105 protein-coding genes, 11 tRNA genes, 4 rRNA genes and 2 pseudogenes (1 of these 122 only partly in view) are annotated in these 115343 nt (G+C 27.2%); 2 read left to right on the forward strand and 120 right to left on the reverse strand.

The features are described from left to right. Nucleotides 1-256 precede the first annotated feature (256 nt). The 26 genes and pseudogenes from WFJ11_RS04695 to dnaJ form a co-directional block, all read right to left on the reverse strand. Nucleotides 257-1609 carry an MATE family efflux transporter gene (locus tag WFJ11_RS04695; RefSeq protein WP_338816989.1) on the reverse strand — a complete coding sequence of 451 codons (1353 nt, stop codon included), beginning with the start codon at nt 1607-1609 and terminating at the stop codon, nt 257-259. A gap of 8 nt (nt 1610-1617) precedes the next feature. Further along, the gene (locus tag WFJ11_RS04700) at nt 1618-2502 is read right to left on the reverse strand and encodes an Hsp33 family molecular chaperone HslO (RefSeq protein ID WP_293440555.1); all 885 of its coding nucleotides are present in this window, start codon (nt 2500-2502) and stop codon (nt 1618-1620) included. Between the two features lie 68 nt (nt 2503-2570). Then, the gene (locus tag WFJ11_RS04705) at nt 2571-3137 is read right to left on the reverse strand and encodes a GrpB family protein (RefSeq protein WP_293440557.1); all 567 of its coding nucleotides are present in this window, start codon (nt 3135-3137) and stop codon (nt 2571-2573) included. Between the two features lie 124 nt (nt 3138-3261). After that, a complete protein-coding gene (locus WFJ11_RS04710; RefSeq protein WP_004833677.1) occupies nt 3262-3462 on the reverse strand; it encodes a cold shock domain-containing protein in 201 nt (66 codons plus the stop codon). A 93-nt stretch (nt 3463-3555) separates the two neighbouring features. Continuing rightward, nucleotides 3556-4167 (reverse strand): thymidine kinase, encoded by a 612-nt coding sequence (locus tag WFJ11_RS04715; protein ID WP_004833679.1) that lies wholly within the window; start codon nt 4165-4167, stop codon nt 3556-3558. A gap of 2 nt (nt 4168-4169) precedes the next feature. Next, a complete protein-coding gene (locus WFJ11_RS04720) occupies nt 4170-4766 on the reverse strand; it encodes a peptidylprolyl isomerase (RefSeq protein ID WP_039868387.1) in 597 nt (198 codons plus the stop codon). Between the two features lie 66 nt (nt 4767-4832). Further along, nucleotides 4833-5288, reverse strand: a pseudogene (locus WFJ11_RS04725) (GNAT family N-acetyltransferase); the annotation flags it as partial. Beyond that, nucleotides 5270-6202, reverse strand: a complete 933-nt coding sequence (locus WFJ11_RS04730; RefSeq protein WP_338816990.1) for an RluA family pseudouridine synthase — start codon at nt 6200-6202, stop codon at nt 5270-5272. The pseudogene WFJ11_RS04725 and the gene WFJ11_RS04730, both read right to left, overlap by 19 nt. Before the next feature lie 3 nt (nt 6203-6205). After that, nucleotides 6206-6874 carry a uracil-DNA glycosylase gene (locus WFJ11_RS04735; RefSeq protein WP_338816991.1) on the reverse strand — a complete coding sequence of 223 codons (669 nt, stop codon included), beginning with the start codon at nt 6872-6874 and terminating at the stop codon, nt 6206-6208. 1 nt (nt 6875) lies between these two features. Continuing rightward, the gene (gene lspA / locus WFJ11_RS04740) at nt 6876-7328 is read right to left on the reverse strand and encodes a signal peptidase II (protein WP_293440565.1); all 453 of its coding nucleotides are present in this window, start codon (nt 7326-7328) and stop codon (nt 6876-6878) included. Continuing rightward, nucleotides 7325-8104, reverse strand: a complete 780-nt coding sequence (locus WFJ11_RS04745; protein WP_009372673.1) for a YlmH/Sll1252 family protein — start codon at nt 8102-8104, stop codon at nt 7325-7327. Before WFJ11_RS04745 ends, lspA begins: the two co-directional genes overlap by 4 nt. A 4-nt stretch (nt 8105-8108) precedes the next feature. Beyond that, nucleotides 8109-8576, reverse strand: a complete 468-nt coding sequence (locus WFJ11_RS04750) for a cell division protein SepF (protein ID WP_009732786.1) — start codon at nt 8574-8576, stop codon at nt 8109-8111. An 86-nt stretch (nt 8577-8662) separates the two neighbouring features. Continuing rightward, the gene (locus WFJ11_RS04755) at nt 8663-9361 is read right to left on the reverse strand and encodes a YggS family pyridoxal phosphate-dependent enzyme (RefSeq protein WP_338816994.1); all 699 of its coding nucleotides are present in this window, start codon (nt 9359-9361) and stop codon (nt 8663-8665) included. Further along, a complete protein-coding gene (locus tag WFJ11_RS04760) occupies nt 9361-10497 on the reverse strand; it encodes an HlyD family efflux transporter periplasmic adaptor subunit (protein ID WP_338816995.1) in 1137 nt (378 codons plus the stop codon). Before WFJ11_RS04760 ends, WFJ11_RS04755 begins: the two co-directional genes overlap by 1 nt. A gap of 29 nt (nt 10498-10526) precedes the next feature. After that, nucleotides 10527-11810 carry an adenylosuccinate synthase gene (locus WFJ11_RS04765; protein ID WP_009372454.1) on the reverse strand — a complete coding sequence of 428 codons (1284 nt, stop codon included), beginning with the start codon at nt 11808-11810 and terminating at the stop codon, nt 10527-10529. A gap of 14 nt (nt 11811-11824) precedes the next feature. Then, nucleotides 11825-12436, reverse strand: a complete 612-nt coding sequence (locus WFJ11_RS04770) for a phosphatase PAP2 family protein (protein ID WP_323988560.1) — start codon at nt 12434-12436, stop codon at nt 11825-11827. Further along, the gene (locus tag WFJ11_RS04775) at nt 12436-13065 is read right to left on the reverse strand and encodes a phosphatase PAP2 family protein (protein ID WP_338816996.1); all 630 of its coding nucleotides are present in this window, start codon (nt 13063-13065) and stop codon (nt 12436-12438) included. The genes WFJ11_RS04770 and WFJ11_RS04775 overlap by 1 nt, the downstream gene beginning before the upstream one ends. 238 nt (nt 13066-13303) lie before the next feature. Beyond that, nucleotides 13304-13534 (reverse strand): glutaredoxin family protein, encoded by a 231-nt coding sequence (locus tag WFJ11_RS04780; RefSeq protein ID WP_009372420.1) that lies wholly within the window; start codon nt 13532-13534, stop codon nt 13304-13306. Nucleotides 13535-13660: 126 nt separating this feature from the next. Further along, nucleotides 13661-14503 carry a 16S rRNA (adenine(1518)-N(6)/adenine(1519)-N(6))-dimethyltransferase RsmA gene (gene rsmA, locus WFJ11_RS04785; RefSeq protein WP_338816997.1) on the reverse strand — a complete coding sequence of 281 codons (843 nt, stop codon included), beginning with the start codon at nt 14501-14503 and terminating at the stop codon, nt 13661-13663. A 1-nt stretch (nt 14504) separates the two neighbouring features. After that, entirely contained in the window at nt 14505-15056 is a 552-nt protein-coding gene (gene rnmV, locus WFJ11_RS04790) for a ribonuclease M5 (protein ID WP_313961430.1), read from the reverse strand. A gap of 1 nt (nt 15057) precedes the next feature. Then, a complete protein-coding gene (locus WFJ11_RS04795) occupies nt 15058-15828 on the reverse strand; it encodes a TatD family hydrolase (RefSeq protein WP_338816998.1) in 771 nt (256 codons plus the stop codon). After that, on the reverse strand, nt 15828-17777 hold the full coding sequence (gene metG / locus WFJ11_RS04800; protein ID WP_338817000.1) for a methionine--tRNA ligase: 1950 nt from the start codon (nt 17775-17777) through the stop codon (nt 15828-15830). Before metG ends, WFJ11_RS04795 begins: the two co-directional genes overlap by 1 nt. A 17-nt stretch (nt 17778-17794) precedes the next feature. After that, the gene (mtaB, locus tag WFJ11_RS04805) at nt 17795-19105 is read right to left on the reverse strand and encodes a tRNA (N(6)-L-threonylcarbamoyladenosine(37)-C(2))-methylthiotransferase MtaB (RefSeq protein WP_281703344.1); all 1311 of its coding nucleotides are present in this window, start codon (nt 19103-19105) and stop codon (nt 17795-17797) included. Nucleotides 19106-19112: 7 nt separating this feature from the next. Further along, on the reverse strand, nt 19113-19841 hold the full coding sequence (locus tag WFJ11_RS04810) for an RsmE family RNA methyltransferase (RefSeq protein WP_338817002.1): 729 nt from the start codon (nt 19839-19841) through the stop codon (nt 19113-19115). Then, a complete protein-coding gene (gene prmA, locus WFJ11_RS04815; protein WP_338817003.1) occupies nt 19834-20772 on the reverse strand; it encodes a 50S ribosomal protein L11 methyltransferase in 939 nt (312 codons plus the stop codon). The genes WFJ11_RS04810 and prmA overlap by 8 nt, the downstream gene beginning before the upstream one ends. Continuing rightward, complete coding sequence (dnaJ, locus tag WFJ11_RS04820) at nt 20772-21908, reverse strand: molecular chaperone DnaJ (RefSeq protein ID WP_281703341.1); 1137 nt, start codon at nt 21906-21908, stop codon at nt 20772-20774. The genes prmA and dnaJ overlap by 1 nt, the downstream gene beginning before the upstream one ends. Nucleotides 21909-22112: 204 nt before the next feature. Here dnaJ and WFJ11_RS04825 point away from each other — a divergent pair, with 204 nt between their 5' ends. Together WFJ11_RS04825 and WFJ11_RS04830 are read left to right on the forward strand one after the other, a co-directional pair. Next, on the forward strand, nt 22113-23078 hold the full coding sequence (locus tag WFJ11_RS04825; RefSeq protein WP_338817004.1) for a DDE-type integrase/transposase/recombinase: 966 nt from the start codon (nt 22113-22115) through the stop codon (nt 23076-23078). Nucleotides 23079-23182: 104 nt separating this feature from the next. Further along, nucleotides 23183-23866: pseudogene (locus WFJ11_RS04830) on the forward strand (IS30 family transposase); the annotation flags it as partial. A 491-nt stretch (nt 23867-24357) separates the two neighbouring features. Here WFJ11_RS04830 and WFJ11_RS04835 read toward each other — a convergent pair. From WFJ11_RS04835 to WFJ11_RS05300, 94 genes are all read right to left on the reverse strand, one after another. Beyond that, nucleotides 24358-25761 (reverse strand): PfkB family carbohydrate kinase, encoded by a 1404-nt coding sequence (locus tag WFJ11_RS04835; protein WP_338817005.1) that lies wholly within the window; start codon nt 25759-25761, stop codon nt 24358-24360. Next, nucleotides 25751-26533, reverse strand: a complete 783-nt coding sequence (locus tag WFJ11_RS04840) for a hypothetical protein (protein WP_338817006.1) — start codon at nt 26531-26533, stop codon at nt 25751-25753. Before WFJ11_RS04840 ends, WFJ11_RS04835 begins: the two co-directional genes overlap by 11 nt. A gap of 153 nt (nt 26534-26686) precedes the next feature. Next, on the reverse strand, nt 26687-27253 hold the full coding sequence (locus WFJ11_RS04845) for an SIS domain-containing protein (RefSeq protein ID WP_338817007.1): 567 nt from the start codon (nt 27251-27253) through the stop codon (nt 26687-26689). A gap of 13 nt (nt 27254-27266) precedes the next feature. Next, nucleotides 27267-28382 (reverse strand): glycosyltransferase family 9 protein, encoded by a 1116-nt coding sequence (locus tag WFJ11_RS04850; protein ID WP_338817008.1) that lies wholly within the window; start codon nt 28380-28382, stop codon nt 27267-27269. Nucleotides 28383-29149: 767 nt separating this feature from the next. Continuing rightward, entirely contained in the window at nt 29150-29320 is a 171-nt protein-coding gene (locus WFJ11_RS04855) for a hypothetical protein (RefSeq protein WP_338817009.1), read from the reverse strand. 38 nt (nt 29321-29358) lie between these two features. After that, nucleotides 29359-30651, reverse strand: coding sequence for a radical SAM/SPASM domain-containing protein (locus tag WFJ11_RS04860; protein ID WP_338817010.1), 1293 nt, complete (start codon nt 30649-30651; stop codon nt 29359-29361). A gap of 17 nt (nt 30652-30668) precedes the next feature. Continuing rightward, nucleotides 30669-31274, reverse strand: coding sequence for a hypothetical protein (locus tag WFJ11_RS04865; RefSeq protein WP_338817012.1), 606 nt, complete (start codon nt 31272-31274; stop codon nt 30669-30671). Continuing rightward, nucleotides 31274-32050, reverse strand: a complete 777-nt coding sequence (locus WFJ11_RS04870) for an ABC-2 family transporter protein (RefSeq protein WP_248109406.1) — start codon at nt 32048-32050, stop codon at nt 31274-31276. The genes WFJ11_RS04865 and WFJ11_RS04870 overlap by 1 nt, the downstream gene beginning before the upstream one ends. A gap of 2 nt (nt 32051-32052) precedes the next feature. Continuing rightward, on the reverse strand, nt 32053-32841 hold the full coding sequence (locus WFJ11_RS04875; RefSeq protein WP_338817014.1) for an ABC transporter permease: 789 nt from the start codon (nt 32839-32841) through the stop codon (nt 32053-32055). After that, entirely contained in the window at nt 32838-33797 is a 960-nt protein-coding gene (locus WFJ11_RS04880) for an ATP-binding cassette domain-containing protein (RefSeq protein WP_009372273.1), read from the reverse strand. Before WFJ11_RS04880 ends, WFJ11_RS04875 begins: the two co-directional genes overlap by 4 nt. Further along, nucleotides 33781-34908, reverse strand: a complete 1128-nt coding sequence (locus WFJ11_RS04885) for a radical SAM/SPASM domain-containing protein (RefSeq protein WP_338817015.1) — start codon at nt 34906-34908, stop codon at nt 33781-33783. The genes WFJ11_RS04880 and WFJ11_RS04885 overlap by 17 nt, the downstream gene beginning before the upstream one ends. A 235-nt stretch (nt 34909-35143) precedes the next feature. Continuing rightward, nucleotides 35144-36115 (reverse strand): gluconeogenesis factor YvcK family protein, encoded by a 972-nt coding sequence (locus WFJ11_RS04890; RefSeq protein ID WP_338817016.1) that lies wholly within the window; start codon nt 36113-36115, stop codon nt 35144-35146. Continuing rightward, nucleotides 36109-36960: an RNase adapter RapZ gene (gene rapZ, locus WFJ11_RS04895; RefSeq protein WP_338817017.1), complete on the reverse strand. Its 852-nt coding sequence runs from the start codon at nt 36958-36960 to the stop codon at nt 36109-36111. Before rapZ ends, WFJ11_RS04890 begins: the two co-directional genes overlap by 7 nt. A 3-nt stretch (nt 36961-36963) precedes the next feature. After that, a complete protein-coding gene (gene murB, locus WFJ11_RS04900) occupies nt 36964-37851 on the reverse strand; it encodes a UDP-N-acetylmuramate dehydrogenase (RefSeq protein ID WP_338817018.1) in 888 nt (295 codons plus the stop codon). A 9-nt stretch (nt 37852-37860) separates the two neighbouring features. Next, nucleotides 37861-38793, reverse strand: a complete 933-nt coding sequence (gene hprK, locus WFJ11_RS04905; RefSeq protein WP_009372562.1) for an HPr(Ser) kinase/phosphatase — start codon at nt 38791-38793, stop codon at nt 37861-37863. Nucleotide 38794: 1 nt separating this feature from the next. Next, nucleotides 38795-40657: an excinuclease ABC subunit UvrC gene (uvrC, locus tag WFJ11_RS04910; RefSeq protein ID WP_338817019.1), complete on the reverse strand. Its 1863-nt coding sequence runs from the start codon at nt 40655-40657 to the stop codon at nt 38795-38797. Then, nucleotides 40642-42420: an aminopeptidase P family protein gene (locus tag WFJ11_RS04915; RefSeq protein ID WP_009372610.1), complete on the reverse strand. Its 1779-nt coding sequence runs from the start codon at nt 42418-42420 to the stop codon at nt 40642-40644. Before WFJ11_RS04915 ends, uvrC begins: the two co-directional genes overlap by 16 nt. A 138-nt stretch (nt 42421-42558) precedes the next feature. Further along, the gene (locus tag WFJ11_RS04920) at nt 42559-42873 is read right to left on the reverse strand and encodes a YerC/YecD family TrpR-related protein (protein ID WP_293440602.1); all 315 of its coding nucleotides are present in this window, start codon (nt 42871-42873) and stop codon (nt 42559-42561) included. Nucleotides 42874-42989: 116 nt separating this feature from the next. Next, nucleotides 42990-43086 (reverse strand) — tRNA-Sec (locus WFJ11_RS04925). 98 nt (nt 43087-43184) lie between these two features. Then, nucleotides 43185-43673: a threonine/serine exporter family protein gene (locus WFJ11_RS04930; RefSeq protein WP_338817020.1), complete on the reverse strand. Its 489-nt coding sequence runs from the start codon at nt 43671-43673 to the stop codon at nt 43185-43187. An 8-nt stretch (nt 43674-43681) separates the two neighbouring features. Next, on the reverse strand, nt 43682-44461 hold the full coding sequence (locus tag WFJ11_RS04935; protein WP_141557446.1) for a threonine/serine exporter family protein: 780 nt from the start codon (nt 44459-44461) through the stop codon (nt 43682-43684). After that, nucleotides 44448-45227, reverse strand: a complete 780-nt coding sequence (locus WFJ11_RS04940; protein WP_009372491.1) for a hypothetical protein — start codon at nt 45225-45227, stop codon at nt 44448-44450. The genes WFJ11_RS04935 and WFJ11_RS04940 overlap by 14 nt, the downstream gene beginning before the upstream one ends. 83 nt (nt 45228-45310) lie before the next feature. Next, nucleotides 45311-46639: an APC family permease gene (locus WFJ11_RS04945; protein ID WP_009354252.1), complete on the reverse strand. Its 1329-nt coding sequence runs from the start codon at nt 46637-46639 to the stop codon at nt 45311-45313. A 15-nt stretch (nt 46640-46654) separates the two neighbouring features. Then, nucleotides 46655-47389, reverse strand: a complete 735-nt coding sequence (locus WFJ11_RS04950; protein ID WP_009372594.1) for a gamma-glutamyl-gamma-aminobutyrate hydrolase family protein — start codon at nt 47387-47389, stop codon at nt 46655-46657. A gap of 236 nt (nt 47390-47625) precedes the next feature. After that, nucleotides 47626-47702, reverse strand: a tRNA-Arg gene (locus WFJ11_RS04955). Nucleotides 47703-47735: 33 nt separating this feature from the next. After that, nucleotides 47736-47810 (reverse strand) — tRNA-Gly (locus tag WFJ11_RS04960). A gap of 5 nt (nt 47811-47815) precedes the next feature. Then, a tRNA-Thr gene (locus WFJ11_RS04965) sits at nt 47816-47891 on the reverse strand. Nucleotides 47892-47898: 7 nt separating this feature from the next. Beyond that, nucleotides 47899-47975 (reverse strand) — tRNA-Asp (locus WFJ11_RS04970). A 5-nt stretch (nt 47976-47980) separates the two neighbouring features. Then, a tRNA-Val gene (locus WFJ11_RS04975) sits at nt 47981-48056 on the reverse strand. 22 nt (nt 48057-48078) lie between these two features. Next, nucleotides 48079-48155, reverse strand: a tRNA-Met gene (locus tag WFJ11_RS04980). A 14-nt stretch (nt 48156-48169) separates the two neighbouring features. Continuing rightward, nucleotides 48170-48244, reverse strand: a tRNA-Glu gene (locus WFJ11_RS04985). Nucleotides 48245-48250: 6 nt separating this feature from the next. Beyond that, a tRNA-Leu gene (locus WFJ11_RS04990) sits at nt 48251-48339 on the reverse strand. A 5-nt stretch (nt 48340-48344) separates the two neighbouring features. Then, nucleotides 48345-48419: transfer RNA gene (locus WFJ11_RS04995), tRNA-Asn, on the reverse strand. After that, nucleotides 48420-48535 (reverse strand): 5S ribosomal RNA (gene rrf / locus WFJ11_RS05000). 282 nt (nt 48536-48817) lie between these two features. Next, nucleotides 48818-48933 (reverse strand): 5S ribosomal RNA (gene rrf / locus WFJ11_RS05005). A 77-nt stretch (nt 48934-49010) separates the two neighbouring features. Continuing rightward, nucleotides 49011-51911, reverse strand: a 23S ribosomal RNA gene (locus WFJ11_RS05010). A gap of 33 nt (nt 51912-51944) precedes the next feature. Continuing rightward, nucleotides 51945-52020 (reverse strand) — tRNA-Ala (locus tag WFJ11_RS05015). A 307-nt stretch (nt 52021-52327) separates the two neighbouring features. Continuing rightward, nucleotides 52328-53853 (reverse strand): 16S ribosomal RNA (locus tag WFJ11_RS05020). Together the 16S, 23S and 5S rRNA genes with 10 tRNA genes alongside form the textbook arrangement of a ribosomal RNA operon. 305 nt (nt 53854-54158) lie before the next feature. Next, nucleotides 54159-54623, reverse strand: a complete 465-nt coding sequence (locus WFJ11_RS05025) for a pyridoxamine 5'-phosphate oxidase family protein (protein ID WP_338817021.1) — start codon at nt 54621-54623, stop codon at nt 54159-54161. Nucleotides 54624-54866: 243 nt separating this feature from the next. Then, nucleotides 54867-55667, reverse strand: a complete 801-nt coding sequence (locus WFJ11_RS05030; protein ID WP_338817022.1) for an NAD(+)/NADH kinase — start codon at nt 55665-55667, stop codon at nt 54867-54869. An 89-nt stretch (nt 55668-55756) separates the two neighbouring features. Beyond that, a complete protein-coding gene (locus WFJ11_RS05035) occupies nt 55757-56374 on the reverse strand; it encodes a V-type ATP synthase subunit D (protein ID WP_338817023.1) in 618 nt (205 codons plus the stop codon). A gap of 1 nt (nt 56375) precedes the next feature. Next, nucleotides 56376-57746 carry a V-type ATP synthase subunit B gene (locus WFJ11_RS05040; protein WP_039868599.1) on the reverse strand — a complete coding sequence of 457 codons (1371 nt, stop codon included), beginning with the start codon at nt 57744-57746 and terminating at the stop codon, nt 56376-56378. A gap of 9 nt (nt 57747-57755) precedes the next feature. Further along, nucleotides 57756-59531: a V-type ATP synthase subunit A gene (locus tag WFJ11_RS05045; RefSeq protein ID WP_338817024.1), complete on the reverse strand. Its 1776-nt coding sequence runs from the start codon at nt 59529-59531 to the stop codon at nt 57756-57758. Nucleotides 59532-59558: 27 nt separating this feature from the next. Next, nucleotides 59559-60161, reverse strand: coding sequence for a V-type ATP synthase subunit E (locus WFJ11_RS05050; RefSeq protein WP_338817025.1), 603 nt, complete (start codon nt 60159-60161; stop codon nt 59559-59561). An 11-nt stretch (nt 60162-60172) separates the two neighbouring features. After that, on the reverse strand, nt 60173-60481 hold the full coding sequence (locus WFJ11_RS05055; protein ID WP_009448490.1) for a V-type ATP synthase subunit F: 309 nt from the start codon (nt 60479-60481) through the stop codon (nt 60173-60175). 9 nt (nt 60482-60490) lie between these two features. Beyond that, nucleotides 60491-60913: an ATP synthase subunit C gene (locus tag WFJ11_RS05060; protein WP_338817026.1), complete on the reverse strand. Its 423-nt coding sequence runs from the start codon at nt 60911-60913 to the stop codon at nt 60491-60493. Between the two features lie 10 nt (nt 60914-60923). Then, entirely contained in the window at nt 60924-62906 is a 1983-nt protein-coding gene (locus tag WFJ11_RS05065) for a V-type ATP synthase subunit I (protein ID WP_338817027.1), read from the reverse strand. 20 nt (nt 62907-62926) lie between these two features. Further along, entirely contained in the window at nt 62927-63967 is a 1041-nt protein-coding gene (locus tag WFJ11_RS05070; RefSeq protein WP_041953680.1) for a V-type ATPase subunit, read from the reverse strand. Beyond that, nucleotides 63957-64283, reverse strand: coding sequence for a hypothetical protein (locus tag WFJ11_RS05075; protein WP_041953679.1), 327 nt, complete (start codon nt 64281-64283; stop codon nt 63957-63959). Before WFJ11_RS05075 ends, WFJ11_RS05070 begins: the two co-directional genes overlap by 11 nt. 827 nt (nt 64284-65110) lie before the next feature. Beyond that, nucleotides 65111-65803, reverse strand: a complete 693-nt coding sequence (locus WFJ11_RS05080) for a PD-(D/E)XK nuclease family protein (protein WP_338817029.1) — start codon at nt 65801-65803, stop codon at nt 65111-65113. A gap of 38 nt (nt 65804-65841) precedes the next feature. Next, the gene (locus WFJ11_RS05085; RefSeq protein ID WP_338817030.1) at nt 65842-66825 is read right to left on the reverse strand and encodes a hypothetical protein; all 984 of its coding nucleotides are present in this window, start codon (nt 66823-66825) and stop codon (nt 65842-65844) included. Beyond that, nucleotides 66818-68080: a radical SAM/SPASM domain-containing protein gene (locus tag WFJ11_RS05090; RefSeq protein ID WP_281703530.1), complete on the reverse strand. Its 1263-nt coding sequence runs from the start codon at nt 68078-68080 to the stop codon at nt 66818-66820. Before WFJ11_RS05090 ends, WFJ11_RS05085 begins: the two co-directional genes overlap by 8 nt. A gap of 77 nt (nt 68081-68157) precedes the next feature. Continuing rightward, entirely contained in the window at nt 68158-68325 is a 168-nt protein-coding gene (locus WFJ11_RS05095) for a hypothetical protein (RefSeq protein WP_281703529.1), read from the reverse strand. 37 nt (nt 68326-68362) lie between these two features. Beyond that, entirely contained in the window at nt 68363-69775 is a 1413-nt protein-coding gene (locus WFJ11_RS05100; protein ID WP_338817031.1) for an ATP-binding cassette domain-containing protein, read from the reverse strand. Nucleotides 69776-70046: 271 nt separating this feature from the next. Further along, nucleotides 70047-71735 (reverse strand): ABC transporter ATP-binding protein, encoded by a 1689-nt coding sequence (locus tag WFJ11_RS05105; RefSeq protein ID WP_338817032.1) that lies wholly within the window; start codon nt 71733-71735, stop codon nt 70047-70049. Between the two features lie 173 nt (nt 71736-71908). Then, nucleotides 71909-75694, reverse strand: coding sequence for a helicase-exonuclease AddAB subunit AddA (addA, locus tag WFJ11_RS05110; RefSeq protein WP_338817033.1), 3786 nt, complete (start codon nt 75692-75694; stop codon nt 71909-71911). Further along, nucleotides 75694-79152, reverse strand: a complete 3459-nt coding sequence (locus WFJ11_RS05115) for a PD-(D/E)XK nuclease family protein (RefSeq protein ID WP_338817034.1) — start codon at nt 79150-79152, stop codon at nt 75694-75696. The genes addA and WFJ11_RS05115 overlap by 1 nt, the downstream gene beginning before the upstream one ends. A gap of 88 nt (nt 79153-79240) precedes the next feature. Further along, a complete protein-coding gene (locus tag WFJ11_RS05120) occupies nt 79241-79552 on the reverse strand; it encodes a hypothetical protein (RefSeq protein ID WP_338817035.1) in 312 nt (103 codons plus the stop codon). A 36-nt stretch (nt 79553-79588) separates the two neighbouring features. After that, entirely contained in the window at nt 79589-80488 is a 900-nt protein-coding gene (locus WFJ11_RS05125) for a hypothetical protein (RefSeq protein WP_338817036.1), read from the reverse strand. A gap of 149 nt (nt 80489-80637) precedes the next feature. Then, nucleotides 80638-82470 carry an ABC transporter ATP-binding protein gene (locus WFJ11_RS05130; RefSeq protein ID WP_338817037.1) on the reverse strand — a complete coding sequence of 611 codons (1833 nt, stop codon included), beginning with the start codon at nt 82468-82470 and terminating at the stop codon, nt 80638-80640. Continuing rightward, a complete protein-coding gene (locus WFJ11_RS05135; RefSeq protein ID WP_338817038.1) occupies nt 82460-84199 on the reverse strand; it encodes an ABC transporter ATP-binding protein in 1740 nt (579 codons plus the stop codon). Before WFJ11_RS05135 ends, WFJ11_RS05130 begins: the two co-directional genes overlap by 11 nt. A gap of 126 nt (nt 84200-84325) precedes the next feature. Then, the gene (locus WFJ11_RS05140; protein ID WP_338817039.1) at nt 84326-84988 is read right to left on the reverse strand and encodes a phosphate ABC transporter ATP-binding protein; all 663 of its coding nucleotides are present in this window, start codon (nt 84986-84988) and stop codon (nt 84326-84328) included. Then, on the reverse strand, nt 84960-85817 hold the full coding sequence (locus tag WFJ11_RS05145; protein WP_338817040.1) for a PstA family ABC transporter permease: 858 nt from the start codon (nt 85815-85817) through the stop codon (nt 84960-84962). The genes WFJ11_RS05140 and WFJ11_RS05145 overlap by 29 nt, the downstream gene beginning before the upstream one ends. Then, complete coding sequence (pstC, locus tag WFJ11_RS05150; RefSeq protein ID WP_338817041.1) at nt 85804-86667, reverse strand: phosphate ABC transporter permease subunit PstC; 864 nt, start codon at nt 86665-86667, stop codon at nt 85804-85806. Before pstC ends, WFJ11_RS05145 begins: the two co-directional genes overlap by 14 nt. A gap of 82 nt (nt 86668-86749) precedes the next feature. After that, entirely contained in the window at nt 86750-87682 is a 933-nt protein-coding gene (locus WFJ11_RS05155) for a phosphate ABC transporter substrate-binding protein (RefSeq protein WP_338817042.1), read from the reverse strand. Between the two features lie 100 nt (nt 87683-87782). After that, nucleotides 87783-88430 (reverse strand): HAD family phosphatase, encoded by a 648-nt coding sequence (locus WFJ11_RS05160; RefSeq protein ID WP_338817043.1) that lies wholly within the window; start codon nt 88428-88430, stop codon nt 87783-87785. 1 nt (nt 88431) lies between these two features. Continuing rightward, nucleotides 88432-89511 (reverse strand): hypothetical protein, encoded by a 1080-nt coding sequence (locus tag WFJ11_RS05165; RefSeq protein WP_338817044.1) that lies wholly within the window; start codon nt 89509-89511, stop codon nt 88432-88434. Nucleotides 89512-89515: 4 nt separating this feature from the next. After that, nucleotides 89516-90655 carry a radical SAM family heme chaperone HemW gene (gene hemW / locus WFJ11_RS05170; RefSeq protein ID WP_338817045.1) on the reverse strand — a complete coding sequence of 380 codons (1140 nt, stop codon included), beginning with the start codon at nt 90653-90655 and terminating at the stop codon, nt 89516-89518. Between the two features lie 48 nt (nt 90656-90703). Beyond that, the gene (gene lepA, locus WFJ11_RS05175) at nt 90704-92512 is read right to left on the reverse strand and encodes a translation elongation factor 4 (protein WP_338817046.1); all 1809 of its coding nucleotides are present in this window, start codon (nt 92510-92512) and stop codon (nt 90704-90706) included. A 3-nt stretch (nt 92513-92515) separates the two neighbouring features. Next, nucleotides 92516-93088, reverse strand: coding sequence for a signal peptidase I (gene lepB, locus WFJ11_RS05180; RefSeq protein ID WP_338817047.1), 573 nt, complete (start codon nt 93086-93088; stop codon nt 92516-92518). 42 nt (nt 93089-93130) lie between these two features. Beyond that, nucleotides 93131-93667 (reverse strand): chromate transporter, encoded by a 537-nt coding sequence (locus WFJ11_RS05185; RefSeq protein ID WP_009354661.1) that lies wholly within the window; start codon nt 93665-93667, stop codon nt 93131-93133. A 9-nt stretch (nt 93668-93676) separates the two neighbouring features. Next, nucleotides 93677-94198: a chromate transporter gene (locus WFJ11_RS05190; protein WP_338817048.1), complete on the reverse strand. Its 522-nt coding sequence runs from the start codon at nt 94196-94198 to the stop codon at nt 93677-93679. Nucleotide 94199: 1 nt separating this feature from the next. Further along, entirely contained in the window at nt 94200-95000 is an 801-nt protein-coding gene (prmC, locus tag WFJ11_RS05195) for a peptide chain release factor N(5)-glutamine methyltransferase (protein ID WP_338817049.1), read from the reverse strand. Nucleotides 95001-95014: 14 nt separating this feature from the next. Continuing rightward, on the reverse strand, nt 95015-95506 hold the full coding sequence (locus WFJ11_RS05200) for a hypothetical protein (RefSeq protein ID WP_338817050.1): 492 nt from the start codon (nt 95504-95506) through the stop codon (nt 95015-95017). Nucleotides 95507-95692: 186 nt separating this feature from the next. Then, nucleotides 95693-96139, reverse strand: a complete 447-nt coding sequence (gene nrdR / locus WFJ11_RS05205; protein ID WP_009354837.1) for a transcriptional regulator NrdR — start codon at nt 96137-96139, stop codon at nt 95693-95695. Next, nucleotides 96139-97194: a cell division protein FtsZ gene (gene ftsZ, locus WFJ11_RS05210; protein ID WP_338817051.1), complete on the reverse strand. Its 1056-nt coding sequence runs from the start codon at nt 97192-97194 to the stop codon at nt 96139-96141. Before ftsZ ends, nrdR begins: the two co-directional genes overlap by 1 nt. A gap of 80 nt (nt 97195-97274) precedes the next feature. Beyond that, on the reverse strand, nt 97275-98777 hold the full coding sequence (locus WFJ11_RS05215) for a cell division protein FtsQ/DivIB (protein ID WP_338817052.1): 1503 nt from the start codon (nt 98775-98777) through the stop codon (nt 97275-97277). Between the two features lie 2 nt (nt 98778-98779). Further along, the gene (gene murG / locus WFJ11_RS05220; RefSeq protein ID WP_338817053.1) at nt 98780-99889 is read right to left on the reverse strand and encodes an undecaprenyldiphospho-muramoylpentapeptide beta-N-acetylglucosaminyltransferase; all 1110 of its coding nucleotides are present in this window, start codon (nt 99887-99889) and stop codon (nt 98780-98782) included. 1 nt (nt 99890) lies between these two features. Further along, nucleotides 99891-100994 carry an FtsW/RodA/SpoVE family cell cycle protein gene (locus WFJ11_RS05225; RefSeq protein WP_009354389.1) on the reverse strand — a complete coding sequence of 368 codons (1104 nt, stop codon included), beginning with the start codon at nt 100992-100994 and terminating at the stop codon, nt 99891-99893. After that, on the reverse strand, nt 100994-102319 hold the full coding sequence (gene murD / locus WFJ11_RS05230) for a UDP-N-acetylmuramoyl-L-alanine--D-glutamate ligase (RefSeq protein WP_338817054.1): 1326 nt from the start codon (nt 102317-102319) through the stop codon (nt 100994-100996). Before murD ends, WFJ11_RS05225 begins: the two co-directional genes overlap by 1 nt. Before the next feature lie 13 nt (nt 102320-102332). Beyond that, nucleotides 102333-103304 (reverse strand): phospho-N-acetylmuramoyl-pentapeptide-transferase, encoded by a 972-nt coding sequence (gene mraY, locus WFJ11_RS05235; protein WP_338817055.1) that lies wholly within the window; start codon nt 103302-103304, stop codon nt 102333-102335. A 17-nt stretch (nt 103305-103321) separates the two neighbouring features. Beyond that, nucleotides 103322-105745 carry a penicillin-binding transpeptidase domain-containing protein gene (locus WFJ11_RS05240; protein ID WP_338817056.1) on the reverse strand — a complete coding sequence of 808 codons (2424 nt, stop codon included), beginning with the start codon at nt 105743-105745 and terminating at the stop codon, nt 103322-103324. Nucleotides 105746-105774: 29 nt separating this feature from the next. Further along, on the reverse strand, nt 105775-106140 hold the full coding sequence (locus WFJ11_RS05245; protein ID WP_009354459.1) for a septum formation initiator family protein: 366 nt from the start codon (nt 106138-106140) through the stop codon (nt 105775-105777). Nucleotides 106141-106153: 13 nt separating this feature from the next. Next, nucleotides 106154-107086: a 16S rRNA (cytosine(1402)-N(4))-methyltransferase RsmH gene (rsmH, locus tag WFJ11_RS05250; RefSeq protein WP_313961031.1), complete on the reverse strand. Its 933-nt coding sequence runs from the start codon at nt 107084-107086 to the stop codon at nt 106154-106156. An 11-nt stretch (nt 107087-107097) separates the two neighbouring features. Beyond that, nucleotides 107098-107535 (reverse strand): division/cell wall cluster transcriptional repressor MraZ, encoded by a 438-nt coding sequence (gene mraZ / locus WFJ11_RS05255; protein ID WP_425334772.1) that lies wholly within the window; start codon nt 107533-107535, stop codon nt 107098-107100. Nucleotides 107536-107798: 263 nt separating this feature from the next. Continuing rightward, the gene (gene lgt / locus WFJ11_RS05260; protein WP_009354336.1) at nt 107799-108557 is read right to left on the reverse strand and encodes a prolipoprotein diacylglyceryl transferase; all 759 of its coding nucleotides are present in this window, start codon (nt 108555-108557) and stop codon (nt 107799-107801) included. Between the two features lie 8 nt (nt 108558-108565). Further along, nucleotides 108566-109198: a TIGR01906 family membrane protein gene (locus tag WFJ11_RS05265; protein ID WP_338817057.1), complete on the reverse strand. Its 633-nt coding sequence runs from the start codon at nt 109196-109198 to the stop codon at nt 108566-108568. A gap of 1 nt (nt 109199) precedes the next feature. Beyond that, on the reverse strand, nt 109200-109943 hold the full coding sequence (locus tag WFJ11_RS05270) for a YebC/PmpR family DNA-binding transcriptional regulator (protein WP_338817058.1): 744 nt from the start codon (nt 109941-109943) through the stop codon (nt 109200-109202). Nucleotides 109944-109945: 2 nt separating this feature from the next. Beyond that, nucleotides 109946-110653 (reverse strand): NAD(+) synthase, encoded by a 708-nt coding sequence (nadE, locus tag WFJ11_RS05275; protein ID WP_338817059.1) that lies wholly within the window; start codon nt 110651-110653, stop codon nt 109946-109948. Nucleotides 110654-110801: 148 nt separating this feature from the next. Next, nucleotides 110802-111692, reverse strand: a complete 891-nt coding sequence (locus WFJ11_RS05280; RefSeq protein ID WP_338817060.1) for a LicD family protein — start codon at nt 111690-111692, stop codon at nt 110802-110804. Further along, the gene (locus WFJ11_RS05285; RefSeq protein WP_009355150.1) at nt 111692-112912 is read right to left on the reverse strand and encodes an MFS transporter; all 1221 of its coding nucleotides are present in this window, start codon (nt 112910-112912) and stop codon (nt 111692-111694) included. Before WFJ11_RS05285 ends, WFJ11_RS05280 begins: the two co-directional genes overlap by 1 nt. 349 nt (nt 112913-113261) lie before the next feature. After that, on the reverse strand, nt 113262-113678 hold the full coding sequence (locus WFJ11_RS05290) for an Imm70 family immunity protein (protein ID WP_338817061.1): 417 nt from the start codon (nt 113676-113678) through the stop codon (nt 113262-113264). A 38-nt stretch (nt 113679-113716) separates the two neighbouring features. Next, a complete protein-coding gene (locus WFJ11_RS05295) occupies nt 113717-114109 on the reverse strand; it encodes a DUF2185 domain-containing protein (RefSeq protein ID WP_338817062.1) in 393 nt (130 codons plus the stop codon). Between the two features lie 209 nt (nt 114110-114318). Beyond that, nucleotides 114319-115343: the 3' portion of a 3D domain-containing protein gene (locus WFJ11_RS05300; protein ID WP_338817063.1), read on the reverse strand. The gene runs 544 nt beyond the window's last position; 1025 of the gene's 1569 nt are visible here — the last part of the coding sequence; its start codon lies beyond the right edge, outside the window — the gene reads right to left on this strand; it ends in the stop codon at nt 114319-114321.

Below are 115343 nucleotides of genomic sequence, written 5' to 3' on the forward strand. Positions count from 1 at the left end.
ATAAAAAAACTTCCGCCTCGTAAAGAGACGAAAGTATAAATTCCGTGGTACCACTCTAATTAGTATTAAACTCACTCTAAGATTATAACGTAATCAACGGCATTTGCATTTTATGAACAAGTTCAATACTTCAAAATATTATTTTTCACCAAACAATAACTCTCTAAAAAATTTGAATATATTTACTACTTTCAATCTAAAATTTTCTAAATATAATAAAGATATGATATCATATTTTTTATTTTTTTTCAATACATTATAATTTAAAATCAAAGTTTTCTCTAATAAATCTCTTAAAGAAAATATAATTTAGGATTCCCTTTAAAAAAGTACAAAAAGATATTACAACCCATATATATGTTATATCTAATTTTAAAAATAAAACTAAATAAGCAAGTGGAATTCTCAATGCATTTGAAAAAGTGCTTATTATAGTTGGCGTTTTAGTATTTTTCAGTCCGTTAAACATACCTGAAATTCCAATTTCAAGCGCTAAAAATATCTCCGAAAACGCTAAAACTTTTAGATAACTAACACCCATTCTAATAGTATCTACATCATCTCTTATAAATAATCTAATTATATAATCTGATGAGAAGAATAAAAAGAATGAGCAGAAAACACCAATCCATAAAATTATTTTAAGTCCTTTTTTATAACCAGAAGCTATATTATCATAATTTTTTGCACCAAAATTTTGTGCTATTAAAGCACAAAGAGCTATTGAAAACCCTTCAACAGTCATCCAGTTTATAGCTTCAATCTGTACAGCAACATTTTCTGCTGCAACCGCATTTTCTCCCCAATTTGCTATTATTCTTAGTAAAATAGTTGAAATAAATGCAAATATACAAGATTTAAAAGCAGTTGGAACACCAAGTCTTAAAACTTCTTTAAAAGTTGCATTGTTAAAATTTTTAACTAAATTAAAACCTTTTAAGATTTTCCAATCTAAAATTGAGAAAATTATAAAAATAAATGTAACAATAATTTGAGATAATGTTGTAGCAATAGCTGCACCACTAACTCCAAATTCTGGTAGTCCAAAATATCCATAAATTAAAATTGGATCTAAGACTATATTTATTATAAGTCCAATTGAGTTAGCAATAAAAGGAACTTTACTATTTGCTGAACCATTGAAAACTCCTGAAAATAGTGGATTTAAAAAAGTAAAAGGAAGTCCTAAAATAACAATTTTTAAATAGCTATTCGCTAGTGAAATTACCAATTCACTTTTTATATTGAAAAATTTAATTATATCAAGTCTAAAAAAATATACCAATAATCCAAATGTTATTGACATAAATAAATTTATGGCAACAGATGTATCAATATATTTTCTAAATTGCTTATCATCCCTAGAACCTACACTATAGGCAACTCCAATCTCTATTCCTGTTTTTGAAACTAGAACCAAAGAATTTGCAAACCACATAATAAATGAGACAATGCCTACTCCAGCAATCGCTTCAGTTCCAAGTTTTCCAACCCAAAAAGTATCCATTAAAGTGTAAGACATTTGAATAAATGAAGTCGTCATTATTGGAATAGACATCATTACTAAATTTCTATAAATTCTATTATCTAATAAATTTATTTTTTTCATAGATTACCCTAAAGTTTTTTTAATAAATTTTTTATATGTTCAATACTTTTCTTGTATTTCTTATCGCAGAAATTACAAGAAATTTCTATATCTTTCCCCTCTTCAACTATATCATTGAGCTCTTTTTTGCCTAGACCCAACAACATATTATCTATTTTTTCATCACTACAATTACATCTGTAATGAATAATTTTTTCTTCAATAATTCTAATATTAAAAATTTTCAAAATAGAAACAATATAGTCATAAAAACTCATATCATCAGTTTTTGAAGCTAAATAATTATCTAATTCAGTTTTAAACATATCTGAATAGATAGTAAATTGTGATAAATCTTTTTCAGTATAGTTCGGCAAAAGTTCCATCATAAATCCAAAAGAAATATAATCATCTTCAACTTTTTTTACTTGTAAATCAATAGAAGTAACAGTTTGATTAGATGCACTGAAATAATTAGTAAAATTTTCACTAATATCAGAAGAAATTATACTTGTTTGTCCTACATATGGAGCTTTAAGACCTAAATCCTTTATCAAAACAAGTATTCCTTTATCCCCTATAAAATCTTTTGAAGATTTTCCTTTTTCATATATTTTATCATATTTACTTATATTTTTATTTTCCAAATATCCTGTTATATAAGAATTATTGTATAATTTTGAAATTATAAGACCACATTCACCATTAGTTTTTAATTTTAAATCAATTGAATCAGTATCATTTTTCAAATCGGAATAAAGTAAAGCATTCATCGTTAATACTTTTCCCATTTCAATATTTGCACTTATAGAACTCTTTTGTAATTTTTCAAAATCTTTTACTATATCATCTGTAAAAGCTAAGAAAAATCTCATAGAATTATGCTCATCAATACATCTTAATATTTTTGCCATAAAGACTCCTTAACATTAATTTTATATAAAGATTATATACTAAAAATTTAAAGAAATCAATTGATAAATTAATATCTTTTTCTATATTTTTTCTTTGCAATTTCAGTATATTTTTTAATAAATTCTCCTTTTGATTCTGTATAAGCATCTCGATTATGTTCAAATTTTTTCCACAGAGATAATTTTAATATTTCATACTCTTTTGCAATTTCAGAATTTTCAAATAAATAGTCTCTAAAATACAATTCATCATTATCTCCAGCTAATCTTATATGCAAATGAAATACTTTTTTTGCAAATCCTTTTTCAGTATATCCTTTATTCATAGAGATTCTCTTTTCATCTTCACTCATACAAAGCCAATTATTTTTTAATAATATCTCTTTTACAAATTTTAAATCTTCATTATCATTAATCTCTAAAAGAATATCCACAATATTTTTTGCCCATATTGTAGGAATATATGTACTTCCTATATGTGAAATTCTGTAAATTTTTTCGTTTGGAAATAAAGATAAAATATTTAATTTTTCATCTTCATACCAAGTTTCCCATTCATCATTATGTTCAACTAGAAATATAGGAAAAATTTCCCATAATTCCTCTAAACTCATCTCATCTAATTTTTTACTCATAAAATTTCCTTTTGGTTAAATTTAAAAAATCTCCTAAAAAGGAGATTTTACTTCTTGATTAATATTAATATCATAACATACTGAAGTATGTTTAAATTGAATTTCCATTTAAGAAAAAACAATCTTATAACTTAACAACACCAGAAGCTTGAGGACCTTTAGCGCCTTCAACTATTTCGAATTCAACAGCTTGTCCTTCATCTAAAGTTCTAAATTCACCAGTTTCTTCTAATGCTGAATAATGTACAAATACATCTTCCCCATCTTCAGTAGAAATAAATCCAAATCCTTTAGCTGCATTGAACCATTTTACAGTTCCTTTCATATCCTTTTAATCCTCCAATACTATAGGAAATATGTAGTAAATTATTACTACCTTCATACTATAACATATCTAAAAGAATAAAGCAAGTATAATTTACTCATCTTCTAACATACTTAATTGATTTTCCATTTGCTTTCTGATTTTTTCTTTTTCATAATAACATTTTCTACAAAGTGGCTCATAACTTTCTGCAGCCCCAAGTTTTATTCTTTCATCATCATGTGTTTTTCTGTAACTAACCCAAGCATCAACACCACAATTTGCACAAACTGCATGGTGTTTATATAGATAATCAGCTCGTGGCATCAACTCTTTTACTAACTCAAAAGGTTCAGCTTTAAAGTCCATATCAAGACCAGCTAATACGACTGTAAATTCATTTTCTAAAAATAAATTTAAAGTTTCAACAATCTTATTAATATCTCCCTTGATGAATTGTACTTCATCAATTCCTATAATACTTGCAGTACTCGTCTTCATATATTCTATAATTTCATCAATATTTTCAACCGGAATAGCTCTCATTTTATTATTATCATGAGTAACTATTTCTTTATCTGCATATCTATTATCAAACTTTGGCTTAAATACTACAGTTTCATATTTTGCAATTTCAAATCTATTTAAGTCCTTCCATAAACTTGAAGTCTTTCCAGAGAACATACTACCTGTATGTAAAATTAATTTACCTTTATATTGATGCATAATTAACCCTCAAAAACTTTTTCTTCAATTGATAAAATTACAATATCTTCTACCGGCTTATCATTTGAACAGTAAGTATTTGCTATCTCATCAACTACTTCCATTCCTTTAAACACTTGTCCAAAAACAGTATGCTTAAAATCTAACCAAAAAGCTCCACCATTTTTTTCATAAGTTTCAACAACTTCATCAGGATAAACTTTTTTATCTGAATTTTTCAAATAATTTACATAATCATCAGAAATTTTACTATTTTGAACTATAAAAAATTGACTTCCATTTGTATTTGGTCCAGCATTTGCCATTGACAAAGCACCTCTATAATTTCTAAAATTACCATCGAATTCATCTTCAAAGGATTCTCCCCAAATACTTTCTCCACCCATTCCAGTACCTGTTGGATCTCCACCTTGAATCATAAAATCTCTAATAACCCTATGGAAAATAACTCCATTATAATATCCTCTTTTAGCCAATGTAATAAAATTTTCACAAGCCTTAGGAGCAACTTCATTAAATAATCTTAGAGAAATTTCTCCTACATTTGTTTTCATTATATAAACTTTTTCTCCATTTTTAGGCATTTCTAATTGTTTCATTCTCTTTTCTCCTTTTAAATAATTTCTTCTTAAAATTGCTCTATGTATTAAGGTTATATATCTTCCTTTTAAAAATTCCTCATCTTCAAATTCGCCCTCAACTTTAAGCCCGCATTTCTCCATAACTTTTCCTGAAGCAATATTTTCTTTAATATGAACTGCACAAACTCTATTAACTTTTAAGGTATTAAAAGCATAGTCAAGCATAAAATTCAAAGTCTCAGTCATATAACCTTTGTTCCAAAAAGTTTTATTTAAAACATATCCTAAAAATAAGGAATTGTTTTTTATATCCGTTTTAAATTCAAAAGAACCGATACATTTATTGGAAATTTTTTCAACGATTGCAAAACAATAATTATTTTTCATAAAATAATCTGTAATTACTTTTTCAGATTCTAGAATATTTTTATGCTTATCCCAAGTAACAAATTTACAAGTTTCATCATCATTTCCAAACTCAAAAACATCATCTATATCATCTAAATTGAATTTTCTAAAAATTAATCTTTTGCTTTGCATAATAACTCCTCATTAAATTCCAACCCTGTTTTATTTAAAATACTAAAAAAATAATCATCAGGTAAAACGGTAAAACTTAAATTTTCCTCTGTAATTGGATGCAAAAACTCAAGATAATAAGAATGTAACATCTGTCCATTTGCTTTTATCTTTTCATTTTTGTTTCCATAAGTTTCATCCCCTACTATAGGATGATTAAGGCTACTAAAATGAACTCTTATCTGATGAGTTCGACCAGTATGAAGAGTTACATCAACTAAAGAGTATTTTAAATTTGAAGTTAAAATATTGTATTCTGTAAGAGCTTCTTTTCCTGATTTACTTTTTACGCTCATCTTCTTTCTATCTTTTTCATCTCTACCAATAGGCTTATCTATGAATCCATTTTCTTTTGAAAAACTTCCATTACAGATTGCCAAATATTTTTTTTTAACTTCTCTATTAGCAAACTTTTCAACCAATTTTAAATGTGTTTCATCGTCCTTTGCACAGACTATAAGACCTGTTGTATCCTTATCAAGTCTGTGAACAATCCCAGGTCTTTCGGAATTAATCATTGATAATTTACAATGATTTAAAAGAGCATTAACCAAAGTATGTTCTTCATTACCTGCAGCCGGATGAACAACCATATTTCTAGGTTTATTTATAATTATAATATAATCATCTTCATATACAATATCTAAAGCTATATCTTCGGCAACTAATGTAATTTCTTTTTTATCGGGAATAGAAACTGTAATTTCATCTCCTATTTCTAAAATTACATTAGGCTTTATATTTTTCCCGTTAACAAAAACTAATTTCTCTTTTATCAATTTTTGAATTGAAGTCCTTGATAAATTAGAAATTTTTTCAGATAAAAAAACATCACATCTAATTTTTTTATCACTAATATATTTTAATTCTGTCAAAAATTATACTCTCCAATCTATCGGTTTAACTCCCTTGCTAACCAAAAATTCATTAGCCTTAGAAAATGGCTTGCTGCCAAAGAATCCTCGATGAGCAGAAAAAGGAGAAGGATGTGTACTTGTAATTATAAAGTTATTTTCATCTTTTTTTATCAAATTTCTCTTTGAAATAGCAAAACTTCCCCAAAGAATAAAAACTTTAGGATAATCAAAATTTGAAATTATTTCAATAACTCTATCTGTAAAAATTTGCCAACCTATATCTTTATGTGAATTTGGCTTTGACTTTTCAACAGTAAGTGTAGCATTTAATAAAAAAACACCTTGTTCAACCCAAGCAGTTAAATCTCCATGATTTGGGGGAGTTATCCCTAAATCAGAATATAATTCAAGATATATATTTCTAAGTGAAGGCGGTATTTTTTCTCCTCTATTTACTGAAAAACTCATTCCATTTGCTTGATTTACCCCATGATATGGATCTTGCCCTAAGATAATTACCTTAATGTCTTTTGGTGATATTTTATCAAAAATAGTAAAAACACATTCATTAGGAGGGAATATAGTTTTATTCTTATATTCCTCATTTAAAAAATTTTTCATCTTAACAAAATAATCTTTTTTAAATTCATCTTTTAAATATTCATTCCAAGCAACATAATTGGACATCATCTTAATTCTCCTTTTTAGTAAATGAAACAACTATAAGTAGGAAACAAGCTACACAAATATAAATATCTGCAAAATTAAAAACTGGAAAATCGTATAGCCCACCAAATCTTGTATGTATAAAATCTACAACAAAAGAATACCTTATTCTATCAATACAATTTCCTAATGCTCCACAAGCAATTAAAGCAAATAATACTTGTTCAATTTTAGACATTTTATCTTTATTTTTATATATATAAAATAAAATTCCAAAAAATGCGACCAAAGAAATAAAAATAAAGAAATATTTATATCCTCTAAAACTGCCAAAAGCTACCCCTGTATTTTCTACATAGGTAAATTCTAGCCAATTTTTAATTAAAACTACTGAATCAGCACCTTTTAAATTGGCTACTGTAATATATTTTGTAAGTTGGTCTAACGCTAATCCAACAATTATAATTGCATATATCATATAGAATACCTCTTAATATTGACAACAAATTTGTTCTTTTTTGTTAACCCATCAAAACTGTCAACCTTAAATTTTCCTTCTTTTCTTATTGAAATTATATCATTTTCATTAATCTTTTTATCGAAATCTTTACATTCCTCATAGTTCAAATTTACATTTCCACTTTTAATGAATTTTTGAGCAATCTCTCTTGAAGTTCTTGCAAGTTCTTTTACAAAACAGTCTAATCTCAAACTGGAGACTATTATTTTTTCATCTTCGTATTTTCTGAAATTAGTAGGTATAAAATTATCATTCAGAATTTCCAGTTTTAAATCTTGTCCTGAAAATTTTAAACCATTAGAAAATAAAAATGTTCCTATAGGTCTTAAGCAATAAACATACCAATATTCATCAACTTTTAATATTTCTCCGACTTTCTCACGAGTTATTCCCAAATGAAGAATACTTCCCAAGATATTTCTATGTTCTATTCCTAAAATATCTTTAAATCGCAAGGTTTCTAAATAATCATTTAGTATATAGTCATTCCTATAAAAAATTATAAACTTTCTTTCATAATCTTCGTCAGCAAAGATAATATCATAATCTAAATCTAAATTTTTTAAAATTCTCTCTACATATTTAAATTCCAATGGAGTAAAAAAGTTAGAAACAAATACATCTTTATAGTTTTTTTCCATAGAAACAAGACCATCTAAAAATTTATTGATGGTCTTTTTAATTTCTATATTATTAATATTATCTAAAATCTTAATCTTATCAAATGATTTCATTTAATTAAATTTGATAAAATCCGTTATTTTCAATTTGATCTTTAACTTTTCCGTCAATATCAATTCCCTTAGGAGCTAAGATAAAAATATCTTTAGTAACTTTTTGTATTTTCCCTGATAGAGAATAAATACCTCCACTTACAAAATCAAAAATTTGTCTCTTCTTATCAACTTCCAACATTTCCAAATTTAAAACAACAACTTTTCCCTTTAAAACATCATCTAAAACTTGAGTTCCATCATCAAAAGTTATTGGTTCTCTTATAGAAATTAAAAATCTACTGATATTAGGCATTGTAACGATATTAGATTTTTCCTTTTCTAATGATAGTTTACTACTATTTCTAGCATAACTTTCCCCAACTGATTTAGGTTGTTTTTCAACAACTGCCTCTTCTTCATAATCATCATATTCATCTTCTAAGTCATCACTGCCAACAAATTTCTTTATTTTGTCCATAAAGCCTGCCATAATATTCCTCCTCATATTTTAATATATTTTATAACAAAAGAAAATTTAAAATTTTCTAATTATAATCAATCTACCTAACATTTTCATTAATTTGAAAGTACTCCATAATTTCTTGCACCAAATATTGATGTTCCAATCCTTATAAGGTTTGAACCTTCCTCTATGGCAACCATAAAATCATTACTCATTCCCATAGATAGAATCTTCATATCAACATTTTTTAATTTAAGTTTTGAAATTTCATCAAACAAAGATTTCATCTTTTTGAAATAAATTCTAGTATCTTCAGCATCCTCACAATAAGGTGCAACTGTCATAAGTCCATTTACTAAAACATTATCTCTTTTTGAAACTTCTTGTATAAAATCTAGGACATCTTCTTCAAAAATTCCTGATTTACTATCTTCTTTTCCAATATTTACTTCAACTAAACAATTTACAGTAATTCCTTTATTTTTAGCTTCCAATTCTAATTTATCTAAAAGTGAAATTCTATCTAAAGAGTGAATTAATTCAACTTTATCAATAATGGATTTAACCTTATTTGTTTGGAGATGTCCAATCATATGAAATTTAACTTTTCCATCAAAGTATTCGTACTTTTTTAATATTTCTTGAACCTTATTTTCTCCAAAAGTATAAAATCCTAAATCAATTGCTTCTTGAATTTTATCCACATCAACTGTCTTTGAAACTGGTAACAAAAATATTTCTTCTTTATCTCTATTTGACTTTTTACAAGCAAGAGAAATTTTTTCAATTATATTATTTATATTTTCTTTCATTACTTTAAAATTGCACCTTCTTTAACTTTACTGGCATCTTTTAAGATATTAGAAAAAATTCCAACTGAACTATTTTTTGAGTCAATATAAACTTTTGAATTTATCTTATCAATAAATTTAACCTTGACCTTTGCCCTTGTTATATTATCAAAAGAATCAACTACTAAAACATAATCTTCACCATCTTTAGAAGTAAGAGCAGTTAATGGAAGTTCAAAAGAACTTGAAACTGTCTTTATTACATTTAAGTCAATGAATCTTTTATCTGCAATTTCATTAAAAGCAGATGAAAACTGAGCAACAATTAAATCATATTCAGAACCTTTTTTTACCTTCTTTATTATTCCAGTAGCAACAGAATTTCCAACATTTACTTTTATGCTTTTATTTACATCTATATCTTCTAAAGTATCAGCCTTAACCCTAATACAAAGATAATATTTCAAGTTATCTACAATTTTTATTCCATCAATATTTGAAATATTATTCGCATTATCAAAATTAAAGTCCTTTTCATCTATAGAATCAATAACAGAAAAATCATAAACATTTTCTAGACCATCAATTTTATTTAATACAACTCCAGAATTTTTTGAAACAATCTTTCCAGAATTAATTGTATCATTTAGTAAAGAATACCTAAATAATTTATCGGAAGTATATTTTTTTCCAAAAGCATTTTTATTCTTATCACTTGAAAGTATATCAAAAGTTTTTGAAAAATCTTTATCTCTAACATATTTTAAGATATTGTCTAAGTCAATATTTTCAACTTTTGATTCTTTGTTATCCTCTTGTTCTTGCAATGCTTGAACTTTTTCAGCTAAATAATCTTTAAAGTTTTGATCAACCTTTGAAACATCAACTTCCCCTATTTCTTTATCAACTCCAACTTTTGAATTATCTACTTCAATATTGCTTTTTCCTACATAATATAGGTATTCATCTTTTATAACTAATGCCTTAGATGAAAGGTTTAAGTCATAGGTTTTTGGATTTTCTAAAACCATTATATCTTTATTTAAATTTTTATTAAAAAACATATTTTTTACTAAAAATAAACTAACAAATATAATTAAAATAACTAAACCTAGATGTTCTTTAGCATTAGGTAAAATGCCTCTACGTTTCTTCATATAATACCCATTAGTACTAATTTATAAAATTAAATATTACTATTTTTATAAATTATATCTTCTCTCTTTGGACCATTAGAAATCATCTTAACCGGAACTTCCAATTCTTTTTCGATAAATTCTATATATTCTCTACATTCAATTGGTAATTCTTCGTAATTTTTAATTCCCCTTATATCTCTATTCCATCCCTTTAAGACTTTCCAAACTGGTTTTGCTTTTTCAAGCTTATCAGTTGTTGGAAAATCTCTAGTAATTTCGCCATCAATTTCATAACCAATACAGATTGGAATTTCCTCTAAATATCCTAATGCATCAATAACTGTTAATACAGCCTCAGTACTGCCTTGAACTCTACAACCATATCTTGAAGCAACTGCATCAAAATATCCAACACGTCTAGGTCTTCCTGTTGTAGCACCATATTCTCCCTTATCTCCACCGCGTTTTCTTAGTTCTTCAGCTTCTTCTCCGAAAATTTCACTAACAAACGCACCAGCACCAACTGCACTAGAATAAGCCTTGACTACAGTTACAATGTCTTTGATAGCATAAGGTGGAATTCCAGCTCCAATTGCTCCATATCCTGCTAAGGTTGATGAAGAAGTTACCATTGGATATATACCATGATCTGTATCTTTTAAAGAACCAAGTTGTCCTTCAAGTAATATTTTCTTTCCTGATTTTATAGCATCATTCAAGAATTTTGATACATCACAAACATAAGGTTTAATTGCATCTCTCCAGCTAAGCATAAGTTCATATAATTCTTTAGCATTAATTCTTTCTTTATGATATAAATTTTCTAGAATTACATTTTTATATTCAACAACTCTTTCAACCTTTTCAAGTAAATTTTCATCAAATAATTCATTTACTTGGAAACCTATTTTAGCATATTTATCTGAATAGCAAGGTGCAATTCCAGATTTTGTAGATCCGAACGAATTTTTCCCAAGTCTTTCCTCTTCATATGCATCAAAATCTATATGATAAGGCATAACAAGTTGTGCTCTGTCCGAAACTAAAATATTAATATCAGGAACATTTTTTTCTTTTAAGTATTCAATTTCTTTAAGTAAATAAGGGATATTAAGAGCTACACCATTTCCGATTACTGATGTTGTATGCTTATAAAAAACACCTGAAGGTAGTAAATGTAATGCAAACCTTCCATACTCATTTATGATAGTATGTCCTGCATTGGAACCTCCTTGAAATCTAACAATTATATCAGCATTTTCAGCTAACATATCTGTTATCTTTCCTTTTCCTTCGTCTCCCCAATTTGCTCCAACTACTGCTTTAACCATAAATCCTCCTAATATTAAAACAAAAATTTATAATAAAATCCAATATTATACAAATATACTGTCCAACTAAAAAATACAAGTCCTACTAAGGAACCAAAAACAACATCCGAAAACCAATGAACTCCAACAACAATTCTACTTATTGCAATACTAAGTCCAAACAAAATACCTACAGTAATCCAAAAAGGAAATGAGCTATGACCATTAAACAAAACATACATTACAGTAGGATAAAAACTTAATCCTATACAAGAATGTCCACTCGGAAAGCTATATCCCCAGTATTTTATATCAGAATGTGAAACTGGACGTTCTCTTCTAAATAAAAATTTAAAAGAATTTAAAAATATCATATTAAATAGCGATGAATTCAAAATCGCACTTGCTAACACATAATTTTTTTCTGAAACAGAATAAAAGAAGATAGGAAAAATAATAATAAGTGAAGTTACAACATCTCCCATTGAAGTTATATGCTTCATTGAAGATTTTAAAAATCTTAAATTATTATTTTGAAAAAAATTCTTCAACTTTAAATCTATTAAAAAATTCTGTTTCTTTAATTTATTTCCAACTATTGATGTAAAAATAAATACAACAACAGTAAAGATAATAAGATATAACATTAATCCCTCCAAAAATTAAGATATATCAATTTTGCCAAATTATAACAAAAATATCCTAATACAAGTCCTACAATAACATCAGTTGGCCAATGAACTCCTAAAATAACTCTACTTATTGCTATTAAAAAAATCATAATATAAATAGTTATATCTATAATTCTACTCTTAAATTTTTCATGTAACAAAAATCTAAAAGTTAAATAAAAAGCTGAAAAATTCATAGCATGTCCACTTGGATAACTAAAACCACTCATATTTATAATAAAAAATTCAATAGGTCTTTTTCTTAAAACAATATGTTTAATTAACTCATTTAACATATACGTTAATAGTAATGTAGCAATTAAAAGCAAAAACTCTTTTTTCAAATTGTTATAATAAAAATATACTCCAAAAGGAACAAATAAAATAAAATAAGTTTTTCCATCTCCCAAAGATGTTATAAATTTAATAAAATTTAGGAGTATATAATTTTTGTTAAAAATATTATTACTTTGAACCAAAGTCATAATTTTATAGTCAACACTATTAGTCAGTTCTATACTCTTTAGAAAGAAACCAAAAATAATGCTACAAATAAAAACTATAAAAAATAAAACAATAAATTGTCTTAATTTTAATTTTTCCATTTTTCCTCCTAAACCAAAATAATTATATCATAAATTGAATTATTAATCAAAAGATTACATATCTTTTAACAAAAAAACTACTATAAAATTACAAAAATTTAATAGTAGTTTTTTAGAAAATATATTTATTTTCAAATAATTTAGTAATATATTAAATAAGTATTTTTAATATTTTTAAAAATAAGCACAAAAAAAGTTCAGCAATTTTACTGAACCTCTTAAAATCATTATTTTAATATTATAATCCTAATGCTTTTGATAATTCAGCTTTATCAAAGCCAACCATTTCTACATCATCAACACAGATTACAGGAACACCCATATGTCCTTTCGCCATTAATTCTTTTCTAGCTTCTAAATCAGTTGAAACATTTTTTTCAACATAATCGATATTATTTGCTTTTAAGAATTCTTTTGCTTGTTTACAATAAGTACAAGACTCACTTGAATATACTACTACTTTTGCCATTTTTTTGCCCCCTAATAAATTTTTTTCGATAGTTTAAATATTTGTAATATTTATTCAGTAATTTTATACCCCTTGATTTTTTATTTAAACAAAGTATTACTTATTTTTTCTTAGTTTTTCAACAATTTATAAATTTTCATATTCTCTAGCAATATTTTTAAAATCTTCTAGAGATAATTTTTCTGCCCTTGTCCTAGTATCTATACCTAGTTTTTCCAAAACCTTAATAATTTTTTCTTTTTCTATACCAGACTTGCAAAATGAATTTAAAACTGTTTTTCTTCTATTTTCAAAGCCATTTTTTATAAGTTTAAACATCGTTTTTTCATACTCAAATTTTTCTTTTTTAAGTTTCATATTTACAACAGCGCTATCTACATTTGGTGCAGGAACGAATACATTTCTTGACACATTGAAAGCTATATTAGCATCAGCATAATATTTTACAAATAAACTTATGCTTGAATTATCTTTACTATTTTCATCTGCAACAAGTCTTTGAGCAACTTCTTTTTGAACCATTATAGTTATGGATTCTAAATCTAAATCACTCTCTAAAAGTTTTGTTATTATTGGTGTTGTCACATAATATGGTAAATTCGCAACCACAACTATTTTTTTTTGCATAAATTTTTCTTCAATAAGCTTTTTAAAATCTATTTTTAGTGCGTCGGATTGAACAAATTCAAAATTATCATATTCACTAAGTGTATAATCTAAAACTTCTTTCAATCTTGTATCAATCTCTATTGAAACAACTTTTCCAGCTTTTTCAAGTAAAAACTTTGTAAGAACTCCAAAACCCGGGCCTATTTCGATTACTCCATAATCTTTATCAACAGCTGAAACTTCAACTATCTTTTCTAAGATATTTCTATCTGTTAAAAAATTTTGTCCAAAATTTTTAGAAAATGAAAATCCGAATTTATCACAAATTTCTTTTATTACCGATAATTTATATAAATCCATTTTAAACTTCCTCTCCTAAAAATTTTTTAACAGCTGTAATTAATTCGCTTTCAGTTATTCCAAAACTATTTAATCTCTTTACAAATTGTTTTGAATTACAATATCCAATTTTAAAATAATCACAAAGTTTTTCTCTAAGCTCTTTACTATTCCCCGTTCCACTAATTCCTAAAGTAGTTAAAAGGGTTAAGTCTATTTCATCTTTTCTCTCCAGAACCGTTACTTTTGCATTTTCAATAGCTTCGATAATATCTTCAACTTTTGCATTTTCAACTCCAACATTATCTCCTTTAAGTGCAAGACTCCTACTTAAAAATGCATTTTTACAGTTTGGTATTACTCTATTTATATTTTTTCTAATCTTTTCTCCTGCATAGTCGGGATCGGTAAAAACTATTATTCCACATTTTTCATTTGCCTCTTTTAATTTTTTTAGCAAATTTTTAGAAAAATGAGTTCCATTTGTTGCAATAACATCACAATCAAAGGCAGACTTAACTTTTGAAATATCGTCTTTTCCTTCAACTACTATTATTTCTTTGATTTTTTTCATATTAATCCTCTATTGAAAAAAGATTTCTGACATTACTATTCGTATTATAGATTAAATCATTCAATTCCATTTCTTTAAGTTCCGCAACTTTTTCAGCAGTGAATCTTACAAATTTCGGTTCATTTCTCTTTCCACGATTTGGTTCAGGAGTTAAATATGGACTGTCTGTTTCCACGAGCAAATTGTCTAGTGGAATTGTCTTTACCATTTCTCTAACATTAACTGCATTTTTAAAAGTTACCGTTCCTGAAATAGAAATATAGTAACCAAGCTCCATAAATCTTTTTGCCATCTCGCTTGAACCTGTGTAACAATGCATTACGCCTTTTACCTTACCTTTAAATTCAGATAGAATATCATAAGTATCTCCCATAGCATCTCTAGTATGAATGATTACCGGTAGTTTTCTCTTTTCAGCGATTTCAAGTTGTTTTCTAAAAATTTCTTTTTGTTTTTCTCTTGGAGAATTGTCATAATAGTAATCTAGTCCAATCTCTCCAATCGCAACTATTTTTTCACTAAAAGACATTTCATAAACTTTTTTTAAGTCCTCATCAGTTACATCTTCGACTTCATGAGGATGAATTCCTACTGCTCCATATACTCTATCATATTTTTTTACAATTTCAATTATTTTTTCACTTGATGATATATCAGAAGCAGGATCTACTATAAAGTCAATTCCATCTTCTTCAAAATTTGAAATCACTATTTCTCTATCTTGATCAAATTTTTCATCATCAATATGACAGTGACTATCTACTATTTTCATTATGATACCTTTGATCCTTCTTTAACATCATTTAAAACAGTCAATACACTTAAATTCTCATCATCAGATGCAGCAAGTATCATTCCATTACTTTCCACACCTCTTAAATTAACCGGTTTTAAATTTGTAACAACAATAACTTTTTTACCTATAAGGTCTTTTTCAGAATAGTATTTTCTTATTCCTGAAACTATAGTTCTAACTTCTCCACCAATATCAATTTTAGAAACTAAAAGTCTATCAGCTTTTGGATGAGGCTCGCATTCTAAGATTTTTCCTACCTTAAGTTCAACTTTAGCAAAGTCATCTATTGTTATTAGTTCATTTTCTTTAACATCTTCTTTAACTTCATCCGCTCCTGAATTTTTCTTCTTTCTCATCTCAATAAGTTCAGAATTTTTTTGAATAATTATTTCTAATTCTTTGTCAACATCAAGCCTATCAAATAAATTCTTTCCTTTACAAACTTTAGTACCAACTCCAAGTAATCCAAATTTAGTTAAGTCTTCATAAGAATAATTTGAATAACCTATTTGTTCATTTATTTTAGATGAAGTTTCTTTCATAAAAGGTTTAATTAATCCTGAAATAATTCTTATACTTTCAAGTAAATTATAAATTACAGTTTTCAATCTTTCTTCTTTTTGTTCTTTAATCAAAGCCCAAGGAGTTGTTTCATCAATATATTTATTAGTTCTTCTAACTAATTTCCATATTTCTTCAAGAGCCATTGAAAAATTAAGTTTATCCATCAACTCTGCAACTCTATCTCTAGTAGTAGTGGCAATTTCGATTAAATCATTATCAAGTTCAGTTAATTCTGTTTGAGAAGGAACAAAACCATCAAAATACTTTTCACACATTGCCACTGATCTTGAAACTAAGTTCCCTAAGTCATTTACAAGGTCTGAATTAATTCTGTTTAACATTTTAGTATAAGTGAAATTACCATCTTGCCCAAAAGTAAATTCTCTTAGCATAAAATATCTTAATGCATCCATTCCATATCTTTCTATAATTGGTTCAGCATAAACAATATTTCCCTTGCTTTTACTCATCTTATCATCATCAAATAAAATCCATCCATGTCCGAAAATTTTCTTTGGCAATGGTAAATCTAAAGCCATTAAAATTGCAGGCCAAATAATTGCATGGAAACGCATGATTTCCTTACCAATTAAATGAACATCACAAGGCCAAAATTTATTGAACTTTTCTTCATCTGTTCCATAACCAATACCTGTTAAATAACAACTTAAGGCATCTATCCAAACGTAAACAACATGCTTTTCATCAAAGGGAACTTTAACACCCCAATCAAAACTTGAACGTGTAACGGATAAATCAGTTAAACCTTCATTAATGAAACTTATCATTTCGTTTTTTCTTGATTCTGGTTGAATGAAATCAGGATTTTCTTCATATAATTTTAAAAGTCTATCTTGATATTTAGAAAGTCTAAAGAAGTATGTTTCTTCTTCACTAGGAGAAACTTCTCTACCACAGTCAGGACATTTATTTCCTTCAACTAGTTGGCTTTCAGTCCAAAAGGCTTCACAAGGAACACAATACATTCCTTTATAACTCCCTTTATAAATTTCTCCCTTTTCATAAAGTTTTGTAAAAATTTCACTTACATTTTTTTCGTGAATTTTATCTGTACTTCTAACAAAAGCATCAAAATCTATATCTAAAGTTCTCCAAAGTTCTTTTGCACTTTCAACAATGGGATCAATATATTCCAATGGAGCTTTACCAGCTTTTATAGCGGATTCTTGTAATTTTTGACCATGTTCATCAGTTCCAGTTGTAAAAAATACATCAAAACCTTGAGCTTGTTTATATTTCTTTAACACATCTGCAACAATTGTTGTATAAGTATGACCCAAATGTAAATTACTATTTGGATAATAAATAGGTGTTGTCAAATAAAAGTTTTTCTTTTCCAAAATAAGCCTCCTAATTTTTAAATCTTTATTTTACTTGCTAATCCAAATATTTCTTCTCCTTCAACCGAAATACCATTGCAATAAACAACTTTGTTTTTCATATCTTCATTATACGGAGCAGAAAATCTTATATAATTTCTTGTATAACCTACAAGTCTATTTCCATTAATATTTTCTTCAAATAAAACTTCATGTTTTTCTGAAAGTTCTTTTTTCAAAAATTCTGTCGTCATATCCTTTGCTAATAGGATTAATTCATTACTTCTAAATTTCTTTACGTTTCCATCAACCTGTTCCTTAAAATCAAAAGCAGGAGTTCCCTTTCTCTTTGAATATTTAAAAACATGAATTTTAGAAAATCCTATTTCTTTTACAAAATTTAATGTCTCTTGAAAATCCTCGTCATTTTCTCCTGGAAATCCAACAATAATATCAGTTGTAAGAGCAACATTTGGAAAAATTTCTTTTATCATTCTAACTTTTTTTCTATACATATCAGTTGTATATCTTCTATTCATAAGTTTTAAAATTTTATCGCAACCGCTTTGTAAAGACAAATGAAAATGCTCACAAACTTTTTTACAATTTTTTAATCTAATTAAGAAATCTTCAGAAATAATTCCCGCTTCTATGGAGCTAAGTCTTATTCTGTCAAGATTTTCGATAGTAGATAATTTTTCTATAACATCAATAAGTCTAGTATCATTTCCTAAATCAAGTCCATAAGAACCAACATGAATCCCTGTTATTATGACTTCCTTATATCCATTATTCGCAAGTTTTACAGCTTCTTCATATATATCATCAATTGGTCTTGACTTAATCGGTCCTCTTGCATAAGGAATTATGCAGTATGTACAAAACATATTACAGCCTTCTTGAATTTTTATATATGCTCTTGTTTTACTTTCTTGATTTTCTATTGACAATACGTCAAAACCACAATCCTTTGTAAGTTCTGAAACGATATTAAACTTTAAATTCGACTTCTTTGATTCTTCACATAATTCAACTATTCTAGCTCTATTTTTAGTTCCAATAATTACATCTACATCCTCAATTGCAGAAATTTCATCAGGTGCAACCTGAGAGTAACAACCTACTACAGCTAAAATAGCATCCTTATTCAATTTTTTCGCTCTGGAAATAAATTGTCTTGATTTCCTATCGCTCAAATTTGTAACTGTACAAGTATTTATAACATATACATCACATATATCATTTTCATTACAAATCTCATACCCTCGTTTCTTAAATAACTCCTGCATAGCTTCAGTTTCATACTGATTAACTTTGCAACCCAGAGTTAAAAAACTAACTTTATTCATAAACCTCCTACATAAATTCATATTGCAAAATTGAAAGTAAATTTATGCCTGCAGTCTCCGTTCTCAAAATTCTAGCTCCAAGGCCAATGCTGAAAGCTCCATTATTAATTAAAAACTCAACTTCTTCTCTTTCAAAACCGCCCTCCGAACCTATTAAAATAAATATATCCTTACCAGAATTTTCTGTTTTTATTTTTATAATTACATCCCTTAAAGAAATATTTTTATCCTCTTCATAAGCTACAAGTAAGTAATTATCTCCTACAAAATTTATAATATCCTTAATTTGTATTAATTCATTGATTTTAGGAACAATTAATCTCTTTGATTGCTTTGATGCCTCATAAGAAATTTTTTGTAATCTTTCAATTTTTTTACTCTCTTTTTTTTCGTCAAATTTTACGATACATCTTTTTGAATTAACCAAAGTAATATCGTATACTCCTAGTTCAACAGCTTTTTGAACTATTAAATCTATTTTTTCACCCTTTGCCAAACATTGCAATAGATGAATTTTAATTTTTGATTCAGTATTTTCTGAAATTTTTTCCAAATTATAAACAGAAATATATTTATCACAAATCTCTATATTCCCAATATAAAGTTCCCCTAAAACTACTACCTCAATTTTTTCATCTTCTGCAATTCTAAGAACTTTTTTTATATGATTATAGTCATCTCCGTATATTTTAACTTTTCCATCTAAGATAGACTCGTCAGTAAAAAATCTATGCATTCTTTCTCCTTGCAATTACACAAACCCAATCTTTGTTTTTGTTTACTTCCAAAATTTCAAAATTATTTTTTATCAAGGCGTTTTCAACATCGGAATATTTTTCTTCTATTATTCCAGAACCAATAAAAATTCCTTCATCTTTTATAAATTTACTTATATCATCCAATAATTTTACTAAAATATGTGCAAGAATATTAGCAACAATTACATCTGCTTTTGAATTTAATTTTTCACATAAATCTCCATGATGAACAATAATTCTATCCTCAACTTTATTTAGCTTAGCATTTTCTAAAGTTGCCTCAACCCCTAAGATGTCAATGTCAACGGCTTCTACTTTTTTTGCTCCTAGTTTCAAAGCTCCAACAGATAAAATTCCACTTCCTGAACCTATATCAAAAACAGTTTTATCTTTTAAATCTATCTTTTCGATAGCTTCTAAACATAAAGATGTAGTTTCATGAGTTCCCGTACCAAAAGCCATACCCGGATCTAATTCGATCATAATTTCATTTTCAGCTAAATTATAATCTTCCCAAGTAGGTTTTATAATGAAATTCTTACCAACCTTTGTAGGTTTATAATATTTTTTCCACTCATTTGCCCAATCTTCGGTTTTTATTTTTGAATCTATTTTTAAAATGACTTTTTCGTTGTATTCTCTTTCAAATTCTGAAATTCTCTCTTGTAAAATTTGCAAATTTTCTTCAATTTCATCGTCATTTTTTAAATAAGTCTTAACAGTAATAAAATCACTTTTTTCAAAATCATCCTCATCTAAAACTACCCAATAAGGCTTTTCTTTTGCAAATTTCTCATAATCTCTTGAGTCTTTTATATTTATTCCATCAATATCAAATAAATAAAGTATTCCAACTATATTGTCTTCAAATTGATTTTTTACTACAACCTCAATTTCAGTCCAGTCCATTATTCAAATAGCTCCTTTACCTTTTCAAAAAAGTTTTTCTTATGCTCTGTCAAATGTTCTTCTCTCTCACTAGAAAACTCTCTTAAAAGTTCCTTTTGTCTATCAGTTAAATTCTTTGGAGTAATAATTTTAACTCTAAAAGTTAAATTACCCTTACCATATCCATTTACATCAGAAATTCCCCTATCTTTAAGGATAAATTCTGTACCAGTCTCTGTTCCTTCAGGAATTGTATATTTTTCTTTTCCATCTAAAGTTGGGATTTCTACTTCTGCCCCTAAAGTTGCTTCTGTAAAGGAAATTGGTAATTCATAGAAAACATCATTTCCATTTCTTACAAATAATTCATGAGATTTTACTTTGAAAATAACATAGACATCTCCATTAGGTCCACCATTTTCTCCACAATTTCCTTGTTCTTTTAAAGTCATAATATTATTTGTATTCACACCTTTTGGAGCTTTAATAGTAAATTTCTTTCTTACAAGAACAAATTTTTTTCCTTTGCATTTTTCGCATTTTTCTTCTACAATTTCACCAGTACCATTACATTCATTACATAATTCTTCAGAAACAACTGTTCCAAAAAAACTTTGTCTTTGAACTCTAATACTTCCACGTCCATTACATTTTTTACAAGTAACTTTCTTTGTTCCTGGTTTTGCACCAGTACCTGAACATACATTACAAACAGTTTTTACATTTACAAAAATTTCTTTTTCTACACCATTTACAGCTTCAAAAAAATCCAAATCTAAATAAACTTCAGTATCTTCTCCCTTTCTTGGACGATTGGAATTTCTAGTCGAACTAAAGCCTCCAAAACCTCCAAATCCTCCAAAATTTCCGAAAATACTTTCAAAAATATCTTCCATATCAGAGAAGCCTCCAAAGCCTCCGCCTCCTGATGCATTAGCATTAAAACTTGCCTCTCCATATGTATCGTATTTTTGTCTTCTATTGTCATCACTTAGTATTTCATAAGCAAAATTTACTTCTTTAAAATTTTCTTCTGCTTCTTTATTATTAGGATTAACATCCGGATGATATTTTTTCGCTAGTTTTCTATAAGCAGATTTTAACTCTGCTTTATTACAATTTTTATCTACTCCTAATATTTCATATAAATCTCTCATAATCTCTCCTGAAAATATATAATATATAATTACTCAATATATAATTTTACCATAAAATGAACTTTCTTTCTACTATTTTTATAATAAATAATCAAAAAAGATTGTTATGATACAATTGATGTGAGACCAAGGGTACAAAAAAAAAAGAGAATATCCTGTATAATTATTAAAACAAAAAAATTAACTAGAAAGGAACTCTCTTTTATGAATAATATTATACCACAAAATCAAGAAAATATAAAACACAACCAACGTTATATCCCTCATTTGCTTCAAACAAGATACCATGCTGTTAAAACTTACAGAAATGGTAATTCTGTTAGCTTTGTTTGTAGAAGATATAAAATATCTAAAGCTTCTCTTATGCGTTGGAATAAAAGATTTGATGGCTCTATTGACTCCCTTAAGGATAAATCTCATAGACCTTTATCTAAACATCCTAATTCTCATACTGATACTGAATTTTATTGGATTAAAAACCTCATTAGAAGAAATCCTAACATTTCTTTAATTGTACTTTACGCTAAACTTAAACTAAATAAAGGTTATTCTAGACACCCTTGCTCTCTTTTTAGATTTCTTAGAAAACTTGGCTTTTTTAAAGACATTAAACAACCTTCTAAACCTTATCATACTCCTACTAAAATTGGTGTTAAAATGCAAGTTGATGTTAAATATGTTCCTAATTCTTGTTATGTTGGTAAATACCCAGATAAATTCTACCAATATACGATTATTGATGAGGCAACTCGTGAAAGGTTTATTTATCCTTTTAAGGTACAATCTTCTTATAGTACTGTTACTTTTGTTAAAATGGCTATTAAATACTTTGGTTATACTCCTGAAATTATTCAAACCGATAATGGCTTTGAATTTAATCATTTTAAAGATACCAAAAGAGTTCATCCTTTTGACAAACTATGTAATGAATTGGGTATTAAACATCAATTAATCAGACCTAGAACACCTATACACAATGGCAAGGTTGAAAGAAGTCATAGAAATGACAATGAAAGATTTTACAGTAATTTATCTTTTTATTCATATGAAGATTTGATTTATCAAATGAAAAAATATCTCTATAAATCTAATAGATTGCCTATGCAAACTTTAAATTGGCTTTCTCCTATTGAAAAACGTAAAGAATTATTAGAATTAAAGGAGAATTAATTCTCCTTTAATTCTAACATACAGGTTATATTTTTTTATATTTTTTGGTCTCACATCATTTACAAATGTACAAAACTTAATATCTTTAATTCAAAGTCAATTCAAAGTCGATTAAAAAAACTTGGTCTCTCGAACAAATTATAGGTAGAGAATTAAAAGGTAAGTTAGCCTTTAAGACAATTTATAACTGGATTTATTCTGGTGTTATTGACATTGCGTTAAATCATTTAAGAAGAAAATGGGAAAGTAGAAAATAACAAGAAACTAGAGGAAAATTTAATATTGGTCATTCTATAGATAAACGTCAAAAATACATAAAAATGAGGAAAAAATTTGGTCATTGTGAACTTGATACGGTAGTATCGTCTAGAGGTAAAAGTAAGGGTTGTTTGGCAACATTTGCTGAAAGAAAAACAAGGTTTTACGTAGCAATAAAAATGCCTAATAGAAGTAAACTATTAATGTTAAATGCGATTAAAACACTATTATGTTATTATAACAAAGAAGCACTAAAAAGTTTCACATCAGACTGGGGAAAAGAATTTGCTTGTTGGAAAGAAGTTGAAACTATTGGTATTCCATTTTACTTTGCAGATACTTATAGTGCTTGGCAAAGAGGGACAGATGAAAATAGTAATGGATTACTAAGAGAATTGTATCCTAAAAAAACGGATTTAGAAAAGATATCAAAAAACGAATTAAAAAAGGTCTTAAATCTAATCAATTTAAGACCTAGAAAATGTTTAAATTATCCAACAAGTGAAGAATCATTTTTATACGAACTATAAAAGTTATGTCGCAATAAATATTACAATTCATCACATATAAAAATATTAATTTCAAAAATTAATCAAATATATTTTACTTGAATCCATATCTCAGTCTATTAAATCTCGAATGATCAAACTAGGATATAATTTACCAAATATAAGAAAAGTAAAATCTAATCCTACACTTTAATAGTTAAAATTTCATATGAAAATTATCATAAATTATTAAATCTTAGATTAACTAAGCAAAAAATAACTGTTATTTTTCTATAAATTAATTATTAATCATTTTCTAAATAATATTCTCGAAAATTTTTCTATAAATTAATCAAATAATTTTTTTGTATACTTTATACATATATAATAACATACATTCAATTATATTTTACCAAAACTTATATACATTAAAATATATAATCTAAATTTGATTTTTTTTGTTCTATATAATCCTTGTATTATTTAATTATTAAAAATATAATATATTTGTATCAATATAATTCCCAATTATATTAATTATTATATAATTCTATTATCCTTGATATTATAGATGTAGTAGAATGACCAGAAATAAACTTCGTAAAAATCATTTTATTTTCATTTTCATTTTTATTTAATTTATAGTAATTTCTATAATCTGAGCCTTTAAATAATAAATCTGGATTTATTTTTTTTATTATTTTTTGAGGACTTCTTTCATCAAATTTAATAATAAAATCAATAACAGAAATATTTGATAAAATATAAGCTCTATCTTCAAAATTTATTATTGGTCTGTTTTTCCCTTTTAAAACCTTAATAGAATTATCAGAATTTAATCCTAGTACTAAAATATCAACTTTTTTACTAGATTCTACCAATGAGCTAATATGACCTGCATGAATTAAATCAAAACAACCGTTAGTAAAACCTATTTTTTTTTTATAAAAAAATTTATCACTTATTAAATTATTAAAAGTCCTTAATGATATTACTTTATTATCAAAGTATCCCTTTAATTTATTATTAACTAAAATATCATAAAAATTTAAACAACAAGTGTATCTTGATGTTATTGATGCTCCTGCTAATAAATTTGAGTAAAAAAATATTTCTTTAAATTTAAAGTCCTCAATATATAATCTAAATAATACACTAAAAAAAACATCCCCCGCACCAATTCCATGTCCCTCAACATAATTATTATTAATGTATTCTTTATATTCATTATTTATGTTAATATGATAGCAACCTTTTTCCGATAAAGTTACAACTATATTATCAATTTTATATTTTTTTTTAAAAAAAATTAAATTATTCAATATTTTACTTTTATCATTTGTAGAAAATAAATTACTTAAATCCTCAATACTATACTTTAACAAGTATGAATTCTTAAATAATTCTAATTTCCTTTTGCTGTCAATAAATACCTTAATTTTAGATTTTCTACATACATCTATAATATTATTAATTAATTTTTTAGATAAAATTCCTTTATTATAATCACTTAAAATAATATAATCATATTTTTTAATATTTTGATTTATAAATTGTTGTATATATTTTTCATCTTTAGCTCTCAAATTAATAGTATTATCTCTAGAATATATCTTATTTTGAAAACCAAAAATATAATTTCTTTTTTTATAAGTAGTCTTATAAATGCTTGATTTTTTTATAAATTTTGTATTTACTCCAAATTTATCACTTAACTTCAAAAATAATTTCCCTGCTAAATCTTTTCCTATAAAACTAATAAAATCAACATCTATTCCCATTTTTTTTAAATTATATGCAACATTTGAGGCTCCTCCCAAAGAAATGACTATTCTACCATATTTTTTTTTGAATTTTTCAGCATATAAGTCTAAAATCACATCCCCAATTAATAAAACTTTAGTATTCTTTTTCCCAATAATACTTTCATAATTCATTATTATCTCCTAAATATAAATTGTATTTTTCAGATATTATTTTTATAATATTATCAATGCTTGTGTCAAAAAAATCTTTTAATATTTCTTCATAATCAAAATTAGAAGATTTTATATATGCTTCAATAACTTTTTCTTTACCATACTCATTAAAAAGATATCTGATTATCGCACCTAATAATATTCTATATTCTCTTTTAACATTAACAACGTTAGGCGTATTGAGTTTTGAACGATCTATATTATTAATATTTACCAAATTTTTATAATAAAATTCTTCATCATAAAAAGATTCTGCTATTCCTTCTCTCCAAAAAACGCAAGGCCATTTATCTGTATAATATGACATAAAAAAATGAACCATTTCGTGTTTTATTGTATTTTTATCAGGTATTCCATTACAAAATACTATTATTTTTGTTTTACTATCAAAAAAATTTGAAGCTTTAGTTATAGAATATATAACTTTAGACAATTCCTTATCTACAAAAATTAATATTATTTTATCCATAGAAGTTTTTAAAAAAAATTCTTTTAAATCAAAAATAATACTAGTTATACTAAAGATTAAAGATTTTGTTAAATTATAATTTTTATAATATATTATAAGATTATCATCTTCATATTTTCTATATTCTTTCATAATATTATATTCAATAACAAATAGAGGATTTACTATTTTGTCATTAAATATAGCTATAAATTTATCAAATATTAAATTACTTTTATTAAACCTACAAACGAATATAGCCCCACTGTTTAATTTTATCATTTTTGAATAAACACAATAATCCATGTCTTCAATAAAATTTTTTAAAGTTATCAAATAATTATCGTATATAAATAAATTTTTAGAATATTTAAACTTTATATTTAAAGTGTAATTTACGAAATTTAAAAAATCCAAAAGCTACACCTACCCATATTATTTATAATTTTGAATTTTTAAACAAATTTTATGTATTAATTCAAGTGTTTTTTCTTGTATAATATGACACTTATCACTATTTATTCTGTATATATAATCTACAATATCTCTATATCCTATTTCATTATTACCCGTAATTAAAATAATTTTTAACTTCATAATATGAGATATAATAGCTGAATTAATAATATTTCTTGACACACCAGAAGAACTTAATAAAATTATTAAATCTCCTTCTTTTGCTTTATTAAATATTTGTTGTGCAAAAATCATATCAAAACTTATATCATTGCTTATTGCAGTGATTGTAGATAGATTACTTGCTAGAGATGATACAGGAAATCCATTTTCCATTTTTTTTGAAAAGTCTTCAATTCCATTTAATTTAGATAAAATCCTTATTTTTTCAGATAATTCTAGAGAAATATCTCTCTTATTATACAATGATTTTTGTAACTCAGAAGAAAAATGCTCAGACATTGATGCAAATCCACCATTCCCACAAATATAGATGCTGTTTCCGCTACTAATAACTTTTTTTATCATAAAAACTATTTTTTCCATAATATACCTCACACTATATAAATACATTATTATAAATTTTTTTAAAAACATTATAAACACTTTTTATTGATATACTATCAACACATACACAATTCTCGGACAAACAAATATCTTTAAGTAAATTCTTTCTCTCGTTCGTTGAATTTCTATAAACATCACAATTTAAATACTTTTTATCACACTTGGAACGCATTACAACTATTTTCTTACTTAAATTCTTATCAATAGCGTATATTGGTGGAGTTGGACCAAACAAAGCTAAACAATATATATTATTTGCTATTGAAAAATGCATAGGTCCACTATCATTACATATAATAAGTTTTGAATTAGATAAAATATTTAAATAAGTATTAATTTTTAGATTACCAACTACTTTAACATTTTTATATTGTTTACAATTTTCAACGAAAAATTTATATAAAAAACATTCTTTAGGAGAAGTTATAATAAATATTTCTATAGAAGAAAATTCTGTTGATATCATTTTTACCAATTCTAAAAAATTTTTTTCTGGCCATCGTTTTTTACCTATACTTGCCCCTGGCTGAATTATTATATAACTATTAGTTGTGTATTGCGAAATATTTTCAAGAGTGTACCATGTTTTTAAAGAAAAATTAAAATTATGAACACCTGATAATTTTATAATATCTATAGATTCTGTTACTCTATTTCTATATTTATTCTCTACACAATATTTAGTGAAACAACAGTGATTTTCATTCAAAGAATTTTTGTTTAAAATTCCATATCTTTTTTTTATTCCTACAAAATACGGTAAATAAGCCCTATTCCATTGCGAAAATATTCTAACTAATTGAAAACTTTCAGTGAAATTATATTTCTTTAAAGTTAAAGAAAATTCAACAAATTTTAAAAAATTAGATTTACTTGATGGTAAAACCAATACTTCATCTATTAAATCACAATATTTCAAAAATTCTACCCCTTCTTTTCTTCTTACCAATACAACCAAATAAGAATCTAAATAATGATTTTTTAAACTTTGGATAGATATCGAATCACAGACAACATCACCCAAATTATTATGAGATAATATCAATATTATATTTTTATTTTTTATTTTATTTTTTTTTACTGGTATAAAAGATATTAATAGTTTCATTAATTTATAAAATAATATTCTAAGTTTTATAATTTACACCTCCATATTAAAAATATAATATATAATAAATTTCTATTTGTAAAATGATTTTAATGAAATTACAACTAAAGTAATAATATTATCTAATACAATAACTTTCAAATTATTAAATTATTTTACTATTAATTTATTAATATTACCTATTTTTTATTTGTAATTTATAGGTTTAAATTCTCATAAATCAAATTTAATTCACATATTATTATAGTGTAATCTATTATCTTACCTATTTTTTATGCTACTGATATTTCGAATTTTAATAATTGTATCTTATTTATATCTCAAATTATAACAACTAATATATAACCATTATTTTAATTTCAATATCTAATAAAAATTTCAAAATCTATTTTTAGAATACCCTCAGTATCATAAATAAATAATTTAAGAAAAAAATATGCATATGTTTTCTAATAATTTATATTCATAAAGTTTTTTCTAACATTATAATTATACTTTATTTTCTATAATATTAAAAATAATTATATCAATTACAATAAATCAAATATAATTTATAATATTATAGACTATTCATTATTACCATAAATAGAACTCTCTTTATGTTTTTTACAAGCTATAAAATATATAAATTATATTAAGAGAGTTCTATTGCTGATATAATTCTTTTTTACTTACAAATATAGTAAGTCTCTTTTAAATCTTTACTTAGTAAATACTCAAGTAAAATAAATTAGTACCCATAGATGTAAAAAAGTATCTAGAATAGTTTATGAGTTAATTACACCTACATTAGACCAATGTACCATTAAACTATCATCATCATAGTCTGGTAATAAATCTTTCCAAGAAACAACGTCTTTCAATTCTTCTACTAAACTATCAATATTAGAATCTTTATGTTCTTTCAATTCAACAATCTTGTCTTTTGATTTGTTCATATTAAAACCTCCTTCCTGAAAAACTTAAAAACTTTATATCAAAAATTTTTAGTAATTTTATTGTCTACAGAATTTAGTGTGATAAAATACAAAAATTTAATTATTTCATAAAAATACTTACAATAAAAACTTTCTCCGTAAAACGATCCAGTACTATCTTTTATAAATCCTGGACAACCCCCTCCAACACAAAACTTATTAAATTCACAAACTCTACATTTTTCAATTTTTTTTATATCTCTAAAATTATGTTTTATCTTATTTGAAAAGTCGAAATTCCATATATCAGTAATATAATTATCTGAACCTATATAAACTGAACAAGGATAAACCTTTCCATATTCATCAACTGTTATTACTTCTGATCCTGCTCCACAAGGTAAATTTAGACACATGTAATCATCAGACAAATAAAACATTTTTTTCCACAATGCATATATATTCCTTTCAAAATACTTCCCCCATATATTATAATTTTGTTTATTATTTAGACAAAATAGATGAGATATTAATTTTTTTGTTTCTTCAATTAATACTTCAATGTCTGGAAGTGAATTATCTTCAATAGTATTACTTTGATAAATCAAATTGAATGTAAATTTATTAATACCTAAATCAATCAATCTATCAGCGTTATATATCATGTCTTTAACATTAGTTTTGTTTATAATAGATATTACACCTCTATTTACATCTAAATTATTCATTATTTCTAGATTTTTTATTATATTCTTCAAATAATTTTCATCCATTTCTCTCGACAGATTATTATAAATTTTAAAACCATCAACACTTAAACTTAAACTAACTTTATTTAATTTACAAAACAAAATAAAATCTTCATCTAATAATTTACCATTTGTTTGAACTATAAAATTTATATTTTGATTTTTATATAAATTTATAATTTTTTTTATTTTATTTTTTTCTAGTAATGGTTCTCCACCGTGAAATATTACATTTAAACATTCTTTTGATTTATTATTCTCCAATATTTTATTTATAGTATAAATCATTATTTCGCTATCCATAGCCGTTCTTTTCTTAAATTTTTTAGCATAACAATACTTACAATTCATATTACAATCAGATGTAATATTTAATATCAAATATTTAAGATTTCTTATATTTTTAAAATTTTTTTCATTAAGTTTATTATAATTTAATTGTATATAATTATATAATTCTGTATATTTAGACTTAAAATCATTCATATTATTAAATCTATTATTAACATCATGATTCATATCTAATTTGTAAGATATCCATCTTCCATTAGAAGGATTAATTATCAAAATTATATTATAAAAATGTAATATTTTAAAATCCATCTATATATTCACCTCTATTAATCAAAACAATATGTTTTTATCCATGTATATTCTTTACCTACAAATAAAAAACTCGATTTTGCTTTTTCTTTATTTTTAAAGCTTTTCTCACTGTAATTAGAATCTAATAAAATAATACTCTGTTTTATATTTTTCGAAAAAAAAGATTCTTCTAATAATTTTTTTGTAAAAATATAATTTTTGTATTCTTTTTCAATATCTAAAATATAATATTCAGTATACAGCTTAGAAAGTATGTCTTCTTCCTTTATTGTAATATAAATTTTAAATATATCATTCCATTTATATAAATCATTTATTATAGAATAATTTGAAAACTCATCTAAAAATAAAACTTTTGTATCTTTAAAAAATAATCTTTTAATATGGTTAAGTTCAAATATAAAGCCATCTTCAAGTATTTTTCTGCTATTTAGAGAAGATGATGATTGATATATTTTTAAAAAGTTGTTATATTCAGAAAAAAGTTTACTTAGAATAGTTGTTTTTCCATAATCAGAGTCTCCTTTTATAATAATAACTTTAAGATTAAGATCTAATAATTTATTTTTTATATATTCCTGAAAATCATTTAAAATTTCTATATACTTTAACAAATCCACTAACTGTTCACCCCACTGTATTTTTTTATTCCTTTTTTCCAAATAAACTTAGTAAACAATACTAAAAATAGACAAACTAGCACCTCAATACAAATATAATATAATTGTTCTTTCCCATATAAAATAGCAACAGGATAATATCCCATAAATCCAAAAGGAATAATAAAAGTAAAAATAATTTTTATAAATTTATTAAAAATATTTAATGGATATTTTGAATATATTGTCAATGATTGGATTATTCTAATTAATGAATTAGATATATTTTCAAACCAAAATGAAAGACTTGCTACTATTGTAAATAAACACACAAATATTAATATATTCATAAATGTCATTGGAATTATAATCAATAGAAGTCTTATTATACTTATTTGAGAAATATTTATGAATCTTATAATAATAACTAACCCTAGAAAAACTCCTCCTACATCACCTATTCCTTTGCCATATAATTGTAGTAGTTCGTTTATCGGCTTAACTAAAATACCATCTAAATTCCCAGATACCAAAATATATGAGAAGTCATAAAGTGGCCAAAATAAAAATCCAAATAATCCGTAAGAAAATTGATATAAACCAAAAATTAATAGTATTTGTTCGTAACTCCACCCATTTAAATTAGGTATATTTTCAAATAAAGTATGTATAAATATAAAAGTAAGTAGTTGTGTAAAAAAATCTGATAAAATAAATATAAAAAAATCAAATTTATTACTTAATCTTAATTTAAGTTCTAATTTTCTAATTGAAATAAACAATTTAAAAGTTTTCATAACTACCCCTCAAAGATACTTAATTTTTCTAAAGCTCTATTTTGAAATTTAAATAGTATATAGGAAAGCACCAAACACCAAATAACTCCATAAAGTATACTATAAAAATTCTCAATTGAATTTACTTTTAATGAATTTATAGGCATATAAATAATATATTTGAAAGGAAGAAACTCAATTATATTCCTGTACTTATCTTCAAAGAACTCTAAAGGAATAAGTAATCCAGAACAAATAGAAAATAAAAAGTCTTTAAAATGTGTAACTCCTTCAACACTAATTATCCAACACGAAAAAAGTCCAACTATATAATTTATAACAAAATTCAAATATATAGATATAAAAATTAATATCACAAAAAAAACCAAATGTTCAACTTTTTTCACACTAACATCAAAATATATAAAAATTGTTAAAATGAATAAAATTATTTGAGTTAAAAAAACCCACACAACCTCTCCAATTCTAATGAACCAGAACTTAAAAAATAAATTTACTGGTGTTGTTAATGAATTCAATATACTTCCATCTTGTATTTGTTTAGAAATAACTCTATCTATTCTATTAGTAGTCAATGCATATATAATTTGAGACAATAATGTATATTTTAAAATATCATTAAAATCATATCCATTTATTGTCCCTCCACTTACATACACACTTTTCCAAAATGATATCAAGAAAATTATCAAAATTACAGAGCTTAAAAAATTCCATATAATTTCATACTTGTATTTAGATAGCCTAATAAAAATTAGTTTTACAAAAGCTAAGTATTTTCTTAAATTCATTCTGATTTCTCCTTACCAGTAAAAATTTTATAAATAGAGTCTTCAAAACTACATTCTCTAAAATTAATCTCTATATTTGTGTCAAAAAGTAAATCATGTAAAACTAATGAAGTATTTTTGCTGTTTCTAATAGTTATATGTAATTCATTTTTACCTTCGTATATAATTTTACAATATGAATCCAATTTTTTAACTATTGAAATCATCTCTAATTTCGTTTCATGCTGTAAATTTTTGAATTCTATAATTCTATTTTTACCATATTTTTCAACTATACCCTCAGTAGTATTATCTTCTATTATTTTTCCAGAATCTATGATGATAATTCTTTTACATACGTCTGAAATATCATTTAAATCATGAGATGTAAATAATACCGTTACATTTTTTTCCGAATTCAAAAATTTTATAAACTTCTTTATTTTTTCTTTTGTTTCTATATCAAGTCCAATTGTTGGTTCATCTAAAAAAATTATACTTGGATTATGTAAAAATATTGAAGCTATTTCGCATTTTATTCTTTGTCCTAAACTCATTTTTCTTAAAGGTTTATTTACTAATTCTTCTAGTCCTAACATAAAAACTATTTCTTCAAAATTTTGTTTAAATAACTTCTTTTCAACTTCATATATATCCCTTAATATATGGAAAGCCTCATTAGGAGAAAGCTCCGGCCAAAGTTGAGGCTTATTACCAAACATTATTCCTATATTTTTAACATGATTAACTCTCTCTAAATACGGCACTTTTCCATCAACTACAACATTTCCTTCTGAAGGATGTATTATACCTGATAATATTCTTAAAGTTGTAGTTTTCCCCGATCCATTTTTACCTATGTATCCAACACACTCTCCTTTTTTTATATTAAAAGATATGTCATTAACAGCATTTAAAAATATATTATTATATCTATAAGTCTTTGAAAGATTATTAACTTTAATTATATTTTCCAAATTTATCTCCTCTCAAACTTAAAGTAGTATTCAAACTATTCCACCAAAAGTAAATATCTCCTTTTTTGGATAATTCTTCTCGCAAAAAAACAATCATTAATTTGTTAAACTCACATACTGGATCTATAGATTTAATTTTTGAATTATTATAATAACTTCTTGCAGAACAACAAGCTGAACATTCTTTATTAAATTCACATAACTTACATTCAAGTATATTATTTTTATAATTATACCTTAATTCTTTCCATGTCTGATTATTTAACATATTATCCCAAAAATCTTCTTTAACACTTCCATACGAAAATTTTTTATCTTCACAAAAATCCGCACAAGGATAAACGTTTCCATCGCTAGACAAAGCAAACTGTGAAATTCCAGCTCCACAAGGGGAAGACATACACATGTAAGAATTTTTTTTAGTTATCATCTTTTTTATAAAATAATACATATTTTTCTCAAATATCAATATATTATCTTTTTTTAATTTGTTAGCCAATTTGTCTAGAATACTTTTATATGTATAAAACATTTCCTCTGATGATAATCTTAGGTCTGAGAATCGACCTCGACCAGATGGTAAAAAATAATTAACGGAAAAGTTATGTACTCCCAAATCAAAAAAATTATCCAACTCATCTATAATCAATTTATAATTACTTTTGTTTAAAACAGAAATTATACTATACTTACAGTTTAAACTATTCATCATAATTAAGGAAGCAATAGTTTTTTTTGTAGTACTTTTACCATTAAAATCTAATCTATTTATGTTAGAAACATCTGTAAATCCATCAATACTAACGCCTACACCAAACCCATATTTTTTAAAAAATTCTATAACCTCAGAATTAATATATATTCCATTTGTTTGAATTAAATATTTAACATATTTTGAAAAGCAAGAATTTTCAATTTTTTCTACTATTTGTCTAATTTCATTAAATCTTAACAGTGGCTCACCACCATGGAATAAAATATACATATTTGAACTAAATTTTCTAAAAACTTTATTAATAAAGCAATAAACATCATTCACATCTAAACTCTGTTTTTTCACTCCTGCATCTAAATAGCAGTATGAACACCTTAAATTACAATCATTAGTCATATCTATGACTAGAGTTACTGATTTAATAACTATCCCCCCCGATTATTATTTATTAATTAATTAATTAAATGAAGTATATTTTAATTATACCTTTAATATCTAACTATGTCAATATATTTATATATTTTATAAAGACTTTTTCTGTTATGATACAATTTATAATAAATAATCAAAAAAGATTGGGAGAAAACCCAATCTAAATTTTATCATTCTAAGTTATAAAAATTTTTATAATTTAAAAATTTTCTAAAATTAATTTAGCTAGTTTATCTTCATTATGTCTTGAATAGCCTGAAGACTTACTAACTAAATTGTCCTCTAAAACCCTTATTTTTAATTTTTTTAAATATTCTCTTTCTTCATCACTTAGTAACAGTTGACTTGCACTTTTTCTTTTATATTTTAAATCTACCTCTTCAGGAATTATTTCATTATTTACTATTACTGTGTCAATTTTAATTCCTTCACAATGCTTATAAATTGCGTTTAAATGGTCAGTAACCTTATAATCGAAGGTTTCTGTTGATTGATTAACAACATTTAAAATAAAGCAAATTTTTGCTTTAGTATTTGTTAATGCTTCACTTATTTCAGAAATTAACAAATTAGGAATTACAGAAGTATATAAACTTCCAGGGCCTATTAAAATTACATCAGAATTATAGATTTCATGAACAACTTCATTAAGTGGTTTAGCATATTTAGGAGAAATGAAAACTCTATTTATTCTACTACTATTTTCATCTTCTAAGTTTAAAGCTGTTATATTACTTTCTCCCTCAATTATTTCTCCATTTTCAAGCTCTGCAAATAATTTTATATTATCTAAAGTAACTGGTAAAACTTTACCGGTTATTGCTAAAATATTAGAAGTTTCTTGGATACCTAACATAAAATCTTTATAAATATCTGCCATTGCAACTAGAAATAAATTTCCAAAGCTTTGTCCCTTAAGATTTCCCTCTTTAAATCTATATTTCATCAATCTTTCCATTGATTTTTCAGTATTTGCTAAAGAAATCAAACAAGCTCTAATATCTCCAGGTGGAATAATTCCTAAATCATCTCTAAGCATTCCGGAACTTCCACCGTCATCAGCGACGGTTACAATTGCAGTAATATCTTTAAAATATTTTTTTAAACCTTTAAGAATAGTAGAACTTCCAGTTCCTCCTCCTATGGTTACAATTCTAGTATCATCTACCATAGTCTTTCATCCCTATGAGAAATATTAACATTAGAATGTTCTTTTTTAAGTTCTGAATAAATTTTTTCAGCTAAACAAACAGAACGATGCTTTCCACCTGTACATCCAACTCCAATAGTAAGCATATTTTTTCCTTCAGCCTTATATTTAGGTATTAAGAACTCCAATAAATCAACAACCTTATCTAAAAATATCTTTGAGTCATCAAAATCCATAACATAATTTTGAATTTCATCATCTTTTCCGTTAAGTTCTTTTAGTTCTTCAATATAATATGGATTAGGTAAAAATCTAACGTCAAAAACTAAATCAGCTTCAACCAAAATTCCATTTTTAAATCCAAATGATTCTATATTTATAACTAAATCTTTTTTATTACCATTGAAAAAAATTGAATTCAATTTATTTTTAAAACTTATAGCAGAAAGTCTTGTAGTATCTATGATAATATCAGATTTATCTTTTATATCATTAAGTAATTCCCTTTCTAGCTCTATGGAATCTGAAAGTGCACCATTCGGGTTTACAGGATGAGGACGTCTTAATTCCTTGTATCTATTAATAAGAGTTCTATTACTTGCATCTAAAAATAAGACTTTAAGTTCACAATCCATTTTTTTCAAATTTTGAATTGTTTCTGATAAGTCTTCAAAAAACCTAGCTCTAACGTCAATAACTATAGCCAACTTTTCAATAGACTTTGTAGAATTATTTATTAATTCAACAAAATCTACAATAAATTTTGGAGGGAGATTTTCCATGCAATAATAACCCATATCTTCAAAATGGTTTAATGCCAATGTCTTTCCTGCTCCACTCATTCCTGTAATTATAACTGCTTCCATAACCTAATCCTTTAAAATTCTTACTTCTGTTTCCAACTTAACTCCAAATTTTTCAAAAACAACTTTTTGAACATATTCAATAAGCTCCATAACCTCTTTATAACTCGCATTTCCTTTATTAACAACAAAGCCTGAATGTTTTTCGGAAACCCAAGCATCATTTATATGATATCCTTTAAGTCCAGCATCTTCGATTAATTTTGAAGCAAAATGTCCTTCAGGTCTTTTAAATGTACTTCCCGCAGAACCGAAGTTCAAAGGTTGTTTTGAATTTCTTCTTTCTCTTAAATCTTCATAGACAGCATTTATTTCTTCTTTATTTCCTTTTTGTAATTTCAACTTAATAGTAGTTACAATATAGTTTTTCCTTTGAATTATGCTTTTTCTATAAGAAAATTCAAGCTCTTCATTTTTTAATTCTCTTAATTCAAAATTATCTAAGTCCAAAACTTGAACGGATTCCACTATATCTTTCATTTCACCACCATAGGCTCCTGCATTCATATAGACTGCTCCACCTATTGTTCCAGGAATTCCTGAAGCGAATTCAAATCCTGTTAAAGAATTTTCATAAGCTACAGTATAAACTTCTGATAATTTTGCACCAGAATTTACTATTAAATATTCGCCCTCAACTTGTATTGTTGAAAATTCACCCTTTAATTTTATTATAACTCCATTATATCCTTCATCTGGAACAAGTAAATTTGATCCATTTCCAATTACAAAAAATTTAATACTATTTTCTCTACATATTTTTATAGTTTCAACTATATCGGAAACTTCTCTTGGTTCAATTAAAGCTATACAATTTCCACCAATTTTGAATGTAGTATGATTTTTTAAAGGTTCATCATATCTTACAATACAATTTAATTTACTAAATAACATATTTACCACCTAATTTGATTTATTTTTTATTTCTTCCATTATTCTTTTATTTAATTCCTCTGCAGCATTATATCCATACATTTTTTGGCGCATATTTCTTGCTGCAACTTCAACAATCAGTGCTATATTTCTACCCGGTTTTACAGGAATTACAATATATGGAAGTTCAAGGCCAAGGATACTTTTGTATTTATCATCAAGACCTAATCTATCATATTCTTTGTTATCTATCCAATTTTCAAGCTCAATAACAAAATCAATCTCTGTAGATCTTTTTATTGCCCCTGATCCATATAACCTTTCAATATCCAATATTCCAAGCCCTCTAATCTCTAAAAAATGTCGAATATTTTCAGGTGACTCACCATAGAGTTTGTTATCTATTTTTCTTATATCTACAGCATCATCTGCCACCAATCTATGTCCACGAGCAATAAGTTCAAGAGCAGTTTCACTTTTCCCTATACTACTTTTACCAAGTATTAAAATTCCCATACCAAAAACTTCAAGTAATCCACCATGAACTCTTATTTCTTCACTTAAGGCATATTCTAAAAATAAATTCAACTTGGAAATAAGTTTTGTAGTTCCATAATCTACTCTTAAAATTGTTCTATTATGTTTTTTTGCCAAAGAATAAACTTCATAAGGTATATTAATTCCATAACTGTAAATCAAAGCGGGAATCGGATATGAAAAGAACTTATCAAAAATATTTCTTCTTTCATCAAAGGGTAAATATTTGTTATAATATTCATGCTCCGGAAGTCCAATTATTTGAATTCTTTTATATGAAAAAGTATCAAAAAAACCACTTAGTTGAAGCCCAGGTCTATTAACTTCATTAATATCTATTTCTATTTTATCATAATCATCGCTTTTATAAACAATCTCAAATCCAAGTTTTTCAACTAAGTCTTTCAATAGAACACTTTTTTTCATATTATCCCTCATTATTAAAAAAATCAAAAATATTTTTAGCTGTTTTCTTATCCATTTTATCAACCATAAGAAGTTCTTCAACACTTGCTTTTTTTATCGAAGAAATGCTTCCAAAATGAGATAATAGTTTAATCTTTTTAATTTCTCCAACACCTTTTATCTCATCAAGAACAGAATTTTGTAATTTTTTATTCTGTAAACTTCTATGATAGTTAATAGCAAATCTATGAACTTCTTCTTGTATGTCAAATAAAAATCTATATATATTTGTATTTATATCTAATTCGATATAATTGTCTTCAAAAATTATTCCTTTAGTTCTATGTTTGTCATTTTTTACAAGTCCAATAACAGGAACATCCAAGTTCTTTTCCAAAAGAACTTCTTTTGCTACATTAACATGTCCCTTTCCACCATCCATTAAAATTAAGTCCGGCTTTTCTGAAAAACTGCTTCCAGCAGAATTTATTTTTTCATCTAAAAATCTATTAAATCTTCTTGTGAGCATCTCTCTATGGCTTGAATAATCATCTTGCCCTACAACTGTTTTTATCTTAAACTTTCGATAATCTTTTGAGCTTTTAAAACCATTTTTATAAACTACCATACTCCCAACATTAAAATCACCTGAAATATTTGAAATATCATAACATTCTATTCTGTTTAGATTGTCAATATCCAAAATATTTTTTAGATAATTAATAGCTTGTAAATATTTTATATTTATATTTTTACTGTCAAAAATATGTTTAGTTAAAATTTCATTTGCATTTTTTTGCAAAATTTTCATTTGATCAAATTTAACACCTTTTTTAGGATTTTTTACAGAAATAGATTTTTCAGAAAAAATATTTGCTAAGAATAATGAAATTTCATTTAAAAATTTTTCATCCGAATAATCAATATATACTTCTTTAACCTTGTTATGATGACTTATGTAAAATTGTCTTATAACATTTGAGAATAGCTCTTCAACTTCCAAGTCCAAAATATTTTCAACAATGAAATGTTTTCTATCAACTACAAGTCCATCATTTACAATAAAAATTGCAACAACTAAAATATTCTCAGCATAAGCATAAGAAATCAAATGATATTCCTTAAATTTCTTGATATTAAAAATCTGCTTAGTAAATAAATAATCTATTTCACTCAAAAAATCTCTATATTTCATTGCGAGTTCATATTCTTCTTTTGCTGATGCTTTTTTCATTCTGTTTAGTAAAATTTCTTTTATCTCAGTTGTATCTCCTGAAAGAAACTTAATAACTCTTTTAACATCATTATTATAATTTTCTCTATCTATATTTTGAGTACATGGTGCTGTGCATCTTCCCAAATAATAGCTCATACAAGGTCTTTGTAAAAACTTTCCTTTATCAAAGTTCAACTTGCAATCTCTTATATTGTAAATCAATATTGATAATTCCATCAATTTTTCTAAGTCTGAAATTGTAGGAAAAGGCCCAAAATATTGAGCCTTATCTTCCTTAACATCTCTAACTTTTAAAATTTTAGGAAATTTTTCATTTGTAATTTTTATATAAGGATATTGTTTATCATCCTTTAAATTTATATTATACTTAGGTCTATTTTTCTTAATCAAATTTGCTTCCAAAACTAAGCTTTCAGTTTCGTTGTTTACAATTATATATTCAAATCTATGAATATGTTCTACCATAGCTTGAACTTTTTTGTATTTGTGATTAGTAGTAAAATATGACCTAACTCTATTCTTTAAAGAGACAGATTTTCCAACATAGATAATGTTATCATCCTTATCATACATTATATAAACCCCTGGTAAATCAGGTAGTTTTTTTAATTCATAATTTATATCAAATTCCGTTAAATTTCCTTGCATTGTTCTCTTAAATATTCTAAATCATGTCCACTTAAATATGGAGATAATTTTTCATAGCACATCTTATTATAATCATTTAACCAAGTAATTTCTTCTTCACTCATTAATGATTTATCTACAGGTCTTGTATCAATAGGCACAACTGTTAAATTGTCAAATTTTAAGAATTGTCCAAATTCAGTCATTTCATCTTTAACACAAACCATAATGCTTTCAATTCTAATTCCATGACTACCACTAATATAAATTCCTGGTTCATCAGAAGTTATCATTCCAACTTCCATTGGATATTCATTTCCTGCAGTACCTATTCTTTGAGGTCCTTCATGAACATTTAAAACATGACCAACTCCATGTCCTGTACCATGATTGAAATTAATTCTATTCTTCCATAGATTATATCTTGTGAAAGCATCTAAATATCCACCATTAGTTCCTTCTAAGAACTTAGCTTCCATTAAAGCAATATGTGCCTTTAAAACTAATGTATAATGATAAATTTCTTCTTCTTTTAATTCTCCAAGTGCAACTGTTCTTGTTATATCAGTTGTTCCATCTAAGTAATGTCCACCACTATCAATTAAATATAATCCTCTTGGTTCAACTTTTACAGGATGTTCATGACTTGGTTTGTAATGTGGCATTGAAGCATTTGCCCCATAAGCAGAAATTGCTTCAAAACTGTCTTCAATAAACAAATCTTGTTGTTTTCTAAATTCAAATAACTTTTCTGATGCAATCATTTCAGTTATAGTTCCTGTTGAAACACCTGTTTCCAACCAATTTAAATATCTAACTAGTGCAACTCCGTCTTTAATGAATGCATTCTTAGTATTTTTTATTTCAATTTCATTTTTATGACATTTCATTATTGAAGTAAGATTTAAGCCTGTAACAACATTTACTCCTCTTCCGATTGATGAATAAACTGCTACATTTGTCTTTTTTGTTTCTAAATACAAAGTCTTTTTAGCTTCAATATCAGAAATATCTCTTCCTATAACTTCATAAGCTTTGATAGAAATATTATTTTCCTTTAAATAATTTGCAACTTCTTCTGATAATTTAGATTTATCAATGTATAAATTACAAGCATTTTCAGAAACTAATAAATATGAAATTACTACAGGATTACATTGAACATCATTAGCTCTAATATTTAAAACATAAGCAATATCATCTAATGAGCCTATAAAATGATAATCTATTCCTTTTTCTTTCATCATTTCTCTAAGTCTTGCTATTCTATTAGAAGTTGACTCTCCAGAATATTTTTCATCAAAAATATAAACTTTACTATCTGGTTTTGCAGGACGACCTTCTTCATTCCAAATATCTCCCACATAATCAACATCAGTTATAAACTCAAAATTAGGTAACTTTTTCATTAAATTTTCATATTCTGCAACAGAAGTATTATTACCATCAAAAGCAATCTTTGCTCCTCTACTTGGAAACTCTTTTAACAAGAATTCTTCAATAGAAATTGAATCAGGAACACCGATTTTATAAAGTTCAACTTCTCCAACAGCTAATTCTTTAGCGGCTTGAATAAAATATCTACCATCAGTCCATAAACCTGATTTCTTTGTAGTAATAACAGCAGTTCCTGCAGAACCTGTAAAACCTGTTATAAATTCTCTAGTTTTGTAATAATCCGCTAAATATTCTGATTGATGCGGATCTGAGCTAGGTACAATATAGGCGTCTATATTTCTTTTAGCCATCAACTTTCTCAATTTACTAATTCTTTCATTAATCATAATGACAATACCCCCTTATAAATTTAAAACTAACAATTATATTATAGCATTGTATCTTTAATATTTCAATAAATTTTAAAATCTATAACAAAAAAATAGATACTATTTTAAAATAGTATCTATTTTACTTAAAATCAATTATTTTTTAGTTTTTAAATCTTTAGCAATTAACGCATCAAGAACTAATTCATAACCTTCTGCACCAAATTGTAATGATCTATTTACTCTACTAATTGTAGCAGTTGATGCTCCAGTTTCAAGTTCTATTTCGTTATAAGTTTTTCTTATTTTTAAAAGTTTAGCAACTTCTAATCTTTGTGAAATAGAATTTAATTCACGTAAAGTACATACATCTTCAAAGAAAGCATAGCAATCATCTTTAGATTTTAACATTAATATTGCTTCAAAAAACTCGTCTAATTGTTTTGATTGCAATTTTTTTAAATTTGACATAACACACCTCCATTTATTAAATAACATCTTAACATAATTATACCAAATAACAGCTTAACATAATTATACTTCATCGTAAAAGAATAGTCAAGTGCTAAATTGTATTTTAAAAAAACTGGCGGGAATATGTGGGAATCGAACCCACCTAAGAAGCTACAAACTCCTCATGCTGGTTTTGAAGACCAGAGAGCACACCAGAACTCATCTACTCCCATAAAACAACATTAAGTATTATACATTATTTAACTAAAAAAATCAACCTTTTTACAAAAAAATTTTTCATAAAAAAGTCTATTCGAATTAAACTTTCTTTATTGTTTTTCTGAGAACTCTCCTATTATTTCAGTTATTTCGTTAATTTTATTAACTCTATCAAATTTTACTCTCTTAATCGATTTGGAAAATACCGCTGAAACTAAAACTCCAATTGCTATAGAACCTGCATGCACAACTGTGCTTATTCCAATATCTAAAGCTAATAAATACTCATTTTTTGCAAAATATTCCATAGTGTGATACATTCCATACCCTGGAACTAACATTACAATTCCAACATATAAAAATACTGTAGAAGGCATTTTTAACCTTACAGAAAAGTATTCTGCAAATAACCCTACAACTATAGATGCAATCAAATTGCTAACCGCATTTCCAAAATGTTCACTACAAAAATAATAAACAATCCAACTGATAGTTCCAGTAATAGAACAGTAAATAATAGCTTTCTTTGGTACTATAAAAAATATTGAAAATGCAATACTAGATACAACCGCACAAATTATATTTAAAAATAAATCCATAAAATCACCTATCCAAAAAGTCTAAGAATTAGAACTACACCAACAGCAATAGAAACTGCTGTAAATATAGCAGACATTATTCCAATTATTCCTGACAAAATATCTCCTGATAAAATATCTCTCATTGAATTTGTTATTTGTATTCCTGGGAACAGAGGAACAATTCCTGCAATCAAAATACTTGATACATTTTCAATATGAATAATCCTAGACATAGTCATTGTAAAAAGTGCTACTGCACTTGCAGATAAAAAAGTTGTCAAGAATGATGGTAACTTTAATTTTTCTACATAAATCAAAAATAGCATTTCAACAAGCATAGCCATAGAAGCTGGAATAAAATCGCTTAAAGTTCCACCAAAAATAAAAGCTAAAAACGGTGCAGATATAGTAACTAACAAAACAATAGCTACATTACTATATGAACTTTTATTTTTTATATTTTTCAATTCTTTAAATGCTTCATCAATATCAACTTTTCCAGAAACTATATTTCTTGATAACTCATTTAGCAAAGCTATTTTTTCCAAATTTTTTCCAGAATCATTTAATCTTCTCATACTTGTATAAGTAGTTCCATTAAATACAAATGAAATAATTACCATATTACTTAAAGCAAAAGTGTTAACAGCCTTTATGTTTTCAAAAGACTTACAAATTCTATTTATACTATCCTCTACTCTATAAACTTCAGCTCCATTATAAAGCAAAGAATAAGAAAATTTCACACTAAAATTCAATAATTTCTTAGCTTCATAATCACTATTTATAGAATTATTCTTTGTCATTGTATTCATCTTCAATACGTTCTTCCATTTCTTTTAAAAATTTTCTTTTTGAACGAACAACATAAAAAATTAATAAAAACAGAATTGACGGAACAATAAGCACAACAGGATTTTTTAATAAATTAGAGATAGCTTCCATTCGTTCTTTATAATCTTTCTCAGACTTTTCATTTACCGCCTCTAGTCTGTTTTGTTTCTCTTCTTCAGTCAACTCATCATAATTTTTACTAAAATCATCTTTTGGTTTTGAATATTTATTAGCCTCTAATCTCTTATTCTTTTCAATTTCATCTAGATTAGGTACATAATCACCTTTATTAATCATATTCTGGAATAATTTAACTTCTGAATTTTCAGGATCTTTATCATTTGCTAAATATAGTGTTTTATAATTACCAGAAGTAGCTTTAAATATCCAAGTCAAATCTAAAGTATTATCTTTCTTCAAAATTCCTACAAAATAATCTCCTTTTGCTGGAGTTAATCTACTATAGCTATATTCTTTAAACTTAGGAACTTCTATTTCATTAAGATTTTCGCCTAGGAAAATAGTGGTAACTTTTATTTTAAATTTCCCATTAGAATCATCAGTTATATTTCCTATAAAAAAACTTCTATAATCCATATCATAAATTCTATTAGCCCTATCAAAATTATCATCTGCATATGAAACTTTTGAAATAAAGCTAAAACTTATGATTGAAATCAAAAACAAAACTAAAAATTTTTCTATGATATATTTTATATTTAAAAAAGTATTTTTCATAAAATCACCTCTAGATATATTTTACCATAAACTAAAAATAAAAAATAGAGAAGAAATAAATTCCTCTCTATTTTTTATTTTTACTATGCATTTTCTTTGTTTAATAATTTCATTAAAAAATAAACAACAGCTCCAATAACCAATCCACCAAGTCCAATTACTATTTTTTGCATATCTGAATTATATAATAACCAGAAACTTACAACTACTGCTAAAATTGGAATTACTGGTCCAAATGGAACTCTAAATGATGGTTTTAAATCTGGACGTTTCTTCCTTAAAACAATTACGGATAAACAAGTTGGTACATATTGTACAAATCTTGATACAACGCTTATAGCAGCTAATATTGCAAATGAACCTATTAATGATCCATATAAGCCTAAAGCTAAAGTTATAACGCCTGTAATAATTATTGCAATATATGGAACATCCTTTGAGCTCTTTTTAGCAATGACTCTAGGAATTAAACCATCATCAGCAAGAGCTGAACCACTTCTTGGTGTCATTATAGATGCAGCTAAATTAATACCACCTATTGATACTAATGTACCAGCACCAACTAAGTATTTTCCAGCATTACCAATAATTCTTTGGAAAGCTTCTTGAATAGGAGCTTTTGCAGTAACTAAATCTGTTCCTAAAATTCCTATTGCTATTCCAATAATTAACACATAAAAAATCGAACAAATAAAGATAACCAATAAAATAGCTTTTGGTACATCTTTTTCTGGATTGTCCATGTCTTCAGCGGCAACAGCTATACTTTCAAACCCAGTAAATGCGTAGAATATTGTTAATGCAGCAGCACCAATAGCAGCGCCAGCTGACATAGTTTGTCCACTAGCAGTTTTTCCAGGAACAAAGAACGGAGTAAAGTTTGATCCATTTATAAAGAACAAACCTACTGCAATAAAAATAATAAGTGGTAATAACTTTCCAGTTGTTACAATATTATTTAAAATCTTTGAAGTCTTAATACCTGATAAATTCACTAAAGTAAGTAAAACAACAATAATAGTAACTATAATAGCTTTTGCAATATTCTCATTAGCAAATGTTCCCTTAGGTAATAATCCCATTAAAGCTTCAGCAAAACCAACAGTCATTGTAGCCCAAGCAATAATAGCTATAGCCCATTTCATAAAACCTACTTCAAAACCAACAAACTCACCAAAGGCCTCCTTAGCATATACATAAGGACCTCCATTCTTTTTAAACATTCCACCAACTTCGGCAAAACATACTGCAATACTAATAACTAATAATGCATCAAATAATGTTACTAAAACAGCAGCTGGTCCAACTTGTGCCATAACCTTATTAGGTAACAAGAAAATACCAGAACCTATAATACCATTAAATCCTAAAAGAATAATACTAAATAAGCCCATCTTATTTTTATTAGTCATAAAAATATACACCTCCTACTTCTTGTATTCTATGACTTTTTTGACAAATGAATTAAAAATCTCTTGAGATTTTTTGCAATTTAAAGATAGCATTTCTGGATGCCATTGAAGCCCAATTACAAAACAATCTTCTGTTATTTTTTCAATAGATTCAACAACTCCATCAGAACTTTTTGCAACAATCTTAAATCCAGGCGCAACATCTTTTACTATTTGATGATGAAAACTATTTACTTTATATTCTTCACCTAAAATATTTCTCAAAAATGTTCCATCTTTTAATTCTACCAAATGAGTAGCCTGACTTGGATTATCACCTTGATTATGTTTAAGTTTAACAAAATCTGCATAAGATAAATCTTGATATAAAGTTCCTCCATTAACAACGTTAATTATTTGATAACCTCTACAAATACCAAAAATAGGTTTCTTTAACTTAATGGCAGTTTTGTATATTTCCATATCAAAAGCATCTCTTTCAGGAAAAACTTCTCCAATTTTTAGTAATGGTTCTTCTCCATAATTATGTGGATCTACATCATGTCCACCTGATAAAATAATTCCATCAACTTGTTCAACCATTTCTCTAGTACTTTCCAAATCTTCATTAAATGGTATAATAAAAGGAATACCACCTGCTCTTAATATAGCTTCTACATAATCTTGATTTACATAAGATCTTCTATATCCTGAAAAAGTATTACCCTTATTAATCAAAATACTACCTGAAATTCCAATAATCGGTTTCATAAAATCGCCTCCTTAAATAGTGTCTTAACAATTATATCACTAAAGCTACTAAAATACAATATAAAATGGCATTTATTAATAAAAAAATCTAAATAATATCAATGTATTAATTCTGCTTCTAAGATAATGTTAATCAATTTCCTTATACCCAATTTTTGCAAAAAAAAAGAGTCAAATATAATTTATTTGATTCTTTAGTTAAAAATTAGCAATCACAAAACTGTAATCACTTTGTTTGGCGTGCCATAGAGGATTCGAACCCCTGGCCTTTTGGTCCGTAGCCAAACGCTCTATCCAGCTGAGCTAATGGCACATAATAGAAAACTCAGAATAAATTCTGAGTTCTTGGAGCGGAAGACGAGATTCGAACTCGCGACCCTCGCCTTGGCAAGGCGATGCTCTACCACTGAGCCACTCCCGCAAATATGGAGCTGGTGGGAGGACTTGAACCCCTAACCTACTGATTACAAGTCAGTTGCTCTACCAATTGAGCTACACCAGCATACTAGTGGCGACCTGGATGGGACTCGAACCCACGACCTCTAGCGTGACAGGCTAGCATTCTAACCAACTGAACTACCAGGCCGTATTTGGTGGGCACAATAGGGCTCGAACCTATGACCCCCTGCTTGTAAGGCAGATGCTCTCCCAACTGAGCTATGCGCCCAAATATAACCTTAATATAAAAATGGTAGCGGAGAAGGGATTTGAACCCCTGACACTGCGGGTATGAACCGCATGCTCTAGCCAACTGAGCTACTCCGCCACATAAAAATTAAATGGTGACCCCACCGGGATTCGAACCCGGGTTACCGCCGTGAAAGGGCGATGTCTTAACCGCTTGACCATGGGGCCTAAAACTGGTGCCGAGGACCGGAATCGAACCGGTACGATGAGTTAACATCGCAGGATTTTAAGTCCTGTGCGTCTGCCAGTTCCGCCACCCCGGCATAATTGGCTCCCAGGGTGGGGCTCGAACCCACAACCTACCGGTTAACAGCCGGGTGCTCCACCATTGAGCTACCTAGGAGTTTGGCTGTTTTCTATTCTTCCAATACGAGATGTATCAGTACCTTCGACGTTTAGGAGCTTAACTTCTGTGTTCGGTATGGGAACAGGTGTATCCTCTTAGCCATCACAGCCATACTTGTTTATTTACTTTTCTTTGCCGTTAAGCTCTGAGCTTTCACTGTCGAAACTTGCTATTTGCTTCACAAATGGAGTTTCTTAGTATCTGACCTACGACGCAATCACAGATTGCTGTTAGGTCATTAACTTCTGTGTTCGGTATGGGAACAGGTGTATCCTCCTAGCCATCACAGCCATACTTGTTTATTTACTTTTCTTTGCCGTTAAGCTCTGAGCTTTCACAACAATAAACAAAATTAATTATTTATATAAACAAAAAACCATTCTTTCGAGTGGTTTGTTTGGCTGTTTTCTATTCTCCCAGTACGAGATGTACTAGTACCTTCGACGTTTAGGAACTTAACTTCTGTGTTCGAGATGGGAACAGGTGTATCCTCCTAGCCATCACAGCCATACTTGTTTACTTTTGTACTTTTTCTTTTCTTTTCATATATTTCTGTTTAAAACCCCTACAACTAAAGAGTATATATTTCTGGTCAAGCTTTCGATTTATTAGTATCAGTTAGCTTTGATGTTGCCACCTTTACACCTCTGACCTATCTACGACATTTTCTGTATCGAATCTCTCTTGCATTGCTGCAACAGGAAATCTCATCTTGAGGGGGGCTTCGTGCTTAGATGCCTTCAGCACTTATCCCTTCCAGACTTAGCTATTCAGCATTACCATTGGCATGATAACTGATACACCAGCGGTCTGTCCATCCCGGTCCTCTCGTACTAAGGACAGCTCCTCTCAAATTTCCTTCGCCCACGATGGATAGGGACCGAACTGTCTCACGACGTTCTGAACCCAGCTCGCGTGCCTCTTTAATGGGCGAACAGCCCAACCCTTGGGACCTACTCCAGCCCCAGGATGAGACGAGCCGACATCGAGGTGCCAAACCTCCCCGTCGATGTGAACTCTTGGGGGAGATAAGCCTGTTATCCCCGGGGTAGCTTTTATCCGTTGAGCGATGGCCCTTCCACTCGGTACCACCGGATCACTAAGTCCTAGTTTCCTATCTGCTCCACTTGTTGGTGTCGCAGTTAAGCTCCCTTTTGCCTTTGCACTCTTAGAATGATTTCCATCCATTCTGAGGGAACCTTTGAACGCCTCCGTTACTCTTTAGGAGGCGACCGCCCCAGTCAAACTGCCCAACTGACAGTGTCCTTATACTCGCTTCAGAGTATCAAGTTAGAAATTTAGTATCAAAAGAGTGGTATCCCAACAGTGACTCCACGAAAACTGGCGCTCTCGTTTCTCAGTCTCCCACCTATCCTGTACATTTAATACCAAATTCCAATGCCAGCCTACAGTAAAGCTCCACGGGGTCTTTCCGTCCTATCGTGGGTAAGTCGCATCTTCACGACTACTACAATTTCACCGGATCCTTTGTTGAGACAGTGCCCAAATCATTACACCTTTCGTGCGGGTCGGAACTTACCCGACAAGGAATTTCGCTACCTTAGGACCGTTATAGTTACGGCCGCCGTTTACTGGGGCTTAAGTTCTATGCTTCGATTGCTCTTACATTTCCCCTTAACCTTCCAGCACCGGGCAGGTGTCAGCCCCTATACTTCATCTTTCGATTTAGCAGAGACTTGTGTTTTTGGTAAACAGTTGCTTGGGCCTATTCTCTGCGACCACTCTATGCTCTGGGCGTATGCCCTTCACATCTAATGGTACCCCTTCTCCCGAAGTTACGGGGTCATTTTGCCGAGTTCCTTAACAAAGGTTCTTCCGCGCGTCTTAGGATTCTCTCCTTGCCTACCTGTGTCGGTTTTGGTACGGGTATCTTCTCACTCAATAGTACCTTTTCTTGGCAGTTTGGAATCTGTTGCTTCACTACTTATTTTTCGCTCCCCATCACATCTCGATATTAAGAATAGGGATTTGCCTCTATTCTCTACCTACTTGCTTAGACGTGCTCTACCATTCACACGCTCAACATATCCTCCTGCGTCAGTACTTCTCTCAAACATTCAAAGATAGTACAGGAATCTCAACCTGTTGTCCATCGCTTACGCTTTTCAGCCTGGGCTTAGGTCCCGACTTACCCTGAGAGGACGAGCCTTCCTCAGGAATCCTTAGGCTTTCGACGGGAGGGATTCTCACCCTCCTTTTCGCTACTCATGCCAGCATTCTCTCTTCTGTAAAGTCCACTTCGTCTTCCAACTTAGCTTCACCCCTTACACAATGCTCCTCTACCACTAATTTACATTAGTCCACAGCTTCGGTATTAGATTTTAGCCCCGTTCATTTTCGGCGCTCTACCACTTGACCAGTGAGCTATTACGCACTCTTTAAATGTATGGCTGCTTCTAAGCCAACATCCTGGTTGTCTAAGTAGTAAAACATCCTTTACCACTTAATCTATATTTAGGGACCTTAGCTGGTGGTCTGGGCTCTTTCCCTTTTGACTATGAAGCTTATCCCACATAGTCTGACTCCCAATCATCATTTATCAGGTATTCGCAGTTTGATAACTTTCGGTAATGTCTAACACCCCTACGGTATTCAGTGCTCTACCCCCTGTAAACTAAATTGAGGCTAGCCCTAAAGCTATTTCGAGGAGAACCAGCTATCTCCAAGTTCGATTGGCTTTTCACCCCTATCCACAAGTCATCCGATAGCTTTTAAACGCTACCCGGTTCGGTCCTCCATGAAATTTTACTTTCACTTCAACCTGCCCATGGATAGATCACCTGGTTTCGGGTCTATGGCATACGACTTATTCGCCCTATTCAGACTCGGTTTCCCTACGGCTCCGTAACTTCATTACTTAACCTTGCCGCACACCATAACTCGCTGGCCCGTTCTACAAAAAGTACGATATCATCTCTCTTAAGACTCTATCTGCTTGTAGGCATAAGGTTTCAGGTTCTATTTCACTCCCCTCCCGGGGTTCTTTTCACCTTTCCCTCACGGTACTATTCTCTATCGGTCACTGAGTAGTATTTAGCCTTAGGGGGTGGTCCCCCCATATTCACACAGGATTTCTCGTGTCCCATGCTACTCTTTCTAAGTCAGAATAAGTCTGATTTCGTTTACAAGACTTTCACTTTCTTCGGTTGATCTTCCCAGACCATTCAACTATCTTTCTTCTTCCTTAACTTAATTTGGGCTCTTTCCATTTCGCTCGCCGCTACTTTGAAAATCGAATTTTTTCTTTCTTTTCGTCTGGCTACTTAGATGTTTCAGTTCACCAACTATTCCCTCTTATTGCTATGTATTCACAACAAGATACTTGAGGTTTGCTCAAGTGGGTTTCCCCATTCGGACATTCCCGGATCACAGGATATTTGCTCCTCCCCGAGACTTTTCGCAGCTTGTCACGTCCTTCTTCGGCTCTCAGTGCCAAGGCATTCACCTTATGCCCTTGGTCGCTTGACCAGAAATATATTTCTCTTTAATTGTCAGGTTTCTTGGTGGAGATGAGGAGATTCGAACTCCTGACCCCCTGCTTGCAAGGCAGGTGCTCTCCCAACTGAGCTACACCCCCAAAAATTTTACGACAGTACAAATTTTTGGGGGTTTTGCGTACCCGGCTTTGAAATTTACAAAAATTTATTTTTGTTTAAATTTCTAAGATTGGGTGCACCCCCATTCAATAATTATTAAATATTTACTACTAATTATTAAATATTTACTACTAATTATTAAATGTTTTATACTATCATTTTGGTATTTTCTTTTAGTTAGCCTTACAGCTTTTGGTTTAAAATTAAAAATTTTAAAAAAAATATGAACCAAAAAACAGTGATAAAACTAAGAATTTTAATTGAACTGTCGTTCTTTGTACTCCTTAGAAAGGAGGTGATCCAGCCGCACCTTCCGATACGGCTACCTTGTTACGACTTCACCCCAGTCATTAACCCTACCTTCGACGCCTTCCTCCTTGCGGTTAGATCGGCGGCTTCGGGTATTGCCAACTCCCATGGTGTGACGGGCGGTGTGTACAAGACCCGGGAACGCATTCACCGCGACATTCTGATTCGCGATTACTAGCAACTCCGACTTCATGTAGGCGAGTTGCAGCCTACAATCCGAACTGAGATTGGTTTTTAGAGTTTTGCTTAACATCACTGTCTAGCTTCTCGTTGTACCAACCATTGTAGCACGTGTGTAGCCCAAGACATAAAGGGCATGATGATTTGACGTCATCCCCACCTTCCTCCGATTTGTCATCGGCAGTCTCTCCAGAGTCCCCATCATTACATGCTGGTAACTGAAGATAAGGGTTGCGCTCGTTGCGGGACTTAACCCAACATCTCACGACACGAGCTGACGACAACCATGCACCACCTGTATAGTTGTCCCGAGGGACTTATCAATTTCTCAATAACTCAACTATATGTCAAGCCTTGGTAAGGTTCTTCGCGTTGCTTCGAATTAAACCACATGCTCCGCTGCTTGTGCGGGTCCCCGTCAATTCCTTTGAGTTTCAGTGTTGCCACCGTACTCCCCAGGCGGAATGCTTAATGTGTTAACTTCGGCACCGAGATTTGACTCCCAACACCTAGCATTCATCGTTTACGGCGTGGACTACCAGGGTATCTAATCCTGTTTGCTCCCCACGCTTTCGTACCTGAGCGTCAGTAAAAGTCCAGAAAGTCGCCTTCGCCACCGGTATTCCTCCTAATATCTACGCATTTCACCGCTACACTAGGAATTCCACTTTCCTCTCCTTCACTCAAGCCTTCCAGTTTCAAGTGCTTAATGAGGTTAAGCCTCACGCTTTCACACCTGACTTAATAGGCCGCCTACGTACCCTTTACGCCCAATAATTCCGGACAACGCTCGCCCCATACGTATTACCGCGGCTGCTGGCACGTATTTAGCCGGGGCTTCCTCCTATGATACCGTCATTATCTTCTCATAGGACAGAGCTTTACGATTCGAAAACCTTCTTCGCTCACGCGGCGTCGCTGCATCAGGGTTCCCCCCATTGTGCAATATTCCCCACTGCTGCCTCCCGTAGGAGTTTGGACCGTGTCTCAGTTCCAATGTGGCCGTTCATCCTCTCAGACCGGCTACTGATCGTTGCCTTGGTAGGCCTTTACCCTTCCAACTAGCTAATCAGACGCGAGCCCATCTTACACCGATAAATCTTTTACCCCTAAGCCATGTGGCTTTGTGGTCTCATGCGGTATTAATCGTCGTTTCCAACGGCTATCCCCCTGTGTAAGGTAGGTTGCTCACGTGTTACTCACCCGTTCGCCACTTTCATTTCACTTCCGTCCCCGAAGGGCTCTCCACAAAAATCACGTTCGACTTGCATGTGTTAAGCACGCCGCCAGCGTTCGTCCTGAGCCAGGATCAAACTCTCTATTAAAAGTTCGTCTGCTCTCGCTGACTTTTTTACACCTAAATTATTGTTTTTCTTTGTACTCTCAAAGTTTTTATCATGTTTACTTTTCTTGGTTCGTGTCACTCTTGTTGCGACCTTAATATTATATCACCATTGTTTTCGTTTGTCAACACTTTTTTTATTATTTTTTATGCTTTTAAACTACTCTTTGGTATCTTCCTATCTAGTCCCTTCTTAAGTGCCTTAACATTATATCAGCCTTCCGCCTTTCAGTCAATACCTTTTTGTCATATTTTTAGTGTTTTCTTTCTTTTTTTATATTATAATTATTACTTTTTTCGTCCTTTAGTAGAAATTTTATCTATAATTATTTTTAGTATATGAATTTTTTCAATACTTTTTTCAATATATTTCATTCCTGACTCTACAAAATCAGGAGAATATTTAAACAAGATTGACTGAATACCCCTATTTTTTTCCTCATCATCAACTATAGAAATTTTTCCAAATACAATTACAGACATATATTTTGTTGAAAATTGGTTTGGTAATCTCTCAACTTTATCTACCACTGTAAAAGAAATTTTAGAATTTTCTTCTATATTTTTTAATTTATGTCCACCTTGGTCTGTACAATGAATGTATATAACATCATTACAATATGCATAACTCAATGGTATTCCATAAGGTTGATTACAGCTATCAGATGTTGAAAGAATTCCATATTCTCCGTTTTTTAGTAATTCTTTTCCCTCTTCTATACTTAGTTCTCTATCCTTTCTTCTCATTTCCATAAATTTTCTCCTTCTAATTTTTTTAGATAACAAAAAAGACAAGCTTAAAATGGCTCATCTTCTCTGTTTTATATCGGAACATTATATGAAAAAGCAACTAAATAAACTCATTATTATATAATCATATAATATTTTTATTTATTTAAGCTTTATATCTAATTCCATTATAACATATTTAAAGAATATTTCAACATTTTATTTATATTAATTTTCTATAGATATAAAGTCTATTATAAGATTTTCTTATAAGAACTTATCTTTCATATTTATCCAGTACCAGTTTTCATTGAATACTAATTTATACAATTTAAACCTTGATTTTTTAAATTCAAAGTATGATACATCTGTATAGTCTTTTTCAATCCCATCAGCAACAAAACTAATTTTTTTGTGTTGATTTTCCAACGGAACTATTTTTAAAGTAGATGTATCAGGAATTACCAATGAATTTGAAATAGTCCTATAAACTTTTGAAAATATTGGAGCTAATGGTGTTAATTGAAATCCTCTTAATGATGGATGCATAATACTTCCTCCTGCAGACATATTGTAAGCAGTACTTCCTGAAGGTGTTGAGATTATTAAACCATCTCCAGCAAATGTTTCAAGATGATTATCGTCTATATAAACATCTAAATGGATTATTTCAGAACTGTTTGACTTAATAACAAAATCATTTAAACATTTATTAGAAAACACAATATCATTTGTTTTTAAATCACATTCCAATAATCTAATTTTATCAATAATATATTTTTCTTCTATATAATCATCTATAAATTTTTCTATTCTATCAAAACTAATTTCTTGAAAGAATCCAAGAGTTCCTGTATTTATTCCAACAAAAGGAACTTTAGGAAAGTCAGAATTGTGTACACCTCTTATAAAAGCTCCGTCTCCACCTATACAAATGCTAAGTTCTGCCTCTTCTCTGAATGTTTCAGAAATTTCAAAGCCTCTTTTTTCAAATAGTTCTTTTGTCTTGATAAAAGCTTCTAAGGATTTTATATTGTCATTAAAGAAAATATTAATTAATCTTTTCATAATTTCACCTTTTATTTTAATCTATTAAATTAATTTTAACACATTAAACGTATATAAGCAAGAAAAAAGGAGCTTTTGCTCCTTTAATACTATACATTTTTCTTTTTCTTAATCTTTTTTAATCTATAAAAATCTTCTCTTTCTTTTTCTTCGAGAACCTCTGATATATATTTTTCAGTTTCTTCAAGATTTGGAATTTGAATTTTATCTAAAGCATTTGCCCTTTTTTGATTCTTTTTTATTTCTATAGACAATTTATAAACTGTATTTTCAGTCTCCGCAAGTCTATATACAAGTCTTTTGATTTTTTGAAACATTTTTATAGCCTCATCAATTGAAGGGCTTGTCATATACATTCCATAATGAGGTCTTAAAGTTCCATGCTCATATTTTACACTTGGAACATCAAGTCCCATAATGGATTTATAAGAAATTTCAAAATTTTCTGACTTATCTATTGATAAGGAAATGTCTTGCACATTCATAACTCCCATAGTTATATTTGCTTCTTCTAATGTTGAATATGCCTTTTCAAATAGTACTTTTACATCTTCTTGAATTTCTTTTGCCTTTTCAATTTGTTGCATCATCTCTTTTATAAGAACGGTTCTTTTTTTATCTATTAGATTGTAACCTACTTTAGATAATTTTAAATCCTGTTTTATTTTTAATAGATTTGATTTTGTAGGAGCAATATTTTGAATCATATTACCACCTTCCATATTTTTCTATATATTTACTTTCCAATCTGTCTAGTTCAATTTTAGGGAATAGTTTGAATAAATCCCAAGCAATATCAAGTGATTCTTCAATAGTTCTGGATTCATCAAAGTTTTGGTTTAAAAAGTTTTGTTCAAACTCCCTACCGAATTCCATATAAATTTTATCTATTTCTGTTAAATCATCTTCCCCAATTATTTGTGATAGCGAACGAACTTCTATAACCTTTGAATAAAGAGCAAATAACTGAGATTGTACTTGATCATGATCTTCTCTTGTATATCCATCTCCAATACCATCTTTCATAAGTCTTGACAATGAAGGCAAAATATTTACAGGTGGATAAATATTCTTTTGGAATAATTCCCTTGATAAAACTATTTGTCCTTCAGTAATAAAACCTGTAAGGTCAGGAATTGGATGTGTTATATCATCATTAGGCATTGTTAATATAGGAATTAAAGTAATTGAACCTTTCTTTCCCTTTACCATTCCAGCTCTTTCGTATAAAGTAGAAAGATCTGAATACAAATATCCAGGATATCCCTTTCTACTAGGAACTTCTTCTCTTGCAGAAGAAATTTCTCTTAAAGCCTCTGCATAACTTGTAATATCAGTCATAACTACTAAAATATGCATTCCTTCTTCAAATGCAAGATATTCTGCAGCAGTTAATGCAGTTCTAGGTGTTGAAATTCTTTCAACAATTGGTGCATCAGCAAGATTTATATATGAAACAACTCTGGATGATGCTCCTGATTCTTCAAATGCACTTTTAAAGAACTCATAATCATCATATTTAATTCCCATTCCTGCAAATACTATTGCAAATTTGTCATCAGAATTTTTTAGTTTGGATTGTCTAACTATTTGAGCCGCTAATGCATTATGTGTCAAACCATTTGATGAAAATATCGGAAGTTTTTGTCCTCTAATTAAAGTAGTAAGAGTATCAATAGCTGAAATTCCAGTTTCCAAATAATCTCTTGGATATTCTCTAGCAACGGGATTCATAGGTCTTCCATTAACATTATATTTTTTCTCTGAAATAATATAATCTCCATTGTCAATCGGTTCTCCTACACCATTAAAAGTTCTTCCTAAAATATCTTTACTAAGACAAATTTCAAGTGGAGTTCCTGTAAAAGTAACAGCAGAATTTTGTGTTGAAATTCCAGTTGTTCCTTCAAAAACTTGAGCAATTACCTTATCTCCTTGAATTCTAACAACCTTGGCTCTTCTTCTTTCACTTCCATCTATTACTATATCCATCATTTCATCATAGCTGACATTATCTACACCTTTAAGCACAATCAAAGGTCCATCTATTTTTTCTAGTTTTAAATATTGTCTTTGCATAATTATCACCTACTCTCCCTGATTTTCGTCTATCAAAGCAGTATAATAGCTATTGATTTTTGCATTTAACTTTTCAAATGCTTCATCATAGTTTTCATTTGGAATATTATATTTCATCTTAATAACTTCTTCAAATAAATCATCATTTTTTATACGAGTAAGGGCAACTTGTTGTTTTACAGCTAAAGTACAATTCATATATAAATTATCTATTACTTTTAACATTTCAAATTGTTTTTTTAAAGGAACATAACTGTCTGTTTCATGCATTGCATTTTGTTGTAAAAATCCTTTTTTCAAAACTTTTGCAATTTCTATAACAATTCTTTGATCATTTGGTAAAACATCTTCACCAACTAATTGAACAATTTGGTTCAATTTATTATCCTCTGAAAGAAGTTCCATCATCTTTGCTCTTAATTTCAAAAGTTCAGGAGATACATTTTCATCATAATATTCTTTAATCAATGTAGTATATCCACTATAACTTGTAAGATAGTTTACAGCAGGATAGTGTCTTATATATGCTAAATTCTTATCCAAACCTATAAAAGCTGAAACAAATCTTTTAGTATTTTCAGTTACCGGTTCAGAAAAATCTCCACCCGGCGGAGAAACAGCACCAATTACTGTAATTGAACCCTCTCTTTTGGAAAGAGTTTCAACATAACCTGCTCTTTCATAAAATTGTGCAATTCTTGAAGGAAGATATGCTGGATATCCTTCTTCTGCAGGCATTTCTTCAAGTCTTCCAGAAATTTCTCTTAACGCTTCTGCCCATCTTGAAGTTGAGTCAGCCATTATTGCAACATGGTAACCCATATCTCTATAATACTCTGCAATAGTTATTCCAGTATAGATTGAAGCTTCACGGGCAGCAACTGGCATATTTGAAGTATTTGCTATTAAAATTGTTCTTTCCATAAGCGGTTTTGAAGTTCTTGGGTCAATTAACTTTGGAAATTCTTCAAGAACATCTGTCATTTCATTACCACGTTCTCCACAGCCGATATAAACTATAATATCAGCATCAGACCATTTTGCAAGTTGATGTTGAGTCATAGTTTTTCCTGTACCGAATCCACCCGGAAGTGCTGAAGTTCCTCCCTTTGCTATTGGAAAGAAAACATCAAGTACTCTTTGCCCTGTTACTAAAGGTCTTGAAATTGGCATTCTCACATCTATTGGACGTGGAATTCTTACAGGCCATTGATGATACATTTTTAATTTATGAATTTTTCCATCTTCATCTTTTATTGTTACTAAATCAGTTTCTAAATTATATTTTCCTGATGGCAAAGCTTCAATTACTTCACCACTAACAGTTGGTGGAACTAAAATTTTATGTTCTATAAAACTTGTTTCTTGAGTTGTTGCAAAAATTTCTCCTGCAGATAATTTATCACCAACTTTAACAAGCATTTCAACATCCCATTGTTTTTCTTTATCAATGGAAACAAGTCCTATTCCCTCTGCAATAAATTCTCCTGTCATTGAATATATTTTTTCAAGCGGTCTTTGAATCCCATCAAATATATTTCCTATAATTCCGGGACCTAATGTTACTGATAGTGGAACATTTGTACTTTCTATAGTTTCTCCAACTTTTAGTCCTTGTGTTTCTTCGTAAACTTGTATAGTCGCTACATCTTCGTCAATAGATATGATTTCTCCAATTAACTTTTTATCTCCAACCAAAACCATATCTCTAACTTTGTAAATTCCCATACTGTCTGCTTTAACAACAGGACCATTTATATCAATTATTTTAGGTATATTACACATTACCTTTCTCCTCATTACAATTATTAATTAATTGTTTATTCCTAATTCTTTTTTCAACTTAGCTAAAATCTTTTGGTATTTTGTAGTCAATAGAAAATCAAGTGAATAATTTAATCTATAAGTTCTTTCCGCATTTTCTATTTCAAAACCACCAACTTTTATATCAAGACTTTTTTCAACCTTAATATCTCCTAAGACATTTTTTATTATTTCCTTATCTCTTCCAAAACTTTTTTCATAAACATAAACAACATCATTAGAATTTATTTCTGACTTCACATTTTTTAATGTATTTTTTAAATATTCTTCACCTTTTTCAGTCATATAAGAATTATTCAATTCTTCTTTAAGAGCTTTAAAAAATTCATCATATATTTCTTTATTCGTATTTAAAATAATATCTTGACCTTCTTTTAAAGTTTTTGAACGAATTTTATCTGATTTATTTTCAAGTTTTGTTCTATAGTCTCTCTTTAATTTTTCTATTTCTTCATATTTTTTAGCTTTATATTCTGTAATTAATCTTTCAGTTTCAGAAGCAATTTTTTTCAATTCTTCGTCATACTTTTCATCAATTTCTTCATTTAGTATTCTTTTAAATGACTCTATCTTATCTTCAATTGTTATCATAAGATTTCTCCTTAAATATTAATTCCTATTGATTCATTTATATAGTTTGTAATGAAATTTGGATCTCTTTTCAAACCTGTTCTATCCGGTATCTCAACTATAAGTGGAAAAATATTTTTTAACTTAACTGCCATAACTTCTTCACTAATAAGGTTAAAAATATTTTCAGTTAAAATTAAAATTCCAATTTCCTTATTATTTAGACAATCATTAAATTCTTCCAAAGCCTCTTCCCTAGTCTTTAAAACAACTCCTGTTATACCGGCTAATCTCATTCCTACAAGTGTATCTGTATTATCAGATATAAGATAACTTATCATAGAATTCTCCTAAACTCTTTGTAAAATCATAATTGAAATTATAAGTCCGTAAATAGCAATACCTTCTGCAAGTCCAAGAATAATAAGTGTTTTACCTAAAATTGAAGAATCTTCTGAAACTGCACCAATTGCTGCTGAACCTGCTTGACCAACACCTATTCCAGTACCAATTGCTGCAAGACCAGTTGATAAAGCAGCTGCTAAATATCCCATTCCACTCGCTGAACTTGCTGTTTTTTGTGTGGTTTCAGCTGCAAATGCAATATCTGGAATAAGTCCCATTAAAAATAAAGCTAAAATTGAAACGACATTAATCGCTATTGCCTTTTTTAATCCTGATTTTGTTGTTTTCTTTCCTTTTCTTAAATAAGATATACCTGTTAAAATAGTTGTTCCTATTCCTAATGTTATTAATAATAAAGTGACTTTCATATTTTCCCTCCTAAATTTCTTCTTTTAATTCTACTTTTAATGGTTCATAATTTATTCCTTCGCCATTAAAATATTTACTGAATAATTCATAATATTCCAATCTTATTGCTTGAATGAAAACTATTAGTCCTTCAAGACAAACAATAAATATATTTCCTAAAACAATCATAAATATATTTCCAATACTTGAACCCAGCATTTGTCCTAAAGCGTGAAATGCCATAAAAAGTCCGACATGGTTAATCGCAAAAGCTCCAACTCTAATAAAAGAAAGAGTATTTGAAAAGAATCCCATAACAGTTTCAAACATTTCAAAACCACTTTCAACAGTAGAAAATTCTTCCTTTTCTTCTGTCTTACTAATTATCGGAACCAGTTTTGGCTTCATAAACATCAATGTTGAAGTTACAACCAAAACTACAACACTTACTATTGTAATCATTGAAGATACATTTACACTTACATAATTTTTTAACAAAACAGTATTTAAAACAATTACTATAAATGAGATATAGAATAAAAATCCTGATAATCCATTTTTATCAAAAAATAATTTTCCAAATTCTTTTCTCATCTTTAAGTTTCTAAAGTTGATAATATATGCAATTAATATCATTAAAATACCAAGTCCAATTGTTGCGACAAGTATTGTGTTAATATCATTCATCGGCCTTATAACCAATGCAGGAATTAACTCTTCAATTCCAAAAACACTTCCATATACAAATCCGAAAAACATTGATGAAAGTCCAATTCTTTGAATAATTTTAGCAATAACACCAAATTTTTTAGATAATAACATTCCTGCTATTACAAAAATTAAACCCTGTCCTACATCTCCAAACATCATTCCGAATAAAAGTAAATATGTTATTGCAAAAAATGGTGTCGGATCCGTTTCCTTATAATCTGGAATTGAATACATCTTTACCAATGCTTCAAAAGGTCTTAAAATAAAATTATTTTTTAACTTTGTTGGTATCTTAAATTTTGAAGGAATTTCATTATCATCTTCAAAATATATCAAAGCACTTTCAGAAACTTTTTCTACTGAATTCTTTATACTTTCAACTTTAGATTCAGGAACAAAAGCACTTAATAAAATAAAATTTTTACTCTCCGCAATATGTCCTTCAAGTTCCTCAATCTTTTCAATAATTTTATATCTGTAATAGAAACCTAAAATATCTTGCAAATATTTATCCTTAAATTCAGCTTTTTCCTTTAAAATTTCATCTTGTTCTCTTTCTAAACTTTCCAATTCAGCATTTTTATTCTTTATAAAATCCTTAAAAGAAATATCTACATTAGGAAGTTCAATTCTATCAAAGGACAAAGAACGAATAAAATATTTTGTATCTTTTGCATAAACGGAAGGAGTAAAGATTATAACAGTTTCCCCATAGCTACTAGTTCCTAAATGCACAACTATTCCCTTAATATTTTCATAATTTGCCTTTAATTTTATCCAAGAATTTTTTGAAATTTCTCCCATATCAAAATTAATATGTTTTAAATTGTAAAACTCAGATATTTTCATATCACTATCAGAAAAATATTCAACGGCATTTAATAATATTTTAATTTCTGCTCTCTTTTTTCTATTCTCATCTTCCCTAGTCTTTATTGAAGAAGATTTCAAAGATATATCATCTAATAATTTAAGTTTTTCACTATAATTTAAATTCTTTAAATCATTTAAAGTAACATCATCTTCTTTAATATTAAAGAAATCAAACATCTGATCTAAAAGTTCTTTATATTTTCTCTTTTTAAAAACTTTTTCTCTATGATATGGTCTTATTTTATCAACAGCAACACCCATATCATTAAAAATTCCTATTTGAGAATCCATATACTTCATTGTGAAATTTTCTGAATTTCCTGCATTTGTAATATGAATCGAGCCATTCAAAACAATTTCTCTAAGAATACTGTGTGTATCCTGTTTTAAAGCAACGAGATTCATCATTTTCATTTTTTCAACAGCCAATTTAGCACCCCCTAACTAAATCAATGAATATTTATTAAATATTCTTTTACTTCACTTTTACTTAGTTTATACTTATTTGCTTCTGCTATTCTAATTAAATTTTCATTTTGAATATTCAGCTGAATAATAAACTTAAGTAAAGTTGAAATCGAATTATCATAGTCTTTAAGTTTCTTTAAATGGCTAAGATAAACATATTCTTTAATATTTCTATTCGAAACAATAGTATTTCCATTTGCATCTTCAAGAGTATGTCTTAATTTAGTTTTCTTTATCTTCTCAACAATAGCCTCAACACTATCACTATATATCAAGTCCTTTAAAAAATCTCCTTTAATATATTTGCCATATCGTAAACTATAGCTATAAATTTCTTCATTCGGTAAATCATAATATTTTTTTGCTCTGATTATCCATTGAAGATTTATTGTATCTATTAAAGTAGAAAAATAATCATTAAAAATTGCTTGACTTGATTTTGATAATTTATCTATAGCATTTTTCATAGTTAAAAAATATAAACTGTCCAATTTCATTTCAACATGAAAATGCAATCTAAATATATCTTCATCAGTTAGAGAAGCAATTGCCTTTTTGTAAATTGTACCTTTCAATACATCTAGAGCCTGATTAAAATTTTCACAATTTACAAGTTTAGAATAATCAATATGCTTATTTTTCTTATACATTATTGTATCTCTTTCCAAGTCTATCTTTTCATTTTCAACAATACTTCTAAGAATTATTTTTATATCTTTAAATTCATACTTCATAAGCATAGCTTCTATAATCTTTTTATCATCACCAAAAAGGAAAAACTTTAATTTTTCAAGCAATTCTGCCTCAATCTTATTAATCATAAATTCTGTATCATATCTATTTCTCATAGATTTTTCTTCATACATAGGAATTTCATATTTATATAATATATTATTCTTTAAATAATCCACAATCTCATGCCTTTGTTCAAAAGATAAAATTTTATCATAATCGGACTGTTTCAAAATTCCTTTTCTTAAAACTCCAATTTTTGCATTAATTGAATGAAAATTATTCCCCATAAAACTCACCGCTTTCTAAAAGAGAATCAGCAAAATTTTTAATTAAGATTTCTTTTTTATCTTCAAAAACATTCTTTATTGCTTCAGATTTTTCATTATATTCAACAAGCTTATTTTTATCCTCATTTTCTATTGAAGATAGATGTAATTTAAGATTTTCTTGTTCTTCTTCCAAAACTTTGTTATACTCGTCATCTATAACTTTCATCTTATCTTTTCTATCTTTAAGTAGCTTTTGTTTCTCAACTTCTAATCTTTGTTGATAATCCTCTGCACCTTTATCAATATCAAATATATTTTTTATAAAACTTTCCATAAATGCCTCCTTTCTAAAAATATTAAATTTTTAAAAAATTTCTCCAAAACAAAAGCGCATCCGTAAAAATGCACTTCCAATTTTGCGATAAAAAATTAGAAAATTGTTCACGGAATGATAAGCTCAATTATTGTAAACAATTTTGAAATTTTATTCTCTAATATAATATTTAAATTTAATTTACAATAAGTTCATATAAAACAAACTTAATCTCGCCTTAACCAACAATTTTAAATATAAAAATTTTAATTGTTCAATCAGTTATTATTTACCCTATTTTAAAAAATATTTTATCACTCGACAAACAATGTCAAATAATTATACTAACAATATTATTTCATCACTATTATTTTTATCTACCGTAATTCCACATTCACAAACCGGACACACTAAAAATTGCTTTATTGATATTAGAAAAAGATGGATAAAAATAATGTAAATCACCTTCTATTCCTAAAAAGTGTCCATTTTCTTTGATTATTACAACTTTTACAATTACATTTTTCTTTAGTTTATCCTATTTCTTTACTATTCATCTTAAATTCGCATAGTATTATCATTTTTCATACTAAATGCCAAATTTTATATCCAGTATTTTTATCGTGCCTCAAACTAAAGTTCATTACTAAAATTACAATATATTTTTAAAGAATTATTTTCGTTATCTCTTAAAACATATATATTATACACCCTAGTTTTTATAAAATCAAGAACCAAAATCAGATTTTTTCAGTAAAAAAATATTAATTTTTCAATTTCAATATCACTAATATACAACTATTGTTTTAATTTAAAAAATCAAAGTCAAGTTTTGACTTTGATTTTTCCTAAATTTCAACAAATTCATTTATTCCAAATAAATATAATCCCTTTTTGGCAACTTTTTTACCGGAAATATCTTCAATTGCAGATTTATATAAATCCAATTGTACTTTGTATCTTGCCTTTACTTCTTCAAGATTTTCTTTTGTTACATAATCCGTCTTATAATCCAACAAAATTATTTCCCCGTTTTCATTTTCAAAGAAAAGGTCAATTATTCCAACTACCATAATTTTTTCGTCTTCTTCAATATTTTCATCTTTAAATAGATTTTTCAATTTTATATTATAGTCAATGGCTTTTTCTTTAAATAATTTTTCAGATTTATTTGCAATATAAATTTCCTTAAAAATATCTGACTGAATAAATTTTACAATCCAATTAATATTTATTGTCTCTATTTCGTCCAAGCTCATAATATTTTTTTCAACGAATGAATTTATTTGCAATTTTATTTCTTCTCTTATTTTTGAAACATCTTCTGTATCAAATTTTGAAAAGTCTAAAAGTTGCATAGCCAAATGGAAAATTGTTCCTTTTTCTGCAGAATTAAATCCAACTTTTTCCTCTCCTTGATGAATAAATGACGGAGTTTTTAAAACAAAATTTTCTTTATAATATTTTTGATGTTTTTCCTCATCTTCTTCCTGAATCATCTTTTTAATTTCAGAAACTGTAATACTTGAAGGCTTGTTCAAAACATTTTTATAAACATATTCTTTATTAAATATTAATTCTAAAAACTCTTCAATGTAAGATTTTTATATAAATCTATTAATCTCATGCTATTTGAATTATAAATAATTAAATCGTCAATCTCATTGAGTACATTTCCATATACTTCTTTAAAATTCTCAAAAGATTGATTTTTTATAATTTTAAAAAATTGTTCTCTATTCCCAACATTAAATAAATTTGTAATAAAAATTTTAGCAATTAATCTAACAAAGTTTATATCATAATCCTTATAATACTCCCACATAGAAAAGACAGTATCTAATTTATAATAATTAATATTTTTATAGCTATATATTTTCTCATTAAAACATTCTGCTATCCCTTCATCAACGAAAAAAAATAATTTACGATAATCAAATTCTGGTAAATTTCTGCTTAATATATGTGTAATTTCATGCCCATTCTCATCTATATGATTAACATTTATTGTATTCAAAAAAGAATTTGAATAGCTTAAATTATTATCAAATTCATCTTTATACCCATAGTAGACAAATACATCTATTTTTTTTTTCAATCTAATTTTAAAAAAAGAATTTATTCTATCAAATGCTTTTTCATATTTTAGTATAAAAAAATCTATATCATTTTTTGTGAAGTCTTTTTCAAAATAAAAATGAAATGATTTTCCTATAATTTTCAATTTATTTTTTGGAAACAAAAAACTACACCAATCTGAGGATTGAGAAATTACATCTTTCGATATATAAAAATACTTTTTTGATAAATCATAATTTCCAATAGAATAATAATACAACCCTAAATACATATCTGCAATATAATTTTCATAACAAAACGAATTCTTTTTTTTTCTTTGTAACAACAAACATGATGCCTCTTTATATAATCCTAATTCAAACAAGCTTAACCCTAAAAATAAACAATGTTTATCAGTAAATGTCATATCATCTTTATATTTTTTATAAATATTAAATAAAGCATCATATTTTTTATTATAGTATAAATATTCTATATCAATCATAATAGTAAGGTAATGAAACTAGTTCAAAAGGAGAACATTTTCTTATTCCATTTTTCACATTGAACAAAATACAGCCTCCTAAACAATCTGGTAATTTTTTACATTTTAAACACTTATTATCTCTAAAACAGTCGGATGCCTTATACCATTTAAGTAGTCTTTCAGCATTAATATTTATATCTCCAAGATTATCTATAAATCCTATATTAGCTTCTTTAATGTCAAAATTATTTACACATTTCCAGAGACTTAAATCAGGTGCTATATAAAAAAAGTTTTCATCTCCACACGCTTCACATGATCTATAATAATATCTGTTTTTCATAACTTTAAATCCCATTTCTTTTGCAATCTTATAATACTTATTTATTTCTTCAAATTTATTATTATTATAACAATTATAGGAGTTTGTATTATAAATAGGACGTAGCACAAGTGAAACTTTATTTCTTATTCGTTTTTCTATCAAATCTAAAGTATCTACTATTTCATCAATAAAATTATTATTAAGATTTACCCTTAATATAAAATTTAGATTAGATTCTAAAATTTTTACTCCAACGACATTATTTATTATATCTATTAATTTATCAAAAGTAGGTTCTCCCCCTCTATAACATCTTGTTAAATTGTGAGTTCTCTTAGAACCATCCAATGTAATTTGTAACGACTTACACTTGTATTTTATTAGATTGTTTATTATCTCATTTGTAATTAATGAACCATTAGTAGTTATTGATGAAGAATATGTAAAATTATTATTCTCAGATAGTTCTTGAACTTTATTAAAATAGTTCCATATTTTATCAGATAAAAGCAATGGCTCTCCACCAAATAAACTAATCTCTACATGCTTATAATACTTAAAGTATTTTTTAGAATATAATCCTAGTATATCAAAATAATTTTTATTACTTTTCATATTCCTATAAGATTTTTCAAAACAGTAAGGACAATCAAAATTACATTTTAATGTTGGCATAAGGATAATATTTAGTTGAGAGTTATTAAAAAAATTTCTATTAAATAAAAACTCTAAATTATCAACTTCAATAGAATTTTCATCAACTATAAAGCCATTATCTATCAATAGTTTAATTTCTTCACTAACGTTACTATTTTTGTTAATACTTTTTATAATATCATCAATATTAAAACCATCAAATACCCTTAAAAAAGATTTTGATATAGAATTATACATAACATCTTCCCCATTAATTTTAGTAATAATATTATATTTACTTTCCTTAAACATAAGACCTCCTCAATAATACTAAATAATCAACACCTTATAATTTTTACTCGATATACTTATTTAATTAAAACTTGTCACTAATTCCAACTTGGTGCAACTCCTCCATTACAATTCCCTGTACATGTACAAGCATCTAGTGGAGAAATATACTTAGTTTTATGAATATTTACCACTGACATCTCTACTTCTTTTTTTTGATTTAATTTTGATTTCTTCAAAATTTTAAATTTTCTTTTATTTTTCATATATAAAAAACCTCCTTTTGAATATATAAGGTGTTGATTATAAATAATTTTGTTTTTGTGCATCCCACATTTTTCTATAATAATCACAATTTTTTAATAAATTGTTATGAGTATCATAAGCTAAAATTTCTCCGTCATCTAATATTAAAATCTTATCTGAAAATTTTATACTACCTAATCTATGAGTTATAATTACACCTGTTTTGTCAGACAAAATTTTTTTAAAAATATCGTAAATATCTTTTTCAAAAATAGGGTCTATTTCTGCTGTTGGCTCATCTAAAACTAAAAAATCACTATCTTTGTAAATTCCTCTACATATAGCAAGTTTTTGCCACTGCCCTCCTGACAGTTCTAGTCCGCCAATTTCTTTTCCTAATAGTTTTTTGTAGTATTCATTTTTAAATCCCATTGATTTCATAATAGCAAAAGAATCCGCACTAGATTCACTGCCTAACTCGATATTATTTCTAACATCTAAAGGATATTTGCAAAAATCTTGAAAAACAACTGAATTTTTTGAAATTAATCTAGTACCTCCAGACTCATTAGACTTATATAATCCAAGTAAAATCTTTGCTAAAGTGCTTTTTCCAGAACCATTTTTACCAACTATAGCAATAATCTCTCCTTTATTTATCTTCAAATTTATATTCTTTAAACAATAATTTTTAGCATTTGGATATTTAAAATTCAAATTAGATAATTCCATAGAATCATCATTATACAAGCTTTCTTTGTCAAATTCTAAGCTCATAAATTCAAAGTATGGTACAGATAATTTAGAGAACATCATAATATATCCTTGTAGCGAAAAAATTTCTTCAATAAATTTTGAAATTATATTTACACCGACTATAACTATAATTAAATTGCCGATATTATTAGTATTTATATAATCGAATGTAGCCAATATATATATTGATATTTTTCCTAAATATACTAATAATTTTGAAATTAATTCTATGAGATATATCTTCTTATTCAAAATAGAAAACTTCTTATTGTGTTCATCAAATACCTTATTTAATTTTTTTAAAACAAAATCTAAAGTATTATATATTTTAAATTCTGCATAAGTTGAATCTTCTAAAATACAATTCTCAATTTCTTTTTCTCTTCTTTCATATAAGTTCAGGTCTAAACGATATTTAGTAATATATCTTCCTTTAAAATAGTTTTCTAAAATTAAAGGAAATAATATTAGTATCAAAAAAAATAGATATTTTATATTAATAAAAATAATAAAATTTGAAATTAATACAATATTCAAAATTAAACCAAAGTATGAAATAACAGTCTCTACAAGTCTAAATATATTTGTACTACAAACTGTTGCTTCATGAATTTTTTCATTTATATTATTTTTCTCATAGTCTATAATTTCGATTTCAGAACACTTCTTTTGAATTTTTGTTTTTAAAATTTTTTCAAAATTTGGAATTAGCATATACTGTATATAATATCTATCAAAATAAATTTTCTTTAAGGATATTATAAATAAATATGTAACATATGGAAGAAACGAAAACAAAACATTCTTAAAAAAAATATTAAAATTATCGTTTTTAAAAATAACTATTCTTTTAAAGAATTCTCTAGTATAAATCATCCCAAACATATAAGTCAAAGCGGTTATTATTGTAACCGATATCATAATAAATAACTCTTTCTTATATGTACTATAAAATAGATTAATACACCTAGATATCATTTTTATATTAGTCAAAAATTGATTTTTGAATTTCATACATTTCAAAATACTTTCCTCCATAAGAAATTAATTCATCATGTGTCCCTGATTCAATCAAGTTTCCGTCTTCAATCAATAAAATTATATCAGTATATTTAACAATTCCAAGTCTATGAGAAATAAATATATTTAAGCTACCAGAAATTTTATCTTGTATATTTTTATAATATTCTAATTCTAAAAAAGGATCTAAATTAGAAGTAGGTTCATCAAAAATAAAAACTTTTGATTTTCTCAAAAAAACTCTATTAAAAAATATATTTTTCCACTGACCACCTGAAAGATTAACATTATTCTTATAATTAATACTGGTGTATGAATCTATTCCATCATTAAAATTTTCAACAAATTCAACAATGCTCTTATCTATGTCTAAATCTCCTTTTTGAGATTCTTCTAAATTTATATTTTCAAAAATAGTAAATGGATACTTTTTAGGATGTTGAAAAAGTACAGAAAATATTTTTGACTTCTGTTCAAATGATATATCATTTATATCAACACCATCTATTCTTATATTTCCCTTTTCGACTCTATACAATCCTAATAGCAACTTAATTAAAGTACTTTTTCCTGAACCATTTCTACCTAAAATTGAATAATTCTTTCCAAACTCAAAGGTAAATGAAAAATTCTTAATTATATATCCATCTGAATTAGGATATCTAAAGAAAACTCTATCAAATTCTATATTATAATTACTTAATTTTACATCTTTTTTTACTAATTTTTTCTTTGTAATAAATTCGTGATATAAATTAATACCATTTGTAAAATTAAAATAATCTGATATTTTATTTAATTCAGTACCAATTATTTCAGTTATTACAATTAATCCACTATTTAACAAGTAAAAATAGGAAATATTAATGCTTCCCAAATTATATAAATATAAACTTGCAATCAGCATAAATAATACAAGAAAATAATTTGAAACTTCATATAAAAAATCAAATTTCAGACGATTTCTAGCATCCTTTAAATTTTCATCAATGGCATCGTCATACTTATGTAAAAATATCTTATTGTAAAAATTAAAAACATTAAATATTTTTCTTTCATTAGAATGTTTTTTATCTATCAATATATTATTTATTATATTGTGTTCCTTACAATTTTCCATATATTTAATCCAAATATCTTTAGACGCTTTTAGTTGATTATTCTTTAAATACAAAACAAAAGCAATTACGAATAAATAAATTATAAACATATATACATTAATATAAAAAATAATGAGCAACACAAAAAGAGCTAAAAACAAATTTATAAGAGTTTTATAGCAATCTTTAGAAATTTTTATATAATTTTCAATATAATTATTTACTACAAATATTTTATTCTTAAAATCTACACTTTCAAATTCTTTAAGCTCAATATTTTCAAAAGATTTTAACAAATTTAATTTCAGTACTTTTTTATGTTTTTCTCCATCCTTTTCCAAACTGTAATTTACAAAAATATTAAAAAATTCTCCGACAATAAAAAACAATAAAATATATAATAAAACGATTATATCTTCTTTTCTCTTTATTGTTATAATTAATGGAAACATTGAAATTAAAATTAATCTGTCTAGTGATACAATCAAAGAAGCAAATATAACAATTATTTTTTTATTGATACAATTCTTAAAAACTTGAATGAATGACTTCATTAATTCTCCCAACTCCCTATTTCCATATAATTATATTTAAGTAAAATATTATAATTATTTTCTCAACTATATAATATATTTTCCTGAAATTAAACTAATTTTACATATTTCTAATATGCAATTATATTTTATCTCATTAAAAAATCAAAGTCAAGTTTTGACTTTGATTTTTGCTAAATTTCAACAAATTCATTTATTCCAAATAGATACAATCCCTTTTTAGTGACTTTTTTACCGGAAATGTCTTCAATTGCAGATTTATATAAATCCAATTGTACTTTGTATCTTGCCTTTACTTCTTCAAGATTTTCTTTTGTTACATAATCCGTCTTATAATCCAACAAAATTATTTCTCCATTTTCATTTTCAAAGAAAAGGTCAATTATTCCGACTACCATAATTTTTTCGTCTTCTGAAATATTTTCATCTTTAAATAGATTTTTCAATTTTATATTATAGTCAATGGCTTTTTCTTTAAATAATTTCTCAGATTTATTTGCAATATAAATTTCCTTAAAAATATCCGACTGAATAAATTTTACTATCCAATTTATTTTTATCGTTTCTGCTTCGTCCAAATTCATAATATTTTTTTCAACGAATGAATTTATTTGCAACTTTACTTCTTCTCTTATTTTTGAAACATCTTCTGTATCAAATTTTGAAAAGTCTAAAAGTTGCATTGCTAAATGGAAAATAGTTCCTTTTTCTGCAGAATTAAATCCGACTTTTCCCTCACTCTGATGAATAAATGACGGAGTTTTCAAAACAAAATTCTCTTTATAATATTTTTGATGTTTTTCTTCGTCTTCTTCCTGAATCATCTTTTTGATTTCAGAAACAGTAATGCTTGAAGGCTTGTTCAAGACATTTTTATAAACATATTCTTTGTTAAATCTATCCTCCAAAAATCCTTTAACAGTTCGCATTTCATTTTTAACTTCTATATCATCTTCTTCCGAAATTATTTCATTTGTTTTTATTTCTTCTTTAATTCTTTGATATTCTATAAATTCCTCTGTTTTAGTATTTACATTTAATTGAAATTTCAAGTCTTCATTTCCTAAAAAGTTTTCTTCTCTTCCCAAACAATTCAAACTCGTTCCATAAACTGTAAGATTATCAATAGAACTTAATATCCAATCAAGATAATTATTTATTTTTAGAATTTTATAATTACTTATATTGCCTCTTTCATCAATTCCGGAGCTTATTTCTTCTCTTAAATTCTCATAATCTTTTACTCTTCCGGTTATTATAAGTTTTTCCTTTGCTCTTGTCATTGCAACATAAAGGAGTCTCATTTCCTCTGCAATTTGTTCATTTTTCTTGAATTTTTCAATTTTTTTCTTCATAATGCTGTTGAATGAAGTTTTTTTATCCATATCATAAACAACTGCACCAAAACCAAGTTTTTGATGTAAAACTAAATTGCTGTCGTCAGCTCTGAAATTAAATTTCTTATTCGTATTTGCGAGAAATACAATAGGAAATTCCAAGCCTTTACTCTTATGAATACTCATAATTCTAACTACATTCGCATCTTCAGAAATTAATTTCGCCTCTGAAACATCACTTTTTAAACTGATTTTTTGAATATAATTTACAAAATTAAACAATCCCTTATAAGAATTTTTTTCATAATTTTTCGCCTTTTCGAAAAGTAACATCAGATTTGTTTTTCTCTGTTCCCCCATATCCAAAAGTCCGACATAATTATAGTATCCTGTATATTTATATAAAAACCATATTAATTCATCAGCAGAAACTAAAGATTTTTTTTCTATAAATAATTTTAAATCGGAAATAAATTTTGTAATTTTTTCCTTTAAACTCACTCTAATTTCGATGTCTTTGTCTTCTAAAATTTTTATTAAAAGCTCATAAAATTTTAATTTTCTATCTACAAGTCTTATTTCGCTCAATTCTGTTGATGTAAAATTATAAATTGGAGAATACATTACAGAAATTAAAGGAATATCCTGCATAGGATTATCTATAATTTTAAGCAAATTAATTATTGTATCAACTTCAAAAGTATCAAAATATCCTCCCATACTCTCTGCATAAATTGGAATATCATATTCTAAAAATACTTCTTCTAAAATTTTTGTATTACTGCTCGGAGAACGCATCAAAATAACAATATCTTTGTAATCAACTTTCCTATAATCATCAAAATTTTTATCATAAACTTTAAAAGGATTTTCTTTATTGTTCATCATATTGTAGATTGTATTTGCAATTTTTATACATTCAAGTTTAAAAGACTTCATCTCTTCAAAATCTTCCGAATATTCATCAGTTAAAATTATCTCGTCTTCGTCCTCATCATCAGATTTTTCATCAACTAAAAGAATTTCAACTGCACCACCGACATTTTCATCACTTTCTTTAAAACTTGCCATAGGATTTAATCTTTCGTCAATAGTATAATCAAGTTCTCCCGTTTCTTTTTTCATTATTTTTGAAAAAACTAGATTTGTTCCCTCAAGGATTTCTTTTCTACTTCTAAAATTCGCATAGAGCATTATCTTATTATTAAAACTGTCAATATCATCTTCTATTCTATTATAATTTTCATATTTTTCCATAAAAATACTCGGATCTGCCTGTCTAAATCTATAAATACTCTGTTTAACATCTCCAACCATAAATCTGTTATTATCTTTTGCAACTGCTGATAAAAGAATTTCTTGAACAAGGTTACTGTCTTGATATTCGTCAATAAAAACTTCAGCATATTTTTCTTGATATTCTAAAGCTGTTTTAGACGGTATAATATTTCTATCTTCATCAATATCTACAAGTATCTCAAGTGCCAAATGTTCAATATCGGCAAAATCTACATAATTAAATTTTTGCTTTCTCTCCCAAAACTTTTCCTTAAATTTAATTACAACATCAGAAATTGAACGAACATAAGGATAAATTAAATCACTTTCTCTTTTGATATTTTCTATATCTAAATTTAAAGTTTTAAGTGATTCTGAAATTTCCGACTTTATACTATCCAATTCTTTTTTAACTTTATTGTATATCTCTTTTACTTCTTCATCACATTTTGAAATTTTAAAACTTACAAAGTTCGAATTTAAAAATTCATTAGTTGATATTTTAAGCTCATCAAACTTCGTATTGTCTTTTAAAAATTTCTTTAAATTTTCCTTTACGACAGATAGAGCATCTAACAAATTATTATACATATTTACATATTTTTCAAGTTCAGGATAGTCTTCGATTTTTTTCAAATTGTTTTTTATACTCAATTCAAAAAATTCCAAATCCATATCTACATCTTTTGCAATATCCAAGATGTAGTTTTCTAAATAGAAATCATCATCCTTTGTATTTGTATTAAAAAATTCTGCCTTTTCATTTAACCAAATATTTGGGAAAGGATGTGAATTTACAAAATTATTTACATTCAATAAAAGTTGCAAAAGTCCTTCATCAGTGTTTTTCTTGGCATACCAATCAACTAATCTCAAAAAGCTCTCATCATTATTTTCATAAAGCTCTTCAAATAATTCTTCCATAACTTCTTTGGCTAAAACTTCATTTTCGCTTGGATCTATAACTTTTATATTGCTATCTAAATTTACCAAATGAGCATAAGAAATCAAAACATCTTTACAAAAAGAGTCAATAGTTGTGATGTCAGCACCGCTAAGGAGCAGTAATTGTTTTTGAAGATTTTCATTTTCCGAATTTTCTTCAAGTTTTTTTTCAATAGCCTTACTTACTCTTTCTCTCATTTCAGATGCAGCCAATTTTGTAAATGTTACAACAAGTAATTTGTTTATATCAATTGGATTTTTTTCGTCTAAAACAAGCTCTATAATTCTTTCGATAAGTACGGCTGTTTTTCCAGAACCCGCTGCTGCAGACACAAGTAAATTCGTATTTCTGCTATCTATTACCTGTCTTTGCTCTTTAGTCCACTTTACTTCACTCACTATTTCTCACCTCTTTTCTCTTTGTTTTCCGAATTCATCAATTCAAAAACTTCATTAGGTCTATCCTTTGTCAATAAATTCTTAATATTATTATATTTATTATGCTTAATATCAAATCTGCAAATGGATTTATATTTACAATAATCACAAGGCTTTTTATTTTTATATCTGAAAGGTTTTATATCAATATTTCCTGCATAAATTTCTTCACAGATATCCTTAGTCTTATTTAAAACAAATTCATTTACAATTTCAAATTCATCCGTAGTTAAGCCCAATGTGCTTGCTCCGATTTCTTGCCCTTTTGACTTTAATTTTATAGGTAGTATTTCAGAAGCCAAATTATCCGCATCCAAAGTCCTATCCAAATTCTTCAAAAGTTCCATATCTTTTATAACAAAACCTGTAAGTTTATTTTTCTTAAGTTTTTCACTATGAAAACTTTCATCATTCATATCAAGCATTTTGGAATAAGTTTCAAATCCAACTAAATTTGTATTGAAATCACTGTAAAATAATCCTGCAGGTTTATATCTTTCCTTATTGGAAGATAAAATTGCATTCATATAGACAAAAAGTTGTAGCTGAAGACCTGCATAGACTTGATTTAAGTCAATATCTCTTTTTGAAGACTTGTAATCAATAATTCTTAAAAAGTCAAAATTTTCTCCTTTAAAAATATCAATTCTGTCAATTTTACCAACTAATTTAATTTCTTTCCCATTCTTTAAAGTATAGGTAATAGGTTTTATTGACTCATCTCCAAATTCTGTTTCAAAACCTGTTGGAATAAAGTTTCCACGTCTTACTTGTTCTGCCATAATTTCTATGCTTTCAACAATATTTTTGTGTGTAATAGCTGAAAAATATTTATATTTTGGAGAGCTTTCAAGAATAAAATTAGACTTTTCAGCCATTTTTGCTGTTAATTTTTCTACTTCCCTTTTGATAAATTCTCTATCAATTATATTCCAATCAATATTATTTTCAAAAACTCCCTTAAAAAAGTCGTCAAAAATCTTATGGCAATAAGTTCCATAATCTGCAGGAGAAAAATCATACACTTCTCTTTCCTTTGCTCTAAGTCCATAGTTTATAAAATATGAAAAAGGGCAACGCATAAAGTTTTCAAGTTTTGAAATGCTTACATTTCCACTTTCATAAAGAAATGAAGTATAATCTTTTATATTTTCAGTTTCTTTTTTGTAATTTAATTTATCCTTTAAAATTTCAATCTTATATTTATAATCTTCATCCTCAATCAAGAAATCAATTATTTCTCTAAAATTGAATTTATCATTTTCGCTCAATTTATTTGAATTTAAAGCCTCAATATTAGAAACTAAGATTTGATATAATCTCTCTTTAGAAAAAGTTTCAAAAATATCCATAATAGAAAAATCTTTTAAATAATCTATGCTTTCGACTTCTAAATTTCCAAAAATGAATTTAATTTTTTTCACAAATCTTGAAACTAAAAGACTCTTTCCCTCCAAATCGGAAATCGGAAAAGTTATATACAATTTTTCTTTTGCAATACTGAAAGTCTTATAACTTAAAAATTGTTCATCAGTAGTTTTTAGTAAATTGTTATTAGAAAAATTAAAGCCTAAAGTTTTTAAACTTTCTTTTTCATTTTCGCTAATTAAGTCATTATCCACTATATTTTTCGGGAAGTTCCCATCATTAACTCCCAATACAAAAGCTATTTTTGTAGAAGGTTTTTTCATTCTGTCAACAGTTGTAATAAAGACTTCATCCTTTGAAGGCGGAACAATTCCAAGCTCAATATTTTCAAGTTCAGTTTTAATTAAATTTATAAATTTTGAGTAGGCAATTTTCTCCTCTCCCATAAATTCAACCATTTCATCCAAAACTGCTGTAAAACTTCCCCAAACTTGAGAATACTCTTTAGCCTTATATAAATTTCCTTCATTTTGGAAATTCATTACAAGATTGTTTATTCTATCAAAAAGTCCAATTTCCAAAGTGAACTCATATAAATATTTACAAATATCCTTTACGGTATTTCTACCTTTTAACTTATCATGTAAATTTTTTATCGGCGTTATTACAATATTTTTTATCTCATTTATCTTTACAAGTTTTTCATAATCACTTTCTTCCTCAAAACTATGAACGATGGACTTGTTCCAAGATTCGTCAAACCAACGATTGCCTTTTATTCCATTTGCAATTACATAATTTTCCAAAAGGAAAATATCCTCATCAGAAACTCCTGTAAGTCCGCTCTTCAAATATCTGAAAACAGAATCATAGGAATAATTTTTATCCTTCATATCCAAAATGGACAAAATTAGAATAATAATCGGATTTTCCATAATTGAAATCTTTTCATCCAAGAAATAATCAATATTGTAATCATCAAAAACTCTTTCTATTATATAAGAATATTCATCCAAACTTCTCATACATAGAGTTATATCATTATATCTATAATTTTTAGTTTTAACTAATTTTGAAATTTCTTCTGCAATAAAAGAAACTTCATCATATATATTTTTAAACTTTAAAATTCTAATATTTTCAGAATCTTTAGAATATGATTTTGGAGAAAAAGTACCGATATTTTTTTCTAAAAACGATAAATCTTTAGAATTATAGTAGCTTTCATTTGAAAGTGAAATATTTTCAAGCAATGGAATATTATACTTTTCGCAAATGTTTTTAATATTTAAAATTGTTGAATTACTTCTTAAAAACATATTCATTTTTGAATGTAAATTTTTAAAATCAGTTAAAAGAGAAAAATAAATATTTTTTGAAAAATAGATTAACTTTTCAATTACCAAGTATTGAGCAGGAGTAAAGTCCATATATTCGTCAACAAAAATAGTTGCTCCTTTGATACTTTCAAAATCATCAAGTTTTTCGGCAAAAATATTCAAAGTATCTTCAGTATCGGAGTATTTTTTATCAATTAAATTTTCATAAGATTTATAAATATTATATAAATCTTGCATTTTAAATTTTAAAGACTCATTTTTAACATTTTCTGTAAGCGAAAAAACATCCGTAACCGAAAAATCATTTTGCTTAAACTCTATTATCATATCCATAATATTGTTCACAAAACCCATTTTAAAATCGTCGGATTTAAAAGTAACCAAATCCTTTGAAACCAAGTCCATAGCCTTAAAAGTCAAAAGACTTCTAGCACTTGTTGTAAGTCTTCTCTCCTTAAGTCCTCCAACATTGGTAAAAACAATTTTACTTAAAGTTGAAAAACTTACAACTCTAATTCTAAAATTAGGATCAATATTTTTTTCATCTTCAAGCTTTTCACTTAATCTTTTTTCCATTTCATATGTAAATTTTTCCGGAACTAAAATATAGATAGGCTTTTTATCTTCTCTTTTAGCCTCTTCAAAACAAAGATCTAAAATCTTATCAGTCCTATCCGCTCCAAATCTTCCTGTAATAAATCCAACTGCCACAATAATTACCTCTTTCAATCTGATATGATTATTTTATCATATTTTGATATAACAAAAAAGAGTTACCACTTAAGTAACTCTTTGTAAACTATTCTTTTCTATAAACTGAAAAAATTTTTGATTTTGATCCATCTTCATTTTCAATTTGCATATCATATCTAGTATATTTCTCTCCATTTTTGTCCTTAACTTTTTTGTGAGAAACAACTACCATTTTTTTATCTTTTGTATCTTTATTGGCATTATCGACATATTCTTTAATAGTCTTTTCTTTTTCTAATATTACAGATTCTTTTTTTAGAATTTCTTCGTCCACTTCAACCTTAAAATGATTATAAAGAAGTATTGAAACTAAAAACAAAAATAGTATTAATACCAACTTAAAAGGTTTATTTTTCATAATTTGTCTCCTTTAATTTTTTTTATCTTTACAATATTATTTTCCTACATATTTTTCTTCATATAGAAAAATTCTAGATTTTTTTCCATTAAAAGAAACTTCTACTTCATAACGATTATAAAATTTACCATCTTGATGAATAAATTCAGTTTTAATTACTTTCAATTTTTCTCCAGTTTTATCTTCTCTATACTTTAAATATCTATCTATTCCAAATTTTGAAAGAGCATCATCAACTTTTATATCAAATTTTTTATTCTCAACTTTTGTAACTTTAAATTTATTATCTTTAACGACTATTTCATAACCATCTAATATTTTTGCACCTTTATAAATTTTATATAAGTGATAAATTGTTTTTCCATCAACGTCCTCTTTATCTTCTATAAATGAATGGATATCAAAACTTCTATTATTTTCCCTTATTTGTTTATAAACATCAGAAATATTTGAAAACTCACCCTCAAGAGCAAAAAAATCTTTTTTTCCATATTTTTCAAACAATTTATTTAATGACTTTTCTTTTAAATACCTTCCTCCAACAGAAAAATCCCTTAACATAAATCTAAAATAATAATTATAGCATTCATAAGCATTTACATAATAACTATCTGTAGAAATTTCTACTCTAGGTAAGCATTTATAAGGTGCAAAATAAATTCTTTCACTTTTATTAGAAAAATCAGTTATCAGGTCAATAATTTCTTTTTTTTCTTCAATAGTATCTATATCGTAACCTATTCCATCAACTTCAAATACTAACTTTTTACCATGCAAAAATTCTTGTTTGAACATATGAACATTATACATAAAATATAGACTTAATATAAGCTTAAAAATTAAATATAATAATATTATCTTAATAATTTTTTTAAAAGTATTATGATATAATCTATTTTCTAAACTTAAATCTAAACTTAAATTATTCTTTTTCATAAATATCAATTCCCATCTTTGAATTATTTATTATATGTTCTGCAGAATACAAAGTATATAATTTCTACACTCTATATTGTTAATGTATAATACCATTATATAACACAAAAAAATCAAAGTCAAATTACAGACTTTGATTTTTTAACTTATTAATCCAATTCAAATTTCCCTGTATATAATTGATAATATCTTCCTTGTTTTTCAATCAACTCATCGTGAGTTCCCATTTCTAAAATTTCTCCATTATCCAGAACAATTATTCTATCAGAGTTTGAAATTGTAGAAAGTCTATGAGCAATTATAAATACAGTTCTACCTTCCATTAAGACATACATGGCTTTTTGAACAACATTTTCTGTTTTTGTATCTATTGAAGAAGTAGCTTCATCTAAAATAAGAACAGGTTTATTTTCAAGTAATGCTCTTGAAATTCCAAGTAACTGTCTTTGACCTTGAGATAAATTTTCTCCACCACTTCTTAATACTGTATCATATTGTTCTGGAAGTTTTATTATAAATTCATGAGCACCTGTTTTTTTACATGCCTCGATACATTCTTCTCTTGTAGCTTCTAAATGCCCGTATCTAAGATTTTCTAAAACTGTTCCCGTAAATAGATTTGTTTCTTGTAAAACAACACCTACATTTTTTCTAAGGTCAGCTTTTTTTATTGAATTTACATTTATTCCGTCAAATAAAATTTCTCCACTATTTACATCATAAAATCTGTTTATAAGGTTGGCAATTGTAGTTTTACCACTTCCGGTTGCTCCTACAAGTGCAATTTTTTCACCTTGTTTAGCAGTAATACTGATATTTTTTAAAACTGTTTTTTCCTTATTATATCCGAAAACAATATTTTTTATATCAATATTTCCTAAAACTTCAGTTTTTTCACCATTTTCTTTTACAAATTCATATTTGTCATTTTCTTGTTCTATTTCAACTTTTCCATCATCTACTTCAGGTTCTTGGTCAATTAGCGCAAAAACTCTTTCAACACCTGCTAAACCCATAATAATTGAATTTAATTGCATTGAAACTTGGTTGATATTTCCTGAAAATTGCTTTGTCATATTTAAAAATGGAACTACTATACTTATACTAATTGCCATACCTGAAAGACTTAAATTATATACATTAAAGTATATTAAAAGTCCTCCAACAATTGCAACAACAACATATAGAATATTTCCTATATTATTTAAAATTGGTCCAAGTATATTAGCATAAGAGTTTGCTTTTTGAGAATCATCAAATAATTTATCATTTACTTCATTAAATTTTTTCATTGACTCATCTTCATAATTAAAAACTTTTACAACTTTTTGTCCATAAATCATTTCTTCTAAATAACCTTCAGTTTTACCTAATGATTTTTGTTGCTCAATGAAGTATTTTCTTGAATGTTTACCAACATATTTTGTTACAAAATACATAGCAACAACACCTAGTAGAACGGTAAGTGTCATCCAGAAACTAAAATATAACATTATGCCAAAAACTGTTATAACAACAACTAATGATGCTAAGACATTCGGTAAACTTTGAGAAATCATCTGTCTTAAGGCGTCAACATCATTTGTATAATAACTCATTATATCCCCATGACCTTCAGTATCAAAATACTTTAAAGGAAGAGTTTGCATTTTTACAAACATCTTTTTTCGCATATGATAAAGAGTTCCTTGTGTTATAGTAGCCATTGCAAGATTATATACAGCTGTTAATATCAAAGAAAGTATATCTACTCCAATTAATATCAAGATTAAAGTAATCATTTCTTTTGAAAAAACAGACCATGAAACTGAAGGATCTCTAGCTTCAAGTAAACTTACAATTTTTTGAATAAATAAACTTGGAATTGAGCTAACCCCGGCAGTAAAAACAATACCAACTAAAACTAATGGAAACAGTACAGGATAAACTGTAAATACTTCTTTTATTACTCTGAATAAAATTGATTTTTTACTATTTTTCATCTACAACTCCTCCTTGTGTTAAATATAAATCACGATATAATCCCTCTTGTCTTACTAGAGTTTCATGATTTCCACTAGCAACTACTTTGCCCTTTTCAATTACCAAAATTATATCTGCATTTTGTACGGATAATATTCTTTGAGCGATTATAATTTTTGTAGTTTCAGGCATATAGGATTGTAAACCTCTTCTTATCAATTCATCTGTTTTTGTATCAACAGCAGAAGTGGAGTCGTCAAAAATTAAAATTTTTGGTTTCTTAAGTAATGCTCTTGCAATACAAAGTCTTTGTTTTTGACCACCTGATAGATTTGCTCCACCTTGTTCAATATATTCATCATAACCATTAGGCATTTTGTTTATAATTTCAGTTGCTTGAGCAATATTACAAACTAAATCAAGGTCTTCATCAGTTGCATTTTTGTTTCCCCATTTTAAATTTTCTCGAATTGTTCCGGAGAATAATGTATTTTTTTGAAGAACCATACCTACTTCTTCTCTTAATAATTCAATGTCAATATTTTCGATATTAATATTGTCAATTAAAATTTCTCCAGAATTTATATTGTAAAGTCTAGGAATTAATTGAACTAATGTACTCTTTCCAGAACCGGTAGCTCCAATTATCCCAACCGTACTTCCAGAAGGAATTTTAAATGAAACATCATTAATTACATTTTCTTTTGCGTCCTCTGAATATCTAAAAACGACATTTTTAAATTCAATTTCTCCACTATTTAATACTTTATGCAATGACTTTTCGTCTGTTATAGTTGATTCTGTATTTAAAACTTCTGATATTCTCTTTGAAGATTCCATTGCCATTGTTAACATAACAAGAACCATTGAAAACATCATTAGACTGCTCAAAATCATAAAACTGTAAGTCATAAGTGCAGATATCTGTCCAACATTGAAATTTGGATTAATTCCAGCTACTATAACATAAGAACCTAAAAACAAAATCAAAACAGTATCTACATATAAACAAAATTGCATTAAAGGTGCATACAATGATATTATTTTTTCTGCAATTGTAAAATCATGTTTTACTTCACTTGCAACTTTATCAAATTTCTCAATTTCAAAATCCTCGCGAACTAAAGATTTTACAAGTCTTATAGCCTTTATATTTTCTTGAATAGTATTATTCATATCATCATATTTATAAAATATTTTTTTGAAAATTTTCATCGCTTTTATAAGTATAAATGCAAGTCCAATTAAAAGTATTGGAACAACTATAACAAAAATAAATGCAAGTTTTCCACCCATAATAAATGACATAACAAAAGAGAAAACAAACATAAATGGACTTCTGATTGCCATTCTAATTGTCATCATATAAGCATTTTGAACATTTGTAACATCAGTTGTAAGTCTTGTAAGCAATGACGAATTAGAAAAAGAATCTATATTTTCAAAAGAAAATCCTTGAACTTTTTCAAAAATATCTTTTCTTAAATTTCTAGCGAAACCTGCAGATGCAACTGCACTTTTCTTTCCCGCTAATATTCCAAAAGTTAAAGATAGCATTGCCATTACAACAAGAATTAATCCTTGATTAAATAAATCTCTAATTGGAATGTTTGATCTTATTCCATTTACTAAATTTGCAAGAATAAAAGGAATTATACATTCCATAATAACTTCAAAGACAATATAAATAACAGACATAATCGAGTCTTTTTTATATTCCCTTATACTCTTACTTAACGTTTTTACCATAAACTTCCTCCGTATAATATGTACTAAAGAAAAAAACTTAAATATATCAATACTTAAGTTTTATAAATTTCCGAACTAAAAATCTCACTATTATTGTATACCCAACTAAAGTGAGATTATAAACATTTAAACTAATTTTTTGTTTTCTATTCTAATTATTCTATCTGCAAGTCTATTCGCTTGTTTTTCATTATGTGTTGAAATTATTATTGTATATTTTTTTGAAAGTTCTTTTATAAGAGATTCAATTATTATGGAATTATTTTCATCCAAAGAAGAACAAGGTTCATCAAAAATCAAAACTTCTGGGCAAGTTGTAAGCATCCTAGCAATACAAAGTCTTTGTCTTTGTCCCCCTGATAATTTTGAAGGAGAAAGGCTTAAATTGTCTTTTACCTCATCATATAAATTTACACTTTCCAATAAATTTTTAACTTTCTCTTTTTTATTCTTAACTTTTCCCTCATAAAATTCCATTGCATAGGTAATATTTTTTTCTATTGAAAAGTCAAAAGGTTTAGAGTCTTGAAAAAGTGTAGAGATTTTTCTTTTTAATTCAATTGGTTTGATGTTTTTAATATTTTCTCCTCTAAAAAATACATCTCCCGTATAATTTCCACCATTTTCAATTAAAAATCCGTTCAAACAAGAAAGTAAAGTAGATTTTCCAGAGCCTGAACTTCCCATTATACAGATTATTTCATTTTCCTTTATATCTAAATTAACATCTTCTAAAATGATTTTTTCTTTGTAAAAAATACTAAGATTTTTTATTTCTAATATATTCAACTATTTTACCTCCGATATTTCTCATTATTATTTCAGATAATAAATTTAATATTATTAAAAGTCCAATCAAAACCATAGCTGTCGCATAAGCTTTTTCAGTTGCAACTGATTGGCTTAGTAACATATGCAAATGGAATGGTAAAGCCATAATAGGAGTAAATAATCCATTTGGTTTTGCCATAAATACAACTCCCGTCAAAAGCAAAGGTGCAGTTGCTCCTACGGCATAACTTCCTGCTAAAATTGAAATTGAAACTATTTTATTGGAAATAGTAGGTAAAATTAACTTCCTACACATATAAATTTTATCAATTCCTAATGCATAGCTATCTCTTATACATTGTCTGTCAAATTCTTCAATTAATTTTTCAACATTTAGCTCCACAAAAGGAAAAACCATTAGTGAAAGAGCTATACTTGCTGTAAATAAACTCTTTGGAATATTTAAAGTTACTATAAAAAATCCATAGACAAAAAGTCCAATTATAATTGACGGAATTGATGAAATACATTGAATAAGAAAACTCAAAAGCATTTTAATTATTTTTGATTTACAAAATATTTTATTATAAATTGCAAAACAAATCCCTAAAGCTGTTGAAAAAAACATAGATAATATCATCAACAAAAATGATCCTATTATCGCATTTCTTATACCACCATCTACTCCAAGTGGCATTCCTTTAGGATTTTCCGTTAAAAATTTTAAATTTATTCCTGAAATTCCATTAAAAAATACAAAAGAAAATATCAAAAAAATTGCTGTCATAACTATAAAAATAGATATATATGCAAAAAGTTTAATTAACTTATCTTTAAATCTTATCATAAATTCTACTCTTTCTATTAATAATAAATAATAAAATATTAATGATTAAAACTAAAATCAAAAGTATAAATCCACTTGCAAAAAGTGCATAATAATGTTCACTATAAACTTCACTCATCCCTATTTCGAGTGCAATAAGCGATGGAATAGTCTGTGCTTTTGACAATAGTTTTGGAAAAATCGGTGCATTTCCTATAACCATCATAACTGCCATTGTTTCTCCTATTGCTCTGGAGAATGAAATCATAAAGCCTGTTAAAATTGAAAAATGTAATTTCTTTAAAACCACTTTTCTTATAAAATACTCTTTACTTATTCCCAAAGCATCAGAATCTCTTTGATATTTTTTCTTAATAAGTTCAATTGTTTCAATAAGGTTTGAAACAAAATAAGGTAAAATCATTATTGATAAAATAATACTTCCTGCGAGGACACTTTCTCCAGCAGAAATCTTAAATATTCTTTCGATATTTTTTACAATTATAATCATTCCAAAAAAACCATAAATTATTGACGGAATACCTGCCAAAATGTTTATAAGCCATACGAGTAAAACTTTCGATTTTTTTGTATAAAAACATATAAATAAAGCTGTTCCAATAGCTATTGGAAGTGAAATTATACAAGCTAGAATAGATATAAATATACTAGCTAATAAAATATTAAAAATTCCAAAACTTCCGGAAACTTCAGTTGCATTCCAAACTCTTCCAAAAATAAATTTTAGAAAATTATTTTTAAGAAAAAAAGGTAAGGACTGATTATACAAAAAGACTATTAGAGTCAACAAAAGTAAAATTGTAAATAATGTAAAAATATAGACCGTGTATTTAAAAACTTTATTTTTCATAATTACTCCAAAAAAGAGGAATACAAAAAGTATTCCTCAGTATTTTCTAAATTTTATTTCAAAACAATAAGGTTGTCCAATATTATTTGCTTGGTATGAATCCCATACTTTTTATAACTTTCTTTCCTTCTTCTGATTGAAGTAAATCAACAAATACTTTTTCAGTTGCAGTTAATTTTCCACTCTTCATAATGATTAAAGGTCTTGAAATATAGTAACTGTTATTTAAAATATTTTCTTCAGTTGGTTCAACGTTATCAACTTTCATAGGAATTAACTTTCCTTGGTTTTGATTAGTAATACCATATGATGCATATCCAATAGCATTTTTATTTTCAATAATTTTTGAAACTAATGCGCCCATTGAAGGAGCTTGAATTGCATCTTCTCTAACCTTAACATCTTTCATTATTTTCTTTTGGAAAACTTCATGAGCCCCACCACCTAAATCACGAGTTACAACTACAATTTCTTCATCAGGTAAAGATGGATCTACTTGTTTCCAAGTTTTATATTCTCCGGAGAAAATCTTTATGATTTCTTCTTTAGTCAAATTTCCATTTTTAGCTTTTAAAATATTATTATCAGGATTAACACAAATACAAAGAGCGTCAAGACCTAGAGTAAAAGACTCTAAATCCTTAACCTTTTCTTTTTCTGAATCCTTAATATCACGAGCAAGCATTCCAAAATTTGCAACTTTATCAAGAACAGCCTTAACTCCTGCACCTGAACCACCAGATGAAACAAAAATAGTTATATTTTCTTTTGGCAATGAAGAATCAACCTTATCCCAAGTCGTATATTTTTCAATAAAATCTGTAGCAATCTTATTGATTACAGGAGCTAAAGTTGAAGAACCACTAAAACTAATTTGTGCATTAACAGTATCAGACTTGCTTTCAGTTTTATTTGTTTCCTCTTTCTTTTCAGTATTTTGTTTTTGTCCTGAACAAGCAGTAAACATAATACAAACTGCTAAAAGAGCCGTTAATTTTTTTAAATATTTTTTCATAATATCCTCCTAAAATAAATACCTGCATATATTTTACAACAAAGAAAATATAATGTAAAATAGATTTTATTAATGGATATTGGTTATTTATAAGGAATTCTTATTCTATTTTTCCTTTAAAAAATTCTAAAACTTTTCCTAAGTCTTCAAAGATATAATCTGCTTTTTTCTGATCTTGTCCGAAGAATTTATCTTTTATTGCGATTACTTTTATATTTGCATTTTTTCCTGCTTCTATTCCCCTTGTTGAGTCCTCTATTACAAAGGCATCTTCATTAGACACTTGTAAAATTTCACAGGCTTTTAGATAAACATCTGGATTTGGTTTACTTTTTTTGACTTCATCCGAACTCACTATGAAGTCAAAGTATTCTAAAATTTCACAATCTTTTAGAGCCTTTTCAATTGTCTTTTTAGGACTTGATGAGCAAACAGCAGTTTTTATTTTATGTTTTTTTAAAAATACTAAAATTTCTTTTACAAAAGGCTTTAGAATTGCTTTATAGTCAATAGGATGTTCTAAAAAATACTTTCTATTTTCTTCTTCTATCTCAGAAATTGTATATTTTTTATTGAGCATTTCATACAGCAAATTATATGTTCCTTCCATATTCGTTCCAATCAGTCTAAAAGTATCTTCGAGTTTTCCTTTAAAACCCCTTTTAGAAATCCAATCATAAGTTCCCTTCATGTAAAACATTTCTGAATCTATAAGGACTCCGTCCATATCAAAAAGTACAGCTTTCATATTATTTACCTCTATTTTTTAAACAATCATAATTATCACATATATATCTTACTAGCTTTAAATAGTTTTCTTTATATTTTCGATTCTTTTTATTTTTTATTGAATTTTTAATAATAAGATTTAAATTATCCAAAGCCAATATTAAAATCATAATTAAAAAAACTAAAAATCCTACCTTTAGATATGTTTTCAAATCTTCTGCTTTTGTAATATTGTTTTTTCCTATAAATAGAGAAATTTTAACTGCTATTGATGTCAAAATTAATCTTATAGTTGCAAAAACTGCTGAAATAAATGATGAAATGATAATTGTAGATATTAATCCTGTTTTTATTATAAATGCTATTGCTATAGTTACCCCTTTATTTATAGCTTTTAAAATCAACTCAAATGAATTTATATCAATATTTTTATTTTTTTCAAGTAAAAATTTCTCTCTTATCAAATCATTTTCAGTTGGAAATTTACTAAAAATAAATTCTTCTAAAAATTTTAAATTCTCGTGATTTGTCTTAATATAGTCTTTTACATCTCTATTAAGAAATTCTTTAAGTTGTAAACTATAACCGAAATATTCGTTGTCAAACCATTTATTTACATCATTATTTTTTGGAAATTCATTATCCTTAATTTTAAATTTTACATCATTAATATTATATAAAATAAAGAATAACTCAAAACTTAAAAATATAATATACGAATAATTAAATAAAGTTAAAAAGTGATTGTAAAATAAAAACTCAGATTTAAAAATAGAAATATATAATAGTAAATTCATATTTAAAAAAGCTAAAATTTTAACTAATATATTTAATGGATTTATAAAACTAAGTTTAAATTTAGTATATCTAATTAACATAAAATAAATCATATTCATACTGTTAAATATAAAAATAAATCCTAATAGAATTTGTAAAAAATCAAGCACATAGGATAATTGAAAATCCAATAAGTAAAATGATATTATAAAATAAATTGAATATACCAAAACCCATAAAATATTAAATATGGTATTAATAATTCTTAGTATTTTTTCATATTTTAAATTAATATTTTCTAATTTTTTTCTAAGTAATACCATTTTATCACCTTATTTCCCTTAAATTACAATTTACAAAAAAGCTGTCCATTATGTCAAAACCTCTTTTTGTAAAATATATTCTATCATCTTTAATTTCGACTACATTATTTTCTAATCCTATTTTTACAGCTTTTTTATTCTCTTCTAAAAAGTCAGACTCAAAAAGTCTATTATAATCTGAAATCAAAAACCCCTCTTTTAAACGCATATTCATTATGATATATTCAAATTTTTTTGTAGGCATATCCAATTTTTCTCTAAAATCTACAGGAATATTTCCATTTTGTAATTCTTTTATATATTTTGAAAGATTAACTGTATTAGAAAATCTTTCATCATTTAAATAGGAATGAGCAGAAATCCCAAGTCCTAAATACTCTTTACAATTCCAATACTTTTTATTATGAACAGATTCTTTCACGACTTTAGCAAAATTTGAAACTTCATATTGATTCAATCCCATTTCTTCTAATTTTTCTACGATTAGATGATACATTTTTCTTTCAGTTTCTTCATCTAAAAAATCCAATTTTCCTGCATTTTGTAATGCCTTAAATTTCGTCTTTTCTTCAATAATCAAAGCATAATAAGAGATATGTTCGGGATTTATATTTTTTACAATTTCTAAGTCATATAAAATATCATCTATTGTTTGACTTTGATAACCGAAAATTAAATCTAAATTTAAATCAAGGTCAAATTTTTTTACCAATTCAATACTATCAAAGGCTTCTTTGGAATTGTGATTTCTTCCAAGTTCTTTTAAAATTACATCATTAAAACTTTGTACTCCTATTGATACTCTATTTATTTTTGCACTTTTATAGTATTCTAATTTTTTCTTATCAAAAGTTTTCGGATTTGTTTCAATTGATATTTCAATATTATCAAGGACTGTAAAATTTTCCTTTACTTTTTCTAAAATTTCAAATATATATTTTCCGTCAATAAAACTCGGAGTTCCTCCTCCAATGAAAATAGAATCTATTAAAAAGTTTTTATTTCCTTTTAATTCAATTTCTTTTTTTAAAGCTTCTACATACTCTTTAATTTTAGAATTTGCGCCTTGAAATGCTGTAAAGTCGCAATAATTACATATTCTATCACAAAAAGGAATGTGAATATATAATCCCAATCTTTTCATTTTTTCTCCTATTAAGCAAAAAGCCTATCTTATAATAGGCTTTCTTATCTATTTTTCATCATATTTCAATACAGCTAAAAATGCCTGTTGAGGTACTTCTACGCTACCAATTTGTTGCATTTTCTTCTTACCTTCTTTTTGTTTTTCGAGTAATTTTCTCTTTCTTGAAATATCTCCACCATAACATTTTGCAAGTACGTCTTTTCTCAAAGCTCTTACAGTTTCTCTGGCGATTACTTTAGAACCTATTGAAGCTTGAATAGGTACTGCAAATTGATGTCTAGGAATTTCATCTTTAAGTCTTTCAACTATATTTCTCGCTCTTTCGTAAGATTTTTCACGATGAACAATTATTGAAAAGGCATCAACTAAATCTCCATTAATTAAAATATCCAATTTAGCTAAATCTGAACGTTGATATCCTTTTAACTCGTAATCAAGTGAAGCATAACCCTTAGTTTTTGATTTTAATGCATCAAAAAAATCGTAAATAACTTCATTCAACGGCAAAATATATCTAAGACTTACTCTATGTTGATCGAGATATTCCATATTCTCAAAAATACCTCTTTTATTTTGACATAAATCCATAATAGTTCCAACATAGTCTTTTGGAGTCATAATATTTGCCTCAACAATAGGTTCTTCCATATATTCTATTTCAGTTTCTTTAGGTAAATTGCTTGGGTTTTGAATTTCAAGTATTTCTCCTGTTTTTTTAGCAACTTTATAGATTACAGATGGAGCTGTTGTAATTATATTCAAATCAAATTCTCTATCAAGTCTTTCTTGAATAATTTCCATATGTAATAGTCCCAAAAATCCACATCTAAATCCAAAGCCTAGTGCGACAGAGCTTTCAGGTTCAAAGGATAGAGAAGCATCATTTACTTGAAGTTTCTCTAAAGCTTCCCTTACACTGTTAAAATCCTCCCCTTCTGCGGGATAAATTCCACAATAAACCATTGGAATAACTTTTTTATATCCAGGTAAAGCTGAGTCAGTCATATTTTCAAAATCTGTAATAGTATCCCCAACTCTTGCATCTTTTACATTCTTTATGCTTGCAACTACATAACCTACATCTCCGGCTTTTAGCTCTCCAGTTTGAACATTTCCTGAAGCAGTATAACCAACTTCAGTTACTTCAAATTTTCCTTTAGTTGCCATCATATAAATAGTCATTCCCTCTTTTAAAGTTCCTTCAACTACACGAACATAGGAAACAACACCTTTGTATGAATCATAATATGAATCAAAGATAAGTGCTTTAAGTGGTGCATTTTCATCTCCAGTTGGAGCAGGTACATTATTTACAATATCTTCCAGTACATCTTCAATATTAAGTCCCTCTTTTGCAGAAACTAAAGGAATTCCCTCTGTATCAAAGCCTGTTATTTCTTCAATTTCATCTTTTACTTCATCAATTCTAGCTGACGGTAAATCTATTTTATTTATAACTGGTAAAATTTCTAAATCTTGTTCTAATGCCAAATATACATTTCCAAGTGTCTGAGCTTCAACACCTTGAGTTGCATCAACAACTAAAATAGCTCCCTCACAAGCAGCAAGACTTCTTGATACTTCATAAGTAAAGTCAACATGTCCCGGAGTGTCAATAAGATTTAAAACATAAGTTTCTCCGTCTTTTGCTTTGTAGAAAAGTTTTACAGCCTTTAGCTTAATAGTAATACCTCTTTCTCTCTCAAGATCCATACTATCTAAAACCTGTTCTTCCATTTCTCTTTTAGTCATCATCCCTGTTTTTTCTATTAATCTATCAGCAAGAGTTGATTTCCCATGATCTATATGTGCAATTATAGAAAAATTTCTAATATTCTTCTGTTCAATTTTCATAAATTATTTTAACCCTCCAAAATTATTAAAAGGATAGTATCTAAATACAATTTTCCCAACAATGTCAGATCTTGGAACAACTCCTAAATCTCTACTATCTCTACTATTTGATCTATTATCCCCCAAAACGAAAACATAACCTTTAGGCACTTCCCATTTTGTAGTATTATTATGTGGCGCAGTAACTTTTGTACTCACATAATTCTCTTCCAATATTTTTCCATTCAAATAAACTCTGTCATTAATTATTTCAACAGTATCTCCTTCAACAGCTATAACTCTCTTTAAATAATATTTTTTTGCATCAGGAACGTAAAAATCAATAATATCTCCACGAGTTATATTCTTTTTCATAAAAAATATTTTATTAACCATAAGTCTATCCCCATGATTTACAGTTGGATTCATACTTCTTCCATCTACAATAGTACTTGTAACAACAAAAGTTCTTATTCCAAAACTTATTAAAAGTGCAAGAATTATAACTTTCGCATAATCAAAGAAAATTTTCCAAAAATTCTTTTCTTCCTGTTCATTACTATTTTTCTCTTCTTCATCATATCTATCATCAATCATAATTTCCTCCAAATTCAGATAGAATCATTTTATCATCTTTAATTAATGTCTATCCACTAAAAACTTACAATATAAAACATAACCAAATCCGCCTAAAAATATTACTAGAAATGGACTTATTTTAAAATAACTAACTAATATTAAAACTAATAAACTAAAAATATAGTGAACAGCCTTTAACTTTGTCTTTTTTCCAAGTATTACAACAGCAGAAGCTAGCACTGCTATTAAAGCTGGTTTAACTGCAATAAAAAATTTACTGACATAGTAATTCGCACTCATATCCTTAAAAAACATTGCTATTATAAGAATTGATATAAAAGCAGGAAAAATTGAACAAAATAAGCAAACCAAAGCTCCTGCTAAACCCTTTATCTTATATCCTACAATAATACTAATATTACAACCCAAAACTCCTGGAACACTTTGTGCTATTCCAAGTGCATCTAAAAATTCTTCTTGAGTCATATATTTCCTTTTTTCCACAATTTCTTTATTTATAACCGGAATCATCGCAGCTCCACCACCAACCGTCAGAGTGCTTATCCACAAAAAAGTCTTAAATAATTGAAATAACATAATTACCTCCTAAATAATCCACATTCCGATTATACCAGTTAAAAAAATTGCAATTATCGGATGTAAATTTTTATAAGTAGTTAAGTAAAATATTATTCCAAAAGTACTTATCGAATATATAGTATAAAAGTCAGAATCAATAACAGACACACAACTAGATGCAATCAATCCAAGTACGACAGGTCTGATCCCAACAAAAAAGTTCTTTATATGTACATTATCTTTAAATTTTTGCATAAAAAAAACAATTAAAGTAATTAAAATAAAACTTGGTAAAACAACTGCCATAGTAGTTATAATAGATCCAATAACTCCGTTACCTACAGTATATCCTACAAATGTTGCAAGATTTATCGCAATTGGACCTGGTGTTATTTGTGAAATTGTAACAAAATTTATAAAGTCATTCATTCCAATCCAAGCATATTTATCTACAACCATAGATATAATCAGTGGAATCATTGCATATCCTCCACCAAAATTATATGCTCCAATGAATAAAAACACTAAAAACAAGCTAATTAAACTCATTTTATCTCCTCTTACCTATTATTATTCTATCAAAACCTGCAAAATCTTTTTTTTGAAGTAAAATTTCAAATCCATTTTCAATTAGTAAATTAGAAATAATTTTCATTTGATTATATCCTATTTCAAAAGCTAAAACTCCATTTGCTGATAAATAATCCAAGGACCCCGAAATTATTTTTTTATAAAAGAATAATCCATCTTTTCCACCATATAAGGCATTTTGAGGCTCAAAAGATAATTCTTTTTCCAGTGTTTTCATGTCGATCTCATCAATATAAGGAGGATTTGAAACTATAATATCAAAATTTTTCTCCTTTATATTTGAAAAAATATCACTTTCAAAAAATTCCACATTTTTTAGATTCAACTCTTCTTTATTTTTATTTGATAATTTTATAGCTTCTTTGTTTATATCAATACCATAAACATACGATTTTTTCAAATTATCAGCCAGTGCAATACTTATAGCTCCACTTCCACAGCCTATATCTAAAATTTTATCCTTTTTACAATCCAATTTTAAAATTTCATCAACCAAAATTTCAGTCTCAAATCTTGGAATTAAAGCAGATTCATCAACAAACAACTCCAAACCATAAAATTCCCATTTTCCAAATATATATTGTAATGGATAATTTTGTTTTCTATTTTCTATTATTTCTAGAAATTCATTGTATATAGAATCAACACAAAATGTCAATTCCATTTTTAATTCAACAGCTTTTTTACCCGTTAAAAATTCTAAAATTAACCAATTTTCATTAGAATTACCATGTTTTTCAATTAATTCTTTTATGTCCATAGAAAACTCCAATCCTAAGAAATTTTAGAATATAACTCATAAATAAAATTATAAAAATCATCTGAAACAGTTATTAAAAATGACGCATCATTATATTTTAAACTAGCAGTCCTACCTTCAGAGGATAATGTAATACTAAGAATATTATTATTACTTTCAAAAGATATTGTTATATCTTCGTTATCCATAGTAAGTTTAGAATCAGAAACAAATTTATTAAACTCTAACTTTGAAATAACATCATCCATTAATTTTTTATCTTCAATAATATATTTTTTATCATTTTCTACTTTAGTAATTACTATTTTATTTAATTCTTGCGGAGATAGGTATTTTTTTTCAATTTTTAAAACATCATTATGATTTATATCTGTAACAATATAATACTTTTCTCTCTCTTTTCTAATTCTTCCTCTTTCAACAATTGAATTATAAGTAATTAATCCTAATCCAATAATTTCTATAATAAAAACTATTATAATAATATTTTTAATATTTTTTTTCATAAAATACTCCCCTGACAATTATGCCTCAAACAAATTAAAATATTAATCTTAATCCACTATTATTTTATCACAATTTAGAAAAAAAATAAATTAAAATTGACAATAAGTACATAAACTCTAATTATTATGTTTAAATATAGTTATAAAATTTTTGACAAAAAAAGAGATGAATTTTTTATTCATCTCTTAAAATTCTTTTTGTAAATACTCCATAAATGATTTTATATCTTTAAAATCCTTATAAACTGCTGCAAAACGAACATAAGAAACCTCATCAAGTGATTTTAAATATTTCAAAACCAATTCCCCAATCTGAGTAGATTTAATTTCATTTTTGTAATTTTGTCTAATATCTTTTTCAATATTATCTATAACAGACTCTATCTCTTTATCTTTAATAGTTCTTTTTTCACAACATTTTTTTATACCGGCAAAAACTTTATTTCTAGAAAAAATTTGTCTAGATCCATCTTTTTTTAACACAAAAATTACAAACTCAGGCATTTTCTCATATGTTGTAAATTTATAATCACAAATCTCACAAACTCTTCTTCTTTTAACATAAGTTTTATCAATAGAATTTCTAGAATCTAGAACTCTAGTAGTTTCCGCTCCGCAGTTAGGACATTTCATTATCTTAAGAAACTTGGAATATCTAACTCTAATCCATCATCTTTTTTATCTGATGCAAGTTTTTTTTCAATACCAGATGATTTTCTAATTCCACCTGCTACAAGAGGGTCAAATCCAGTAGCTATAACAGTAATCTTAATATCATCTCCAAGAGATTCATCAACACCTGTACCGAAAATTACATTTGCATCTCCATCTATTGCTTCTCTAATTAATTCGGCAGCTTCATGAGCTTCAAAAAGTCCAACATTAGCTGCAGTAACATTAAGAAGAACAGCACTTGCTCCATCTATAGAAGTTTCAAGTAATGGACTGTTAATTGCCATTTTAGCAGCTTCAACAGCTCTATTATCTCCACTTGCAACACCAATACCCATATGAGCAACACCTTGATCTTGCATTACTGATTTAACATCTGCAAAATCTAAATTAATTATACTAGGAATAGCAATTAAATCTGAAATACCTTGAATACCATTCATTAGAACTTCATCTGCCATGGCAAAAGCTTCTAACATTGTTGTTCTCTTTTCAGAAATTTGAATCAATTTATCATTTGGAATAGTAATTAATGTATCTACTTTTTCTTTAAGTGCTTCAATTCCTTGTTCAGCTTGAACAGCTCTTTTTTTACCTTCAAATGTAAATGGTTTAGTAACTACACCAACAGTTAAAACGCCCATTTCCTTTGCAATGCCAGCAACTACTGGAGCAGCACCTGTACCAGTTCCACCACCCATTCCAGCAGTAATAAATACCATATCAGTTCCTTCAAGAGATTTCATTATTTCTTCTTTACTTTCTTCGGCTGCTTTTTCTCCAATTGATGGGTTAGCTCCTGCACCAAGTCCTCTTGTTAACTTTTCTCCTATTTGAATTTTTGTTTCTATGTCAATAGAATTTAAAATTTGTCTATCAGTATTTACTGCAACGAAATCAACACCTCTTAAACCAGATTGTTTCATTCTTGAGATAGCGTTGTTTCCGCCACCACCTATACCAAAGACTTTAATTTTAGCTAAGCCACTTCCACATACTTCCATTTCAAATGCCATTTTAATTTCCTCCTATATTCTTTTCTACTTATTTTTTAGGTAACCACTGTTATTATACTAAATTTTTAAATAAAATTCCACTATTTTTTTACTATTATTGGATTATCTCCAACATTTAATATAATTTCTTTTGCATTTATTCCTTCTACTTGAATTTTCTTAAGTAAAATTCCAATTATTTGTGTCTTTTTTGCATAATCATTTAAATCACCAAATGTAACTTTTAAAGAATTTTTCATTTGGATTACTATTTCTTTATCATTTGTAAAGTCAATACTAACTACATTTGGATAATATTCTTTGGACAAAATGTCTACTAAGAATTTAACTTTAGTAGTATCATTTGAAAAATCTTCTCCAACTTTTAAATCAGTTTCTGAAATTCCCTTTAATTGAGCTCCCGATGCCTTAGAATTGTCAGTTGCAACCTCTTTTACCTTACCGTAATTATCAATAGTTGTTAACCCGCTAGCAGTATTAATATAAGAACTAACATAATTTTCTTTTACTTCTATTTCAATTATATTAGGATAATTTTTTCTAACCTTTACATTCTCAATATTTGAAAGAGCCTTTAAATTTTTTTCAATTTTACTAGAAGATGTTAAAAATATATTATCTCCAATATTTACACCACTTTTAGAAACTATAAGTTCTTTTTCATTTGCTACATTTCCAACTACTTTTACATAATCAATCTTAAATAAATCATGAGTAAGTCCAAAATAAACCATTATCCCTGCACAGGCCAATAAAAAAGTTAACATAAACTTCAAGAAAAGTCTTAATCCTCTTTTTCTCTTCTTTTTATTACCTTTTTTATCTATATAATACTCATCATCATCTTCGTCATCATCATCTTCTGATTCATTATGACTATCAATAACTTCATCATAATAATTTGCCTTTTGATTTACGTTCACATAAGTAGTTTGAGTCATATCAATATCATTATCTAGACTGCCAAAATCATCATCTTCTTCAGTATTATTTTCTTCTATACTTCCAAAGTCGTCATCATCTTCTGATTCATTAGCTACAACTTGACTAGTTTCAAACAATGATTCATAATTATTTTCTTTACTTGATTCTTCTGTATTAGCTATCTCATATTGATTAAAAATTGAACCTTCTTCTCCATTTTCTTCATCATAAAAAAGATTTTCAGATGCTTCTTTTTGTGTAATGCTTTCATTGGATTCCAAACTGCCAAAATCATCATCATCTTCTAACTCAACTTGTTTATCTGAATTAGTATCATTCAAATTTAAATAGCTAGAACTTTGAAATTCATTTTCTGCCATATTATCTTTTTCAGGAATTTCTTGAATAACTTCATCTTCAATATTATCATTAGAAGAAAAAGTGTCTTCCCCCATTTCTTCAGAAACAGGATGTTCTTTCTCGTAATTTAATTTTTCAAAATCTACACTTTTGAAATCTTCAAAAAAAGATTCATCCAAAACATTACTGCTAGCCTTTAACTTATCATATTCGTAAAATTCATCATTTTCTGAACTATCAGAATTGTTACTCTTTACAAATATTTTAGGCTTCTTACCTTTTCTGTTATCTCCAGCCATATCTATCTCCCTTTAAATTTATCATAAAAAATTGAAACAAAATCATTTACTGCATTAGGAGTTGCTAACTTCTTTGCACTATCTTTCATTTGTTCAAGTTTATTATTGTCAAAAATTATTTTTTCTATATTTTCCCATAATAAATCAGAATTTAAGTCTTTTTCGAGTATAAGCTCAGCAGCACCAATATCTTTATACGCTCTTGCATTAAATTCTTGGTGATTTTCTGTAGTATATGCTTTTGGTATTAGTATACTTGCTAAGCCTATTTTTGATATTTCAGCTAATGTTATTGCTCCAGAACTTGTTATAACCAAATCTGAAACTCCATAAGCTTTATCCATTTCAATCATATACGGCAAAATTTTTACATTCTTTCCTAATTTTATATTTTTATTTTTTATATCTTCTAAAAATTTATCATAATTGCTTTTTCCAGTTACGTGAATTAAAGAAATTTTATTATTATCATAGAATTTATCTAAAATTCCTAAAATTGCTTTATTAAGCTCTTCACTACCGTTACTTCCCCCAAAAGAAAAAATATTCTTGGAATTTTCATCAAGTTCAAAAAACTTTAAAGAGTCTTTTCTATCTAGATTTTGAAATCTATTTCTAATTGGATTTCCAGTAACTACACATTTCTCATTGTTCTTAAAAAATTTTATTGATTCTTTAAATGTAACAGCCATTGAATCTACATATCTAGATAAGATTCTATTAGTTATTCCAGGATAACTATTTTGTTCGTGAAATATTGTATAAATTCCAAGTTTATGAGCTTTATACAAAACTGGTCCTGTTACAAACCCCCCTGTTCCTATTGCAATATCTGGTTTAAACTCCTTCAATATCTTCTTTGCTTGTGATAGTCCTTTAAACAGAATAAAAATTGATTTAAAAAACTTTTTATTAATTTTTCTTGGTAATCCCATTACTTCAATTGATTTAAAATTTATATTCAAACTTGGAATTAATTCACTTTCCATACTGTTCTTAGAACCTATATATAAAATTTCTATATTTTCATCTCTTTTTTTTAATTCTTCAATTATCGCAACAGCAGGATATATATGTCCTCCTGTTCCGCCTCCTGATATTACAACTTTCATATTATCTCCCTTTAGTATCATGTCTAACAATTCCTAGAATAATTCCAATCATTATTGAAGTCATAACCAATGATGAACCACCGTAACTTACAAAAGGTAAAGTTACTCCTGTTGGAGGAATTGACCCAGTAGCTGTTCCAATATTGACTAATGTTTGTAATCCTATTGAAAATGTTATTCCTAGTATTACCATTCTTCCATATAAGTTCTTAATATTTCTTGAAATCATTATTCCTAAATATGCCAAGTAAATATATACTCCAATTAAGAACACAGAACCTATAAATCCAAATTCTTCTGCAATAGTTGCAAAAATAAAATCATTATGAGCTTCTGATAAAGTATACTTTTGTCTTCCATTTCCTAAACCAACACCTAGAAGAGATCCATTTGTTATAGCAAAAAGAGACTTTATAAGTTGCCAAGATTTTGAATCTCTATACTTTAAAGGATTTATAAAAGCTTGAATTCTACTAGTTCTACTATATCCTGAATTTAATAAATATATTACTCCAAAACTCGCAATAGATATTCCAAGTCCAGAAAACATTATTGCCTTTTTATCCATACCAGCTATTATATACATAGCTGTTATAGTCCCTATAATTATCAATGTATTCGAAAAATCAGGTTGAATCATAACAGAGAATGATGCTAACCCAACAATTACTAAATATTTAAAAAATACATTTTTAAAAGTAAAATTATTTTTATATTTATCAATAATATATGCCATTAACATTATAGATGCAATTTTCATGAAATCAGAAGGCATAAATGTTAAAGGTCCTATTTTTATCCATCTTCTCGCATTATAAACATTAATTCCTATTGGAGAATACACTAAAAAACCCATTAAAAAAACTAATATAAAAATTATTTTACTATATTTTTTTAATTTCAAAATATTCACTTGTGAAAAAATAAATATCGATATAATAGATAAAGCTACAAATAATGTATGCTTTTTTATTATTTCTATTTCATTTCCTTTTAGTCTATAGCTATATGGCCAACTTGTACTAAATACCATTATACCTCCAAACAGAAGTAGAAATAGTACAACCATGACTAATTTCTTAGTGTATTTATCATATTTATTCATTATAATTCATTTACCAACTTCTTAAATAAATTTCCTCTTTCTTCATAGCTTTTAAACATATCCCAACTTGCAGAAGCAGGAGAAAGTAAAACATTATCACCTCTTTCAGCAATTTCAATACATTTTTCTATAACTTCTTTATAATCATTAACAATTATATTATTTTCAAACCCATTCTTCTTTGCAGTATCATAAAATTTATATTTTGTATCTCCAACTAAAATTAATGCCTTTATCTTTCCATTAAAACTTTCAAATAACGGATTAAAATCAACATTTTTATCATAACCACCTAAAATTAATATTATAGGTTTTTCTAAAGCCTCAATAGCTTTTATAGTTGAATCTACATTTGTTCCTTTAGAATCATTATAAAATTTTATTCCATTAAAATCTCTAACGAACTCAATTCTATGTTCAACGCCACCAAAATTTTTACATGCAAAAATTATGGTATCCATAATTATACCATAATTATAACAGATTGCCAAAGAAATTAAAACATTTTGAGCATTATGCTTTCCTAAAATTTTTAAATCTTTCATAGAAAATAGCTTTTTATCATTGTGATAAAAATTATTTTCACTTAAATAAAAGTCTGCATTTTTATTATTTAAAGAAATTTTTGTTACATTAGTATTTTCTACATTAATCTTACCTAAAATTTCATCATCAATATTTAAAATAAGATTTCCATTTTTATCCATATTTTTAAATATTTTTAATTTATCTTCTATATAGTTATCAAAACTTCCATGCCAATCAATATGATCCGGAGTAATATTTCCTATAGAAGCAATATAAGGTTTAAAATTTTCAATATTATGTAGCTGAAAACTGCTAACTTCTATAATATTTACAGTTTCATCATCTGAATTAAAAATCTCCCAAAGCATTCCTATTCCGATATTTCCAACCACTCTTGATTTAATATTTGCAGTTTTAAAAATTTCCCCAACTAAACTTGTTGTAGTAGTTTTCCCATTTGTCCCAGTTATCGCAATAATTTTTCTTTTTGGAAATAATGTATATGCTAATTCCAAGTCAGTATAAACAGGAACTTTTCTATAAGTAAAATATTCTATTATTTCATTAGAAGGTTTAATTCCGGGACTTTTAACTATAAAATCAAATGTGTAATCTTTATAATTTTTTATGAATTTATAATTATACCTTTCAAGATTTTCAAAAACATTTTGTAATTCTGATTTTTCCTTATCATCATAACAGTAAACGTCCGCATTTAATGAGCACAGTGTTTTTATAGTTGAAATTCCTGATAAACCTAATCCAATAACTAAAACTTTTTTATTTAAAATTTCCATAAAACACTCCTAATTAAATATGAAAGAAAAGATAGACAGCTATAATTGACAATAGTCCACTGATTACTGCAAAAGCTGTAACAATTTGAGGTTCTTTATATCCCTTTAATTCGTAATGATGATGTATCGGACTCATCAAGAAAACTCTTTTTTTATTTCTAGTTTTATAACTAACTACTTGAATAATAACTGATAGTGCTTCCATCACGTATATTCCACCAATAATAGGTAAATAAAAAATCATTCCATTTAATATACATATTGTGGCTATTGCACCGCCTAAAGCCATTGAGCCAGTATCTCCCATAAATACTCTAGCTGGATAAGAATTAAACATAACAAATCCCATTAAACTTGCCATAAATACTAGTGAGAAAACCCCAACGCTAGGAAATCTTGATGCACTTATAACAGCTAGTCCTAAAAACACAGGAATTGAAACAGAAGATGAAAGACCGTCTAATCCATCTGTTAAATTAGTTGCATTTGCCGTTCCTATCATTACAAAAATTAATATAGGATAAATAAACCATCCAAAATTAACTGCACCTTTTACAAAAGGAATTAATTGATATCTTAAATCTGTTCCTACTACCTTCTCTATGAATATAATTACAGCTATACTTATTATAAATTGAATTACTAATTTTTGAATTTCAGTAAGACCTAATGATCTTTTCATAATAAGTTTAAAGAAATCATCTAAAAATCCTATTAATGTAAAACCTAACATTCCAATCAATACTGCAAATACTTCTTTAGAAAAATTACCTAAACAAACTGTTGTAAGAATTATTGCAATTACAAAAAACACTCCCCCCATTGTAGGTGTTCCTGCTTTAGACAAATGACTTTGCGGACCATCATCTCTAATATTTTGACCCAGTTTAAATTTTCTTAAATATGGAATAGAAACTTTTGCTATAAAAATTGTTAGAAAAAAACTAACTAAAATACTCCATATTGTAAAATTTGTTATTCTCATTTATTTCATCTCCTAAATTAATCTTCAAAGGTTAAAACTAATTCTTCGTCTTTTGAAATATAACTTCCAATTTCTTTATTAGAGGAGACGAATTTTCCTTTACCACCTGAAGTTTTGTATTTATATCCCATTTTATTTACAACATCCATCGCTTGATCGTAATTCATTTTCGAAAAATCAACAACTAACAATTTTTCCTTTTCATCATCCGATAGAGTTAAATTAACTGTACTACCCTCAACTAAGTTCTTTTCTGGTTCTTCACTTTGAGCAGTCACAATTGATTTTGGTGAGCTAGAACCTTCTACACTATAATTTAAAAATTGTCCTTTTAAAATTTCTGATGCATATTCTAAAGTTAGACCTTTAACATCTGGAACTTTTGTTCTTTTAACGATTCCAGTATTATCATTTGTTTTAGTTATTTGTTTATATTCGGCAATTTCTTCTGCTAATTTTTTAGCCAAAGGAGCACACGCACTTGTACCACCTACATTCACCTTTGGTTCATCAAATACAATTAAAATGCTGTATTTTGGATTTTCAATTGGAAAAGCTATATATAATGAAGCAATTGTCTTTTGATCATCGTATTTACCATTTACCGCTTTTATTGTCGTACCAGATTTTCCACCGATTCTTACATTATTAGAATATACTTTTTTTACGATTCCATTTGTTACACCATGTTCCATGATTACTCTCATTTTGTCACTTGTTTCTTTTGAGATAATCTGATTTTTAACGATAGCTTCATTATCTTTTACTTTAATTTTATTATCTTCATCTTTTTCAACATTCTTAATGTTGATTTGAGGTTCTAATAAATAACCTCCATTAACAACTGCATTTGCAGCCATAATCATTTGAATAGGTGTTACAGAAATGCCGTGCCCATAACTCATTGTTGCAAGTTCCGCCGCTCCTATATCGGATACAGACTTTGGAATTTGTCCATTAGATTCTCCAGGTAAATTAATTCCTGTTTTAGTTCCAAATCCAAAACCATTTATATATCTGTAAAATTTATCTCTTCCTAAATGTCTAACCATTTGAACTAAAGCTGGGTTACAGCTATTATCTAAGGCTTCAGTAAATGTTTCTTTTCCATGTGGATTCTGCCAATTAAAACATCTAAGAGTAACCCCTGGTATATCTCTTATAAATCCATTACAAAAGAAAGTTGAATCTAAAGTATCTGTCTTTTCTTCTAAAGATGAAGATGCTGTTATAAGTTTAAATACAGAACCTGGTTCATAAGCATCACTTACAGCAGGATTTCTCCACATAGAAAATATCTTTTTTAACTTTTCTTTTTCATCTAAGTTTTCAAAACTTTTAAGAGTATTATCGTCAAGAGGAACGTTAGGATTATTAGTATCATATTTTGGATAACTATCCATTGCTAAAATATCCCCATTTGTAACATCTGAAACAATTACACTCATCTTTATAGGTTTTTCTTGATCATAATATTGTTTAGCATATTCTGAAACATATTTTTGAATAGTACTATCTATAGTTAAATATATATCTTTACCATCTTTTGCCTCAACAACATCTTCAACTGATTTATTAAGACTTTCTCTAATAACTCTTTTAGATCCATCAGTTCCTGAAAGAGAATCATTTAAATAATTTTCAATTCCACTTTGTCCACCATTTTCATTTGCATGACCAACAACAAAAGGTGCCAAAGTTCCATCTATATAGTTTCTACTTTGTTCAATTTCAACACTAATTATTGATGAATTTATTTCTTTAATTTCTTTTGCCAATTCAGGACTAATACTCTTTTTTATTTTAAAATTCGTTCCTCTGTCAGCTCTGTCAAAAACTTTTTTCTTATCTAATTCAAGAGCTGCAAAAATTTCATCTAATTTTTTCTCTTCAGCTTCTTTAGCCTTTTGTGAATATTGTTTAAACTTATCATATTCTAATACTGAGAAATAAACTTCTCTATTATTATTAACACTAATTATAATTGAATTTTTAGATTTTATAATTGAATTTTGTTCTTCTGTAATATCCTTTTGTATCAATAAATTGTTATATTGATCAGCTTTTTCTATAATTTCTTCTTTATTTAATTGTAATAATTCAAAAATTTTATCTAGTTTTTGTGTTTCTGTATCTTTAATCTTCCCACTAGATTTTTTATAACGGTTATAATCAAGAGTAGAAAAATATCCATTATAAACACTAATACTTTTAGCTAAAGTATTCCCGTTCCTATCGAAGATTGTTCCTCTTTTCGCCTCAAGAGGTGTATAACTAACAGAATCTTTAAATTGTTCAACACTATATTTATTTTTTGAATATAATTGTAAATATGCCAATTTAATAATTATCACGCTAAAAAGTATGATAAAAATAAAAAATAAAACAGCCGAACGAGAAGAGACTGTTTTATTTTTAATACTATATTTCTTTTTATTCATTTAAACTCCCCTTGTCTAAGTTTAAGAAATTAATCAATCTTATCCAAATATTTAACTTGTTCCTTCTTAGGAAAATCCATATTGTAATTAAGTCTTGCAATCTTTGCAATTCTATCTACAGATTTATAAGGCTCAAGTTTCATATAATTATCATCTCTTTCTGTTTCTAACGAGCGAATTTCAGAGTTAAGTGTATTTATCATTCTATTTTGTTGAGCAATATTTAGATATCCATATAAAATTACTACACTAAAAGTTAATGTAATAAAAGTGAATATAAAAAGTGTAATATTTTTATATAAACTGGATTCTCTGGTAATTCCGTAGGCTTTTTTATTTTTCTCTGAAATTCTCTCGCCTGAAACATTCATATATTTTACTTGAGCCATACTCATATAAATCATCCTCCTAAATTTTTGAACAAACCCTCAATTTTGAACTTTTCGATCTAGGGTTATCATTCATTTCTTCTTTGGAAGGCACCAAAGGCTTCTTTGTTAAGATTTTTACTTTTGGCTTGTGATTACAAACACAAACATATAATTCCTTAGGGCAAATACAACCTCTTGCCAATTCTTTAAATGATTCCTTAACAATTCTATCTTCCAAAGAGTGAAAAGTTATAATACATAATCTACCATCTTTATTTAGTCTTTCTACTATATCTGGAATAACTTTCTTTATTACTTCTAATTCTCTATTAACCTCAATCCTTATTGCTTGAAAAACTCTTTTTGCAGGATGTCCTCCCTTAGCTCTAACAGATTTTGGAATAGCTCTTTCGATAATATCAACCAATTCAAAAGTAGTTTCTATTAACTTTTCTTTTCTATAATTAACAATAAATTCTACAATTCTTTTTGTCCATTTTTCTTCGCCATAATTGTAAAAAATATATTCTAATTCATCAGAACTATAATAATTCACAACATCGAACGCACTTTTTTTTAGATCTCTATCCATTCTCATATCCAATGGAGCATCTATCATATAAGAAAAACCTCTTTGACCATTATCTATTTGATAAGAAGAAACACCGATGTCTAATAAAACACCATCAACTTTATCAATTCCATAATAATCTAGTATTTCTTTAAAATTTTCAAAATTACTTTTATAAAATAAAACATTATCTGAAATCTTTAAAAGTCTATCTTTGGCAACTACCAACGCTTCTTCATCCTGATCAACACAAATCAGTTTTCCATTTTTTATTCTTTTTAAAATTTCTGTTGAGTGCCCAGCACCTCCAACAGTCAGATCAACATATATTCCGTTAGGTTTAATATCTAAATTATCTATTACTTCATCTAACATTATAGGTATATGATTAAATTCCATAAATAATTTCCTTAAAAATCAAGACCATCAAATCTTTCAGACATAATAGTATCGTCACTATATTCTGATTCACTGTATTCATCCCATTTTTCTTTAGACCATATTTCAATTCTGTCAGAAACACCGATAATCATAACATCTCTTTCAATTTCAGCAAATTCACGTAAATTTTTATTTACTAAAAATCTCCCTTGTTTATCTAAATCTGCATTCATTGCACAGCTACAAAAGAATCTTGTAATTGAACGAACATCTTTTTTGCTAAAACCTTTTGAATTAAGTTGTTCTGTAAATTCAGTCCACTTTTTTTCCGTAAATACAAATAGACAGCCTTCAAGACCTCGAGTTACTACAAAATTAGATCCTAACTCATTTCTGAATTTTGATGGCATAATTAATCTGCCTTTATCATCTAAAGTATGTGGAAAATCTCCAATAAACAATGCCATCACCTCCTAAAATTGCAAATCCATTTTACTCCATATTAACCCACATTTTTTATTACACTTATATTTTACACCATTTTTTCATATTTTGCAACCCTTTTTTTGAAAATTTTTATAAATATTATCACAAAGAAATGTGTAAATTTCAACAATTTTAAAAATTCCATAAAAAAGTGGAGTGAATTTTCTATTTTTTTAGTATTTTTTTCACAAAAAAACTACATAGATTTAATCTATGTAGTTAAAAATTTTTTTAAAGTAATAAATTATAAATTATTAATGTCCTTTCCATATTTTCTATTCAAAAAGAAAAGTATAGTTCCAACAATTATACCAACAAGTGATAGAACTTGAGAAACCCTAAATCCTAAAAACATTAGGCTATCAGTTCTCAAACCTTCTACGAAGAATCTTACAATTCCATATAAAATTGCATAAAGCAAAATAATTTCACCTTTCTTCTTTTGATATTTTCTCATATATATCATTAAAAATATAAAAATTAGAAAATTTCCAATTGATTCATATAAAAATGTCGGATGATATTTTTTACCATCTATAATAACAGCCCAAGGTAAAGTAGTTTCAGTTCCATGAGCTTCTTGATTAATAAAATTTCCCCATCTTCCAATTGCTTGGCCAAGTATTAATCCTGGAGCACAAACATCAGCTAAATCTCTAAAATCAATTTTTTTATATTTACCAAAAAAGTAAACTACAATAACAGCAGCTATTACAGCTCCATATATTGCAAGTCCACCTTCTCTTATATTAATTATAGATAAAAAATCGCCTTTATAGCTTTCCCATTCAAATATTACATAATATATTCTTGCTCCAATTACACTTATCGGTAAAGCAAAAAGCAAAAGGTTTGAAATTTCATCCTCTTCAATATTTCTAAGTTTGGAGTTTTTTGTTGCTACAAAAAGTCCTGCCATAATACCAAAACAGATGATAATTGCATACCACATTATATCAATTCCAAATAAAGAAAAAGCAACTCTATCAATTTTTACTTCCATATTTCCTCCTAACTATACTTATTATCTTTAAATTTAAGAAAAAGATAAATTAAAAGAATACATATTGTAGATAATACAAGTACATTTAAAAATAAGACAAAGAAAAATTCTTCCGGTAAAATTCTTATCATTAAATCTGTTTTATAATCTAAAAGCCATAAATCATTGTTAAAAAACAACTTATGAAAATAAATAAAACTCTCAGAAAAAAACATAGAACAGACTCCTAAAAAAGAAATTACAGCTATATATGCTATAAGTATATACTTTCTAATATATTTAAAAAATAACTTATCATTTTTTATTAATTTATATATAAATACTATCAAAGTAATTATAAATAAAGATGTATAAACAACCCTATCAAGTTTAAATAGTTTATACACATCTTCCATATGAGAAATTTCTTTTTCATTAAAATGATTTTTTAATACTTCTTTATCACCATTTTTAATAAATTCAACCAGAGAATTACTTGCACTTTCTATCCATTCTTTAGAAAGTCCTGACTCCTCGTCAATTTTATATTCATTATGAAAATTGTTATAGTAAGAAATATCCTTAGCCATAAAATCTATTGAATATAATAAAATAAACAAAATTATGCTTAAAGAAATCAAAAAAGCAAATATTTTTTTCATATTATTCTACATCTAAATCTTCTGGTATATCCCAATTGTGATAAACATTTTGAACATCATCATTATCTTCAAGTTGATCTATCATCTTAACCATTTTCTTAGTATTATCAGGATTTGAAATTTGTGAATTATTACTTGGAACATATTCCAAATCACAAGCACTAAAAGTATATCCCTTTTCTTGTAAAGCATCTCTTAAAGTAATGAAGTCAGAAACTTCAGAATAAATTGTATAAACTTCATCATCAGATTCAAAATCACTTGCACCATTTTCTAAAGCAAAGTCCATTAAATCATCTTCTTCAGCTTGATCTTTTGAGATAGCAACAACACCTTTTTTTTCAAACATAAATAGCACTGAACCATTTTGCCCTAGATTGCCACCATGTTTATCAAATGCATGTCTTACATCTGCAGCTGTTCTATTTCTATTATCTGTTAAACATTCAACTACAACTGCAATTCCTTCAGGACCATAACCTTCATAAATTATAGTTTCATAGTTGCTTGCATCTCCATCTCCAGCAGCTTTTTTTAATGCTCTTTCGATATTATCATTAGGCATATTTTCAGCTTTAGCCTTTTCTATCGCAGTTTTTAAAGCAGGGTTATATTCAGGGTCTGCTCCTCCTTCTTTAACTGCTACAATTATATAACGAGCAAGTTTTGTAAATATTTTTCCTCTTCTTGCATCTTCTTTTCCTTTTTTATGTTTAATTGTACTCCATTTATTATGTCCTGACATAACTACCTCCTAAATCCTTTAGCAAAATTTCTCTTATGTTCTGAAATTTTCACCATCTTTTTTATTTTATCTTCTACATTTTTATCCATTTTTTCATTATTAATAAATTTTTCTAAATCATCGTAGGAAAATCCCATTTCATCTTCATCAGTTTGATTTTCGAAAAGCCCTGCACTTGGAGGCTTTTGAATTATCTTATCGGGAACACCCAAAAATCTTGCAAGTTCAAAAATTTCTCTCTTTGTAAAATCTACAAGAGGCATAAGATCAGAGCCGCTATCTCCATATTTAGTAAAGTATCCAACAGTAAATTCTGATTTGTTACTTGTTCCAACTACTAAATATCTTTTTAGTTGTGCATAATAATATAAAGTAGTCATTCTAAGTCTTGGCTTAACATTAGCATAAGCCATTGAATTATCCCCTTTTTCAACAGAATCTACAAAAATAGAATAGGTCTTAGATAAGTCAACCTTAATTGCATTAAGTTTAAATTTATCTATTACCAACTTAGCATCTTTTTCATCTTCTAAAGAACTATTTATTGGCATCATAATAGCTAAAGATTCATCATCAAAGGCTAGTTTTGAAAGCGCAGCAATAACAGCTGAATCAACTCCACCGCTAAGGCCATAGACAATACCTTTACAATTAGCTTCCTTAACAGAATTCCTAAGCCATTCAACAAGTTTATCAACAACTTCTTTCATAATACACCTCCTTAAAATCTTTATTATTAATAAAATATTAAAATACTATTTGTTTCCTTAATTAATAAATAGTGCAAAACTGTAACTATTATATCAAAAAATAAAAAAAAATTCTACAAAACAATAAAAAAAGCTATGTAATCATAGCTTAATTTTTTTCTTGATATTCTCTAAAACTTTTATTTACATCTGCTAAATGAAAATTATGATGATTTTCTCTCTGATCTTCTGGCGGTAACTTCATATAATCTCCATATAAAACCTTTAAGTATTCATCGTAATTTTCTGGAGCATTAACTTTCAAATTCTCAAAGTCTACTTTTACTCCTTTTCCCAAAAAATCTCTTTTAAATGGCATAATATAAAAATTATCAACCATACATGCTACATACTCACAATCTTCAAACTTCGGATTATCTTTTGGAACTGACATTTTTGAAATATCAGTTTTTAATTTATTAGGTATAGTTTCTCCTAATTTATAAACAAATTTTTTGCCAAATCCACTTAATGCATTTGAAAAAGCATTAGTATCTGCCTCTTCAAAAACTGGTTTTTCCTTAACTCTTAAATCTAATACCTTATTTTGACCTTTAATGTATCCATCAAGCGGAAAAACATCAATAAATACTCCATGATTAATATCTACATCTAAAACATGTTTTTCAAAAAGAGCAGTATTGCTATCTCGAAGTTTTGCAAAATTTAATGCATATTTTGGATCTGATTCCATTGTTTGAATAAAATAATTTTCCGGTAAATATTCACTAGCCTCTTTTACAAATCTATCATAATCCCCTCTTGGCATACATACATCTACATCATCATCCCAAGGGATAAAACCTTTATGTCTAATTGCACCAAGTAAAGTTCCAAAGCCAATATAATAAGTTAAATTCATTTTTTCACAACAAGAAATAAAATTTTGTAAAATTTCTAATTCTTTTTTCTTTAATGCTTCAAAATCTATATCAAACTTTTGCTTTTTATATTCACTTTTCATTTTCCAAGTATTTCCAGAACTAAATTTAAAAACCATTATTTTTCTTCCTTTGGTAATTGTAACATTATTAAATAACCTACAACAAATAATGGAATTATACCTAATATAGAATATCTTGGATTATGTGTTAAAGTAGTTATTAAACTCATAATAAATGGTCCAATTATTGCAGCAAATTTACCAAAAATATTATAGAAACCAAAAAATTCATTTGCATTTTCTTTTGGAATAATTTTTGCATAATAACTTCTACTCAATGCTTGAATTCCACCTTGAGCAGATGCTATAAATGTTGATAACACGAAAACATGAACCAAATTGCTCATAAAATAAGCAAATATTACTGAAACCATATATGTTATAATTCCAACTTTAATCATAGTTCTAGTTCCAAATTTACTAGCTAATCTTCCATAAATAATAGCAAAAGGAAAGGCTACTATTTGAACATAAATCAAAATTCCTAAAAGTACAAGTGTATTAAACTTATCCGCATCTAAAACAGATGTAGCATAAGGTATAACCATCTTTATGATAGTATCTACTCCGTCAATATATAAAAAATAAGAACATAAAAATATAACTACAACCTTATTTTTCTCAATATTTTTTAAAGTATGAAAAACCGTACTAAAACTTTCTTTAACTGGATTTGGAACAGGTTCTACTCCATAAACTTGATCAACATTTTTATACATTGGTATTGTAAGTGCTAACCACCAAACAGATGTAATAACAAATCCTATTTGATAACCTAAAGGATTTTTCATTCCAAAAAGCAGAACAGCTCCTAAACAAAAAATAAAAGGTATAACACTAGCTATGTATCCATAGGCAAATCCTGCCGTACTAATTTTGTCCATTCTATCATCATGAGTAACATCAACTAAAAATGCATCATAAAAGATATTAGAACCTGCAAAAGTTACACTTCCCAAAACAAAAAAAGACATTAATAAGGGTAAGCCAAACTCTCCTGCAAATGATAAAAATAATGTTGAAAAAATTGCAATTAATGAGAATAAAGTAAATAACTTTTTCTTCATACCCTTAAAATCAGCTATAGTTCCAAGTACAGGACTAAGAACAGCAATAATAATGCTGGCAAATGAATTGTAATAACCTAAATTCATTTCGTTTCCACCGACCATTCCAAAATAAATCGGGAATAATGCAGTAGTAATCGCCATAGAATAAGCAGAATTTGCACAATCATATAAAATCCAGCTTAATTCTTTTTTTGAATAACCAAACATATATTTCCTCCAAAAATTATAATAACAAAAAAATTAAAATAAACTAGATTTTCATTTCAAAAATAAATTTAAATTAACAGATGTAAACTCTTAATTTTTATAACTAAATCCCTTTTAATTCGTTATCTATTCTTAATTTTTTGCCAAAACTATTATATCATATTTAAAAACGATTGTCTATTGTCAAAAACTAATAATAACTAACTGATAAACAAAGAAAAAAAGAAAAAATTTTTCAATTTCTTCTTTATAATAATTTAGATTTTAGTTACTTTTACTGATTCAGCAAGTTCAATAAAATCTTTTCTAATTTTTTCTTGTAAATCTAATGGACTATTAATAAAATCATTTAGATACTTTTAAGTTCAACATCTATTCGTTCTTTTTTTCCTTCTTCTAATGCTTCTCTTATTATCTCAAAAATATTATATCCATCACTAGTCAAAAAATATTCTGATAAATTATGAATATCCGGACTGATATTATCTCCCCATGGTGGAGTTAATTTGGGATTATCTATATCCCAAACTACTTTATCAGTACCAAGCTTTCTAAATAATAACTCAATTTCATTTAATTCTCGAATTACAGAATCAATATTCTCATGCTTTAACTTCCCTTCATATAATTCTTTCATCAATGTTGGAAAACTACTTCCCCAATTTGAATTTTCAAGATTAACACAAATTGTTGAAAGAAATGAATGAAGAAAATCAGGACTGCCAATTGAATACCATAAAAAATCTATTTTAAGTCCAACTGCCATAATATCTCCTTTTTATTAAAATCTACATTTTTTAACTTTTATTTATAGTCTAAGTCAATTTCTTTTTCTGTTATATTGTCAAAAAATTTAATTTTACCATCTATTTTTACTAATTGTAAATCAGTTCCAACTGGTAAAGTATAGATTCCTATTATTGCTGGTTCTATTTCTGCCACAGTATTAAAATCACAAACCACCATATTATTAGGATTATTTACATACTCATCTGTATCTATATTTGAAAAAAATCTCCATCCTGTATCTGATGGATGAGCACCTTTCTCTCTTAAAATCCAAGTTAATCTACCTTTACCTTCTAAAATATTTTTTGAAACTATACATGCTCCCGCATTTTTTATAAATTCTGTATTAAATTCTGTCTTTTTAAAAAATTCTTTTAATTTACGAAACATATTTTTTGATCCTTTCATATATACTTTCTTTTTGCTTAATAAGAGCATTTTATATTTTTACAAAAAATTGTCATACAACATTTCTATTATTATATCATTATTATATAAATATTTAAATAAGAACCCCTCCCTTTCACGATGCTTCGCATCGGTTGGGTTCCCGGAAACCTTATTGTTTCACAATAAAAAAGAGAAGAAATTAATAAATTTCTTCTCTAATAAGTTCATTATTTTAAAATATAAACTTTTACATTTCTTCTTCCGAATTTAGCAGCTTGAGATCTATTTGTAAAGCAAAGATCAATTCTATTTCCCTTTATAGCTCCACCTGTATCTTCAGCAACAGCATAGCCATAACCTTCAATATATAATTTTGTTCCTAAAGGAATTACTCTAGGATCTACGGCAACTACCCCATATCTAAGCTTTGTTCCCAATCTTGTTGTGCTATATCCACCATTTTCTGCTGGATCATTAGTATATGAAGTTGCATTCATAACTAGAACCTTACTATAGTTAAAGCTTCCATCACTACTACTATTACTATTGCTAGTGCTAGCACTAGATGATTCAGTTTTTGATTTTTCACTAGTAGATTTTTCTGCTGTGGATTTTGCAGTACTTGATTCTTCAGATTCTTTCTTTTCTTCTTCTTTTGGAACTACTTTACCGTCTACTAACTTCTCATTATCTTTTAAAGTAACTTGTTCTGAAACAGCGTTTTCGTTCTTTTTATCTGAATTTGAATCTGAAACAGTAATTTCTCCCTTAGAATCATTAACTTCAAATCCTGTTACTTCTTCTTTATTTATTGAGGATAACAGTGATCTGAAATTTACATATTTTTCTAATTTATCAGTAGAAACATAATATAAATTTTTAGCTTCTGATTCTGTAACAAGTTTTTCAATATCCAAGTTCATAGAATCTGAATCCATAACTAAATAGTTATATCCACTCTTATCAGCCAAAATATAAGAACTTATCATATCTGTTAAGTTTTTATTTTCTGATAAAACAACATTGTCATTCTTTCTTAATGAGAATCTATCCTTGAATGTTTTTAATAAATCTTTTCCATCCAATGAATAACTTTTTATGTCTTTCTTATCTTTACCAGATAAATCATATATTTTTGACTTTAACTTTTCTGTAATAGAGTTAACTCCATCATAAAAGTATATGTTTTTTTCGTTTTTCACTTCTGAAATTATATTTTCATCAATTTCCTTAGTTGAATCATAAATGTACA

This window comes from Parvimonas micra (assembly GCF_037482165.1).
GTDB lineage: Bacteria > Bacillota > Clostridia > Tissierellales > Peptoniphilaceae > Parvimonas.

Bases quoted from the DNA above. Each gene is read 5' to 3' on its own strand.
- WFJ11_RS04695 (WP_338816989.1), bottom strand. From the start codon at position 1,609: ATGAAAAAAATAAATTTATTAGATAATAGAATTTATAGAAATTTAGTA.
- WFJ11_RS04700 (WP_293440555.1), bottom strand. From the start codon at position 2,502: ATGGCAAAAATATTAAGATGTATTGATGAGCATAATTCTATGAGATTT.
- WFJ11_RS04705 (WP_293440557.1), bottom strand. From the start codon at position 3,137: ATGAGTAAAAAATTAGATGAGATGAGTTTAGAGGAATTATGGGAAATT.
- WFJ11_RS04710 (WP_004833677.1), bottom strand. From the start codon at position 3,462: ATGAAAGGAACTGTAAAATGGTTCAATGCAGCTAAAGGATTTGGATTT.
- WFJ11_RS04715 (WP_004833679.1), bottom strand. From the start codon at position 4,167: ATGCATCAATATAAAGGTAAATTAATTTTACATACAGGTAGTATGTTC.
- WFJ11_RS04720 (WP_039868387.1), bottom strand. From the start codon at position 4,766: ATGAAACAATTAGAAATGCCTAAAAATGGAGAAAAAGTTTATATAATG.
- WFJ11_RS04735 (WP_338816991.1), bottom strand. From the start codon at position 6,874: ATGATGTCCAATTATGTTGCTTGGAATGAATATTTAAAAGATGAATTT.
- lspA (WP_293440565.1), bottom strand. From the start codon at position 7,328: ATGATATATGCAATTATAATTGTTGGATTAGCGTTAGACCAACTTACA.
- WFJ11_RS04745 (WP_009372673.1), bottom strand. From the start codon at position 8,104: ATGAAATCATTTGATAAGATTAAGATTTTAGATAATATTAATAATATA.
- WFJ11_RS04750 (WP_009732786.1), bottom strand. From the start codon at position 8,576: ATGGCAGGCTTTATGGACAAAATAAAGAAATTTGTTGGCAGTGATGAC.
- WFJ11_RS04755 (WP_338816994.1), bottom strand. From the start codon at position 9,361: ATGAAAGAAAATATAAATAATATAATTGAAAAAATTTCTCTTGCTTGT.
- WFJ11_RS04760 (WP_338816995.1), bottom strand. From the start codon at position 10,497: ATGAAGAAACGTAGAGGCATTTTACCTAATGCTAAAGAACATCTAGGT.
- WFJ11_RS04765 (WP_009372454.1), bottom strand. From the start codon at position 11,810: ATGGTTAAAGCAGTAGTTGGAGCAAATTGGGGAGACGAAGGAAAAGGA.
- WFJ11_RS04770 (WP_323988560.1), bottom strand. From the start codon at position 12,436: ATGTTATATCTTATTATCTTTACTGTTGTTGTATTTATTTTTACATCA.
- WFJ11_RS04775 (WP_338816996.1), bottom strand. From the start codon at position 13,065: ATGGAAAAATTAAAATTAAGACAATTTATTGTTTTATTTTTTATAGTT.
- WFJ11_RS04780 (WP_009372420.1), bottom strand. From the start codon at position 13,534: ATGGCAAAAGTAGTAGTATATTCAAGTGAGTCTTGTACTTATTGTAAA.
- rsmA (WP_338816997.1), bottom strand. From the start codon at position 14,503: ATGGATTTATATAAATTATCGGTAATAAAAGAAATTTGTGATAAATTC.
- rnmV (WP_313961430.1), bottom strand. From the start codon at position 15,056: ATGAAAAAAATCAAAGAAATAATAGTAGTTGAAGGAAAAGACGATATT.
- WFJ11_RS04795 (WP_338816998.1), bottom strand. From the start codon at position 15,828: ATGAAAATAGTAGATAGTCACTGTCATATTGATGATGAAAAATTTGAT.
- mtaB (WP_281703344.1), bottom strand. From the start codon at position 19,105: ATGAATAAAGTTAGTTTTTTAACTCTGGGTTGCAAAGTTAATCAGTAT.
- WFJ11_RS04810 (WP_338817002.1), bottom strand. From the start codon at position 19,841: ATGCATAGATTTTTTACTGACGAGTCTATCTTAGATGGAAAAGTTAAA.
- prmA (WP_338817003.1), bottom strand. From the start codon at position 20,772: ATGGACTGGACTGAAATTGAGGTTGTAGTAAAAAATCAATTTGAAGAC.
- dnaJ (WP_281703341.1), bottom strand. From the start codon at position 21,908: ATGAGAGATTTATATGAAATATTAGGAGTAGATAAAAATTGTAATAAA.
- WFJ11_RS04825 (WP_338817004.1), top strand. From the start codon at position 22,113: ATGAATAATATTATACCACAAAATCAAGAAAATATAAAACACAACCAA.
- WFJ11_RS04835 (WP_338817005.1), bottom strand. From the start codon at position 25,761: ATGAATTATGAAAGTATTATTGGGAAAAAGAATACTAAAGTTTTATTA.
- WFJ11_RS04840 (WP_338817006.1), bottom strand. From the start codon at position 26,533: ATGATAAAATTAAACAGTGGGGCTATATTCGTTTGTAGGTTTAATAAA.
- WFJ11_RS04845 (WP_338817007.1), bottom strand. From the start codon at position 27,253: ATGGAAAAAATAGTTTTTATGATAAAAAAAGTTATTAGTAGCGGAAAC.
- WFJ11_RS04850 (WP_338817008.1), bottom strand. From the start codon at position 28,382: ATGAAACTATTAATATCTTTTATACCAGTAAAAAAAAATAAAATAAAA.
- WFJ11_RS04855 (WP_338817009.1), bottom strand. From the start codon at position 29,320: ATGAACAAATCAAAAGACAAGATTGTTGAATTGAAAGAACATAAAGAT.
- WFJ11_RS04860 (WP_338817010.1), bottom strand. From the start codon at position 30,651: ATGGATTTTAAAATATTACATTTTTATAATATAATTTTGATAATTAAT.
- WFJ11_RS04870 (WP_248109406.1), bottom strand. From the start codon at position 32,050: ATGAAAACTTTTAAATTGTTTATTTCAATTAGAAAATTAGAACTTAAA.
- WFJ11_RS04875 (WP_338817014.1), bottom strand. From the start codon at position 32,841: ATGAATTTAAGAAAATACTTAGCTTTTGTAAAACTAATTTTTATTAGG.
- WFJ11_RS04885 (WP_338817015.1), bottom strand. From the start codon at position 34,908: ATGACTAATGATTGTAATTTAAGGTGTTCATACTGCTATTTAGATGCA.
- WFJ11_RS04890 (WP_338817016.1), bottom strand. From the start codon at position 36,115: ATGGTAGATGATACTAGAATTGTAACCATAGGAGGAGGAACTGGAAGT.
- rapZ (WP_338817017.1), bottom strand. From the start codon at position 36,960: ATGGAAGCAGTTATAATTACAGGAATGAGTGGAGCAGGAAAGACATTG.
- murB (WP_338817018.1), bottom strand. From the start codon at position 37,851: ATGTTATTTAGTAAATTAAATTGTATTGTAAGATATGATGAACCTTTA.
- hprK (WP_009372562.1), bottom strand. From the start codon at position 38,793: ATGAAAAAAAGTGTTCTATTGAAAGACTTAGTTGAAAAACTTGGATTT.
- uvrC (WP_338817019.1), bottom strand. From the start codon at position 40,657: ATGCAAGGAAATTTAACGGAATTTGATATAAATTATGAATTAAAAAAA.
- WFJ11_RS04915 (WP_009372610.1), bottom strand. From the start codon at position 42,420: ATGATTAATGAAAGAATTAGTAAATTGAGAAAGTTGATGGCTAAAAGA.
- WFJ11_RS04920 (WP_293440602.1), bottom strand. From the start codon at position 42,873: ATGTCAAATTTAAAAAAATTGCAATCAAAACAATTAGACGAGTTTTTT.
- WFJ11_RS04930 (WP_338817020.1), bottom strand. From the start codon at position 43,673: ATGGATTTATTTTTAAATATAATTTGTGCGGTTGTATCTAGTATTGCA.
- WFJ11_RS04935 (WP_141557446.1), bottom strand. From the start codon at position 44,461: ATGACAAAGAATAATTCTATAAATAGTGATTATGAAGCTAAGAAATTA.
- WFJ11_RS04940 (WP_009372491.1), bottom strand. From the start codon at position 45,227: ATGAAAAATACTTTTTTAAATATAAAATATATCATAGAAAAATTTTTA.
- WFJ11_RS04945 (WP_009354252.1), bottom strand. From the start codon at position 46,639: ATGACTAATAAAAATAAGATGGGCTTATTTAGTATTATTCTTTTAGGA.
- WFJ11_RS04950 (WP_009372594.1), bottom strand. From the start codon at position 47,389: ATGAAACCGATTATTGGAATTTCAGGTAGTATTTTGATTAATAAGGGT.
- WFJ11_RS05025 (WP_338817021.1), bottom strand. From the start codon at position 54,623: ATGGAAATGAGAAGAAAGGATAGAGAACTAAGTATAGAAGAGGGAAAA.
- WFJ11_RS05030 (WP_338817022.1), bottom strand. From the start codon at position 55,667: ATGAAAAGATTAATTAATATTTTCTTTAATGACAATATAAAATCCTTA.
- WFJ11_RS05035 (WP_338817023.1), bottom strand. From the start codon at position 56,374: ATGATTCAAAATATTGCTCCTACAAAATCAAATCTATTAAAAATAAAA.
- WFJ11_RS05040 (WP_039868599.1), bottom strand. From the start codon at position 57,746: ATGCAAAGACAATATTTAAAACTAGAAAAAATAGATGGACCTTTGATT.
- WFJ11_RS05045 (WP_338817024.1), bottom strand. From the start codon at position 59,531: ATGTGTAATATACCTAAAATAATTGATATAAATGGTCCTGTTGTTAAA.
- WFJ11_RS05050 (WP_338817025.1), bottom strand. From the start codon at position 60,161: ATGATAACAATTGAAGATAAGATAGAGTCATTTAAAAGAATACTAAAT.
- WFJ11_RS05055 (WP_009448490.1), bottom strand. From the start codon at position 60,481: ATGATAAGTTATCTTATATCTGATAATACAGATACACTTGTAGGAATG.
- WFJ11_RS05060 (WP_338817026.1), bottom strand. From the start codon at position 60,913: ATGAAAGTCACTTTATTATTAATAACATTAGGAATAGGAACAACTATT.
- WFJ11_RS05070 (WP_041953680.1), bottom strand. From the start codon at position 63,967: ATGGGGAATAATTTTCATTCAATTAATGCAAAAATTGGAGTTTTAAGA.
- WFJ11_RS05075 (WP_041953679.1), bottom strand. From the start codon at position 64,283: ATGGAAAGTTTTATAAAAAATATATTTGATATTGATAAAGGTGCAGAG.
- WFJ11_RS05085 (WP_338817030.1), bottom strand. From the start codon at position 66,825: ATGATTGATATAGAATATTTATACTATAATAAAAAATATGATGCTTTA.
- WFJ11_RS05090 (WP_281703530.1), bottom strand. From the start codon at position 68,080: ATGTTTAAGGAAAGTAAATATAATATTATTACTAAAATTAATGGGGAA.
- WFJ11_RS05095 (WP_281703529.1), bottom strand. From the start codon at position 68,325: ATGAAAAATAAAAGAAAATTTAAAATTTTGAAGAAATCAAAATTAAAT.
- WFJ11_RS05100 (WP_338817031.1), bottom strand. From the start codon at position 69,775: ATGCTAATTCCAAATTTTGAAAAAATTTTAAAAACAAAAATTCAAAAG.
- WFJ11_RS05105 (WP_338817032.1), bottom strand. From the start codon at position 71,735: ATGAAGTCATTCATTCAAGTTTTTAAGAATTGTATCAATAAAAAAATA.
- WFJ11_RS05120 (WP_338817035.1), bottom strand. From the start codon at position 79,552: ATGAAAAATAAACCTTTTAAGTTGGTATTAATACTATTTTTGTTTTTA.
- WFJ11_RS05125 (WP_338817036.1), bottom strand. From the start codon at position 80,488: ATGAAAAAGAATAATTTAAGTTTAGATTTAAGTTTAGAAAATAGATTA.
- WFJ11_RS05130 (WP_338817037.1), bottom strand. From the start codon at position 82,470: ATGAAAAATAGTAAAAAATCAATTTTATTCAGAGTAATAAAAGAAGTA.
- WFJ11_RS05135 (WP_338817038.1), bottom strand. From the start codon at position 84,199: ATGGTAAAAACGTTAAGTAAGAGTATAAGGGAATATAAAAAAGACTCG.
- WFJ11_RS05145 (WP_338817040.1), bottom strand. From the start codon at position 85,817: ATGATAAGATTTAAAGATAAGTTAATTAAACTTTTTGCATATATATCT.
- pstC (WP_338817041.1), bottom strand. From the start codon at position 86,667: ATGAAAAATAAAGTTTTTAAATACACGGTCTATATTTTTACATTATTT.
- WFJ11_RS05155 (WP_338817042.1), bottom strand. From the start codon at position 87,682: ATGAAAAAATATTTAAAAAAATTAACGGCTCTTTTAGCAGTTTGTATT.
- WFJ11_RS05160 (WP_338817043.1), bottom strand. From the start codon at position 88,430: ATGAAAGCTGTACTTTTTGATATGGACGGAGTCCTTATAGATTCAGAA.
- WFJ11_RS05165 (WP_338817044.1), bottom strand. From the start codon at position 89,511: ATGGTATTACTTAGAAAAAAATTAGAAAATATTAATTTAAAATATGAA.
- hemW (WP_338817045.1), bottom strand. From the start codon at position 90,655: ATGAAAAGATTGGGATTATATATTCACATTCCTTTTTGTGATAGAATA.
- lepA (WP_338817046.1), bottom strand. From the start codon at position 92,512: ATGAAAATTGAACAGAAGAATATTAGAAATTTTTCTATAATTGCACAT.
- lepB (WP_338817047.1), bottom strand. From the start codon at position 93,088: ATGATTGATGATAGATATGATGAAGAAGAGAAAAATAGTAATGAACAG.
- WFJ11_RS05185 (WP_009354661.1), bottom strand. From the start codon at position 93,667: ATGTTATTTCAATTATTTAAGACTTTTTTGTGGATAAGCACTCTGACG.
- WFJ11_RS05190 (WP_338817048.1), bottom strand. From the start codon at position 94,198: ATGAGTTTAATTAGCTTGTTTTTAGTGTTTTTATTCATTGGAGCATAT.
- prmC (WP_338817049.1), bottom strand. From the start codon at position 95,000: ATGGACATAAAAGAATTAATTGAAAAACATGGTAATTCTAATGAAAAT.
- WFJ11_RS05200 (WP_338817050.1), bottom strand. From the start codon at position 95,506: ATGAAAAAAAATATTAAAAATATTATTATAATAGTTTTTATTATAGAA.
- nrdR (WP_009354837.1), bottom strand. From the start codon at position 96,139: ATGAAATGTCCTAACTGCGGAGCGGAAACTACTAGAGTTCTAGATTCT.
- ftsZ (WP_338817051.1), bottom strand. From the start codon at position 97,194: ATGGCATTTGAAATGGAAGTATGTGGAAGTGGCTTAGCTAAAATTAAA.
- WFJ11_RS05215 (WP_338817052.1), bottom strand. From the start codon at position 98,777: ATGGCTGGAGATAACAGAAAAGGTAAGAAGCCTAAAATATTTGTAAAG.
- murG (WP_338817053.1), bottom strand. From the start codon at position 99,889: ATGAAAGTTGTAATATCAGGAGGCGGAACAGGAGGACATATATATCCT.
- WFJ11_RS05225 (WP_009354389.1), bottom strand. From the start codon at position 100,994: ATGAATAAATATGATAAATACACTAAGAAATTAGTCATGGTTGTACTA.
- murD (WP_338817054.1), bottom strand. From the start codon at position 102,319: ATGGAAATTTTAAATAAAAAAGTTTTAGTTATTGGATTAGGTTTATCA.
- mraY (WP_338817055.1), bottom strand. From the start codon at position 103,304: ATGAGAATAACAAATTTTACAATATGGAGTATTTTAGTTAGTTTTTTT.
- WFJ11_RS05240 (WP_338817056.1), bottom strand. From the start codon at position 105,745: ATGAATAAAAAGAAATATAGTATTAAAAATAAAACAGTCTCTTCTCGT.
- WFJ11_RS05245 (WP_009354459.1), bottom strand. From the start codon at position 106,140: ATGAGTATGGCTCAAGTAAAATATATGAATGTTTCAGGCGAGAGAATT.
- rsmH (WP_313961031.1), bottom strand. From the start codon at position 107,086: ATGGAATTTAATCATATACCTATAATGTTAGATGAAGTAATAGATAAT.
- mraZ (WP_425334772.1), bottom strand. From the start codon at position 107,535: ATGGCATTGTTTATTGGAGATTTTCCACATACTTTAGATGATAAAGGC.
- lgt (WP_009354336.1), bottom strand. From the start codon at position 108,557: ATGGAAGTAAAAATTGATAGAGTTGCTTTTTCTTTATTTGGAATTGAT.
- WFJ11_RS05265 (WP_338817057.1), bottom strand. From the start codon at position 109,198: ATGAAAAAAATATTTGCTTTTTTGATTTCTTTAAGCATAATTTTGTTT.
- WFJ11_RS05270 (WP_338817058.1), bottom strand. From the start codon at position 109,943: ATGTCAGGACATAATAAATGGAGTACAATTAAACATAAAAAAGGAAAA.
- nadE (WP_338817059.1), bottom strand. From the start codon at position 110,653: ATGAAAGAAGTTGTTGATAAACTTGTTGAATGGCTTAGGAATTCTGTT.
- WFJ11_RS05280 (WP_338817060.1), bottom strand. From the start codon at position 111,692: ATGGTTTTTAAATTTAGTTCTGGAAATACTTGGAAAATGAAAAGTGAA.
- WFJ11_RS05285 (WP_009355150.1), bottom strand. From the start codon at position 112,912: ATGTTTGGTTATTCAAAAAAAGAATTAAGCTGGATTTTATATGATTGT.
- WFJ11_RS05290 (WP_338817061.1), bottom strand. From the start codon at position 113,678: ATGGCAGTTGGACTTAAAATAGATTTTTTATGGTATTCAATTGGCAGT.
- WFJ11_RS05295 (WP_338817062.1), bottom strand. From the start codon at position 114,109: ATGAAAGGATCAAAAAATATGTTTCGTAAATTAAAAGAATTTTTTAAA.